Raw genomic sequence first — 115343 nt, forward strand, 5'->3', positions numbered from 1 at the left:
TTCGAACCCTCCTTTTTTTATCGGCTATTATCAAAATTTATTTTGATACAGCCCCTTATTTTATTTAGTCACATCCACCATCACAATCACAAGTGTTATCACATCCGCAATCACAATGGGGAAAGTCGGAACCAATAGAATCAAAGAATGAATAACTATTATCATTAGAAAATTGAGTATTATCATAAGTATGATTAGAAGAGTTATGATTTTTATTGCTATTGGTATTGTTCTTCAGTGATAAAAATGCAACTATAAGAAAAACTACTAAAATTAAAAAATACATTAGCTAATCCTCCTTTTTTATACAATTATACAATTAATCAACAAATATAAAAAGGTATTAATAAAGGATGGCATGATATTATACAAAGGATAAAAATAAAAGAACTGTGCAAAATATAAGAATAAAGAAAAAAACAAGGATAGAGTAGGAGTACAGTTATGGAAGAGAGTAAAAAAAATTATAAAAGCGTAGTAAGTTCAGAAGCATTTCCAGGAATCTTATTATTGGGAGCTACAATATTAGCATTAATATTAGCAAATACAGAATTAGATACATATTATAATTATATTTTATATGATTTAAAATTTGGAGAAGAGTTTAATTTGCATTTGATTATAAATGATTTTTTAATGGCTATTTTTTTCTTAGTAGTAGGATGTGAGATTAAAAGAGAACTTGTATATGGAAAACTTTCAAGTATAAAGGAAGCATCATTTCCTGTGTTAGCTGCAGTTGGAGGAATGGTTGTACCAGCATTAATATTTACTTTATTCAATTTTCAAAGTGGATTTGAAATAGGAGCTGGAATACCGTTATCTACAGATATAGCATTTGCAATAGGAATATTTTCAATACTTGAAAGTAAACTTAATTTATCATTAAAATTATTTTTACTTACCCTAGCAGTTGTAGATGATTTATTATCTATAATTATAATTGGTGTTTTTTATTCTTCACATATAAGAATTTCAGGAATAATTATTTCATTAATTTTAATAGGAGCTTTGTTTTGTGTTAAGTTCTTTAATAAAAGGAATAAACTATATCCATATTTAATATTAGGTTTATTATTATGGATGGCTGTATTTTATAGTGGAATTCATTCAACATTAAGTGGAGTAATATTAGCATTTAGTATACCTGTTTTACATGAAAAAGATAGAGAAAAAGATCTAAGTTATAAGGTTCAGCACAAACTTGAACCATTTTCTAATTTTGTAATACTTCCTTTATTTGCATTTGCTAATACTGGAATAAGTTTAGGTGGAAATTTAAACTTAGCAAAGGATTATCCTTTAATGATAGGAATAATATTAGGGTTAGTTGTTGGAAAACCATTAGGAATAATGCTTTTTGGATATTTAGGAACTTTAATAGGTATAACAAATAAACCACAGAATTCATCTTGGTATGATGTATTAGAAGTATCAATACTTGCAGGTATAGGATTTACAATGTCATTATTCGTTTCAGAGATAGCCTTTGCAGGGGAAGAAGTTGAACTTAGTGTATCAAAAATTTCGGTTTTGATAGCAGCCGTTATTTCTATAATATTAGCTAGTATATTAACATTTGCTAGAGATAAGATTAAACACAAGAAGTAATCTGAAAAATATATAAATGATGTAAGGAAGTGTGTGAAATTAAATTTTCATATCACTTCTTTTAATTTTAGTTAAGAATAAGATTAATATTATAATAAGAATTATGCAAAGAAAGGAAATAAAAATATGTGGATATTATATGCATTTGGATCTGCATTTTTTGCTGGTGTAACATCAATTTTAGCAAAGATAGGGGTTAAGGATATTGATTCTCATGTTGCTACTGCAATAAGAACTATAGTAGTATTGATTTTTTCATGGATTATGGTATTTATAGTAGGATCACAAGGAACTATAGGTGATATAAGTGGAACAACATTGATATTCTTAATATTATCGGGATTTGCAACAGGAGCATCATGGTTATGTTATTTTAAAGCATTGCAATTGGGTGATGTAAATAAGGTAGTACCTATTGATAAAAGTAGTACAATCTTAACAATGGTATTAGCCTTTATTTTTTTAGGGGAAAACATAACTATAAACATGGTAGTTGGGATGATAGGTATAGGTATTGGTACTTATTTGATGATTCAAAAAAAAGAAAGCGTAGAAAAAGTAGTTAAAGGAAAAGCTTGGTTAGTATATGCATTATTATCGGCTATGTTTGCTTCATTAACGTCTATATTAGGTAAAGTTGGGATAGAAAATGTAGAGTCGAATTTAGGAACGGCAATTAGGACAATAGTCGTACTTATAATGGCATGGATTATTGTTTTTGCTACTAAAAAACAAAATGATGTAAAAAAGATAGATAAGAAAAGTTTGTTATTTTTAATATTGTCAGGAATAGCAACTGGTGCTTCATGGTTATGTTATTATAAGGCATTACAAGATGGACTAGCTTCTATAGTTGTTCCAATAGATAAGCTTAGTATTTTGATAACTATATTATTTGCTTATGTGTTTTTAAAAGAAAAATTATCAAAAAAATCAATATTTGGATTAGTATTAATTGTAGTTGGAACATTGATATTATTAATAAAGATTTAGTAAATAACCTTTTTAGAAAAACTTATTTTAGTGAGGTAATTAACAAATGAAAAAATTTAATGCAATAATAAAAAAGATGAGCAAGAAAAAAAGATTAGAGAAGGTTATAGAAAGGTTAAAAAGATAAGGAGAAGATAAAATAAATAGCATTATTGTGTTAAAAAAAGCCTATATTTTGCAAGAAAAATAATAGTATTATTAGTTATAATCACATTATAAACTGAATTCTTAGATTGAGATATAGTTTTAATTACAACTTAAGGTTAGAGTTCGTTATACTAAAAGGGTAGCTAGTCTAGATACGAATCCGTTGATAGTTTTCATAGTAAAGAGATTGGAATGTTACAACGGCTAGTTATTAGATAAATTAATTATGTAAAGAAATGAATTGAGTTTTTATAATGTGGAGGTAACAAATATGGAAAGACAATGGTGGCATAGCTCAGTAGTGTATCAAATATATCCAAGGAGCTTTAATGATAGTAACGGTGATGGAATAGGTGATATCAATGGGATTAGAGAAAAATTAGATTATCTAAAGGACCTTGGTATAGATGTTATTTGGCTTAGTCCAGTTTATAAATCGCCAAATGATGATAATGGATATGATATAAGTGATTATTGTGATATCATGGATGAATTTGGAACAATGGAAGATATGGACAACCTTTTAAAAGAAGCTAATGAAAAAGGAATAAAGATTCTTATGGATTTAGTTGTTAACCATACTTCTGACGAGCATAAATGGTTTATTGAAGCAAAAAAATCTAAAGATAATGAATATAGAGATTATTATATATGGAGAGATCCAGTAGAAGGACATGAGCCAAATGAATTAGGTTCTTGCTTTAGTGGAAGCGCATGGCAATATGATGAAACGACAGGTCAATACTATTTACATTTATTTAGTAAGAAGCAACCTGATTTAAATTGGGAAAATGAAAAGGTAAGAAATGAAGTTTATAAAATGATGAACTTCTGGATTGATAAAGGAATTGGCGGATTTAGAATGGACGTTATAGATCTTATAGGGAAAGTTCCAGATAAGATGATAACAGGTAATGGACCAAAACTTCATGATTATCTACAAGAAATGAATAAAGCTGCTTTAGAAGGAAATGATTTGTTAACTGTAGGGGAAACGTGGGGAGCGACTCCAGAAGTTGCAAAGATGTACTCAAATCCAGAGAGACATGAATTAAGCATGGTATTCCAATTTGAACATATAGGATTAGATCAAATTGAAGGAAAGGAAAAGTGGGATCTTAAACCATTAGAATTACTTGAATTAAAGAAAGTTTTATCTAAATGGCAAACAGAACTTGAAGGACAAGGCTGGAACAGTCTTTTCTGGAATAATCATGACCTTCCTAGAATAGTTTCAAGATGGGGAAATGATAAGGAATATAGAGTTCTAAGTGCTAAAATGCTTGCTACACTTCTTCATGGAATGAAGGGAACTCCTTATATTTATCAAGGCGAAGAGCTAGGGATGACTAATGTAAGATTTGAAGATATTAATGAGTATAATGATATTGAATCTTTAAATATGTATAAGGATAGAATTTCAAAGGGATATACCCATGAAGAAATAATGGAGTCCATTTATGCTAAGGGAAGAGATAATGCAAGAACTCCAATGCAGTGGGATAATTCAGAAAATGCTGGATTTACAACAGGAAAGCCTTGGATTTCTGTAAATGAAAATTATGAAGTTATAAATGCAAAACAATGCCTAGAAGATGAAAATTCAATTTTCCATCATTATAAAAAGCTTATAAATATAAGAAAGCATAATGATACTATAATCTACGGCGATTATACTTTATTATGTGAGGATGATAATAATATATTTGCATATGTTAGAGAATTAAATGGTGATAAAATATTAGTTGTTTGTAATTTCTATGATAAGGAAGTTAATTTTAATTTTGAGGAAGATTTTAATCACTGTGAAATTTTATTAAGCAATTACAAGGATTCAAGTACTTTATTAGAAAATTTAACTTTGAAACCATATGAAGCTATAATGTATAGAATTAAGTAATATAAGGTTTTTAAATGCCTATAGTATAAAATAAAGAGTTAAATTTATACTATAGGCAATTTTTTTATTTTTATTATAATACAATATATGTTAATATGGTATAAAAAGGAAAAGAGGAGGAGGTATATTGTACACAATACACCAATGGCTTTTATTATTTTATTTATATTGCTTTGCAGGATGGATATGGGAATCATGCTATGTTTCATTAAAAAAGCGTAAATGGATAAATAGAGGTTTTTTAAAAGGCCCTCTACTGCCTATTTATGGTTCAGGAGCAATAGTTGTATTAGTTTCAACTCTAACAGTAAAAAATAATACTTTTTTAATATTTATTATAGGGATGATTGCAGCAACTATATTAGAATATATTACTGGAGAGTTAATGGAAAGAATATTTCATGTTAGATATTGGGATTATAGTGATAAACCATTTAATATTAATGGGCATATATGTTTATTATCATCTTTGGCTTGGGGAATATTTTCAGTGCTTTTGGTAAAGATAGCTAATCCTAAAATAGCTAATTTAGTTGTAATGATACCAAATCAAATTTCTGAGATAATAGCTTATTTAGCTACTATTTTTATTACCGTTGATGCAGTCCAATCATTTAATGAAGCAATTAATTTAAAGAATGTATTAGTTAAAATAACTGAAAGAAATGAAACTGTAAGTGTTATAAAAAAGAGATTAGAAATTGTTGAAGCCTTTATTAATGAAGATATCAAGGATTTACAAGGAAGAATACTTGATAAACTTGAAATTAAACAAGAAAAGAAGATTGAGAAAAAGACAAAAAAGGCAATGTATATAGAAGCTATTATAAGAAAAAATTTATCTATAACTGAAGAAAAAATCAGAGATTTATCTGAAAAAATATCATTGTATATGGATAAACTTGAGGGTGTACCTTTCAGGGGTTCAGAAGATACTGAGCATTTAAAGTTAGAATTTAAAGATTATATTAATAAATTAAGGATACATGAAAGTAGAATTCATAATACTGAAAATAATGTGTATATAAAGTCAATAAAAATATTACGAAGAAATCCAAATGCTAAGGCAAAGAAGTATGAAGAAGCAATGAATGAAGTTAAAAATTTAGATAAAGAATTAAATGATAAATAAAGAAAGATATATAAATAATACTAAATCAATATAAACAAATTAGATAGGATATAATTTTGAGTCATAATGGAGTTTATGGCTCAATTTTTAAAAATTATAGATAAAATACTATATTAGGGGTAGAAGAAAAATGAGGAAAAGAATTAAATATTTATTTTTATGTATTGTAACAATAGGATTATTAGTGGGATGTAGTAATTCATCAAAAGAGCAAAATGTAGAAAGTTTCATTAGGAAATTGGTATCATATGATACTTATAAAAATATAGTAAGTGTTGATGAGCCAGATCAACTTATTGAAGCTTTCAAATCAATATTTAGTGAATATCTTACAGATGATGCTTTTGATTTATTGATAGCTAATAGAACATTTACTATATATAGCAGTGTTATATCAGAGGTAAGTGATGTTACAGATATTAATATTACAAAAACTAGTGAAACACAAAATGATGGATATATTCATTTTGAGTATGAGATTTCATATAAGCTAGTATATGATGATGAAATTACTGATATGATTGATTATATAGCTTTTAATGTACTTGATGAAAAGGGGTATAAAATTGAAAAGGTATCAATATCAGAGAAGACAAGCAGTATTTTTAAGGCCGTTTAAAAAAGAATATATAATATAGTGATAAGGTTGAGTAATAGTTAAGTAGTATGGCTCAACTTTTTTTATTAAAAATAATATAGGTATGTTTATGAATAATATTAAAATAAAATACTTGTAGGGGATATAATAGGGGGAGTGAGAAAATGAATGGGAAAGTATTAATTAGTAATAAAGAATATACTTTTGTAAAAGATTATAGAGATAATGAAAAGTTAAGAGAAGGATTAAATGATTTAACTGATAAAACTTATGGATTTAACTTTAAGGAATGGTATGAAGCCGGTTATTGGGGAAAAGGATATGTTCCATATTCATTATTAGATGGAGATAAATTAATAGCAAATGCATCTGTAAGTATTATGAAAATGAATGTTTTAGGTAAAAAGAAAAACTATATTCAAATAGGGACAGTAATGACTGATGATGAATATAGAAATAGAGGCTTATCAAGATATTTAATTGAAAAAATAATTAGTGAATATAAAGAAAAAAGTGATTGTATTTATTTATCAGCAAATGATACGGTATTGAACTTTTATCCTAAGTTTGGGTTTGAAAAAGTCAACGAATATCAGTATTCAATAAGTAAAGCTAAAGAAGCTACTAATATTAATAATAGAAAATTAAATATTGATAATGAGGAAGATAAAAAGATATTGGAAGGTATTCTTGATAATAGTATAATAAATTCTAAACTCTATGTTGAAGATAATAAGAATTTAATTATGTTCTATTGTTTAGGATTTTTAAAAGAATGTATTTATTATGTTAAAGAATATAATGTAATTGCAATTTGTGAGTATGAAGATGATGTATTAAATATTAATGATGTATTTTGTGATAGAAGCTTTGATTTAGATAAAGTAATAAATGTTTTAATGGACAGTAAAACTAAAAAAGTGAATTTAGGGTTTACACCTATTAATACAAATGGATATGAGAAAAGTATATTGGATGATGATAATGATACTTTATTTATTTTGAAGGATACAGAAAATATTTTTAAAGATGATTATCTAATGTTTCCAGCATTATCTCATGCATAAAATGAAATAAGCACTAATTAAGAAGCAATATTAAGAATTAAAGTTCAAGTTGAGTTATAAGAAAAAGTGTATTTAATACGTAATTTATTTCATAATTTCATTAAATATTTGATTTAACAATCATAGCTAGTAGAAATACTCTAGATATGATTGTTAAATTTTCTATATAAAGAAGGTGTACAGCCATTATGTTTTTTAAAAGTTTTAGAAAATAGCATAGTATCATTATAACCTACAGAACGTGATATATCTCCTATAGTTAAAGAAGTTGTTGATAATAATTCAGCAGCTTTTTCTAATCTTAAGTTTAAAATATATTCCTGTGGAGATATATTTAAATTCTTTTTAAAAATTCTATGTAAATAAGATCTATCAATAGATAGATGAGTTGCAATATCAATGATAGAAATATTATCGTGAAAATTTAATTGAATATATAGTAATGCTTCATCTAAATAAGTTTGTTGAGTATTTTTATTATTATTTGATGTATTAGGAAATTCATTTAATAATACAAAAAGAAAATTATATAGTGTGGATAATATTTTTAAATTTTTATTAGCATCAATTTTAGTACTATCAATTATAGAGTTAATAGAACTTATCAATGAGCTATCATTTCTTATAGTAAATATAGGATTTGACTTAGAGATTGATGTTTTATTTAAATAATCACAAACCTTAGTACCAACAAGTCCAACCCAAATATATTCCCATGGATGATCTTTATCAGCCTCATAATATATAAGTTCATTAGGATAGATTAAAAAAGCATCTCCAGCAGATAATGTATATTCAGTATTATTAATTTTATAAGTTCCTTTACCTCTTAAAACTATATGAATTAAATAACCACTTCGTATAGCAGGTCCATATGAATGCAAGCTTTTACAAGCTTCATGTCCACAAGTATAAAGATTTAATTCAATATTATCGTAAGGGTTTCTATAGGAAAAATTAAAGGCCATAATATCCTCCAGAATTAAATATTTAGTCACAAAAATCATAGGTTTTGTCCACATAATTCCATATTAATATATTTTAAAAAGGTTTACAATAAGTTCAAGGAAAAAAATAAGATATGAAGAAAGAGAGAAAGTATGGGGATTAAGATAGATGATAAAAAATATTTGTTCCATATACAAGGAAAAAATACAAGCTACATTATGCAAGTTTTAGATGGTGGATATTTAGCTCATTTATATTATGGTTCAAAGGTAAACGAATATAGAGGAAGTAATAAGATTATTTATTTAGATAGGGGGTTTTCACCAAATCCATATGATAAAGATAGAACTTTTTCTTTAGATACAATACCACAAGAGTATCAGGGATTTGGTAATGGTGACTTTAGAATTCCAGCATATCAAATTAAACTAGAAAATGGGACAAGAATCTCAGATTTAAGATATTTAGGATATAAAGTATTTAAAGGAAAAAAGGAATTAATAGGCTTACCTGCAACTTATGGGAATGATGATGAGTGTGATACTTTAGAAATATATTTAGAAGATAAAATAATAGGATTAAAAGTAATATTAACTTATTCTATATTTAATGAGCTAGATGTAATAACAAGAAGTGTTAAATTCATTAATGAAGGGGTAGAGGACTTAAGACTTTTAAGAGCATTAAGTATGAGTATTGATTTTAGAGATGATGATTTTGAAATGATTACTTTATATGGAGCTCATAATAATGAGAAAAATATTGAAAGAAGAAAAATAGTATCAGGAATTCAAATGGTAGAGAGTACTAGAGGAGCAAGTAGTCCTCATCAAGCCCCATTTGTTGCATTAGTTAGAAAAGATACTAATGAGGACTCTGGAGAGGTTTATGCATTTAATTTTGTATATAGTGGGAACTTTACCGCACAGGTACAAGTTGACCAATATAGAAATACAAGGGTTGCTATGGGAATTAATCCATTTGATTTTTCTTGGTTATTAAAGCAAGGTGAGGAATTTCAAACACCAGAGGTTGTAATGATTTACTCCAATAAAGGAATAGGAGAAATGTCAAGAAAGTTCCATAATTTATATACAGAAAATCTATGTAGAGGAAATTTTAAGCATAAGATTAGGCCTATATTGATAAATAATTGGGAAGCTACTTATTTTGATTTTAATGAAGATAAGATTATTAAAATAGCAGAAGAGGGTAAAGAACTTGGAATGGAACTTTTTGTTCTTGATGATGGATGGTTTGGAAAAAGAGATGATGATAATACTTCTTTAGGAGATTGGATAGTAGATAAAAGAAAATTACCTAATGGAATAGAAGGGATTGCAAATAAGATTGTAGATATGGGAATGGAGTTTGGGTTATGGTTTGAGCCAGAAATGATTTCTATTGAAAGCAATTTATATAAAGAGCATCCGGATTGGTGCATTCATGTACCAAATAGACCATATACAATGGGAAGAGGACAATTAGTTTTAGATTTATCTAGAAAAGATGTTTGTGATTATATAGTTGAATCAGTATGCAATATATTAGATTCAGCACCAATAACTTATGTTAAATGGGATATGAATAGACATATTACGGATATAGGTTCAGCGTTATTACCGGCAGAAAGACAAGAAGAAACAAGCCATAGATATATGTTAGGATTATATGAGGTTATGGAGAGAATAACTAGTAGATTTCCTGATATATTATTTGAAAGCTGCTCAAGTGGGGGAGGGAGATTTGATCCAGGAATGCTTTATTATATGCCACAAACATGGGTAAGTGATAATACTGATGCTATTTGCAGAACTAAAATACAATATGGGACTAGTTTAGCATATCCGCCAATAACTATGGGATGTCATGTATCAACAGTAGCCAATCATCAGGTTGGAAGAATAACACCACTTGAAACAAGAGGAAATGTAGCTATGGCTGGAAATTTTGGATATGAATTAGATTTAACTAAATTAACTGAAGAAGAAAAGGAAATAGTTAAAGATCAAATAAAAGAATATAAGGATATAAGAGAAATAATTCAATTTGGTGATTTATATAGAATATTTAATCCTTTTGATGGAAATGAATCAGCATGGAATATTGTTTCAAAAGATAAGACACAGTTTGTTGCTACATACGTAAAGGTTTTATCTTTACCAGCAGCTCAAATTAGAATTATAAAATTTAAAGGGTTAAATCCAGAATATTTATATAAGGATGTTGAAACAGGCGAGATATTTGCTGGCGATGAGCTTATGAATGTCGGTATAACAATTGAAAGAGTAAAGCAAGATTTTTATAGCAAAAAATGGATATTTAGGATTGTTAGTTAAGGGGGAATTTGTAATGAGTAAGGTTATTAGTAAAAATGAAAGATATATAAATATCACTAATGAAATTATTAAGAATATTGGTGGTAAAGAGAATATTAAAGGGGTAGCACATTGTGCAACAAGGCTTAGAATTGTTTTAGATGATGATAGTAAAATAAATATGAAGGCTTTAGATGAAGTAGATATGGCTAAGGGAGTATTTATGGTTGGAGATCAACTTCAAATAATTTTTGGAGCAGGATTAGTTAATGAAGTATATGAGGTGTTTGCAAAAGTGACTAATATGCAAAATATGTCCCTTTCAGACATAAAGACTAAATCGGCTGAAAAGCAAAATATATTTCAAAAAGGAATTAAATCAATTTCAGATGTATTTATAGAAATAATGCCGGCAATTCTTGCAGCTGCTCTATTATTAGGATTATCAGGTTTGTTAGGACAACAAGGTATCTTTGGTGATCAATCTGTAGTTGAAATGTGGCCTTGGCTTGAAGGAATAAATAGATTTATATCAATAGTATCATCAAGTGTATTTGATATTTTACCATTAATAGTTGTTTACTCAGCGACAAAAAGATATGGTGGTAGACCAGTATTAGGACTTGTTATAGGTGCTATAATGCTTAATTCAAAATTAACAGATGCTTATTCAGCAGCACAAGGAACTATTATACCAGAAACAATTAGTGTGTTAGGATTAAAAATACAATTAGTTGGATTCCAAGGTGGAGTTATTATTGCATTAATGATGGGAGCCGTTGTAGCTTATTTTGATAAATTATTTGAAAAGAAGGTTGCAAACAGTGTTAAATTATTAGTTTCTCCAATGCTTACAGTTTTTGTTTCAGCATTATTATTATTTACTATAATTGGGCCTATTGGACGTACATTAGCAAGCCTAATTACTACAACATTAGTTTGGGCTACTACAAACTTAGGTGTTTTTGGATATATGATATTTGCAGGATTACATCAAATTATTGTAATAACAGGATTACATCATATATTTGGAGCCATAGAAAGTCAATTATTGGTTGATACAGGAGTAAACTTCTTAAATCCAATATTCTCAGTAGCAGTTGTTGCTCAAGGAGGAGCAGTGTTAGGATATTTAGCATTACATTGGAAGAATGTAAAAGCAAGAGAAATGTGTATTCCAGCATTTACATCAACATTATTCGGTATATCAGAACCAGCAATTTTTGGTGTTACTTTAAGAAATAAGTATCCATTAGTTTGTGGATGCATAGCAGCTGCATTAGCTGGAGGATATATTTATATAAGTAAGTTAACTGCAATAGGTTTTGGTACCACTGCAGTACCAGGGTTTGCAATAGTTAATCCAGCAAATAATGGATATATTAATTATATAATAGCTCATTTAATTGCAATTTTAGGTGGTATATTACTAACTATGATGTGGGGAAGAGTTAAGATTAAAACTAGTAAATAACTATAAAATGCTGAATCATATTTTAATTTATGATTCAGCATTTTTAGGTTTAGAAATAATAGTAATATTATTTTAAATTATAATTTGTTAATATACTTTCTCTAATTTTTAATTTATCATTAATTGTACAAATTTTGTGTAAAGATATTTTAGTTAGTAGTTATATAATAGATTTGTAAAGTGTAATAATCTTTTTATAGTTTATTAAGGAAAGTTTAGAAGAGGTAGTAAAGGAGGGCGTAGAGACTATGGTATTTCCAACACATATAGTAGCTGCAGGAGCATTGGTTACTAATGAAAAAGATGAGGTTTTATTGGTTAAGAATCCACATAGGGGATGGGAATTTCCAGGTGGACAAATTGAAAATGGAGAAGATTTAATTGAGGGAATAACTAGAGAGGTATTAGAGGAATCTGGGATAAAAATTAGTGTTAAGAAGCTTGCTGGAGTTTATTCTAACACAAAATCATATTTAGGATGGGATAATGAAACATTTGTACCGACTAAAGTAATATTTGATTTTTTAGCAGAAAAGGTTGGAGGAGAGCTAAGGGGAAGTGAAGAAAGTACTGAGGTTGGATGGTTTAGTAAAAATATAGTCTTAGATATGGTAAGTGAGCCTTGGATAAGGGAAAGAGCTAAGGATATGATAGAATTTAATGGACAAGTAGTTTATAGGGTATATTCATCAAGGCCTTATGAAATTTATAGGGATGAATATATTTAATTGATAAGCTTGAAGGGCGTGTAATTTAAAGTATAAATTACATGCCTTTTATATTATAAGATAAATGTTAGGTTAGGATAATTTATAGATAACTATAAAAAGTTTGATATAATGGTATTAATATTGGAAATAATTTAATTAATGATAAAGAACGTTTAGGAAAATGTTAATTAACTTTATAATGAGATTATTATAGAGAAAGTTTAAAGGAAGTAAACAATGGTGAAAAATATTAAAAAGAGATATCCAAGATATTTTGAAGAATTCAAATGCATAGGAGGAAAATGTGAAGATAGTTGTTGCATTGGTTGGAATATTGATATAGATAAAATAACATTTAAAAAGTATTTTAAAGTCAAAGATCCAGAGATGAAGAGAATGTTTCAAAAGAATGTTCAAAATAATGAAAGATGTAGTAGTGAAGATGTTGATTATGGAATAGTTAAATTAAAAAAGGATAAGAGATGTCCATTCTTAGATGAAGAAAATTATTGTGTTATTCATTCGAACTTAGGTGAAGACTATCTTTCAAATGTTTGTACATGTTTCCCAAGAGTAACTAATAAAATAGATGATACTTATGAAATGTCACTTGATGTAGCATGTCCAGAAGCTGCAAGGCTTGTTTTATTAAATGAAGAAGGAATAAAATTTACAAGTAAAGAAGATGAGTTAGGGAAACATATAATATCGGCACAAATAGATACAAACTTAAAGGAAGTTAAAAGTACATCTTTAAAATACTTTAAAGAAATAAGGGATTTTTGTATAGATATAATTCAAAATAGAGACTTTAGGTTAAATGAAAGATTATATATTTTAGGCGATTTTATAAATAATCTTGAGGATAAGTTTAATAATAATTTAGATGATGTAGCTAAATTTATAAGCAAATATGATATTAGAAAAGTGGCTAAAGAATATTCAAGTGCTGATATAAATTCACTACTAGGGAATGATAATATGAATTATATTATACAAATGAATTTTTTTATAAAGATGCTTAAGATTTTAAAAGTAGATAAAGAAGTTGAAAGTATTACATTTAAAAAGTATACAAAAGAAATGCTAGAAGGATATAAGATTGAAAATGATAAATCCATAAATGAAAATTCACTTATATATATAAAAGCTTTTGAAGAATATGAGGAAATTATAGAAAATGAATATAATTATATATTTGAAAATTACTTAGTTAATTTTATTTATAATAATATGTTCCCATTTAATGAGGTATTAACACCATTTGATAGCTATATAATGTTATTGATGAGAGTAGCTTTTATGAAATTTTATTTAGTTGGATTATATTTAAATGGATATGATAATAATAAAGGGGAAATAGTTGGATTTATACAAGTGTTTTCAAAGACTATAGAACATCATAAAGTATTTTTAATTGATGCTTTAGCATACATAAAGAGAAATGAGTTTAATAATATGGAATTTGCAAAAAATCTGTTATAGAGTAAGGTACTGCTAATATTGAAGAGAATATTAGCAGTTTTTTTATTGGTTATAAGAATTAATATTAAAAAAATGGCAAATAATAAAATTTATGAAAGATACTAATTAAAAGAAAATTCATTCTACTATTTATCTAGCAAGTACATTATATGTAAATTAAAGATTTTAAGTTGGTTTAATCAACTAAATTAAATGTAATCATTTTGGTGAATTTTAGAATATTATTTAAGGATGTGAACAAAAGATGAAAAGAAAAAAAGTTCCTCATTTTTATATTGCATTAGTTCTTATAGTAATAATAACAGTTACTACTTTTGGTACAATAAAAGTAGAAGAAGATTTAGATAATGAAAAATATTTGGCTAAAGAGACATTTAGCGAAGAAGGAAGTGCAGATAAAATTAGTATTATTCCAAAACCAATAAGTATTGAAACTAATCAAGGAAGGTTTATTTTGACTAGGGATACTTCAATTTATGTTAAAGGAATTACTGATGAAGAAACAGAAGCGATACGATGGATAGCTGATTTTCTTAGAGAAAAGTTAAGTGCAGCTACTGGGTTTGAATTAAATATTATAAAAGGGGATAATCCACCAGAAGGTAGTATTTACTTAACTACAATTAATGCAAATCCTGAACTTGGAGTAGAGGGATATAATATATTAGCTACTCCTAAAATAGTTAAAATATCAGCATATAAACCAGAGGGAATATCAAGAGGGGTACAAACATTAAGACAAATGTTACCAGCACAAATTGCTAATAGTACAGTAGTTAATAATGTAGAATGGACTATTCCAGCATCAATAATTAATGATAAACCAGTTTATAACTATAGAGGATTAATGATTGATGTTGCAAGGCATTTTTTTACTGTAGATGAAATTAAGAGACAAATAGATTTAGCAGCACAATATAAGATAAATAGAGTACATTTACACTTAAGTGATGATCAAGGATGGAGATTAGAAATTAAAAAATATCCAGAATTAACTCTTATAGGTGGAAGTACAGAAGTTGGTGGAGGTCCAGGAGGATATTATACCCAAGAACAATTTAAGGATATTGTTAGTTATGCTATGCAAAGATATGTTGAAATAGTTCCTGAGTTTGATATGCCAGGGCATACTAATGCAGCGTTAGCTTCTTATGGATTTTTAAATCCTAATGGTAAAAAGGCTCCTTTATATACAGGAACTGATGTAGGATTTAGCTCATTCATGGCGCATAGTGAAAAAACTTATGAATTTATAGAGGATGTAATAAAAGAAGTCGTTCAAATATCACCTTCTAAATATATTCAAATAGGTGGAGATGAAGCCCTTAATACTAAAAAAGAAGATTATGATTATTTTGTAGGAAGGGTTGCTAAAATAGCTCAAAAGTATGGGAAGACACCAATAGGTTGGGATCCAATAGATACATCTCCAGAAATAAATTCAAGTGTAATACTACAAAATTGGAAAGATTCTAATGAAGAAGCTGTAAAGAAGAATATGAAAATAATAGTATCAATTGCAAGTAAAACTTATTTAGATATGAAATATAATGAAAAAACACCATATGGACTTGATTGGGCAGGGTATATTCCAGTAGAAACAGCATATAAATGGGATGTAACAGATTATGCACCAAAGAATTTGGCTTTAGGATTAGAAGCGCCTTTATGGACTGAAACAATTTCTACACAAGAACAAATGGACTATATGATATATCCAAGACTACTTGGATATGCAGAAATAGGGTGGACTCCTAAAGAAAATAGAAATTGGGAAGAATATAAAATGAGATTAGAAAAACAAGAAGAAAGATTAGGATATGAAGGGGTGAACTATTATAAAGAAAGTTAGGTTAAGTTAGTAAATGGTAAAATTTAAAGTGAATTATAGAGTTTTATTATTGACTTAAAAAAGGATATAATAGATAATATTATAAAGAAACATCTTAATATTTTAGATAAAAAAGAAAGTTTAATTTCTTAAATTGAAGATTTTGAATTTTTTTAAGAAGTTCTTAAACTTTTAGTAAAATATTATTTAATATTATAGTTAAAGATTATGATAAGGAAGAGTATTTTAAGCTATTATTTTTAGAGAGCTAAGGTATGGTGAAACTTAGTAATAATACTTTTAAGAAGCAGCCTTTGAATCGCTTTGTTGAGAACTAAGAATTTTCTTAATGTAGGCAAAGTCGTATTTCCTAACGTTATAAGGAATAAAATATGAATGTGTCTCCAAGTTTTCAGAAGATTATATATGAAATTTGGCAAGACGAGTTTAGAACTCTTAGTTATAGAAAAGAGTTGGATTAATTTATATTTTACTGAGTGAGTAAAGCAATTTACTTATTAGGGTGGTACCGCGGAATTTTATAGCTTCGTCCCTTCTATTTTGTAGAAGGACGAAGCTTTTTTTTTAGTTAATAGTTAATAGTAAAGGAATAAAATCTGCTAATGCAGATTTTAAAATATATTTTAGAAACTCCTTAAGGAGTTTTAACATTAACTAATAACTCTAAACTACTAACTATTTAAGGAGGGTTTATCATGGAAGAAATTTTAGAGATTTTAGAGCAAAACAGTAGGTATACTGATGAACAAATAGCTGTTATGGCAGGTAAAACAGTAGAAGAAGTTAGGGAAGCAATTAGAGACTATGAAGAAAAAAGCATAATTGCAGGATATACAACACTAATAAACTGGGAAAATACAGGGAAAGAAACAGTTACTGCATTAATTGAAGTTAAGATAACACCTCAAAGAGGAGAAGGTTTTGATAAGGTAGCTGAAAGAATATATAACTTTGATCAGGTTAAAGCATGTTATTTAATGTCTTCAGGAGGATTTGATTTAACGGTTATAGTAGAAGGAAAAACAATGAAAGAAGTTGCAATGTTTGTATCAGAAAAATTAGCAGTTCAAGATAATGTAATAGGTACAGCAACTCATTTTGTATTAAAGAAATATAAAGATCATGGAACTATATTTAAAGAAAAGAAAGCTTCTAATAGGGAGGTAATATTTATATGATGCTAGAAAATATGATAAGAAAAGAAGTTAGAGAAATGCCTCCTTCAGGTATAAGAAAATATTTTGACATAGTAAATGAAATGGAAGGTGTAATATCTTTAGGGGTAGGAGAGCCAGATTTTGTTACACCTTGGAATGTTAGAGAAGCAGGAATATACTCTTTAGAGCAGGGTGATACTCATTATTCTTCTAATGCTGGATTTATAGAACTTAGAGAAGAAATAGCTAAGTATTTATATAGAAAATTTGATTTAAAGTATAATCCTAAGGATGAGATTTTAGTTACTGTTGGTGGTAGTGAAGGTATTGATATTGCATTAAGAGCATTAACAGGACCTGGAGATGAAGTAATTATTCCAGAACCAAGCTTTGTTGCATATAAAGGATGTACTGCATTTACTGGAGCAACAGCAAAGATAATAAATCTTAAAGCAGAAAATGACTTCAAGTTAACAGCACAAGAGTTAGAAGAAGCAATTACTGAAAAAACAAAGGTAGTTATAATTCCATTTCCTAATAACCCAACAGGAGCAATAATGACAAGAGAAGAATTAGCTCCATTAGTGGAAGTTTTAAAAGATAAGGATGTAATAGTTATTTCTGATGAAATTTATGCAGAATTATCTTATGATAAGCCACATGTATCTATAGCAAGTTTCCCAGAAATTAAGGATAAAACACTTGTTATAAATGGATTTTCAAAATCTTATGCTATGACAGGATGGAGACTTGGATATGTTTGTGGACATCACATTCTTTTAGATGCCATGAAAAAAATTCATCAATATGCAATAATGTGTTCACCTACAACCGCACAATTTGCAGCAATTGAAGCATTAAAGAATGGTGATGAAAGTGTTAGTAAAATGGTGAAAGAATACAATAGAAGAAGAAGAGTTTTAGTTGATGGATTTAGGAAGCTTGGATTAGATTGTTTTGAACCATTAGGAGCTTTTTATGTATTTCCATGTATTAAGTCAACAGGAATGACATCTGATGAATTCTGTGAAAAGTTATTACTACAAGAAAAGGTACTAGCAGTTCCAGGAAATGCATTTGGTGAATGTGGTGAAGGATTTATTAGAGCATGCTATGCATCATCTATGGAAAATATAATGGAAGCTTTAAAGAGAATTGAAAAGTTCTTAAATGAAGTTAGATAATATAAAAAACTGGGCTTTGTAGTCCAGTTTTTTTACATATATAAACTATATTATTATTAATATATAAATATTTAGAACTATGTAAACGTTAATGGTATAATAAAAGTAATAAAGGTAGGAGGGAGTATTTATGAGAAAATATCCAGAAAAGTATTTAGAAGTATTAAAAGATGAAGTAAATATAATAGAGAATAATGGAGTTAAAATAATATTTAAACCAAGTCCTGGAGAAAAAAGAGATGGGTATTTAGATCCATGTGAAAAGGAAATAATGGATGGACATTGGGCAAGTAGAAGAAATGATAAAAGTGAAAAGCTGGAAGAAGTAAAAGGAAATGTAGATAAAATAATAGGAAGTGATGAGGCACCTACATTAGATATGGTAATTTCAACGATTAGAGATAGTATGGGATTCCCTAATTATAACTTAAATACAGCCGAAATTTATACAAAGTTTGAAACTATTACTGATAGTGGAAATGAAGTAGGATTATGGCGTTACTATCCAAGAAATTTAGATAGAAATGAAAATAATAAAGCATTAGTATTCTTCCATGGTGGTGGATGGATTGGAGGAACTACATATGTAGTAGAAAATTTCTGCAAATTGATTGCAGAAAAAGCTAACTGTTTAGTCTTTAATGTAGATTATTCATTAGCTCCAGAAAAGCCATATCCAAATGGATTAAATGATAATTATTATGCAGTAAAGCATATATATGATAATGCTGAAAAATATAGAATAGATAAAAGTAAAATTGCAGTAGCAGGGGATAGCGCTGGTGGTAACTATGCTGCAGCCATATCATTAAAAGCAAGAGATGAAGAAGTACCTATGATTGCATTACAAGTTTTAATTTATCCAGCAGTAGCAATAGGAGATGCATGTGTTCCAGGATATAAGTGGTCAGAAGATATGATAGAAATTGCTCCGGAGTTAGAAGAAAGGGTCAGACCATTAATTGGATTGGGAAGGCCTAGTAGAGATTTAAATGATCCAATGCTAAGAAGCTATCTGCCAAGTTTTGATTTAATAAAAGAGACATATGTGAGTCCTATGATGGCAAAATCACATACTAATTTACCAAAAGCAATTTTAGTAGGTGCAGAGTTTGATGGACTTCGTATTCAAACAGAATTTTATGCAAAGCAGCTTCAAGATGCTGGGGTTGACGTAACTTGTTATAGATATAAAGGTATGACTCATGCATTTATTGATAAGTTAGGATTTGTTCCTCAGGCTGAAGATTTAGCTGAGATAATATCGGAATCAATTAAAAATTTATAACATATAAAAAATATATATAAATGATGAAGGATGAGAATTATTTTAGGAGGATATTATGGGAAAATATAGCTTAGATTTAAAGGAGTATGCAAGGCTTGCTAGGGAAGTTGCGGCAGAAAGTTGTGTATTATTAAAAAATGATAATAATACCCTTCCATTAAGAAAGGGAGATAAGGTAGCTGTTTTTGGACGAAGTGCTTTTAATTATTATAAAAGCGGATTGGGTTCTGGAGGGCTTGTAAATACAAGATATGTAGTAAGTATATTAGATGCTTTAAGGAATGAAAAGGATATTATTTTAGATGAAGATTTATTAGAAATATATAGCGAGTGGATTAAAGAAAATCCTTATGATGAAGGACAAGGATGGGGAACAGTACCTTGGTCTCAAAAGGAAATGAAATTAGAGGATTATATATTAAGGGTATCAAAAGAAAATGATATTGCATTAGTTATGGTGGGGCGTACTGCTGGTGAAGATCAAGATAACAAAGATGAAGCTGGAAGTTATCTTTTAACAGATATTGAAAAAGATATGATAAAAAAGGTTAGTCAAGCATTTAAAAGAACTGTAGTAATTCTAAATGTTGGTAATATTATAGATATGCAATGGGTAGATGAATATAATCCATCAGCAGTACTTTATGCTTGGCAAGGTGGACAAGAAGGTGGAAATGGAGTAGTTGATGTTTTAACAGGTAGGGTAAACCCATGTGGAAAGTTAACTGATACTATTGCAAGAAGTATAGATGATTATCCATCTACTAAAAATTTCGGAGATGCAGAGAAAAATTATTATGAAGAGGATATTTATGTAGGATATAGATATTTTGAGACATTTGCAAAAGAAAAGGTTATGTATCCTTTTGGATATGGATTATCATATACAAGCTTTGAGGTAAAGGGGAAATTAGTTGAATCTACACATAATGAGTTAATTGTTGAAGCAAATGTAACTAATAATGGTGATATATCAGGAAAAGAAGTTATACAAGTCTATATAGAAGCGCCACAAGGTAAACTTGGAAAGCCAGTAAGATCTCTTGTTGGATTTAAGAAGACGGGTATTATTAAGCCTGGTAAATGTGAAAAGTTGACAATAAATATACCTAAAAGTTATATAGCATCTTATGATGATAGTGGTGTAGCTGGATATAAGTCTTGTTATGTTTTAGAAGAAGGTTTATATAAAATCTATATAGGATCAGATGTTAGAAGTGCTCAAGAGTCAGGACAATACGATGAAAAATTTACAATAGTAGAAAGTTTAGAAGAGGCTTGTGCACCAACAGTTAATTTTAAAAGAATTAAGCCTGCATTAAATGAAAATAATGAATTTAATATAAAAAGTGAAGAAGCTCCTGTAAGAAAAGTTAATCTAACTGAAAGGATTATTAAAAACCGCCAGGAAGAAATAATCTATACAGGGGATAGAGGATACAAGCTTGGTGATGTATTTGAAAATAAAGTAAAATTAGATGATTTTGTAGCGCAGTTAAGTTATAATGATTTAATTTATATGTTTAGAGGAGAGGGAATGTGCAGTCCGAAGGTAACTCCAGGAACAGCAGCTGCATTTGGAGGAATTACTGAATCATTAAGAAGTTTTGGAATACCTGTTGCATGTTGTGCTGATGGTCCTTCTGGGATAAGAATGGATTGTGGAACGAAGGCATTTTCATTACCAAATGGTACTGCATTAGGGTGTACATTTAATGTTGATTTAGTTAAGAAACTTTATAAAATGACTGGGATAGAGTTATGTAAAAATAAAATAGACTCACTTTTAGGACCAGGAATGAATATTCATAGAAATCCATTAAACGGAAGAAACTTTGAGTACGTATCAGAAGATCCTATATTAACTGGAAAAATAAGTGCAGCTCAAGTTAGTGGTATTCAAGAAGCGGGATCTACTGCAACAATTAAGCATTTTTGTGCTAATAACCAAGAAGCTTCAAGGCGATTTGTAGATTCAATAGTATCAGAAAGAGCACTTCGTGAAATTTATTTAAAAGGTTTTGAAATTGCAGTTAAAGAAGGCAAAGCACGTTCAGTTATGACTACTTATAATCCTGTAAATGGCATATGGACAGCAGGAAGCTATGATTTATGCACTACTATTTTACGAAAAGAATGGGGATTTGATGGTATAGTAATGACAGATTGGTGGGCAGAAGCAAATATTGAAGGTGAAAAGTCTACAAGAGAAAATAAGGCTCCTATGGTAATAGCACAAAATGATTTATATATGTGTGTATCAAATTCATTAGAAAACCCTGAAAATGATAATGTTAAGGAAAAGTTTGAAGCAGGAGAAGTTAAAAGAAGTGATTTACAAAGGAATGCTAAGAATATATTAAAATTTATTATGAAATCACAAGCTATGTTACATGAATTAAATTTGATAAGTGAAGAAGATTTAGAAGAGATTAATGGAGAAGACGATAATGAAGCTTCAATTGAAGATATTGTTTATTATCATGCAGATAAAGATAGTAATAATATTATTATAGATGGAAGTAATTTTAATAATAAAAAAGGTGATTCAGAAGTTTTTGGAATAACTTTAAATGAAATGGGACTTTATAATGTTGAAGTAACAATGAAATCAGAGCAAGGACCATTAGCTCAATTACCACTTTCTATTTATTACGATAATTCATTAAAATCAACTATTACTATTAGGGGAACAGAAGGTGAATGGGTTACTGAAAGTAGGGAATTAGGATTTGTTTTTGGTGTAAATCATTATATTAAGTTATACTTTGGAGCAAGTGGGTTAGATATTGATAAAGTAGTCATTAAATTTGTCGGTAAAGGAAAGTTACCATTTTAAAAAAGATAATAAAGATGTAGTTACCTTCAGAATCAATTAAATATTTAAATTGATCCTGAAGGTAATTTATTTATATAGACTATAACAATAATTGAATTGTAAGCAAATTGTGAAATTTATGAAAAAATTTATGGATGAAAAAATTTATATTAGGGAAAAGTCTTATTTATATAAATCTAAAGGGAGAATAGAATGGTCAATGATTTAGAGAGAGTTAATAAAGAAACTATAAGTGAATTAGATTATTTAAAATTGTTATCTAAACAATATCCAAGTATTGCATCAGCAGCAACAGAAATAATTAATAAGGAATTTTAATATACCTAATATTATAGAGAGTTATTTATAAAAGCTTTAATTAAGTGTTATTTTATAAGAAAATAAGTATTTTAAGAGTAGATAAAAAAGCAGTATATAAAAATCATAAAAGGATATTAATATACTGCTTTTAGCATTTATAAATCATAATAATTATTAATTTAATTATTATGATTTATAATGTATATAACTTAGTTTTTACAATAGCCAATACATTTATTTAGCCATTCAATAGATCCTTTTTCTCTTATAATGGCACTTTCTAAAACAATATAATCGCCAAAATCATTACTATCAATTGGTGGAACACCGTTATAACGAACTATTTGACTATATAAAAATTCAAGTCTATCATTATGTTGCTCAAGTTGATGTTCTAATAGAGAAATTCTAGTATTAACATCTAAATTATTAGAAAAATACATTCTAAGTCTGAAAATATTTTTTGGAGTAGATTCCATAGGTTGATCTTTTTTTAGCCAATCTAAAAATTCTTTTTTACCTTTTTCAGTAATGCTATAAAGCTTTTTTTCTAGTACATCACCACTTATTTCAATATCAAAAACTATAAGACCTTCATCAACTAGCTTTTTAAGTTCAGGATAAATTTGACTATGTTTTGCACTCCAGAATTCAGCTAACTGAAAATTAAATTCTTTTCCTATATCATAACCAGTCATAGGACGTCTATTTAACAATCCTAAAATTGCAAATTTAAGGGTTCTCATTTAAATGCACCTCTTCCTTATTTATCAATTAATTATAACATGAATGAACAAATTTACAATGTAGCAGAAAGAGTGATGATATAATTTAATATCAAATTTATAGATATATAGTAACAATATATAAACACAAACATATAAATATTTATATGTTTGTGTTTACATGTAAAAATTTTTATGATAATATAATGCTGTAAATAGTTAATAATTTAACAAGTAGTTAGGAGAGAAAAGTAATGAATTTAACGAAAAAAAGGTGGATTATATTGGTGGCAAGTTGCTTTATTAATCTATGCATTGGATCAATTTATGCATGGAGTGTATTTGCAACACCTATGGCAGAATATTTAAATGGTATTACAGGAGCAACTTATACAGCTGGAACTTTAGCGATTGTATTCACTGTAACTAATTCAGTTGGGCCAATTACAATGATTACAGGCGGTAGAATAAATGATAAATTTGGACCTAAAAAGGTTATTTTCTTTGGTGGGTTACTGTTTGGAATAGGAATGATATTATCTGGTTTTTCAAATAGCTTACCTATGCTGATAGTATGTTATGGAATAATAACTGGACTTGGAGTTGGAATGGTTTATGGATGTACAATAAGTAACTCTGTTAAATTTTTCCCAGACAAAAGAGGGCTAGTGGGAGGAGTTACAACTGCAGCTTATGGACTTAGTTCAGTAATAATACCTCCAATAGCAAATTCTTTAACAGGGAATTTTGGAATAACTTCAGCATTTAAGATTATAGGAATTGTATTTTTATTAATTGTATGTATTTCATCATTCTTTATTGAAAAATGTCCTGCAGATTTTATTCCAGAAGGATGGACTGCACCTGTTGCTAAAGGGGGAGTTGCTAAGAATATTGATAAGGACTGGAAGGGAATGATTTCAACACCAATATTCTATGTAATGATTATTTTATTAACTTGTGGAGCGTTTTATGGATTGATGTGTACTTCGTTAGCATCTGCAATTGCTCAAAATATGATTGGTATGACAGCAGCGGCAGCAGCTATAGTAGTTTCAGTTTTAGCATTGTTTAATACTGCAGGGCGTATTATTGCTGGTTATATATCAGATAAAATTGGAAGAATAAATACTTTATCACTTGCATTTATTATTTCTATTACTGGATTAGTATGTTTGCTTTTATCAGGTGAAGGGGATGTAGCATTATTCTATGTTGGAATTTCAATTATAGGAGTATGTTTTGGAGCGTTTATGGGAGTTTTCCCAGGGTTCACTGTGGACCAATTTGGTGTAAAGAATAATAGTGTTAACTATGGAATTATGTTTATTGGATTTGCATTTGCAGGTTATGTCGGGCCAACGGTATTAAAAAATGTATATGCAACAGATGGAAGTTATCAAAGAGCATTTGTTATAGCAATTGTAATTGCAATAGTAGGTTTATTATTAACATTTGCTTATAGATATATAAATAATAAAGAAACACTTAAAGTAAATAATAAAAAAAGTATAAATGCTTAATTAATAAGGAGAAGAAGAAATGGAAAGAAAATATCCAAATTTATGTAGCCCAATTAAGATTGGAAATGTAACTTTTAGAAATAGAATGTTTTCAGCACCTATGGGAGGTACTGATATAACAGCAGATTGTACAATAGGACCAAAATCAACTAAGTTTTATGAATTAAGAGCAAAGGGAGGAGCTGGTGCAGTTACAATTAGTGAATGTATGGTTCATCCTGAAACAGATGGTTCACATGCATATCACTTAGATTTAAAAATAGTAGATTCGCTAGCTAGTTTCACATATACAGCAGATGCTATTCGTAGACATGGAGCTATTCCAAGTGTAGAATTATCTCACTCAGGACAATATGCAGGAACTTATTTAGTTGATAAGAATAAAAAGCAAGGAATGGCACAATGGGGAGTTAGTCCAAGTGTTCGTCCAGATGGATTAGAAGTAAAAGAATTAACTCAAGAAATAATAGATGATATTGTAAAATCATATGGAGAAGTTGCAGGACTAGCTAAAAGAGCCGGATTTGAAATGGTTATGGTTCATGGTGGGCACGGATGGTTAATTAATCAATTCTTATCACCTTACTTCAATAAAAGAACTGATAAATACGGTGGAAGTTTAGAAAATAGAGTTCGTTTTGCAAAAGAAGTTTTAGATAGTGTTCGTAAAGCTGTTGGCCCAGGATTCCCAATAGAGTTTAGATTAAGTGGTTCAGAATTATTTGAAGGTGGATACACATTAGAAGATGGTATTGAAATAGCAAAAGAATTAGAATCAAAGATAGATTTACTTCATGTATCTGCAGGTACTTATCAAAGAGGATTTGGTATTACACATCCTTCAATGTTTTTAGATCATGGATGTAATGTTTATCTTGCAGCAGAAATTAAGAAGCATGTAAGTATTCCAGTAGCAACTATTGGTGCGTTAAATGATCCAAAGATGATGGAGGAAATAATCGCTAGTGGAAAAGCTGATGTTGTTGAAATGGCACGTGCACTATTAGTTGATCATGAGTTACCAAGAAAAGTTATGAGTAACAAGGATGAAGATATAGTAAAATGTTTAAGATGCTTTACTTGTATGGCAGAAAGAGCTGCAACATCTACAAGAAGATGTACAGTTAATCCATTAATAGGTAGAGAAATGGATGGAATGGAAGTTACTCCAGTATTAAATCCTAAAAAAGTTTTAATAGCAGGTGGAGGACCAGGTGGATTACAAGCTGCAATTACAGCTGCGAAACGTGGTCATAAAGTAATACTTTGTGAAATGACTAATGAGTTAGGTGGAATACTAAAAGGTGAACAAGCATTACCATTTAAATATGAAATGTATGAGTTAGGGAATACTTTTGGTAAATTAGCAAAAGACTTAGGAGTTGAAATAAGATTAAACACAAAAGTTACTAAAGAGTATGTTGAAAATGAAAATGTTGATGCATTAATTATTGCAGTAGGTTCTGAAGCAATAGTACCACCAATTCCAGGATTAGATGGAGATAATGTAGTTGTGGTCAATAGTTACTACTTAGAGTCAGAAAAAGTTTCTGATTCAGTTGTAGTAATTGGTGGAGGATTAGCAGGAACAGAAGCAGCAATTCACCTTGCACAAGAAGGTAAAACTGTACAGTTAGTAGAAATGAGAGCTGAACTTGCTCCAGATGCTAATATTAGACATAGGCCATTATTATTAGAAGAGATTAAAAAACAAGGAATTAATGTTCATACAGAATATAAGGCTTTACGTGTAACAAGTGAAGGTGTTATTTGTGAAGATAAGGATGGAAATGAAGTTATGATTCATGGAACTTCTGTAATATGTGCACTTGGACAAAGACCAAGAAGAAATATGGTTGATGAGTTAATTGATTGTGCACCATATGTTGCTCAAATTGGAGATTGTGTAAAAGCATCTACTATAACTAAAGCAGTATATGAAGGTCATCATGCTGCGCTTGATATATAAAATTAAAATTTTATTGTAATATAAAACAATGAGACTAAATTATATTGGAATTAATATAATTTAGTCTTATTATTTTTATAAGTTAATAGATAGTTGAAGGTTGTAAGTAGAGCTGATTTTAATAAATTTATATAAATATAGATTTAAATATGTAAAAAAGTATTGACTTGAAGTTAACTCCAGGATTTAAGATAGACATATTAGGAGAAAATGTTAAAGGTAATGGAGGAAATATTATGAGTAACAATATTTTAAATAAAGTAAATGAACCAAAAGATTTAAAAGTACTTAGTGGAGAGGAATTAAATATATTAGCTCAAGAAATAAGAGATGTATTAATAAAGAAAGTAAGTAAAACAGGTGGCCACTTTGGGCCAAATTTAGGGATGGTTGAAGCAACTATTGCAATGCATTATGTTTTCAATTCACCAGTAGATAAAATAGTATATGATGTTTCGCATCAATCATATCCACATAAAATTTTAACTGGAAGAAAGGAAAGTTTTATTAATCCAGAAAAGTTTGGCGATATTACAGGATATACATCACAACATGAAAGTGAGCATGATTTCTTTACTGTAGGTCATACTTCAACCTCAATTAGTTTAGCATGTGGATTAGCTAAAGCTAGAGATGTTAAAGGCCAAAATGAAAATATTATAGCTGTAATTGGCGATGGTTCTTTAAGTGGTGGGGAAGCTTATGAAGGTTTAAACAATGCTGCAGAATCAGGAAAAAATATAATAATAGTAGTAAATGATAATGACATGTCAATTGCAGAAAACCATGGTGGATTATATAAAAACTTAGCAAAACTTAGAGCAACTAATGGAACTGCAGAAGATAATTTCTTTAAGTCTCTAGGATTTGAATATTTTTATGTAGAAGAAGGAAATAATCTTGAAAAGCTTATAGAAGCATTTAATAAAGTTAAGGATACTAATCATCCAGTAGTAGTTCATATCAATACAATTAAAGGTAAAGGATTTGAAGACGCGGAAAAGAATAAAGAAGCTTTTCATTGGGTAATGCCATTTGATTTAGAAAATAAAGAATCAAATAAAATTGAATTTCCAGAAGGTTACACAGACATTTTAGGAAAATTTTTAGTTGAAAAAGCTAAAGAAGATAAAAAAATTGTAGCAATAACAGCAGCAACTCCAGGGCCAGCTGGATTAAATTATTTCAGACAAGAAGAAAGTCTTAAGGAACAATATGTAGATGTTGGGATAGCAGAAGAACATGCAATAGCCCTTGCATCAGGAATAGCTTCACAAGGTGGAAAGCCAGTAGTATCAATTTTAAGTTCATTTGTTCAAAGAACTTATGATCAATTATCACAAGACCTTGCAATAAATAATAATCCTGCACTTATTATGGTTTCTTGGGCAGGAATAACTGGTGGAGATGTTACACATTTAGGTATATTCGATATACCATTAATATCTAATATACCTAATATAGTATATCTTGCACCTACAAATAAAGAAGAGTATCTTGCAATGATTGAATGGGGTATAGAACAAAAAGATCATCCAGTAGCTATACGTGTACCAAATGGGAATGTTATATCAACTGGAGTAAGGGTTGAACCTAATTTTGGTGATTTAAATGTTTATGAAAAAACTATACAAGGAAATGAAGTTGCAATTATTGGACTTGGATCATTCCATGACCTTGGAAGAAAGGTTCAAGAAAAGTTGAAGGTGGATACTGGAATAAATGCAACATTAATAAATCCTAGATTTATTACAGGCATTGATAAGGAAATGTTAGTGAATTTATTAGAAAATCACAAATTAGTAATTACTTTAGAAGATGGAGTTCTTGATGGTGGTTTCGGAGAAAAAATTTCTAGATTCTATGGTGATAAAGATATGAAGGTATTAAATTTTGGTGCTACAAAAGAATTTACAGATAGAGTATCAATGGAAGAATTATATGAAAGATATCATTTAACAGAAGAGTTAATTGTTGAAGATATTAAAAATGCATTAAAATAGTAATAATAATTAAAATGAGAGCTCTTTTAAAATGGAAGGAGCTCTCATTTTTTATCTTATAAACTAATCAATAGTTTTACTTAATTATAGAATGATTAAGATTGAAGAAAGAATTGAGTATTTTATTCAAAAAAGGAAGCTATAGAGGTATTGGATAAATTTATATATCAATTAGCAGCTCAACTATATAACTTACATTGTGTTTTGGATACTGAAGTTATAGCTATCGGGGGAGGAATTAGTGAGCATGATATATTAATTCATTATTTGCTCAAATAGTCTTTAAACTTTTTTTCAATTTTAGATAACTTCTTATCCTTTAAATGAACCAAACATAAATTACTATGTATTTTTTCCTTTAACAAAACAACAGAAATACTTTTCTTATCAAAACATTCTACAGATTTTCTCATAAGTGGAGAAATTCCCATGCCAGCAGAAACAAGACCTATAATATTTTCTATCCTACTATTAAAGCAAACAATATTAGGTTCAAATGAAGCTTTCATACATTCACTTACAAAAAAATCATAAACACCAGAATTCGGTCCTAAAGAAATAAAACTTTCATTTGATAATTCAGAAATAGAAACATATTTCCTTTTTGAAAGTGGATGAGATTTAGGAACAATTAACACAAGTTCATCTTGAGCTAAAGGTGTAATATCTAAATTTGAATAATCTAATGTATCACTTCTTAAAAATGCAAAGTCTATTTTTTGAGATAATAATAAATTTAATATATCAGCATGCTCACCTTCATGGAAGGTAAGTTGCAAATCAATAACTTTATTTTTAAAACTTCCAATAAGATTTGCAATATTATATTGATTTATTACCGGAATGTATCCAATAGATAATTTAGGGAATGAAGAGGTAAATTTATTTAAATCAAGTATTAGTTCATCATAATTACTAACTATATTTATAGCATATTTTTTCAATGAAATTCCTGCATCTGTTAACTTAACATGGCGAGTACATCTTTCAAAAAGTAGACAATTAAGTTCACTTTCTAATTTTTTTATATGCTTAGATAATGAAGATTGAGATATACATAATTCTTCAGCAGCCAAAGAAAAACTACTATATTTTTCTACACTTAAGAAGTATTTTAAGCTTTCTATATTCATAAGTTTATCACCGTCATTTCTGAAATATATTAATATTATATCATGATGATTATTAAGGAATATACATATATTTAGAATTTATTCCATAATGGAATAAATGTATATTAATTAAAGAATTGTTCATGAAGAGAATGTTAAATATAATTTGAGTATATAGTAGTAACTTTAAAAAAACTTTGAGAAATAGGGAAAATTATATGATGAAAATAGAACGTTGTTATAAAAATATAAATATAAAATTAGAGGCAATATTCGTAGGGGATGATTTATGTGCAGTAGTAACAGGCGGGGATAAGCCTCATGTTGGAACAATATCTGTATATTCAAAAGAAGAGGGAATAAAAACAATTTCTTTGAAAAATCATAAGGATTATATTATTGGAGAGGTTTTCATAAACAGTATAAAAGATAATTTTAATGGAAATATATCTGTGAGCTGTGGGATACATATAGATAATATATCAAAAGATCAGATAGAAGATGTCTATGAATGTTGTAATAAAATTTTTCAAGAATTAAAGGTGGAACTTTTTAAAGTTACTACTAATTAAATGAGGTGAAAAAATGAATTTAGTTATAGGAGTTACTGGAGCAACTGGCACTGTATATGCAGTTAGGTTACTTGAATATTTAAAAGGCATAGAAGAAATAAAAACTCACTTAATAATGAGTAAATGGGCAATTAATAATTTAGAAGTTGAAACGCATTATTCATTAGATTATGTTTATGGTTTAGCTGACTTTGTACATAATAATGATGATTTAGGAGCTTGTGTTGCGAGTGGTTCTTTTTTAACAGATGGAATGATTATTCTTCCTTGTAGTATGAAGACACTAAGCAGTATAAGTAATGGGTTTTCAACTACATTAATAGATAGAGCTGCAGATGTAATGATTAAAGAAGGGAGAAAATTAGTTATTTCACCTAGAGAAACACCCTTAAGTTCAATACATTTAGAAAATATGCTAAAACTTTCAAAGTTAGGGGTTAGAATAGTGCCACCAATGCCAGGTTTCTATTCAAATCCTAAATCTTTAGATGATATTATAAATCATCATATTATGAAAATATTAGATCAATTTAATATAAATATAAGAAATGATTTAAGATGGAAGGTAAATGAGTATGAATAAAGTAGAAATTAATGATTTAAGAAGTGCTATTGAATACTTAAAATATATTAAAGGACAATTAGTAAAAAGTGATGTTGAAGTAAATCCACATGGGGAACTTGCAGGGGTATATAGATATGTTGGTGCTGGAGGAACTGTAAAGAGACCAACAAAGATAGGGCCGGCTATGATTTTTAATAATATTAAAGGTCATAAAGACTCTAAAGTTATAATCGGTCTTTTAGCTAGTAGGGAAAGAGTTGGTATGCTTTTAGGTTGTGAACCTAAAAAGTTAGGGTTTTTATTGAATGAAGCAGTAAAGAATCCAATAAATCCAATTATAATAGAAAATGAAAATGCACCGTGCCAAGAGGTTGTACATTATGCAACAGATGAAGGTTTTGATATAAGAAAAATATTACCTGCACCTACTAATACAGAAGAGGATGCTGGACCATATATAACTTTAGGAATGTGTTATGCAAGAGATCCTGAAACTGGAGACGGTGATGTTACAATTCATCGTTTATGTTTACAAGGTAAGGATGAATTATCAATGTTCTTTACACCTGGGGTAAGACATTTAGATGCATTTAGAAAAAAGGCTGAGGAAAGTGGAGAACCTTTACCAATATCTATTAGTATAGGTGTTGATCCTGCAATTGAAATAGCATCATGTTTTGAACCACCAACTACACCAATTGGATTTAATGAATTATCTATAGCTGGAGCAATAAGAAAGAAACCAGTTGAAATGGTAAAATGTTTAACTGTTGATGAAGCTGCAATTGCAAGAGCTGAATATGTAATTGAAGGTGAGTTAGTACCTAATAAGAGGGTAAGAGAGGATATGAATACAAACACTGGAAAGGCAATGCCAGAGTTTCCAGGTTACACAGGTGAAGCTGCTAAAGAATTACCTGTAATTAGAGTAAAAGCTATAACTCATAGAAAAAATCCAATAATGCAAACTTGTATAGGACCAAGTGAAGAGCATGTTAATATGGCTGGTATTCCAACAGAAGCAAGTATAATTCAAATGGTTGAAAAAGCAATGCCAGGTAGACTTGTAAATGTATATGCTCATCCAGCAGGTGGTGGAAAATATATGGCTATATTACAAATTAAAAAGAGTATGGCTAGTGATCAAGGTAGAGAAAGACAAGCGGCATTATTGGCATTATCAGCATTTTCAGAATTAAAAACTGTAATATTAGTTGATGAAGATGTAGATCCATTTGATAGTAATGATGTTTTATGGGCATTAAATACTAGATATCAAGGGGATATTGATACAATATTTATTCCAGGAGTAAGATGTCATCCTTTAGACCCTTCACAAAGTCCAGAATATAGTTGGACTATTAGAGATAGGGGAATAGCATGTAAAACTATATTTGATTGTACTGTACCTTATGAATTAAAAGATAAATTTAAGAGAGCTAAATTTACTGAAGTAGATTTAGAGAAGTTTAAAATAGAAGAATATAAATAATAGTGAATAAGAGACATCAAAATAACTTTTGATGCCTCTATTAAATTATTTAATAGGTTCGTAATATGACTACTAATAAGTTAGTGGTGGTATTTTTGAATTTGAAAGATGTAACTAACTATTAAGTGTTTACATATAATACAAAGAGAATTTAGGATATTAGTAGTTTATTTGAATAATTAATATTGTAAGTATCAGAGTGTTAGATGAGATTTTAGGTCTAGCACTTTTTATAACCTCTCAAAGTGTACAAATTTTATATAAGAGAATTTTTAATTTGATATTTTAGTTTGTGAAGCTTTATGTATGGCAAGAAATATGGGGTAAACTATATATGGGGTGTAAGAAATCAAAAAATAACAAGGGTAAAGAGGATATTAAGAATATATCTAAGAGTGATGAATTTCAATTATCATTATTAAATCTACAAGTAAAGGTAATTTTAATATATATGATATCAACAATATTTCTTTTTTATGGTGTATTACAAAGTATAAAATTAAGTTGTGATAAAGGGGAAGTAGGTAGTAATCCAAATATATTATTAGTTGAAGGACAATACCTAGCTTTAATTGCAAGTATATTAATTTCTTATATAGATTTTAGTAGATATAATGAATTGAATGAAAGATGTAAAAAAGGGGAGATAAATAGGTCGCTGGAGCCAGAAGCTTTAATAAAGCAAGCATCTATACTTTCAGTGATATTATATGAATTGAATATAATTGTAGGAGTGGCAACATATAAAGCTAGTTTTGTTATAAATACTTTTAAATGTGATAAAAAGCATATAGATAGATTATCTTTACAAGCAGCTTGCTTTATAATGAGATTTTATGGTGATTATTTTTTGTTAAGAGCTACATTAAAAAGTATTAATTTAATAAGAAGTAAATATGATAAAAGAATAGGCAAAATAGAAAATCCTGATGTAGATGCGGTAATTGCAGCAGAAATTTATGTTATACAAAGGGGAGTACTTTATAATATTAGTTGCAGTGAATTAGAAGATTTAATAAATAGTGGGGATGGGCTTGAAAGGGAGTTATTACTTTTACCTAAACAAATTTTAGTAGTTGCAAATATATTTGGAGTTGTAGCAAATATTACTTCGTTAATGGGATTTATTAAATTGTATAATAGAAATTCTAATGAACCTATTTTTGGTAGATAAAATTAAATTATATAATTTCTAAGGAGTATTACAGATATATTATTAGAAGGTGTATTTTTTATAATGTAAATTTAGAGATATAAGGTATACAAAGATGAATTATGATAAAAGTAGATATATGTATTTTTAATAATAAGTATATCTACTTTTATTATTTTAAGACCATTGATATAAGAGCAAAAAAAGAATACTTTATATTTCATTCTGTATTTGGAAAAAAGATTGCTGCAGTTTTTAAATTATAGTTTCCTATTGAATTTCCTTCATAATAAGTTTCAGGTACAAATATGCTTAGTTTTTGAAAGTTAGTATCTACTGGATTTTCAACATATATTATGTTTTCAAATGCACGATATTTTAATGTTTTCTCATCTAAAGTTATTGTTTCTACAGTATATTTCTTATCATTAAATTTTAAGTCGTAATTCATTTTATGGCTCCTTTCAATAATATTCTTTTATATAATTTTAAGATTATTATGGGAAAGTAAGCAATTCAATTTGTAAAATGGATATATTCCAATTAGGAATATATTTAATTGCCAAAAGTAAAACAAAAAATCATATGTGAGATTATTAAAAACACATATGATTTTTGATTTATCTATATTAGGTAAATTTAATCTACCTCTACTAATATCCACATATGAGACCAAGCTTCGGTATTAGTAGTTTGAATTGTTGGAATTAATTCTTCACGAGAATCATATTGCAATCCTAGTATTTTATTACTATTTCTATTTTCCAGTGTATAATAAGAGTCCCATGTGCTATTAAATTTCCATTGTTGGTTATATCCATTATTATCTTGCCATTGGATACAGGATGCACCATCATACAATGAAGAAGATGATATATCTAAAACTTTTCCGCTTCCGACATTTTGAATTTTATAATAACCATCTCCCGTAGAAATTAGCTTCCATTTTTGACTATCCCAACCGTAATAAGTGTATTGTTCTATAGTGCTTCCATTATCAAGAGAGCCTCCAGAAACATTTAAGGCTTTTCCACTTAATCTATTTACTATCTTATAATTGGTATCAGTATTAGGAAAAGAACTATTAATAGTCTTAAAGGCATCTAATGCTGTTGTAAATTTAAGAGTATTAGTAGAAATTTCTTTGCAAGCACCTAAAGGATATTCATCTGGAAGAACAGAGGAGGTAACTGCTGGTTCCCAATAAAAGACACCTAAACCTTTATTGTTAGGAACCTCCATAACAGCATTAATAACAGCTTTAATTAGGTTATAACTTTCAGTTTCATCACTATCTAACCCACCAACTTCACAAACCATAACTTCCTTATTATAACGAAAAGCCATATCGTTTAAGTTATAAGATAATTCATCAATACTATCTTTATAATCCATATCGGCCCAATAAGGATAATAAGACATACCAATAACATCATAGTTAGCTCCAGCAGTAGTTAAGGAATCAAAAATGGTTCTAAATAATTCATTTTCATGACCTTCTGCTAAATGAATAATAACCTTTGATGATGGACTAACTTTTTTTACAGCTTCATAACCTTTATTTATGAATGATACCCAGTTAGTAACATCAGGAGTGCTACTTCCATTCCAGATATAGCCGTAAGGCCAAAGCATTCCTGAATTATTTTCATTACCAACTTGTACCCATTCAGGATAAATACCAGCATTAGCAAGGGAAGTCATGACCTCGTAAGTATGATTATATACATCCTCCTTGAGTTGTTCTAATGAATGATTGGACCATTCCTCAGGGATGTCCTGATAAGCAGGATCAGCAAAATGATCGCTATAATGGAAGTCAATCATTATTTTTAGCCCTAAATCAGAAGCTTGTTTAGCCATTTCAACTACACTATCTTTATCAGCATAGCCTAATAAACAAGTAGTACCATCATTTTTAGTCCATTGAGCACTTGTAGGCGGATTAACAAAAACCCTTAATCTAACAGAATCAATCCCTTGGTCTTTAAGTATTTTTAATGGATTTTCAGTAACTCCAGATTCATTTACCCATGATATTCCATTATCTTGAAGCTGACTTATCCATCCAATATCAGCACCCTTAGAAATAGTAGAGTAAGCTGAGACAGCAATACTTTTAGTAGAGTTATTAAAAGAACTCAATAAGGAAAATGAAATAATTACTAATAAAATAATTTTGAGAAAATTTTTAAACATAAGCGTTACCTCCTAAAAAATAAATTGAATTTTCAAAATAGGGTAGAACTTTATAGAGTATGTTTGAAAATGTTTGTTTTTGTGTATAAGCTAAATATATTTATTAAGTAATTTAGAAATTAATATAGCAAATCCTATTTTGTTAAAAAGAATAAAAGACGTCTTTAAATATATTTTATAAGTAAAAACATTAAATGTAAACATAATCAAAGAAAAAACTATTAATTCAAAACAGATATTAATAGGAGATTAATGTATTAAAAAGAAAAAAGTAGAAAAACTAAGTAATTAGCAGTAATAAAGAGTAAGAATGAGATAATTTTAATAAATACCAAAATTAAGCGTAATATGAGCAAATAAGTTTATTGAAAAAAAAGGAAATAGGTATATAATAAAAATATAAACAAAAAAGATAAAAACCAAACAAATACAAACAAAAGCGAGCAGAGGAGGTGAAAAATATGCTTAAAGAAGAAAGACATCAGTTCATTTTAGAAAAACTAAATAAGAATGGAATTATTAAGGTTGCAGATTTAACAGAGGAGCTTGAAGCAACTGAAATGACAATAAGAAGAGATTTAAGATTTTTAGAAGATAAGGGATTATTAATAAGAATTCATGGTGGTGCAAGGCTTAAGGAATATATAAGATTCGAGGAGCTTTCGCCAAACGAAAAGAGGAGTATAAATACTCAACATAAAATAGAAGTGGCCAAGATTGCAGCAAGTTTAATAAGCGATAATGATAATATATATATAGGGCCAGGAACAACAACTGAGTATATGTATGATTATATTGAAGCTCGAAATGTAAAAATTATAACTAATTGCCTTAATATTTTTGAAAAGTTCAAAGATGATGATAAATTTGAGGTCATATTAGTTGGTGGTAGATTAAGAAAGAAAACAAGTACATTTGTTGGGGCCTTTGCCAATGAAACTTTAAGTAAAATAAGAGTTAAAATGGCGTTTATTGGTGCTAATGGTATTTCAGATAATAATATAATGACATCTAATGAAGAAGAAGGTGAAAGCCAAAGAATTATAATTAATAATTCAATGGAAAGGTATTTAATGTGTGATTGTAGCAAAATTGAAAAAGAAGATTTCTATACATTATATAAGTTAGAGGACATTACTGCATTGGTTACTAATGAATGTTTAGATAAAGAATTAAAAGATAAGTATTCTAATTATTGTAAAATAATTTGTAGTATAAAGGGGGAATAAAAATGAAAATATTAATAGGGTCAGATAAAAAGGGTGAATCTTTAAAGAATCACCTAAAATCATATCTTATCTGTAAAGGATATCAAGTGATTGATAAAACAGAAGATGAAATGGATTTTGTTGATTCAGCTCATGTAGTTTGTAAAGGAATACTTAGTAATGAAGGAGATAGGGGAATACTAATAGATGAATTTGGCGCAGGATCATTTATGGCTGCTAATAAGCATAAAGGAATAATATGTGCAGAGGTATCTGATGAGCATTCAGCACATATGACAATAGGTCATAATAATACATCTGTAATAGCTTTAGGATCAGGGATAATTGGAGAAAAATTAGCTGAAAGAATAGTCGATTCGTATTTAGAATCAGAATATGATGGTGGTAGACATCAAATAAGAGTAGATATGTTGAATAAAATGTTATAGGGGGATTAAAGATGAGAATAGCAGTTGCGTGTGATCATATTGTTACAGATAGAAAAAATCATGTAGTAGAATATTTAAAGGAAAAAGGTCATGAAGTTATAGATTGTGGGACTTATGATAATGAAAGAACTCACTATGCTATATATGGTAAAAAAGCAGCTGAGAAAGTTGTTAGTGGACAAGCCGATTTGGGTGTAGTCCTTTGTGGAACTGGTGTTGGAATTACAGCATCTACAGCTAAAGTTGTAGGTACTAGACCAGCATTAGTAAGGGATATATCTTCAGCAGTATATGCAAGGAAACATTTAAATGCCAATATATTGGGTTTTGGGGGAAGAATTACTGGAGTAGGACTAATGGAGAATATAATTGATGCGTTTTTAGAAACTAAATTTGAGCCAACTGAAGCAGATAATAAAATAATTGAAAAGATTGATTCAATTGCGGTAGCAAAAGAAGGGCAATTTGGTAATGAAAAATTCTTTGATGAATTTTTAGAAAAGTGGGATAGAGGAGAATATCACGATTAAAAAATAAAAATAAAAATAAAAAATAATGGAGGGTTAAATTATGAGACCAGAAGAATTAGAATTAATAACAGTTGAAATAGTAGCTTATGCAGGAGATGCAAGATCTAAATATGTAGAAGCGTTAAATTATGCAAATGAAGGTAATTTTGAAGAAGCAGAAAAATTAATAGAAGAAGCATCAGAGTTAATAAATGAAGCACATAAAGTACAAACTAATATGATACAAATGGAGGCAGCAGGAAATAAAGTAGATGTTAGCTTTTTAATGGTACATGCACAGGATCATCTAATGACAGTAATGTTATTAAGAGATATAGTTAAAAACTTTGTAAATTTGGCAAAAAAAATAGGATAGTATAAAAAGTGTAATTGGGTATTGAAAAATTGGTAAGGGGAGATATAGATGAACAAAGTAATAGGTCTAATTGAAAAAATGAAGCCCTTTTTTGAAAAGGTTTCAAGAAATCCTTATTTAAGAGCTATAAGAGATGGTTTTGTAAGTTGTATTCCAGTAGTTTTATTTTCGAGTCTTTTCATTTTAGTAGCATGTGTGCCAAATATTTTTGGGTATTATTGGCCAGCTGATGTAGATACTGCATTATGGAAAGCTTATAACTATTCAATGGGAATATTATCTATACTTATGGTAGCAACAATAGCTAAGAGTCTAGCAGAAAATTTTAATAATAAATTACCTAAAACAAGGCAAATAAATATTGTATCAGTAATGATTGTAGCAATAATTTCTTTCTTATTAGTAAGTGTAGAAACTATTGAAGGTGGTTTATCAACCACTTATATGGGAACAAAAGGTCTATTAGCAGGATTTATTGTTGCATTTATAGTACCTAATATTTATAAAGTTTGTGTAAAGAATAATGTTACTATAAAAATGCCGGATGAAGTGCCTAAAAATATTTCTCAAACTTTTGCTGATTTAATTCCGTTATCAATTTGTGTACTATTTTTCTGGTTATTTGATATAGTATTTACTAATTTTGCAGGAATGTGTTTTAGTGCATGGATTTTAGAGGTTCTTCAACCATTATTTACAGCAGCAGATGGATATTTGGGTGTAGCTATCATTTATGGAGCTATGTCTATGTTTTGGTTTGTTGGAATCCATGGACCTTCAATTGTTGAACCCGCTGTAACAGCAATTTACATTGCAAATATTGAGGCAAACTTACAACTCGTACAAGCTGGGGAACAAGCTACCAATATTTTAACACATGGTACATCATATTTTGTTGCTACTTTAGGGGGAACTGGAGCAACTTTAATGTTAACAGCTATGTTTGCATTTATGGCTAAATCAAAGCAACTTAAGGCTTTAGGGAAAACATCATTTATACCTGTATTATGTGCAGTAAATGAACCAGTATTATTTGGTGCTCCTATAGTTTTAAATCCTATATTCTTTGTTCCATTTATATTGACTCCTATATTTAATGTATGGATATTTAAATTCTTCGTTGAAGTATTAGGAATGAACAGCTTTATTTATACTTTACCTTGGACAACACCAGGAACAATTGGTTTAATTTTAGGAACTGGATTTGCAGCGTTATCATTTGTGTTAGCACCATTATTATTAGTAATTGATTTTGCAATGTATTATCCATTCTTTAAAGTATATGATGCACAGTTAGTTGAAGAAGAAGCAAAGAAAAGAGCAGATGTAATTATAGAAAATGCTGAAGAAGAAGCAAAAGCTGAAGTTGCAGCAGTAACAGAAATGGATATAGCTAATAAATCAGATAAAGAGTTAAGTGTATTAGTACTTTGTGCTAGTGGAGCAACAAGTAGTATGTTAGCAAACTCTATTTCAAAAGGTGCAAAAGAGAAGAATATAAAATTAGAATCAATTGCAATGGCATATGGGCAACATAAAGAAGTTATAACAGACTATGATTTGATAATTTTAGCTCCTCAAATGGCATCTATGTATAAGGAGTTAGAGAAGGATTGTAATGCAAAAGGTGTAAAATCAGCTACTACTTCTGGAGTAGAATATGTAAAATTAACAAGAGATTCATTAGGTGCATTAAAATTTGCATTAGATATAATAAATAATTAATTTTAGAAATAAAGTAAATATCATACTATGAGTGTAAAAGGAGAAAGAATAATATGTATAACTTTGGAGACGATTTTATCTTTGGTGGGGCAACAGCTGCATATCAAGCAGAAGGTGGAGCAAAAGATGATGGAAGAGGACCATGTATATGGGATGAGTATTTAAATAGACCAGAAAGTAAATTTAATGGCGATGTAGCAAGTGATTTTTATCATAAATATAAAGAGGATATAAAATTATCAAATGAATTTGGGATAAATGGAATTAGGGTATCTATTTCTTGGAGTAGAGTTATACCAAAAGGTGTAGGAGAAGTTAATGAAAAAGGAATAGAGTATTACAATAATTTAATAAATGAGTGTATAGCTAATAACATTGAACCTTATGTTACGTTGCATCATTTTGATACACCATTACAATTATTCAAAAATGGTGATTGGTTAGATAGAAATAATATTGATCATTTTGTTAATTTTGCTAAAGTGTGTTTTGATAATTTTGGAGATAGGGTAACTAAATGGATAACATTTAATGAAGCGTGGGCAGTAGCTCAAAATGGATATATAATTGGTAATTTTCCACCAGGTATAAAGTATGATATTCCTAAAGCTATACAATCTATGCATAATATGATGGTAGCTCATAGTAAAGTTATTGAATTATATAAAAGTATGAATCTAAATGGAGAAATAGGAATAGTTCATACTCTAGAAGGTAAATATCCAATTACTAATTCTCCAGAAGATGTTAGAGCTGCAAAATTAGATTATGTATTATCTAATCAATTTATGTTAGATTCTAATTTTAAGGGGTATTATTCCAAAGAAACTATGGAAGTTATTAATGAAATTATGGATAAGAATCATGGTGAACTTAAGATTTATTCTGGTGATTTAGAGGTTATTAAATCAGCATCTGAAAAAATAGATTTTTTAGGAATGAATTATTATTCAAGTCATTTCTTACAAGCTTACGAAGGTGAAAGCAATATATATCATAATGGTAATGGAGAAAAAGGGACAAGTATTTTTGCACTTAAAGGTGTAGGAGCACGTGTAAATAATCCTAAAGTAGAAACAACTGAATGGGATTGGCCAATTTACCCTCAAGGGCTTTGTGATATGTTAATAAAAATTAAAAATGATTATCCTAACTATAAAAAGATATATGTAACTGAAAATGGAATGGGATATAAAGATGAATTTATAAATGGCAAAATAGAAGATACTCCTCGTATTGATTATGTAGCAAGACATTTAAAAGCTATACTAGAAGCTAAAGAAAAAGGGGTAAATGTAAAGGGATACTTTATATGGTCACTTATGGATGTACTTTCATGGAGCAATGGATTTAATAAAAGATATGGTCTATTTTATGTAGATTTTAATACTCAACAAAGATATCCAAAGAAAAGTGCTTATTGGTTTAAGAAAATGTCAGAAGAAAAAAGATTAGTTGATTTAAATGAAATAAGGTATTAAGGAGATGGTGTAAATGATATTATCTACTAAGGAAATGCTTTTAAAGGCTCAAAGAGAAAGATATGCAGTGCCTGCATTTAATATTCATAATCTAGAAACTTTGCAAGTGGTTGTTGAAACTGCAATGGAAATGAGGTCTCCTGTTATTGTAGCAGGAACTCCATCTACAATAGAAAGTTACGCCGGACCAGATTATATTAAAGCAATGGCTGAGGTTGCAGCAAGTAAATATGATGTTCCTATTGCTATTCACTTAGATCATTTTGAAGATGTTGATGCTATTAAGAAGAATATAGACTTAGGCTTTAAGTCGTGTATGATAGATGCATCTAAAATGGAATTTGAAAAAAACATTGAGATAGTTAAAGAAGTTGTAGATTATGCTCATAGATATGATGTAGTAGTAGAGGCTGAATTAGGTAAGCTTGGTGGAAGAGAAGATGATTTAGTTGTTGATGAAAAAGATACAATGTATACAAATCCTGAGGATGCTGCAGAGTTTGTACGTAGAACTAATATTGATTCTTTAGCAGTAGCAATTGGAACTGCTCATGGTTTGTATAAAGGGGAACCTAAATTAGACTTTGAAAGGTTAGTAGAAATAAAAGAAAAAGTAGATATTCCGTTAGTTTTACATGGAGCATCTGATGTACCTGACGATTTAGTTAAAAAGGCTATATCTTTAGGAATCTGTAAAGTGAATGTTGCTACTGATTTAAAAATTCCTTTTGCAAGGGCAGTAAAAGAATACTTAGATGAGCATAATGAGGAAAGTGATCCAAGAAAATATATGACACCAGGGAAAGTAGCTATGAAGGAAATAGTTAAGAATAAGATTGAAGTGTGTGGAAGTATGAATAGATACTAGTAGGAAAGGGCTGTTGCAGTAAATGCACAGCCTTTTTGGATAAAAAGCATTAAAGTGGAGAATATTGGAGGTATATATGATATTAATGGTAAATTTAAATGCATCTGTAGATAAGAGATACGAAATGGAAAATTTAGATAAAGGAAAAGTAATGAGAGCTACAACAGTGGAGAATACACCTGGTGGAAAGGGTATACATGTTGCTAATGTAGCTACAATATTAGATGAAGAATGTATAGTAACTGGTTTTTTAGGAGGGAAGACAGGAGAATTTATTGAAGAAAAGCTTAAGGATTATGGAATTAAATCTGACTTTGTAAAAATTAAGGGTGATACAAGAGAATGTTTAGCTATAATAACTAATGATTTAATACAAACAGAAATACTTGAGCCAGGACCAATCATTGATGATAATGAACGAGTGAACTTTATAGAGAAATTTAATCAGCTAAGTGAAAGTGCGAATATTATAGTAATTTCAGGTAGTGTTCCACAAAATATTGAATCTGAATTTTACAGAGAGTTAATAGAAATAGCTAATAAAAAGAATAAGAAAGTATTATTAGATACAAGTGGAATACTTTTAGTTAATGGTGTTAAAGGAAAGCCTTATTTCATAAAGCCAAACAGAGATGAAATTGAAGCATTGACTGGTAGAAAAATAGAATGTATTAATGATGCGATAAATGAAATTAGATACTTTCATAATCAGGGAATAGAATTTGTTGTTATATCTTTAGGTGAAGAAGGCTCAGTAGTTGGTTTTAATAATAAGATATATAAGGTAACGGTACCTAAGGTTAATGCGATTAATCCTGTTGGATCAGGTGATTCGTATGTTGCGGGTGTAGCTATTGGATTAGCAAGAAATTATAATATAAATGATGTGTTGAAATTAGCTTCAGCTTGTGGAACCGCTAATGCTATGGAAAGGGAGACAGGTAGTGTTAGGAAAGAGGTTGTTGATGAATTAATAGATAAAATTAGAATAGAAGTTTTGGAATAGAGATTTAATTTTATGGTAAAAGGTGGAATGAATATTTCCAGCTTTAAAAAATGTAAGTTAAGATCTTTTTAAACTATCAATCAAATAATAAGGAATTTTAAGATTCTCTTCACCAAAACCAAAACCAATTCCAATATTACCTTTATTATCCTCATTATAATCAGTTCCACTACTAGAATACAATTGATACTTCTATACCAAATAATCTAAAAGCTTTATATTTATTGCTTATTTTAAAATTGATGTAATAGTGTGGATTTAGTCATAAAACAATTATTTTACAAAAAGTAAATAAAATAATACATTAAATATATTTATAATGACGAAATAAGACTAACGGTATATTTAACTATTTAAATTAGAAATAATATAATAATCATATAATAATTCAAAAATAATTTATGTTGAAATGTTACCAGTGGAGGAAAATAATGAATATAATTAAAATTTTAATATGTACTTTTAAAGTATTGTTAAATGAATCCATAGAGGCAAATGGAATTGGTAGCTTGGAGACAATAAGCATAAGTCAAAGGTTAGACTTATTAGTACTAGAAGAACAAAAGGAAATATATAAGAGATACAAGCTTAGTATGGTTTAATAAAATAGCAAAATACTATATTTGCTTAATGATAATAATTTAAATTGAGCATTATATAATTATTTTAGGCTATAAAAATAATTGTAAAAATGAGCAGTGCCTTTAAGTTTATTTTATATAATGAATAAACTTAAGGGCATTTATTTGTTGTATTTAAATATATGCTTTTTATCTTTTATATACTATTTATAATATTTTCCTAAATTTCGTATGGTAAAAAGTATAAAATTAGAAAAGAAATATATGGTCATTTTTCTGAAGATTTAGGAAGATATATTTATGAAGAAATATATGTAGGAGGAAATTCTCCAATATCAAATGTAAATAGAATGAGAAAAGATGTTGTTGAAGTATTAAAAGAAATCAAAATTCCAGTATTACGTTAGCCAGGTAGGTGTTTTGCTGACGAATATCACTGGATGGAATTGGAGCAAAGGAAAATCGTAAAAAGTTGGAATGCTACAAGCTACCCATAAAATATTAATTAAAAATAAATCACTGACTCTATTCATAAATTTCGAAAATCCACTATCTAGATTAAACATACTTCCCATAAAAAATTCCTCCCATATAAATACCATAATATAATAATAACTTATGTAAAGGTTATATTCAATTAAATATAAGTAAATAAAAGGTTGAAATTACAGAATATTTATAATGAAAGGTTAATTAAAAATAACGATATATTAAATAACTTAGAATAATAAACTACTGATAACTAGTTTTTAAATATGTAAAAGAGTAAGTTTATTTTTATGAATATTTATCTTTGTTAGAAGAATAATAAGCGTATATAGAATTTTAATTATAAAAAGGAGATTATTATGAAAAACAAAAGAATAATTGCATTGGCACTATTATTTTTATTAGTATTTAGTAGTAATGTTTTTGCTGAAAGAAGAAAACCAGAACCAAATGCTATATTTATGGGAACTGTAGAAGAAGTTCAAAGAAATGATGATAATAATACAATTAATGTAAAGGTTAAGGGATATTTAAAGGGATTAGTAGTTCAAAGTGAGGAACTTATAGCTATTGTTAGTGATGAAACATTAATAATACCAAATGAATGTCCTAAGGAGGGGGAAGAACCAGATATTAAGAAGGTTAACCCTAAGGAATTTAAAATAGAAAAAGGTGACACTGTATTTTTTGTATTGAGTGAAGCAATGACTAAGAGTACTCCTCCACAAGCAGCAGCAAGAGCCATTCAATTGGCAAAATAAAATAATTATCTGAAATAGTTTTATTAAGCAAGTTTAATAAGGCTGTTTTATTTAAAAGAATAATAAATAAATTTTAATATATGTAACATAAGAGTTAGATTTACATATATTATATTATAAATAATAAATCAATAATTTAAATAGAAGATTACTTTCGCTCAGCAATTTTTGTATTGAATTATAATTTATATCCTCCATATAAAATAGTGATTTATTTAAGTTGCAATTAGTAGAATTTATCTTAGGTTGTTAGAAACTATAACAAAATTGAAGTTTTGTTATAGTTTCTTTTGAATTAATTATGTATTATGTGGAACATTATTTTGTATTAGCTTAACAAATGTATCAGGAGTAACTATCCTAACTTTAGGATTTTTATTTAACTTAGTTATCACATCATTAACATTGTCCATTGTATTACTCCAAACATGAACATAAACAAAAGTATAGGAATTAGGGTCTTGAATATTGGTATAACCGCAATCAATTCTATTGTTGATATTAGAAAGTAATTGATTTTCATCTTCTATTCCACCCCAAAGCAAATCTCGACAGGAGATAATTGGCTTATCATTGGACCAAATTATTTTTCCTTTATAAGCATTATTTATATCATAATTTAAATAAAGCAATCCATCTATATTGGAATTACAGGTATACTTATCCCATAAATCCTTTCTATAAAAAGCCTCATCATCAAGAATTAATACATTATGTGCATCAACATTTGACATATATTCATTAAGTTTTTTAGTATAGCTAATTAGTTTATCAGCTGGATATTTACTAGGATACATGTATCCATTACCAGAAGCTGCAACTACATAATTATCATTATATTTAGTTGAGCTTGCAGATTCATAATATTTATTGAAAACTGTTGGGGCTAAATAATATAATGATGGACTTAAAGACCAACCTAAATTAAACTTACCTCTATGAGGAGAGCCAAACCAATTTTTCATATTAAAATTACTTCCCAATAACCATTGTTGATTATCACCATCAGACATAATAAAAGTAATATAATGAACTCCATCTTCTTCAGAAACTTCACTATTAATATTTTGAAGAATTTCTGTTGAAGGATATGAGCTTAATACTGAAAGGTTATAAGACCAATCTGCAGCAATCATATCAACACCAAAGCTAGATGCAATTGAAACATTTGTATGTTCATCAGGGCCCCAGCCTAATATTCGACCACCATCATCCATACAGCTAAATATGGCTTCTCTTAATGTAGTATCGTGTATATCATCTTCGTAGAAAACTAATGACTTTGAAAGAATAGCATAGTCCCTTAATGACATATATTTATTACTAGGTAATTCTAGTACGGTAGAATGGTTTAAGCCGGAATTCCAAAGGGTATTAAATGCCCAATATTTATCAGTTTCTCTGCAATCTCCAATTAGATTTGTTATCCCATGATCATTTAATATGGATTCTATTGCCTCGTCAATTACTATTGAATCATTTAATGAGGCTAAGGTGCAGGCATTATTTATTGATGGTTCTTTTACAGTACTGTATAGTACATATCCATTTATATAAGATTTAAATTTATCTATAAGTTTCCAAGGATCATTTATTACTTTACATTTTACATTGTAGTTTTTATTTAAATCATCAAGCCATATTTTATAATCAGGCTCGCCGGAACTTAATATATATATTTGTTTATCGCTTTTTGAAGCTATAAGGCCTTGAAGAGTTACAATCATGGTCTGCTCAGCATTTGTCATATTATTATCAGAAATAATATAAAGTAATTTAGGTATTATTGGGTTTTTAATAAAGGAGTCATTAACATCTATGTAATTGTTACAACTACAAGATAATAAGTTTATATTTTTGTTAGAAGAATTTATATCGTTAGTTAAGTCATAATTAGAAAATGTAGACTTATAGCCTTTATATTTATTATAAAATTCATTTAAAAAGTCATATCTATTACCAACATAAAAACCTACAGCATTTTGTTGAGAGATTCCAGAGAGTAATATTTGACGTCCAATAATATCATTTAGGCTAACATTATTACCGTTTTTAATAATGTCATACATTATCATAAATGTTGTAGTTCTACCTACTCCAGCTTTGCAGTGAAAATGAAACCACGTATTTTCAGGATGACTTTCAACAACGTCAATAAAGTAATTAACCATATCATCACTAGGTAAATTGCCATCTGTTACAGGAATCCTAATATAAGCTATATTATTTGATTTTGCTAAGGTAGATTCATTTTGAACTAGATTAGGTGTAATTGTTTTTTTATTATTATATAAGGTTAAGAGTTCATTTAATTTAATAGAAGATAAATCGCTATTTTCTTTCTCAATAACTTCATTTAAAGTAAGGCTAGCATTTGCACTATTATTTGCATTTGCAAAGCTAATGGCTGTATCATCATTTATAAATCCATGAGATTCTTCCCTTAAATCAATATCTACAATTGGAATATTTGTATTTATATTTTCTATTAATAAAGGTAAATTAGTAGGAGTAAATTGACCACTTCCAGATATATTAAGTTGTTCTAATCCTTTTAAGTTTAATGAGGATAGAGCTGAGGAGTTAGAAATATCTGTTGTTTTACGAAAATGACTTGGTAGCGAATTAGTATTAGCGGAATCTTGAATAATATTAACATCGCTTAAAGCCCTAATTGGAAATGAATTTGATGTTAATAAAATTATAATAGTTAATAGTAAAGTAAGTGTAAATTTAAAAATCTTTTTCATTAGTTTATACCTCATAATTATAATTTTTATTACTTATTAGAATAAGCAGGATAAATATAATTTATTCAGAAGTTATAATGTTTTAGTAAAATGGTTAATTATGGAGCAAACAATAAAATAATAAATATTATAAAAGTATGAGTATAATAAAGGAAAAGTTATTATGACTAAAAAGAAACATAGATGTAAGAAGAAAAGAAATAATAATAATAATAATAAATATAGTGAGTATAATGAAGGTGTGGACGCTTCTTATGAAATGAGTGAAGCAGATATTAAGTCATTGGAATTATTAAAATTGCAAATATTAATGATATATATAACAATATATGCCTATGGGGTGTTAAATGTAGCTACTATTCAAGGAATTCAATTAATATATGGTAAGTATAATGGTGAATATACTGATGAAATAAGGGCTGATGAGACAGCTTTACAAGCAGTATATATTTTTTTTGCAATACAATTAATACTTACTAGAATAGCGATTGTTAGATACAACATATTATATGAAGAAAAGGAAAAAGGGGAGATTGATTATTCGCTTGAACCAAATATAAATATTATTAAATCTAATATATTATCTATAATCTCCCTTCTTTATCTTATTGCTGGAGCTGAAGGAGTATATGAGAGGGATAATGGACAAACTATATTTGGGGTTTAGAGTAAGATAGAAATAAAAAAGGTGAACTCCAATTTTAACTAGAAATGGAATTCACCTTTTTTAGCTTATTTAATTCCTAATTTATCTTTAGCATTATCAATCATATTTTTTAAGTCTAATCTAGCATTATGAGCATCTAATGTTAATGATCTTAAACCTTTTACTACTTCGTCTTTAGATAAAGTAGCATAATCTTTTGTTTTTTCAACAAAGGTTCCACTATAATCATCAACAGCGATAATAGCTTTATCAACAGCTGTTATTACTTCTTCGTTGTATTTATCAACTTCGGCGTTTCCTTTTACAACGTTATTTTTTAAGTCATTCTTAAAAGCTTCTAAGTCATTTTTTAATTGGTCATAAGAACCATTGTATGCAGTTATAAATTCATCATATGTGTTATCATATGTAAAATCATCTACATAAATATCATATTTAGTATCAAGGGTATAATCATTAAAGTAATGATTATATCTTTCTGTTAGATAATCATAATATTCCTGATTAGTTGGAGGATTTTTTTTAGCAGTATTATTATTGCTACCACATCCAACTAAACCAAACATAAGTAGAGATAATAATACTAATGTTAGGGCTTTAAATTTTTTCTTCATCTTAAACATCTCCTTGAAATAATTTATATATATAGTTTGCTTAAGATAAATATTAGTATTCATTAAAGTGTTGAAATTTGTTCAGTAAATAAAAGTAAAAATTAAAATAAGATAGTTTTTTATATAAAATATCAACTGTTCTTTTGGTATATAAAGAAAGATAGGTGATAAATATTATGATGATGATTTTTATAAAAATAGTATAGCATTAATTTTTATTGAATAAAATTAAGTTAATATGTGTAATGAAAAAAAGAAATATTATCTTTAAAAGAATATAAATCTAAAAATAATATTTCTTTTAAGGAGCATGATTATAACTAAAGAACTCTAAGGTCGATGAGCTTTACATCAGAAGAAATATAGTTTTCTTTAATAGGTTCTTTATTCATTAAATCTGTAGATAAATATTTTTTATTATCATCAGAAAAGACAGTTACTACAACAGAAGTTGAACTATTAAGGTCTAAGGCTTTCACAGCACCGATAAAGTTTGCACCAGAAGAAATTCCAACTCCAAGGCCTAATTCTCGAGATAACTTTTGTGCCATAATTATTGCATCTCCATCATCAATGCTAATTATCTCGTTTAAGTTACTTAAATTTACTATTGGGGGAATAAATTCATCTGATATACCTTGGATTCTATGAGTACCAGTATGACTACCAGTCGATAATGTTGGTGATGAAGATGGCTCTAAAGGATATGACTTGAAGTGACGATTTTTTTCTTTTAAGTACTTATTAATTCCCATTATTGTACCGCCTGTACCTACACCAGAAACTAATATCGAAGGAGTTAAATGGTGACGTTTTAAGGTATTGTATATTTCAGGGGCTGTTGAATAGTAATGAGAATATAAATTTGTATTATTAGAAAATTGCTGTGGTAAATATATATTAGAACAATTAGCCTTACATTCTTCAGTCAAAGATATACATTTTGAAAATCCGCCAGCTTCCTTTGAAACCAAATGTACAGTAGCATTATAGCTTTCTAGCAATTTAATTCTTTCAGGAATCATCCAATCAGGCATATAAATATGAACATTAAAACCTAAATAAGCTCCGATAGCAGCAAAAGAAATACCAGTATTTCCACTAGTTGCTTCTAAAATAAGATCATCGTCATGTAGTTCATTATTGATATAAGCTTTTTTTAACATATGCAATGCAATTCTATCCTTTATACTTCCAGTTAAATTATAATATTCTAGTTTAGCATAAACCTTCATTTTTCTTTCTTTATATATGAAGGAGATTTCAACCAAAGGAGTATGGCCAATTAATTTTTCTAAGGTATTCAATTTAAAAAGTATATCGTTCATATAAGCACCTATATAAATTTATTTTATTAATAATATATGAAATAATATTTTTTTTAGAAAGATTTTTTTAGAAGACATAGTAATATAGCTATTTATATTATTGAAAAGTAATACATAAATTTCATATTTAAAAGAAAATGAATTTTTTTTTTTGAGAAAATGACAGAAATAAAAATATAACATTCATAATTTCGTAAAAATATGTCTGTAAATATTATAAGAAAATAAAGTGCTGAAAATAACATATTCTTAAAAAAAACAAGTTTTAGTACGTTTTACTTAATTTTTTTAAGAAAAGTATATAAAAATATTAATAAAAAATTGAAATTATACATAAAGTTGTATATAATGTTAATAATATAAAAATTGTATTAAAATAGTAGAAAGAGATGTTTTGCAAAAGATTTATTTCATATTTTGTTTTCAGTATAATTTTTAGTTAGGTTTATTAAGCAATGGGGCTTATTAATAAATAGCTATTTAATTAGAAAACGCCAAATACATTTATAAATAAATTATAAATAAAGGAGCGTTATATTATGGAAAAAAATTGGGGTTTGTATAATAACAATTTTGAACATGACGCATGTGGAATAGGTGCAGTAGTAAATATTAAAGGGAAGAAATCTAATAAGGTTATTAATGACGCATTAGATATTTTAGAAAATTTAAAGCACAGAGGTGGTACTGGAGCTGATGAAAATACTGGTGATGGTGCTGGTATATTAATTCAAATACCACATAAATTCTTTAAAAAAGTATGTAATGAAGCTAAGATTGATTTACCGGATTTAGGGAATTATGCGGTAGGAGCATTATTTTTACCATCTGAAGAAGGCAAAAGAAGGTTAGCGTTAAATATAATTAATGAAGTTTTAAGTAAAAGGGGATATTCACTTTTATTATTAAGAGTAGTTCCAGTGGATTATAGTGGGCTTGGTAAGGCTGCTTTAGAGTCTATGCCAAAGATTATGCAAATCATAATCAATAAGCCTGAAGCTATAAAATCCAATAGAGAGTTCGAAAGAGAACTATATATATTAAGAAGGAATATTGAAAAATTATTTAATGATGAAGAGGAATTAAGTGATTGTAGCACTTATATTGCATCACTTTCTTCTAAGACAATAGTTTATAAAGGAATGTTATTATCTACACAAGTTAGAGAATTTTATCATGACTTAGTAGATAAAGATATAGAATCAGCTATTGCTTTAGTTCATTCAAGATATTCAACAAATACATTTCCAAGTTGGGAAAGAGCACATCCTAATAGAATGATGGTTCATAATGGTGAAATAAACACTTTAAGAGGTAATGTTAATAAAATTTATTCAAGAGAAGATTCTATTAAATCAGAAGTTTTTGGCGAAAGATTACAAGATGTATTACCTATTATTAATAAGGAGGGTTCTGATTCAGCAACATTTGATAATGTATTAGAATTCTTATACATGGGTGGGAGAGATTTAGCAAGATCTATATTAATGTTAATTCCAGAGCCATGGGAAAAATCTAAAAACATAGATCCAGATAAAAAAGCTTTCTATAAATATAATTCAACAATAATGGAACCGTGGGATGGACCAGCCTCAATAGTATTTACTGATGGCGATAAAGTTGGTGCAGTTTTAGATAGAAATGGATTAAGACCGTCTAGATATTACATAACTGATGATGATTATCTTTTCTTAGCATCAGAAACAGGAGCTGTTGAAATTGATGAGGAAAGAGTAATTAGAAAAGAAAGATTAGAGCCAGGGAAAATTTTACTAGTTGATACTGTTAAGGGAGAATTAATAGAAGATTCAGAAGTTAAGAAAAAGTATAGCTTAGAGCATCCATATCAAGAATGGTTAGATGAAAGATTAACACCATTGAAAGATATAAAAATTGAAAACTATGAAGAAAAAATTATGGACAAGGATGAGAGGACAACTTATCAAAAAACTTTTGGCTATGGATATGAAGATTTAAAAACTAATATTTTTGAAATGGCTCAAAACATGCATGAACCAATGGCTGCTATGGGAATTGATACACCACTTGCTGTATTATCATTAAAGGAACAGCCATTATTTAATTACTTTAAGCAATTATTTGCACAAGTAACAAATCCACCAATAGATGCAATAAGAGAGGAAGTTGTAACATCTACTAATGTTTACTTAGGATCTAAAGGAAATATTTTAGATGATTGTCCAGAAAGTTGTAGACAAATAGAAATAGTAAATCCAATTATTAATGATAAGGACTTAGCAAAAATAAAGTCATTAGATGGACATGGATACAAAATTAACACATTGGATATCACTTTTGATATTAGAAAAAAAAATAGTCTAGAAATATCTTTAAAGTATTTATGTAGAGAAGCACTTCAATTAATTAAAGAAGGAACTAATGTAATTATATTATCAGATAGATTTGTAGATAAGGATAATGCACCAATACCTTCATTATTGGCAGTTGCTGCAATGAATAATTATTTAATTAAAAAAGGTGTTAGAAGTTTAGCAGATATAATTGTTGAAACAGGTGAAGCAAGAGAAGTACATCATTTTGCAACACTTTTAGGATATGGAGCAACAGCAGTTAATCCATATCTAGCATATCAGACAATTCATGAATTAGTGCAAGATGGAATGATCACAATTCCTTATGAAAAAGCAATTAATAATTATGACAAGGCTGTTGTAAAAGGTATAACTAAGATACTTTCTAAAATGGGAATATCATCTATTAGATCTTATCAAGGGGCTCAAATATTTGAAGCTTTAGGGATTGATAAAGAAGTAATAGATAAATACTTTACAAATACAGCAAGTAGAATTGGTGGATTAACATTAAAGGGGATTGAAAAAGAAACTTTAGGTAAGCATGAAAAAGCTTATGATAAGAGACTTAAGCAATTAAATTTTGATTTAGATAATTTTGGTAGAGATAAATTAAGAAGTAATGGAGAAATGCATTTATATAATCCAGTAAGTATTTATTTACTACAACAAGCAACTAAAAGTGGAGATTATAAAAAGTTTAAGGAATATTCTTCATTAATAATGAAAGAAGAAGAGGGTCTAACTTTAAGAGGATTATTAGACTTTGAATTTGAAGAAAATCCTATTCCATTAGAAGAAGTTGAGCCTGTATCTGAAATAGTAAAGAGATTTAAAACAGGAGCAATGTCATATGGATCAATTTCAAAAGAAGCTCATGAAGCTCTTGCTATTGCAATGAACAGATTAGGTGGTAAATCTAATACTGGTGAAGGTGGAGAAGATAGAGAAAGGTGGATTCCATTAGCAAATGGAGATACAAAGAGATCTAAAATTAAACAAATAGCATCTGGTAGATTTGGGGTTACATCAGAATATTTAGTTAATGCAGATGAATTGCAAATTAAAATGGCTCAAGGAGCAAAGCCAGGAGAAGGTGGACAGTTACCAGCATCAAAGGTATATCCTTGGATTGCTAAGACAAGACATTCAACTACAGCAGTTGGATTAATTTCACCACCACCTCATCATGATATTTATTCGATTGAGGATTTAGCACAGCTTATATATGATTTGAAAAATTCAAATATATATGCAGATGTTTCAGTAAAATTAGTTGCTGAAGCAGGAGTTGGAACAGTTGCAGCTGGTGTTGCTAAGGCTGGGGCTGATGTAATATTAGTATCAGGTTATGATGGAGGTACAGGGGCATCTCCTAAGACATCAATCCAACATGCAGGGCTTCCATGGGAATTAGGACTTGCAGAAGTTCATCAAACTCTTGTTATGAATAACTTAAGAGATAGAGTTAGAGTTGAAACTGATGGTAAGCTTATGACGGGAAGAGATGTTGCAATAGCTGCATTACTTGGGGCAGAAGAATTTGGATTTGCAACAGCACCACTTGTATCTTTAGGGTGTGTAATGATGAGAGTTTGTAATTTAGATACTTGTCCAGTAGGAATTGCAACTCAAAATGAAGAGCTTAGAAAGAGATTTACAGGTAAACCTGAATATGTTGTAAACTTTATGGAGTTTATAGCAGAGGAGTTAAGGGAATACATGGCTAAGCTTGGATTTAGAAGTATAGATGAAATGGTTGGTAGAGTAGATAAATTAAAGAAGAAGGAAAATCTTAATAACTGGAAAGCTGAAAGAGTTGATTTATCATTAATATTAGATAAATCTCAAATTAATTCAGAAAACGGAATTATCTTTAATAAAGATAAGAAGTTTGATCATAAGCTTAATGAAGTTAAAGATACAACTGTTCTTTTAGAACTAGCAAAGCCAGCTTTAGAAAATAAAGAAAAAGTTAAAATAGATATAGATATTGTAAATACAGATAGAACATTTGGAACTATTCTAGGTTCTGAAATAACTAGAAGATATAAAACTGAAGGGTTACCAGAAGATACTGTTTGGATTAAGTGTACTGGAGCAGCAGGTCAAAGCTTTGGGGCATTTATACCAAGTGGTTTAACTTTAGAAGTTGAAGGTGATGGTAATGACTATGTTGGTAAGGGATTATCAGGAGGAAAGATAGTTGTATATAAACCTAAGAATAGCAAATTAGTTGCAGCTGATAATATTATTGTTGGTAATGTTGCATTATATGGAGCTACTTCAGGAAAGGCTTTCTTTAGTGGAATTGTAGGAGAAAGATTCTGTGTAAGAAATTCAGGGGCTACAGCAGTAGTAGAAGGTTGTGGAGCACATGGATGCGAATATATGACTGGAGGAAGAGCCGTTATATTAGGAGAAACAGGAGTTAACTTTGCAGCTGGAATGAGTGGAGGAATCGCTTACGTTTTAGATGAAAAAGAAGAATTTAATTCTAAGGTTAATAAAGAAATGGTTCTTATTGAAAATCCAGATGATAAGGATGTTAAATTCTTGAAGAATATAATTACTGAACATTATGAACTTACTAATTCAGCTAAAGCTAAAAATATTTTAGATAATTTTGAGTTATATATAACTAAAATTAAGAAGGTTATTCCGATAGATTATAAGGAAGTTTTAGAACTAGTTAGAATTAATGAAGAAAAAGGTTGTACTAGAGATGAAGCTTTAGTAAATGCCTTTTATGAAAAAACAGGAAAGGTTATGTAAGGGGGGAGTATCATGGGAAGAGCAACAGGTTTTATGGAATTTAGTAGAAAAAATTGTAGCAGAGAGGATGCACTAAATAGAGTGAATCATTGGAATGAATTTGATACACCTCTTACAGAAGATGAAAGAAGAAAACAAGGGGCAAGATGTATGGACTGTGGAGTCCCATTTTGTCAGTCTGGTGTTATGTTGAATAATATGGCAACAGGGTGTCCGCTTCATAATCTTATTCCAGAATGGAATAACTTTGTATACCTAGGAAAATGGGAATTAGGATTAGAAAGGCTTTTAAAAACAAGTAACTTTCCTGAGTTTACATCAAGAGTGTGTCCAGCCTTATGTGAAAATGCATGTACTTGTGGATTACATGGAGATGCTGTAACTGTTAAAGCAAATGAAAAGTATCTTATTGAAAAAGGATTTAGCGAAGGAAAGATTAAAGCAAATCCACCAGAAGTAAGAACAGATAAAAAGGTTGCTATAATAGGTTCAGGGCCATCAGGACTTGCAGCTGCAGACTTTTTAAATAAGTTAGGACATAGTGTTACTGTATATGAAAGAGAAGATCATGTTGGCGGTCTTATGATGTATGGTATACCAAATATGAAGCTTGAGAAAACTGTTATAGAAAGAAGAGCTGAAATCCTTAAAGAAGAGGGAATAATTTTTAAAACTTGCGTTAATGTTGGGGTTGATGTAAAGTATAGTGAATTAGAGCAAGAGTATGATGCGATAGTAATTACTATAGGAGCATCTAATCCAAGAGATTTAAAGGCTCCGGGTAGAGAACTTAATGGAATTCACTTTGCAGTAAAATATTTGACTAATAATACTAAGAGAATAATTGATTCTCAGTTTAATAAGGGTGCAGATATTTTAGCAACTAATAAGGATGTAATAGTAATTGGTGGTGGAGATACAGGGACTGACTGTGTTGGAACAGCCCTTAGACAAGGATGTAAATCTGTAAATCAATTTGAAATTATGGGTCAACCATCAAGAACTAGAGCTGAAAATAATCCATGGCCAGAATATGCAAAAGTATTGAAGGTTGATTATGGGCAAGAAGAATATATTGCAAAATTTGGTCATGATCCAAGAAGATATTTAACAAGTGTTAAAGAGTTTTATGGAGATGAAAATGGAAATGTTAAATCTCTAAAAACGGTTGATGTACAATGGGTTAAGGGAGAAGACGGTAGAATGAATCTTAAAGAAATAGAAGGTTCTGAAAAGATTTGGAATGCTGATTTAGTTTTAATAGCTATGGGATTCACTGGAGTTGAAGATTATATAGCTAATGATTTAGGGGTAGAACTAAATAAAAGAGGCAATATTGCTGCCAATGATATAGATTATAGAACATCTAAGGAGAAAGTTTTTGTTGCTGGAGATGCAAGAAGAGGACCATCATTGGTTGTATGGGGAATTGCTGAAGGAAGAAATGCAGCATTAGCTGTTGATGAATATTTAATGAAATAAGAGTTAAAACTAGAGTTATCTTTAATGATTAATAAATTAATTAAAGATAACTCTTTTTATATAAATTAGAAGTTGGAGAATAATAATTAGATAAGGATTGACAATAGGAGAGATTAAAAACCTATTTGTAAATGTTATAAATTTATAAATTATGGTATAATTATGAATTAGAAGATAAATTTTTGAGATGACATTTGGAGGATATATGGAAAACATATTAACTGAAATCGAAAGGGAAAATAATATTAGAGAAATTTTTTTAAGCATATTTAAGGAAGATGGCATTTCACAAGAAGATTTAGAAAATGCAATATGTGAATCCTATCGTCAAGAAGGAATTGAGTGTGATACTGTAAAAGATATTCCTATTAAGGAAATGGAAGAGGCTATAACAGAATGTTGTGAAGCTGCGGGATTAGCATTTGAAAAATTTGATGATATTTTAGAATATTTTTATAAAAATAATAAATAGTTAAATAAGTAGCTAGTACTTGAATATTCATGTGCTAGCTATATTTTTGTATATAATTTACTTATAAAAGTAGTAATATATTATTAAATTAGTCTATAAACATGTAATTACTTAAATTAATTTATTGAAATGAGGGATAATTTTGAATAGGGTATCAAGTGAAAGTGAAATTTTAAAATTAATTAATGATAATGAAATGGTAGTAGTTTACTTTACAGGTAGAGATTGTGGAGCTTGTGAAGCGATAAAATATAAGATTGAGAGTATTTTGAGAGCATTGCCCAATATAAAGAGCGTAGAAATAGATGGAGAAAAAAATGTAGAGCTAGCAGCTAAATATGATGTATTTTCTTTACCTATATTTTTGTTATATATTGAAGGTAAGGAAACTTTAAGAAGCGGTAGAAATATTGATTTATTAGAGCTTGAAAGAAATATAAAAAGATATTATGAAATGATATTTTAACAATTGTAGATTGTGGTTACATATTAAATAAAATAAATACTGTGAAAATTAATTGTAATTTTAAGTGAAAGATAAGGAGCAATTTCTAGAGTAATAGTATTAGGGAGAATAGGTAAAGAGTTTATAAATAATAGTAAATACGTTATTATAGAATTATAAAGTTACTAATGACAAAAATATTTAAGATACGAGGAGTGGTTTATAAGAATGATAAAGGATAAAAAAACAAGAATTACATTTCATAGTGGAGTTCTAACAATAGGTGGAACTATTATAGAAGTTGCATATGAAAATAGTCATATATTCTTTGATTTTGGAAGTGAATTTAATCCAGCTGCAAAGGTACAACCAAACGACTTACAGGGATTGTTAGATAATAATTTAGTACCATATCTAGCTAATATATTTGATCAAAAGATACCGTTAAAGGGATATAAATCAAAAGAAGATACATTTAAAGATACAGCTGTATTTTTATCTCATATTCATTTAGATCATTCAAAAATTGTAAATTATTTAAATCCTAAAATACCATTGTATACATTAGAGGGGACAAAGTCATTATTAAATACATTAAATATAAATAATGATTTTATTTTTCCATTATATGAAAAAGGAGAAACGAATACAAGAGAAGTAATTGGAGTAAAAGAAAATGAAATTATTAACGTTGGGAAAATTAAAGTTAAAGTAATGCCAGTTGATCATGATGCATATGGAGCATGTGGACTATTAATTGAGACACCAGATTTAAAGATAGCATACTCAGGTGATATAAGATTACATGGTTATAGAGAAAATGATACTATTAATTTCTGCAAAGAAAGTAAAAATTGTGATGTGCTATTAATTGAAGGAGTAAGCGTTTCATTTCAAGAGTTTGGAGATGAATTAAGAGAAAATGAATCTGAAAATGAGCAAGAGCTTATAGAAAAAATAAATGAACTTGTTAAGGTGAATGCTGATAAGCAGATTACATTTAATTATTATATTGCCAATGTAGAAAGAATATTAAATATAATTAAAACTAATCCAAGGGTTGTTGTGTTAGATGCATATTTTTCATATGTTGTAAAAGAGGCTACAGGAATACAAACTTATTATTATCAATTAGATAATAAAGAATATGGCTTAGATGAAAACTTAAAGGTTGATTTTAAAGAATTAATAAATGATGAAGGTAAATATTTTTGGCAGTTAGATACACTTGCATTAAAATATATAGATAAATTAAAGAAAAAGGGAATTTATATACATTCAGATGCATCTCCATTAGGAGATTTTGACCCTAGATTTGCACCATTTGTGAAACAATTTGAGGATAATGATATTGAATTTAAGATGATGTCATGTAGTGGTCATGCTAGACCTTATGATTTAATAAAAATAATTAATTTAATTAGTCCAAAGTTGTTAATTCCAATTCATTCATATCGTCCAGAGAAGCTTTATAATGAGAATGGAGATGTGCTATTACCTAAAAAGGGTCAAATAATATAATATTTAATTTATAAATAGAATATATTTAAACAAAGTATTTATGAGAGGAAGAGAAGTATATTTAATACCATATTATTTATATTACTTTTATTATTAATTTTAGGACTCTTGGTATATATATTAGAAATAATTAATAGATAATAAAAGTATCAAAATTTATAGGTAGGTATGAAAAAGATAATGGGTTTGATATTAAAGAGATTGCTGAAATTAGTAATCTCTTTAATATTATGCAAATTTATATAAAGGTTAATGAATAATTATACAAAAATGGTTGATTTTCTATGTATAAAATATGAACTAGCAATATATAGATATAATCGTTTGCGATGCTATACATTAACATTTTGTTAATTAAATAGGGATTAAATTGAATAATTATCATAAAAGTATTCAAAATAAACAAAAACTTGTAGACAAATGCAGAAAAAAGAAGTATAAATATTATATAGGAAATAGTGGAGGGATGATTTAAATGGTACTAATAGGAATTTTGATGGTAATAGTAGGTTTTGCATTAAAACTTGATAGTATTGCTGTAATAATAATATCAGCACTAGCTACCGGTTTTGCAGCTAATATGAATATTACTGAAATACTATCAATACTTGGGGATACATTTGTTAATCAAAGATTAATAACAATTTTTATATTAACATTACCTGTAATAGGAATATCAGAAAGATACGGATTAAAGGAAAAGGCAGTTGCATTAATTAAACAAGTAAAAAATCTTTCAACAGGAAAGCTTTTAACACTTTATTGTTTAATAAGACAAATTGCAGGGGCTATGTCATTAAGAATAAGTGGACATCCTCAATTTGTTAGACCATTAATAAATCCAATGGCTCAAGGTGCAGCGATAAGTAAATATGGAAAGATAGATGAAAAAACAGAAGCTAGAATAAAAGCTGCAGCAGCATCTATGGACAACTATGGTAATTTCTATGGACAGAATCTTTTCTTAGCAAGTTCAGGAGTTTTATTAATTGCTAATACATTAAGTGATTTAGGATATGCAACATCAGGGTTAGATATTGCAAAAGCATCAATACCTGTAGCAATAATTGCATTTGGATTAGTTGTAATTCAAAACATTTTACTGGACAAGAGATTAGAAAGAGAGTTTGGAAAAAAGAATAAATAGTTAACAAAGGAGAAGAGGCATATGGATTTTGCAGCAATTTCTAATATGTTATTAGAAATATTCTACATAATAATTGGAATTATGATGTTAAACACAGCAGTATTAACATTAAGAGATAAAAATCATAAGGCTAAAATAGGGACATCTCTATTTTGGGCATTATTAGGAATAATATTTATATTTGGACCATATATACCATCAGTAGTTGTTGGTGGAATATTAGTAGTTATTGCAGTGCTTACTTTAACTAAGCAAGTTAAACCAGGTACTGTTAAAGCATTAGATGAAAAATTCGGAGAAGAACAAGCAAAAAAATTGGGATTAAAGGTATTTATACCATCATTAGTTATAGCTCTAGCAGCTTTAGGAATTGCCCAATTTACAGCAATTTCAGGAACAGCAGCTATAGGGGTAGCAGCTGTAATTGCAGTAATAGTAACATTCGTTATAACAAAAGCAAAACCAAGAGTATTAGTTGAAGAGTCAGATAGAATGCTTCAATCAGTAGGTGCAGTAAGTATATTACCACAATTATTAGCAGCACTTGGTGTATTATTTACAGCGGCAGGAGTTGGTGATGTAATTTCTTCAGGGATATCAAGTGTATTACCACAAGGAAATGTATTTATAGGAGTTACTGCTTATTGTGTAGGTATGGCGTTATTTACAATGATTATGGGAAATGCCTTTGCAGCGTTCTCAGTAATAACAGTTGGTATAGGTATACCATTTGTATTTGCGCAAGGAGCTAATGTAGCGATAGCAGGGTCTTTAGCTTTGACAGCAGGTTACTGTGGTACATTATTAACACCAATGGCAGCTAACTTTAATATAATGCCAGCTGCGTTACTTGAAATTGAAGATAAAAATGCAATAATTAAGCAACAAGCTCCAGTAGCATTAATTTTATTAGCTATTCATATTTTATTAATGTATTTCTTAGCATTTTAATTTGATGAATATTAGCATTTAAATTTGATGGATAATTATATATAATTATTTAGAAGGAAACTCAGCATTTTATGTTGTTAAATAAATTCAATTAGCTAAGTTAAAATTTAAAATTTGATTTATGAGGTATTTTCTTTAAATCTTTTGATTAAAGGAAGTATCTCATATTTGTAAAAGAAGATAATACAAAATAAGGGAGAAGATAAAGATGAAGGTATTAATAACAGGATTTGATCCATTTGGCGGAGAAAATATAAATCCAGCTTTAGAAGCTGTTAAATTATTACCAGAAAATATTAGTGGAGCAGAAGTAATTAAGCTAGAAATTCCAACTGTCTTTAGAAAATCACTAGCGAAAATAGAAGAAGCTATAGAAAAACATAATCCAGATATAGTTATCTCTATAGGACAAGCTGGTGGAAGATTTGGAGTTACTCCAGAAAGAGTGGCAATTAATATTGATGATGCAAGAATAGAAGATAATGAAGGTAACCAACCATTAGATATAGCTATATATGAAGATGGAGAACCTGCATATTTTTCTAATTTACCAATAAAGGCTATGGTTAAGGAAATTAAAGATGGTGGACTTCCAGCAGCAGTTTCAAATACAGCAGGAACATTTGTATGTAATCACGTTATGTATGGTTTATTATACTTAGTCGATAAAAAATATCCTAACATGAAAGCTGGGTTTATTCATGTTCCATACATACCTGCACAAGTAGTAGATAAGCCTGAAAAGCCATCAATGAGTATCGTTGATATTAGTAAGGCATTAGAATTATCAATAAAGGCAGCTGTTGAAAATGATGATGATATCAAAGCTGTTGGAGGAACAATTTGTTAATTTGTTTATCAATACAGAAGAGATAATATAATATTATTTATATTTGATGATATATTTTATAGGTAAAGATAAAAACAATGAATTGTTTTTAATATTAAATTAGTTTTAAGGAAATAGAGCTTTTATTCTTAGTGATAAAGGCTCTATTTTTTTTGTATTTTTAAATGTAAATTTGTAAAAAAAATTAAAATATTTAACATAGATTTTACATTATAGAGGTATAATAAGTGATATTTACTAGGAAATTATGTAAAAATATAGAATAAAATTATTGAAAATCGATTATTTAAGACAAATTTATAGGGAGTGTGGTTAGTGTGCAGGAGCAGCAAACTATATTAGGATTAACGGAAGAAGAAGTAGCAGAAAGAAAGAAAAAAGGGCAAATTAATATTGTAGAAGAAAAAACTGTAAAATCTAATAGGGAGATTATTTCAGGAAATGTATTTACATTATTTAATTTATATAACTTTCTTATTGCTATTGCTTTAATGTCAGTTGGTGCATATTCTAATTTAGCATTTATGTTAATAATTATATTGAATATATGTATTGGTAGTTTTCAAGAAATACATGCTAAAAATTTGGTAGAAAGGTTATCTGTACTAACAGTATCAAAGGTTGATGTAATAAGAAATGGAAAAGAAGTTAGTATAGGTGTTGATGAAATAGTTTTAGATGATATAACTATATTAAATATGGGGAATCAAATTTGTTCGGATTCAGTTGTTATTGACGGAAAAATAGAAGTAAATGAATCTTTACTTACTGGAGAGTCAGATACAATTATAAAGCTACCTGGAGATAAATTATTTTCAGGAAGTTATGTTGTTAGTGGAAAGTGCTATGCAAAAGTTGAAAAAGTAGGAAAGGATAATTTAGCAGCTGAAATTACATTAAAGAGTAAAAAACATAAGAAGATAAATTCAGAATTATTAAGCTCAATGAGAAAGGTTACAAAATTCACTAGTTTTATAATAATACCAGTAGGGGCATTGTTATTTATAGAAGCTTATTTCTTTAGAAATGAATTAATAAAAAGTTCTGTAATATCAACAGCAGCAGCATTATTAGGAATGCTACCAAAAGGGCTAGTTTTATTAATTAGTATATCACTTGCAACAGGGGTTATAAAGCTTGCTAAGAAAAAGGTATTAGTACAAGATTTATATAGTGTAGAGACGTTAGCTCATGTAGATACATTATGTCTTGATAAGACTGGGACTATTACAGAGGGAAAAATGCAGGTTTCTAATGTTGTAATGTTTAATGAGGAAATAATGCCAATTTCATTAAATCAAGTTTTAAGTGCCTTTGTTAATGAAATTGGAGATAATAATGGTACTTTTCAAGCTTTAAAAGACTATTTTAAGGAAGATGATACTTTTGAAGTTGAGTACAAAAATGCATTTTCATCTGAAAGAAAGTGGAGTTCTATTTCATTTAAGAATATAGGATCTATAATAGTTGGAGCACCTGAAAAATTAATAGTAAAAAGTAACTTTAAAATGGATGAAGGAATGTTAGAAGCGCAAAAACAAGGTAAAAGAGTATTGCTTGTAGGTTTCTCTAATGAAATAGTAGAAGATACACTGCCTGATATAGAGGTAATTTCTGCTATAGAATTATCTGATCCGCTAAGAAAAAATGCAAAAGAAATGCTTGGATTTTTTAAGGGTGAAGGAGTAACAGTAAAGGTAATTTCAGGTGATAATCCATTAACAGTTTCTAGTATAGCTAGGCAAGCAGGATTAGAGGATTATGAATCGTATATAGATTTATCTACTATAAAAAATGATGATGAAATAATTGAAATAGCTGATAAGTATAGTATATTTGCTAGAGTTTCTCCAAATCAAAAAAGCTTATTAGTTCAGGCTTTACAAGCCAAAGGGCATACAGTTGCAATGACAGGTGATGGTGTAAATGATGTTATTGCATTAAGACAGGCTGATTGCAGTATAACTCTTCCGGAAGCTAGTGATGTAGCAAAGCAAGTATCACAAATAGTGCTTTTAAATTCAGATTTTAGTGTTTTAAAAGATGTATTAATGGAAGGAAGAAGGGTTGTAAATAATATTACTAATGTTGCAACAATATTTTTTATAAAAACATTATATTCTGTAATGTTATCAATATTAAATATTATAACTTGTACGGCGTTCCCATTTATGCCAATACAAATTACATTAATAGATCTTGCTATTGAAGGATATACATCATTCTTCTTATCCTTTGAACCAAATGGAAAGCAAATAAAAGAGAAATTTTTAAAGAGTGTATTAAAGAATTCCTTGCCATATGCTGTAGTGATAATAATAAATATTATAACTTTATATTTAATAGCTCCGACTTTAAATATAAAATTATATGAAATGACTACGCTTATGTATTATATGATTGGATTAACAAGTATTTTAGCTGTAATAAGAGCGTGTAGACCGTTTAATAAATTACGTTTATTTTTATGTACAACAACAGCAATAGGATTTTTTGTAGCGGCAATATTATTTAGAAGTATATTACATTTAAGTAATTTAAGAATACAAGAAATACTAGTATTTTTAGTAATGGCTATATTAAGTATAGTTTTAATATTAATAAAGAATTATTTAATGAGAGCTAAATAGTGTTTAACAACATATACTATCAATTATTATATTAAATAATATTTTATTTAAAATGAAAAATGTATTGATTATAAAATCAATACATTTTTTTATGTTATAGAAGAATTTGAAGCAATTTTTTCTAAATAATCTCTATCTAGTATCTTATAATATTTTCCACTTTTAAAAAGTTTATTTGTACTACAAAATGAATTAATGATTCTCAACAAATGTCTATAGCTTGCACATAAAAGCTCGGCGCATTCTGTTAGATTATAAGAGAAGATTCCATCTTTCTCAGTTTTTAAGATAAAAGATGCCAAACGACTTTCTAATGATTCATAAAGATTAGTGCAAGTGCTGTTATTCATATAACTAAGTCTTTCACCAAGGTTTTGACAAATATATCTTAAGAATACTACATCATTTAAAAGAAGGTTTCTATATTGCATAGATATACCAATGCAGTATGCCTTTGAACTAGCTTGAACTGAGGCAGTTGGAGGTTTTTCCCATAAACTGCATGTTTCGCCTATAATTTCAAAGGAATTAAAAAGTGTTATCGACATTATTTTACCAGATGTAGAATGCGAGAAAACTTTTAGCTTTCCACTTACTAAAAAATATAGATAATTAGAGCATTCACCTTCATTAATTAAAAAATCACCTTTATCTAAGGAAAAAAGTTCTAAGTAGTTATTAATATCTTGTGAAAATAATTTAGAAATACCCGTATTATTAATGTATTTATGTAATAATACATTATCTGTAACCTTTACCATAAGTTCCTCCACATAAATGAGTAAATTAATAATATTATTCGTATATTCGTGTAATTATTTTAACATAACAATAAACAGATAACAATAAGGCCTAATACTAAGAAAAATAAGGAATAATAGCTAATTGGTAAATAAATAATCAAATATATGATTAATAAATATAACGAAAAATGTCTAATATATATTGAATAATATTCAATATATATTAAGTAAAATAACAATATTAAGATAAAAAGCGAATAATGAATAAAAAAAATAAAATAATATACAGTTTTTTAGTCGAAATATGACATAAGTCATATTTTTTTATCCTCATAATCATTATAATCAAATTATAAATGAATTTTAGGAGATGAAATAATGAGAAAAATAGTAACTTCTTTATTGCTTATTATGACTACACTTCTTTTTGCTGGATGTTCAAACTCTGGAAATAATGAATCAGCAGGAAGTAAACTGGATAATGGTGATTATTCAAATTTAAATATAGCCTTAATTTCTGACACAATTGGAACTGAGAAATTTATTCTTCAAGCATATGAAGCTTTAGAAGAAGCAAGCAAAACTTACGGATTTAAAATGACATCTATTGAATGTACTGATACTGCTGCATGGGAAGAAAATACACTTGCTGCATCTAATGAAGGGTATGACTTAATAATTGGTATTGGTTGGCAAGCAGCTGATCCATTTAGTGATGCTGCTGATAAATTCCCAAATACAAAATATGCTGTAATTGATACGACTGCATCTAATGAAAAAGTAACAAGCTTTGGATTTGATGAAGCGCAAGGTTCATACGTTTTAGGGGTAATGGTTGGAACTGCTTTCCCTAATGAAAGCTTATATGGATATATTTCATCATTCCAAACACAAGCTACATATAAATATAGATATGGATTTGCAGAAGGAGTAAAGGCTGTTAATCCTGATGCTAAATTCATGTACAACTATACTAATTCTTACAATGATACTAATTTAGCTTATGAATACACATTACAACAAAAGGCTGCAGGAGCAAACTTTATTTTTGGTGGAGTTTCTGCTAGTGCAAACTCTGGTATATACCAAGCCGCTCAAGAGTTAAGTAAAAAGGGTACGCCAATATACACAACAGGATTAAGTGTAGACCAAACTACTTCTGAAAATACAAGTATTATTAGTGGATTATTAAAGAATACAGGGGCTGTTGTAGATACTATAATTGATAGATTCTTAGCGGGCGAATTAAATGGTGGTTCACAAATCCTTGGATTAAAAGAAGGTGCATTTGGAGTTGTTGGTGTTTCTCCAGAAGAAATGAATTATAGAAATACTGAAATTATAACTGATGAAGTTATAGCAGCTGGTAAAGAGGCAGCAGAAAAAATTATTTCAGGGGAATTAGTAATAGAAGTTCCTGAAGAAGCTGCAAACTAATTAGAATATAAAAAAGAGTACGTAGTACCAATCATATAAGGGGCAGAAGCAATTTTAGCTTTGCCTCTTATTAATATTCTAGATTAATTTAGAAAAAGGAGTAACTTGGATATGCTTTTAGAAATGAGAAATATCGTAAAAACATATGGTAATGTAGTGGCTAACAACAAAGTTAATATAAATCTTAATAAGGGTGAAATACTAGCTGTTGTTGGAGAAAATGGAGCTGGGAAGTCTACCATAATGAAGATACTTTATGGATTGGAAAGACCGGATTCGGGGGAAATACTTATTAATGGAAATAAAATGAATTTTCACAATCCATCTGATGCTATGAAACAAGGAATAGGGATGGTACAGCAACATTTTATGCTTTTTGAATCAATGACTGTTGCAGAAAATATTGTATATAAAAATGAAATGAAAAAAGGAATATTCTTTGATTATAAAAAGAATATTAAGGTGGTAGAAGATCTGTCAAAGCGTTATATGTTACAAGTAGATCCAAGTGCTATTGTAGGGGAGTGTCCAGTAGGACTTCAACAACGTGTAGAGATATTAAAAACACTTTATCAAAATGCAGATGTTATTATTTTTGATGAACCTTCAGCGGTGCTTACACCGATTGAAGTAGATGAGCTTTTAAAGACTATGAAGCAATTAGCTAAGTTAGGAAAAAGTTTAATAATTATAACTCATAAGCTTCATGAAGTTATGGAAGTTGCAGATAGGGTTGTAGTAATGAGACTTGGAGAAGTTGTAGCTGAAAGATTAAAGAAGGATACAAGTGTTGAAGAGTTATCGTATTTAATGGTTGGAAGACAAATAGCTAATAGAGTAATTCCTGAAAAAGAAACAAAGGAACAACTTTTAGAAGTTAATAACTTAATATTAAAAGGTGAGCATGATAAAAATATCTTAAATAATGTTAATTTACATGTTAAAAAAGGTGAGATAGTAGGTATTGCCGGTGTATCAGGAAATGGTCAATCTGAGCTAATTAGATGTATAACAGGTTTAGAAAAAGTTGATGGTGGTAATGTAATTATCAATAATAAAGATATTACAAATCATACCGTAATGAATATTAGAGAGTCTGGTATTGCTCATATTCCTGAAGATCGTTATATGTGGGGAAGTGCACCAGATGCAACATTAGCTGAAAATGCATTAATGGGATATGAAGATAATAAAGAATTTTCTAAAAAGGGAATTTTAAATATTAATAAGGTAACAAAACATGCAATAGATTTGATTTCTAAATTCCGTGTTAAGGCAGATTCACCTTCACAAAAGATAAAAGAGCTTTCAGGTGGAAATGCACAAAAACTTATTGTTGCAAGAGAAATGTCCATGGAAACACCACTTATTATTGCTTGTGAGCCTACAAGAGGAATTGATATAGGTGCAATAGAGTTTATTCATGATCAGCTTGTTGAAAAAAGAAATAAAGGAGATAGTGTATTATTAGTATCTTCAGAGTTAAGTGAAATTATGGATTTAAGTGATAGAATTTACGTTATTTATGAGGGTGAAATTGTTGGTGAATTTAAAAGAGGAAGTATTGATGAAAAGGCATTAGGTCTTTTAATGGTAGGAGGTAAGTATAATGAAAAGTAAAAATTCGTTATCTGGGAGTATTGCAAATAGTAGACTTTCAAGTATATTTGAGCCATTAAAGCATCCTCTACAAGCTATTGTTGTTGGACTAGTATTAGGTGGTGTAATTATTGCATTTTCTGGATTTAATCCTTTTGAAGCAATTATAGGAATGTTTAAAGGTGGATTTGGATCTGCTTATTATTTAACTACGACTTTAACACGTTCAGTTCCTATTATATTCGCTGGTCTTGCTGGTGCATTAGCTTGGGGATCAGGTTATTCAAGCTTAGGTGCTGCGGGGCAAATGGTTTTAGGTGCATTTACTTCAGCTGTTGTAGCTGTTATATGTCCAGGACCACCTGCTTTTGTTGTTGCTATGTCTCTTGCCAGTGGTGCAATAGTGGGTGTTTTATATTCACTTATTTCAGCTTATGTAAGTGAAAGATTTAAGTTAGATTTACTTATTATAACTCTTATGATGAATTATGTTGCTGATTATATAGCTTCTTACTTTACAACATATGTTGTAAAAGACCCACTAGGTTTAGATTCTTCAGCAATTCAAACACAAAAGCTAACTGATAATATTTTGCCTAAGATATTTGAAGGATATTCATTGCATTGGGGATTTGTAATTTCTGTTATTTGTGTTCTAATTGTACTTTTCATAATGAAGAGAACAAGCTTTGGATATAAAGCCAAAATGGGAGGATTAAACTCTAACTTTGCAAACTACGGTGGTGTTAATAGTACTAAGATGATGTACTATGTATTAATGCTTAGTGGAGCATTAGCAGGTCTTGGTGGAGCATGTGAAGTTCTAGGAACAAGATATCGTTATGTAGATAGTATGATTACATCGCCAGGTTATGCATGGACTGGTATTATAGCTTCATTAATGTCAAGCAATCACCCAGTTGGTATTTTAGTTAGTAGTATTTTCTTAGCTGGAATTACTACAGGAGGAAGTACTATTGAACGTAGTATGGGAGTTCCATCGGAAGTAACAACAATTATTCAAGGAATTATTACTTTGTTAATTACAGCGAGATTTGCTGTAAAGTGGTATAAAAAGAAAAATGCAACAAGCAAGGAAGGAGTACAATAATGGAGTTAAGTGTAGATTATTTAGCAGTAGTAGCTAATTCGACTCTTCGTATGATGACACCTATTTTATTAGTAACTTTGGCTGCAGCTATATGTACTAAAGTACGTATTTTTAATATTGCAATGGAAGGAACAATGCTAACAGGAGCATTTTTCAGTATTGTTGCTAACTATTATACTCATAATGTATTTTTATCTGTTCTTGCTGGAGCAGTTAGTGGAATGATAGTATCTGCTGTTGTAGGATTCTGTATAATTAAATTAAAAGCCTCTCCGGTTGTTGTTGGTATGGCAACAAATACTATGATGGGTGGGGTTACAACATATTTACTTTATATAATTTTTAAGACAAAAGGAGTATTTACTGATACTAGTTTAGTAAGTCTTCCAAAAATAGATTTGCCTATTATTAAGGATATTCCTATATTAGGGACTATTTTTTCAGGATTAACAATTGTTGATTATTTAGCATTTATATTAGCTATAGGAATGTATATTTTCTTATACAAAACGGTATTAGGATATAGATTGCGTGCTGTTGGAATTAATAAAGAAGCTGCTAGAAGTCTTGGTACACCAGTAGAAAAATATCAATTCCTTACTATAAGTTTATCAGGAATATTATGTGGATTAGGTGGGGTTCTCCTTTCTATGGGAACTGTAACATTATTCATGCAAAACATGACTTCAGGGCGAGGATATATTGCTATGGCAGCTAATAACTTAGGTAAATCTCATCCAATAGGGGTACTTTTATCAAGTTTATTTTTTGGATTCTCACAAGCAGCTGGAAATGTACTTCAAAATACATCATTAAAAACACAAATTACTGCATCTATACCTTATGTAGCTACAATAGTTGCACTTATATTATTTAGTATACAAACTAAAAGAAATAAGAAAAAGAAGATTAAGTAGGTGTAGAATATGAAATTTTTACATTTATCAGATATTCATTTCTTAAAGGAGTATCCTAAAGCTGAAAAGGGATATAATTCTATTTTTAATAATATGACAAGTCCTTTGATTCAGCTAAAAAAGGCTTTAAGTATGGTTGATTTAAGTAAAATTGATTTTGTTATTATAACTGGTGATTTAGTAGAATCAGGAGTGTATGAGGATTATTGTATTTTAAAATGTGAGTTAGAAAAATTATTAGGTAATGTTCCCTACATACTTACATTAGGAAACCATGATAATAAGGAAGCCTTTTATAAGGGGTGGTTTAATAAGGAGTGTAGCGAGCCTTATAATATTGTTAATGAAATTGGCAATCTTAGAATTATTAGTTTTGATAATTCAGTATATAAAAATAGTGATGGATTTATTTCAAATCAACAGTATAAGTGGTTACAAAAGCAATTAAAGGATAAGAGTAAAAAAGATACTATTTTAATGCTTCACCATCATCTTATAAAAGATCAATTTACTACACCATCAGTGGATATAGATGATAACTTTGAAAAGATAATAAGAGAAAGCTCATTGGTTGGAATTTTTGTTGGACATACTCATCATCCCTTTAATGGAATTTTTGCGGGTAAGCCATATTTTTCAACAGGTAGCCTTAGTTTTATAGGGCATGATGAAAGTAATGGAATAGTAAGATTTGAGGAGAATGCTCAGTTTAGTCTTTGTACATATGAAGATGGTAAAATAGCAGTAGAAGTGCTTTCAGCATTAAATAATAATAAATTATTAGGAATAGTTAATTTTAAAGAATAAATATAAAAGGTGCCTATTTAGGCATCTTTTATATTTTTAATATTACTTTAGTATAGAGTTTTATTTTACTAATATTAGACAAGTCTTGAGGTTGTTGAGTAGTAATAAAAAATTTGCATAAACTTTTTATATGACTACATGGAGGTGTAAGATGAAACTTGTAACAATTAAAAATTTAAAAAAGTATTATGGTGATAAATTAATATTAGATATAGATAAATTTGAAATAGAAGAAAAAGAGAAAATAGGAATTGTAGGAGAAAATGGAGTAGGAAAAACAACATTATTAAAAATTTTAATAGGAGAATTAAAAGCTGATGAAGGATCAGTATATTTAACAGATAGTTATTCGTACATAAGTCAATTAGATGAAGAATGTAAAGTATGTGATAATAGTAAAATAAAAAAGATTTTTAATGTTCCTGATGAATATGAAGAGTATTTATCAGGCGGAGAAAAGGTGAAAATGAGAGTAGTAGGAGCATTACAGGAAAATACGAGCCTTATTATTGCTGATGAACCTACCTCCAATTTAGATAGTAGAAGTATAAAAAATTTAGATGATATGTTTAAAAAATATAGCGGAGCGTTATTAGTAGTTTCTCATGATAGAAAGTTTTTAGATGATGTATGTAATGAAATTGCAGAAATAGAAGATGGAAAATTAAAAGTATATAAAGGCAATTATAGTAGATATTTAGGATTAAAAGGAGAAGATTATAAAAAACAAAAAAGAGAATATGAAAAGTATGTTCATGAAAAGGAAAGATTAGAAGAGGTAATAGGTGAGAAAGAGATATTGAGAGATAGAATAAAAAAGGCACCTAAGGGAATGGGAAAATCAGAAGCAAAAACTATTAAAATGGGTGATCAAAGGGGAAAAAAACATATTGAAAATAATATAAGATCAATAGAGAAAAGAATAAAGCATATGGAAGTTGTTATGCCACCTAAGAAAAAAGAAAATATTATAATAAATATAAATGAAGGTACAGAAGTTGCAGTTAAGAATTTAATAGAAATTAAAAAGTTAAAACTATGTGTACAAGATAAAGTATTAATAGATGAAATTAATTTAAATATAAAAAATGGATTGAAGATTGCATTAATTGGAGAAAATGGATGTGGAAAAACGACTTTATTAAATAGAATCTTAAGCAATAATTCAGAGGAAGTAAAGATAGCAAGTAACGTAAAGGTAGGATATTTTGATCAAAGGCAAGATAGTTTAAAAGATGAAAAAAGTATCTTAGAAAATATAAAGGAAGATTCTATATGGGATGAAAGTTTTATAAGAATAAATTTGGGGGAATTCGGGTTTAAAAGAGACTCAGTAAATAAATTAGTAGGGCAATTATCAGGTGGAGAAAGAGTAAAAGTTGCTATATGTAAGATAATATTATCTAATAATAACTTGCTAATATTAGATGAGCCTACGAATTATTTAGATATAAAAACTATAGAAGCATTAGAAAATGCTTTAATAAATACAAATAAGACAGTATTGTTAGTATCTCATGATATAGAGTTTATATCAAATGTATGTAATTATATAATAGAAATTAAAGATAAAGAAATACATGAATTTGAAGGAAGATATTCTGATTATATTAAAAATGCTGATAAAAATAAAAGTGAGAAAAAGAAGCATTTAGATGATGAAATATTAGTTCTTGAAAATAAAGTTTCAGAGGTGATTTCTCTTTTATCAATAGAAACTAAAGAAGAGAAAAAGGAGCAACTTAATAAGGAATATTTAGAACTCATAAATTACTTAAGAGAATTAAAATTAAGGAGAGAATCGTAATTGTTATATTGTCTTATTTATCTTTATAAATTATACTGAATCTATAAAATATAAGAATATATAAAAGGGAAATAATAATTATGGAAGAAGTTAAAAGTAAAATTTCAATTCCTCGATATCAACAAATAGCAATTGAGATTGCCTCGAGGATTTCAAGTGGGGAATATAAGGTTGGTGAAAAGATATATGCACGTTCATCAATAGCAAGTCAATATGGTGTTTCTTCGGAAACTGCAAGACGTGCGATTTGTATATTAAGTGACTTAGAAATTGTTACTTCAGAAAAGGGAAGTGGAGTTACAATTAAATCCTATGAAAAAGCAATTAATTTCATTAAACAATATAGTAAGCGTCAAACAATTGATACTATAAAAGAAAATTTATTAAAAAGTATAGCACGCCAACAAAAAGAGATGAATACTTTAAATGAATGTTTATCTGATTTGATTACGGCATCAGAACACTTTAGATCAATGAATCCATTTATGCCATTTGAGGTAAAAATAACTGCAGAATGTTATTACTTAAATAAAACTGTATCAGAAATTCAGTTTTGGCAACATACAGGAGCTACTATACTTGCTATTGGTAGAAATGGAAATGTACTTAAATCACCAGGACCATATGCTATATTATTAGAAAATGATACTATATATTTTTTATCACAAGATGACTCATCACAAAGGGTGAAGGAGTTTTTATATCCTATAAAATAATAGTGGACTTTTGAAGTGCCCAAGGCTAGAAATAGTTTTGGGCATTTTTCTATTATTTGACAAAGTAACAACTTTATAATAAAATGAGGTTGTTACTTGGAAAAAGGAGGAACGAAATGATTAGATTTGAAAAAGTTACAAAAAGGTATAAAACGCAACAAGTATTAAAAGAAATTAACTTAACAATTGAGAAGGGAAAACTTGTTACAATTATCGGGGAAAGTGGTTGTGGTAAAACAACTTTATTAAAAATGATAAATAGATTAATTAAGCCGTCTAGTGGATTTATTTATATTAATAATAAAAAAATACAGTCAATAGATGAAGTTATGTTAAGGCGAAATATAGGTTATGTTATACAGCAGACTGGATTATTTCCTCATATGACTATTAGGCAAAATATAGAGCTTATTCCGAAATTACAAAAACTAGATTCGGAAAAGGTAATTGAAAACACTAGAAGATTAATGCAGATGGTAGGATTAAATTGCGAAGAGTTCTTAGACCGTTATCCAACTGAATTAAGTGGTGGACAACAGCAACGGGTCGGTGTAGCTAGAGCATTTGCTAATGATCCAGATATAATTCTTATGGATGAGCCATTTTCAGCGCTAGATCCAATGACAAGATCAGATTTACAAGATGAGCTGGTTGAATTACAGTCAAAATTAAAAAAGACTGTTGTATTTGTTACGCATGATATGGATGAGGCTATTAAGATTTCAGATATGATTTGCATAATGAAGGATGGAGAAGTATTACAATACGATACTCCAGAAAATATATTGAGGAATCCGATTGATGAATTTGTTTCTAACTTTGTAGGTAAAAATAGAATATGGGCATCTCCTGAATATATAAAAATTTCTGATATAATGATTGATAAGCCAATTACTGCATATAAAAACTTATCTATTTTTAAATGTATAGATAAAATGCGTCAAAAGAAGGTGGACAGTCTTCTTATAATTGAACCTAATAACCATAAATTAATTGGTGTTGCAAAAGCAAGTAAACTTAGAGGTATTGATGATAAAACGCAGGTCGTAGAAGAATTTATGAATAAAAATTTTACAACTCTTTCCATAAATCAATGTATTTTAGATGCCTTAAAGGTGGTTACAGAAGAGCATGTATCTACTGTTCCAGTTGTCGATGGTGATTCACATTTAGTAGGTTTAGTTACTAAAAGTAGTCTAGTTACAACATTAAGTCAACAATACTTTGATTACGGGGAGGATGAAATGATATGAGTTTATTGCAATATTTAATTGAGAATCAAGCCCAAATATTATCATTATTAATAGAACATATAAAATTGACAGCAATTTCTGTTGGTGTAGCAATTTTAATTGGAGTACCTTTAGGAATTTTTATTTCATATGCAGCGAAAGCTAGCAAACCAATTTTATGTGTGGCAAATATTATTCAAGCTATACCTAGTATGGCATTGCTTGGATTTATGATACCTTTCTTAGGGATAGGAACAGTACCAGCTATAGTTGCAGTTGTTCTTTACTCACTTCTTCCTATTATAAAAAATACCTATACTGGAATTGAGAATATTAATCAACAGACTCTTGAGGCAGCAAAGGGGATTGGACTTACAGCATTTCAGGTATTAACTAAGGTACAGATACCTTTAGCGCTTCCAGTCATCATGGCAGGTGTACGTATTGCATCAGTAACTGCAGTTGGACTTATGACTATGGCAGCATTTATAGGTGCTGGTGGTTTAGGTTATCTTGTCTTTTCTGGTATTAGAACAGTAAATAATAATCAAATATTGGCAGGAGCTATTCCAGCATGTTTATTAGCATTATTAGTAGATTTCTTAATTGGATTAGTAGAAAATCTAGTTATGCCTATGAGTCTTCAAAAGGGTAATATAAAATCTAAGAAAAAGAAACGTATAACACAAAAGGTGATATTGAGTATTTCAGCTTTAGTTGTTGTTATTATTTTTGTAGTAACTTCTTTTGGAAATACAGTAAGTGAAGGGCGTACAATTAGTCTTGGTTCTAAGGATTATACTGAACAAGCTGTTTTAGGAAACTTAGTTGCAGAATTAATAGAAGCAAAGACAGATATTACAGTAAATAGAAATTTAGACTTAGGTGGAACTCAAGTCTGTTTTGGGGCACTTCAAAGTGGTGATATAGATATGTATATTGAATATAGTGGAACAGCGTATAGTGATACATTAAAGCATTCTCCAATTAGTGATGTTGAACAAGTTTATAGTACAGTTAAAAAAGAGTTTAAGGAGATTTATGATATTGAAGTATTAAACTCAATGAGTTTTAACAATACTTGGGTTTTAGCAGTAACTGAAGAAACAGCTGACAAATATAATTTAGAGACAATAAGCGATTTAGCTAAAGTTGCTAGCGGTATGAAAGCAGGAACTGTTTTTGAATTTGCAAATAGGGAAGATGGATTACCAGGATTGCAAAAGGAATATAATTTTAAAATGGGTAGCGTGGTAACTTTAGATGGAGCACCAAGATATACAGCATTAGTCAATAAAGAAGTAGATATCGTTGATGCATTTGCAACTGATGGTTTATTGAAAAAGTTTAACTTAAAAACTCTAAGTGATGATAAAAATTTTTTCCCACCTTACTATGCAATGCCTATTATAACTTCAGAAAAGTTAGAGGAGTGTCCAGAAATAGAGGGTATTTTAGATGAATTAGGATCTATTCTTACAAATGAAGTCATGATGGAGCTTAACTATAAGGTTGATGAGTTACAAGAATCACCTTCAAAAGTTGCAAGGGATTTTCTTGAAAGTAAAGGTATGATATAAGAATTAATTAGAAAATTAAAAAATAAGGTTATTGACTTTTTTTTGCAATTGGAATAAAATAGAATTAATCGAGTAGCAAAATGCGTAAATCCAGATCAAGGATTTACGCATTTTTTTCTTTTCAGTATTGGTTATGGTAGCTTTCCAGTAAAAAGACTCCATATAAATTATTAGGAGGAAAAGCTATGGAAAAAGAAGTTTCAATGAATAAGATGGGGATTATTCCTATAAAGAAGCTAATGATAACAATGGGGATGCCAATGATTTTATCTATGATATTACAAGCACTATACAATATTGTTGATAGTTATTTTGTAAGTAATATTCCAGGAATGGGTGATTATGCAGTAAATGCACTTACATTAGCATTTCCTATTCAAATGTTAATGATAGCGATAGGGGTAGGTACGGGAGTTGGAGTTAATTCTTTATTATCAAAAAGTATCGGAGAGGGTAATAGAGAAAAGGCAAGTCATATTTCAGGGAATGCAATTTTTATTGGAATATGCATTTATTTGGTGTTTTTAGTTTTTGGTTTATTTGGCGTAAATTCATATATAACTTCTCAGACAACTAATTCTATAATAACTGAAATGGGAAATTCTTATTTAAGTATTTGTACAATATTTTCTTTTGGTGTAGTTCAATTTACTATATATGAGAAGTTATTACAAGCAACTGGAAGAACTACATTATCTACAATAGCTCAAATTACAGGAGCTGTTTCTAATATGATACTTGACCCAATTTTAATATTTGGTATGTTTGGTTTGCCTGCCATGGGAGTAAATGGTGCAGCATATGCAACTATAATAGGACAAATTTTATCTTGTATAATGGATATGATTTTTCACTATAAATTTAATAAAGATATTGATTCAAAGTTAAAGTATATGAAGCCGCAAAAGCATATAATTGTGGAAATGTATAAAGTAGGTATTCCTGCAATTGTAATGCAGGCATTAATGTCTGTTATGACATATGGAGTAAATATTATTTTTGGAGCACTTTCTATTTCTCTAGTTACTGCATATGGAGTATATTATAAAATTCAACAGTTTGTCTTTTTTGCAGCTTTTGGAATGAATAATGCTATTATTCCTATTATAGGTTTTAACTATGGGAAGAGAGATGAGAAAAGGGTTAATGAGGCAATTAAATATGGAATGATATATACATTAATAATTATGGCTATTGGTATGGTAATACTTCAGTTATTTGCAAAGCAGTTAATTGGGATATTTGCATTATCAGAGCAAACTCAAATTTTATGTATTAAGGCTATACGAATAGTTACTTTAGGATATTTATTTGTTGGTGCTAATGTAGCATATCAAGGTATATTCCAGGCACTTGGATGTGGTGTTCGTTCTTTAATTGTTTCTTTAATACGTTTAATAGTTGTTACTTTACCATTAGCGTGGGTATTAACGAAGCTTCAAAATGCTCAAAATATTGTATGGATATCATTCCCAATTGCTGAAGCTTGTGCATTTATAATTGCAATAATATTTATGAAGCAAATTAGAAAGAAAAAAATAGATAATCTTAATGAGGTTGATAAAACTGAGTTAATAAATGATAGAAGTATGATATAAAAGTATTTTAAAGTAAGGCATTAATAATTCATCTATATTTCAGAAATTAATTAATGTAATTCGAAGTTGTAGGGCTTTATCGTGATGCAGAATCTTTGTATAATGAGTGTAAAAAAATGTATATCATGTTACTCTGTTAACATACTGAGGAATGGAGCTAGAGTAGAAGGGATTATTTTTATCCATATCAATATCCAGTTTATCCTTATTAATTTAAATATTAAATAAGAAATAGGATTTTGAAGCTATAATACTTAGTATTTATTTGATTCTTAAGATAATATATTATATCAATAGATACAGTAAGAACTATAAATTTAAGTAAAAAGGCAATATATTATACTTAGGTATAATGTATTGCCTTTAAATTTATCTTGAAGCTTTTCTATAGCCAGCAGCTATAGCTTCTTCTTCACTATTGAAATTAACTAGGTAATCAGAATCGGCCATATTTTCATAATCCCTTTGACCAGGACAATGATATATTTTTGATTTAGAATTTCCTCTTATTATTGTTTCTTCAGTAGATGTAGTATTATTAGAAGAAGTTGTGTTTGAAGCACTTGAAGAACCAGTGCTATTTATTTCTTCACCACTAAGTGCACTATTACCAGTAGCGTAATCTATTGTAATGCCGGGTTGAACATTATATACAAACACATTAAATTCAATACCTTCCCCATTATCTTCAACAGATTTTGCTTCCATTTGAACACCAGTAGCAACTAGATTATTGCCTTCGAATACCGGAGTTACTCTGTATAAAACATGGTTATTTGTTTCTTTAATATAGTCAGCAACCATATTTTCGTATGGAAGCATTAAAGTAGCATTAAAATATCTTGTTCCAGTAATTAAATTTCTATCATTTGCATTTTCAGCAGTTAACTGATATCCAATTAAGTGAGATCTATTATAAAGATATTTTCCTTCAACAATATCATATTTTATAGACTGCCATCCACTTGGTTTAACAGAACTAATAGATTCTCTTTTTTCTGTTGGCATTATATCAGTTCCTATATTTGAATATGCAACTCCACATCTACCTAAATCATCTAAAGGTGCATATTCCTCAAAAGAGGTAGTTGTTAAATCTGAGTCAGAAAAGTTAGGTACATTATTATTTAAAATAATATAATCGTCACCAGAATATGCTGGAATATTGTTAATAGTTATATTACTACTATCAGTAGTTGTTGTATTTGATGTAGGTGAATTTTTATTATTAGAATTTTCAATTACTTGTCCATTATTGTCTGTAGAAAGATCAATAGTTATAGAACAACTAATAAGTCCACTTAGACATAGTAAGGTTCCTAACATCATAATTAATGAGTTTTTAAATTTAAGTATTTTTTTCATTAGTATATTCTCCTATAAATTTTCTTTGTTATTTTTTCATGGGATGATCCTTGAAATTCAAATTCAGTAATTAACTCCCATGAATTATTATTTAAGTTAATATCAAAATGCAAGTCAGCGGGATAAATACGATTCCAGTTATAGATAATTAGGTTGTTAATTTTATTGATATAGTTACATAATGATTTATCTTCAACTAAGCAGAAGTCATTTTCATTACATTGATTTAAAAAGTCTTCACAAACTTTAATATTTCCATTATCTATATCTTTATATAGTTTGTAAGAATAGTTATTCATATAAAGATTTTTATTTTTAACTAATTCTTTTATATCTGCTCTAAGAACTTTATCTTGACTTTGTCTTCTTTTATTAAAGGTCATTCCATTTTTATCATCTAAACAAACAATTATATTCATAGTTTCCTCCTTATATTATTTCTTGTAATATTATATCAAAATTTTATTAGTGTAGTTATAAAATATAGAATATATTAAAAGGTATTTTAAGGGGATTTATAAAAAAATTTTAGTAAGAAACTTTAGTTAAAAGTTTGAAAATTTAATTGAATGAGATTCACATAAGTTATATTATATACTTAAATTAGCATAATAAAGTTTAGTGGTATAAATTAAGGAGGAAAATTTATGAATAAGATATGTGTACTTGGAAGTATTAATATGGATTTAGTAGTAAAGGTTAATGATATACCAAGAGTTGGAGAAACAATTTTATCAAAATCATTTGAAAAGATTGCAGGTGGAAAGGGAGCTAATCAAGCTATTGCAGCAAAGAGATGTGGGGCAGAAGTTTCTATGATAGCTAAAATAGGAAAAGATGAAAATGGTAAAATTCTTAAGAATAAGTTGGAAGAAGATAAGATAAGTACAGAGTGCATTTTTGAAGATGAAAAAGAAGCAACAGGAATGGCTTTTATTATGGTTAATGAAAGTGGAAATAATTCAATAATAGTTGTATCAGGATCCAATATGGCAATTAATGAAGAAGAAATACAAGCTTCTATAGAAAAAATTGAAGAAGCTGATATAGTGATAGCTCAATTTGAAACATCTGAAGAAATGACAGTAAAAGTATTTAAAAAAGCTAAGGAGCTAGGAAAAGTAACCATATTAAATCCAGCTCCAGCAAAGAAAATAAATGATGAACTTTTAAAAGTTACAGATATTATAATACCAAATGAAACTGAGGCAGAACTTCTAACAGGTGTTACTGTTAATACTTTAGATGAGGCTAATAAAGCGGGAAAGGTATTTTTACAGAAGGGAGTTAAATTTGTAATTATTACTTTAGGGTCTAAGGGAGCAGCTGTAATAGGAACAGAGTTTTGTGAATTAGTTCAAGCCTATAAGGTAAATGCCATAGACACAACGGCAGCAGGAGATAGCTTTATTGGCGGACTAAGTTCAAAATTAGATTTTAAAAATATCAATAAAGAAAGCTTAATAAATGCAGTGAGCTTTGGGAATAAAGTATCATCAATATCTGTTCAAAGAAAGGGTGCTCAGCCTTCAATTCCTTATTTAAAGGAAGTAAAAGAAGTTTATGGAGAGTGTTAAAGAATAGAATGTTTTTAGGTGATATAAAACTTGAATATCAAATTTTATAAGAGTATAATGATATTAATTTATTTTAGGAGGAATATTATGAAAACACTTAATGTAAGCGAACAAAGAAAAATGCATCATCATTACTAGAGACTTGGTCTGCTAAAAACAGATACAAGTCTATTAGCGTAGGCTTGTATCTCTGGTAATGATAAGTTAAGTGTAATCATAATTTATTATTATAAACCATGTGGGATATATGCCTACATGGTTTTTTTGTATAAAAAATTATTTTAGGAGTGATTAATAGTGAAAAAAAGTATTATAAAACCAAATATATTACCAGGGTTTATGGAGTTGTTACCAAGGGAACAACAAGTATTTAATGATATAGTATCTAAAATAACAAAGGTTTATGAGGATAATGGATGTTTAGCAATAGATACGCCAATAATAGAAAAATCTGAAGTCTTAATTGCTAAAAGTGGATGAGAAACAGAAAAGCAAGTTTATAGATTTCAAAATGTAGCTGCATATAGAATAAGAAAAGTGAAACAATATAATCGAGGTGATTATATGAAATCAATATGGGAAGAGAACTGTAAATTTGATAAAAGAGAAACGTTAAAAGGTGATATAAAAACCGATATTTTAGTTGTCGGTGCAGGAATAGCAGGAATATTAACAGGTTATTTTTTAAAGCAAAGTGGGAGAGAAGTAGTATTAATAGATAAGTCTGAAACAGCAGGTGGAAATACAAAATGCACTACAGCAAAGATAACATCACAGCATGATTTAATTTATGATAAGTTGATAAAAGAGTTTGGAGATGAAAAGGCTAAGCAGTATGCAAAGGCAAATGAATTAGCTATAAGGAAGTACAAAGAAATTATAGATAAAAGAAAAATAAAGTGTGATTTTGAAGAAGTTCCTGCATATATTTATTCTTTAAATGAAACTGATAAAATAAAAAAAGAAGTAGAAGCAGCTAAAAGATTAGGAATAGATGCAGAATTCATAGAAAAAATTAATCTTCCATTAGAAGTTAAGGGTGCTATTAAATTTAACAAACAAGCACAATTTAATCCACTAAAGTTTTTAAAAGATATTTCAAAAGATTTAGTTATATATGAAAAAACTAAAGCTATAAAAATAGAGGAAAACTTAGTGCATACTGATAAAGGGGATATAGAAGCAAATCATATAGTGGTAGCTACTCATTATCCAATAATGAATGCACCAGGATATTATTTTATGAAAATGCATCAAGAAAGATCTTATGTCATAGCTTTAGAAAATGCAAATAATAATATTGAAGGAATGTATATAGATTATGAAAAACAAGGCTATTCATTTAGAAATTATAAGGGGCTACTACTATTAGGGGGGATAAGTCAAAGAACTGGTGAAAATGAAAGTGGAGGATGTTATGATTCATTAAGAAAAGTTGCAAAAGAAATATATCCAAATTCAAAGGAAAAGTATCATTGGTCAGCTCAAGATTGCATTACCATTGATGGTATTCCATACATAGGAAGATATTCTGATAGTACACCCAATATATATGTAGCTACTGGATTTAATAAATGGGGAATGACAAGTGCAATGGTATCAGCTATGATAATTTCAGATTTTATATTAGGAAATGAAAATGATTTTTCAGAAATATATTCACCAAAAAGATTTGACTTATCATTATCTATCAATAATATTGCTAATGACTTAGTTGAAACAGCTAAGAATTTTATAGCACAAAAAATATATATTCCAAGTAGTGAAATAGAGCATATTAAGAATGGGCATGCTGGGATTGTTGAGTATAATGGTGAAAAGGTTGGAGTATATAAAAATAAACAAGGAAAAGAATTTATTGTATCAACAAAATGTGCACATTTAGGATGTCAACTTCATTGGAATGCAGATGAATTAACCTGGGACTGCCCTTGTCATGGCTCAAGGTTTGATTATAAAGGAAGGTTAATAGAGGGCCCAGCAACTAAAGATGTTGTAGAGGATTAAGAATAAAGGTAGCCATATAGAAAATATTAAAGATAAAAAAATGTAATCTCTAATTATGTAAAAAAATAAAATGCATATACTAACTATATTGCAGTAATAAAACAAAGGAAGGAGATTATATATGAAAAACAAATTATCTAAAGATGCCTATGGTGGGGTACATGGCAGAGACTATGTACCATATATAAAAGATAGATCAAAAAGTGGAACTAATATTGCTGTAATAATAATTGGAATAATATTAGCAACTATATTTGCAGCATCTACTGCATATTCAGGAATGAAATCAGGGTTAACAGTAGCTGCAGGGATTCCAGGAGCAATAATTGGTTCAATGTTTATTGGAGTATTTGCTAAAAATAAAGGAATACTTGGAAAGAATATAACACAAGGTATGTCAAGTGGCGGTGAATCAATAGCAAGTGGGATGATTTATGTATTACCTGCAATTATTTTAATAGGAAGTAATGTAACTTTTTTAGAGGGAATAAGTGTAGGGATAGGTGGAGCGCTATTTGGGATAGGAGTATTATCATTAGTATATAATTATTTGATAGTTGAAGAACATGGAAAGCTTATGTATCCAGAATCAATGGCTATATCTGAAACATTAGTAGCATCAGAAGGTGGAGGAGATGCTATTAAGTTTATGGGAATAGGATTTGGAATTAGCGGTATCATAAATGTTTTAACAGGATCATTTTTGAATTTAATTAATAACACTATTACTTATGTAGGAAGTAAATTTTATAAATGGAAGTTTTCTATAGAAGTAAATCCACTTTTACTTGGAATAGGGTTTATAGTTGGATTAGAAGTATCATTAACTATGTTTGCAGGATCACTATTATCTAATTTTGGTATTGCACCTTTAATAGGTTATTTTACTGATATGGCAGAAATGAATGCTAAAACATGGAATGATACTACAGTACTTATCAATCAAATGGATGTAAATGCTATAACAGGAAGCTATGTTAAATATATAGGAGCTGGAATGATGCTTTGTGGAGGTATAATAGGTGCTTTAAAACTTATACCTACAATAGTTGTATCTATAAAGGAAACATTAAAGGCTAGATCAAGTAATGAAGGCAGTGGAGAAAAGAACTCTGGGGAAATGATAATACTTTTAGTTGGTATTGTAATTGCATTTGTAGCAGGATTTTTTATTTCTAATAGTATTTTAATGGCCGTAGTTGCAGCTATTGTTTCATTAATATTATCTTTGTTATTTGTAATAGTTGCAGGGCGTTTAACAGGAACAATAGGTACATCAAATCTTCCTGTATCAGGAATGACAATAGCTTCATTAGTAATATTAACATTAGTATTTGTTATAATGGGATGGACAGGGCAAGCTGATAATAAATCATTATTACTATTTGCTGCATTTATGGTTGTTGCGATATCAGTAGCTGGTGGTTATAGTCAATCTCAAAAAGTCACATATGTAATTGGCGGAAGTAAAAAGGAAATGCAAAATTGCTTTGCAATAGCTAGTGTAATTGGAGTTATTGTTACTACAGGAACAATAATGCTATTATCTAGTCAATTAGCCATCACAGGTGCAGATGCACCATTTGCATTACCACAAGCAAATTTAATGGCTACATTAACTTCAGGAATAATGTTAGGAAATTTACCTTGGCCTATGATTATAGTTGGTGTTGTTATGGCATTAGTTTTATTTTTATTAGACTTGCCAATAATGACTATAGCAATAGGTTTTTATTTACCAATATCAACAACAACAATAATTTTAGTTGGAGCATTAATACGTGTATTTGTTGAAAAAATGAGCAAAAGTGATGAGGAAAAAGAGGTTAAAGTTTCAAATGGAATAAGTTTATCTTCAGGACTTGTTGCTGGTGGTTCTATTATTGGATTAGTAGGAATTATATTACAAGTAACAGGTATTATAAAACCTAGAACACCGGTAGGATTCGTAGCTAGTAATATGATGGGAATAATATTGTTAATTATTCTAGTTATAGCAACTACAATTCCAATTATGATGTCAAAGGTGAAGAAAAATGAATGATAATGAAGAAGTTTTAAATTTAAAATTTAGAGTTTGCGATAATGTAGAATATAAAATTGATGATAATGGAATAGTCACAATTTTTGAAAAGCAAGATCATAAGATTCAAAGATTTTTTAGAAAATTAAAGTTTAGGATTCCTTTATATAAAGAAATAGCCTTTGATGAAATTAGCAGTGCAGTATTTCTTGATATTGATGGAAATAAAACTGTAAAAGAAATAGGAGAAAACTTAGTGAAAAGATTCGGTGATGAAGTAGAACCGCTTTATGAAAGATTACTTGTTTTTATTAATCATATTTATGTAAATTGCAAATATATTGAAAAATAAAATACTACTCTGAAGGTAAAAAATATTCCAGTGGCAATGTTATTAAAAACTTGCCACTTTTTTGATGAAAATATACGATGATTATTGAGTTTATAGTAAAAACTATTGACTTAGAGTAAGGCACAAGTTGTATACTTATATATGGGAAAAAATACTAGAGGGGTATATGAAATGTTAAATACAAATGTAGATTTATTAAAAGGAAAAATTCTTAAATCATTAATAATTTTTGCAATACCATTACTTATATCAAACTTGTTTCAACAATTATATAATACTGTAGATATAATGATTGTAGGGAATTTCTTAGGAGATACATCATTGGCTGCGATAGGGGCAAGCTCTGCAGTATATGAATTGCTAATTGGTTTCGCATTAGGAATAGGTAATGGACTTAGCATGGTAGCAGCAAGAAGCTATGGAGCAAATGACACTAAGTTATTAAGAAAATCAGTGGCAGGATCAATTGTTATAGGAATTTTTATTACTGTAATAATTATGGTTATTTCTCAATTATTTTTAATGCCATTATTAAGATTATTAAATACACCTGCAAATATAATAGATGAATCATATTCTTATATTTCAACAATTACATCATTTGTAGGAGTTATGTTTGCATATAATTTATGCGCTGGTTTATTAAGAGCTATAGGAAATAGCTTTATGCCATTAGTCTTTCTTGTAATATCATCTTTATTAAATATAGGATTAGATATATTATTTATTACACAATTTAATATGGGAATTAAGGGAGCAGCTGTTGCAACAATTATATCTCAAGGTGCTTCTGTTATATTATGTATTGCATATATATGTTCAAAAAGCAAAATACTTATTCCAAAGAAAAAACATTTTGCTGTTGGAAAAGAGCTATATAGAGAATTAATAGGACAAGGCCTTTCTATGGGGCTTATGATGGCAATTGTATCTACAGGAACTGTTATATTACAAAGTGCTATAAATGGGCTTGGATATTTAACTATTGCTGGGCATACTGCGGCTAGAAAGCTTAATAGTTTTTGCACTATGCCAATAGTAGCAGTAGCATATTCAGTTTCTACTTTTGTTTCTCAAAATAAAGGGGCAGATCAAGGTGAGAGAATTAGAAAGTCAGTATATTATGCTAATTTAATAGCTATTGCTTGGGGAATAATAATAACAGGTGTTTTATTTTTTGTAGCACCTACATTAGTTAAGGTATTATCTGGTTCAAGTGAGGATATAGTTATAAGTAATGGAGCAAGGTATTTAAGATTAAATGCACCATTTTATGGGGTATTAGGAGTATTATTAAACTTAAGATATTCATTACAAGGATTAGGTAAGAAAGTTGTTCCATTAGTATCTAGTATTATTGAATTCTTTGGAAAGATTATATTTGTTATATTAGTTATTCCGCAAATGGGGTATTTAGGTGTTATACTTTGTGAGCCGATTATTTGGTGCTTTATGACTGCACAACTTATATATGCATTTTATAGTAATACTTATATTAAAAAGTTTAAAGTAAATAAAGAAATTAATATTGCATAAGAGGTATTTGGTATTAGTGAAGTGTTTAAAGGAGTGTTTTTTGGCACTCCTTTTAATTTGACATTAGTAATATTACATATTATTAAGATAAATAAGTATCTAGGTAGAAGAAAATAATTACTTTATTCTATTAACAGTCTTTATAAGTTGTTCAAGCTTTTCAGTAGAAGTGATTCTTTCATTACATTCTAAACTATTTAAACATACATAAAAACCTAGGGATTTATAGTCATCTTGGCTTTGGGGTTTACAAATTGGAGAAACAAATGCAACTTCACTCTCAGAGCCTATATGGTTACAAAGAGTGCAGATATTAGTACTATTTCTCTTTGAAGAAGTAAGTCTACAAGCCATTCCTAATAGCTTACCATCCATATTATAAGTTATAAGAAGTTTTCTAGTCGATTCATCAATCCAACCTAAATATACTAGTTTTGAGTCTTGTATACTTAAATCAGGAAGTTTAAGCTTCTTTTCCTTTTTAAATACTTTATTAATTTCAGAACCTGTAATAGTAGGCATTCCATATACATATTGATTTAAATCCTTTAAGTAAATAGGTATATCCAAAGGATCAGTTATTTCACTTATATTAAGGATTTCTTTTTGTTCTTCTGATAAATTACTAAAAAATGATAAAATTTTATCTTGAGTACAAATTTTAGTAGTTTCAACGATATTAGGATCAATACAGTTTCTAAAAGCATTATTTAAATCAAATAAGCAGTTTTTTATATAATTATATTCTTGTTTTTTTATAAAAGTATCCATAAAAATACACCTCATTTTTAGAAAATCAAATTTATATTATGTAGTATTAACTATAATTTTATTATTAACTAACAAATAAAAAGATGATTATTTGTACATATAATGAAGGTAAAATAATCATCTTAATTTCAATTACTAAAACATTTATTGAAATATAACAATGAAAGAATAGCATACTTTAAAACAAGTATTCAATCTAATAAATGATTCTGTATTAATTATGAGCATAATTGTTTTTGTTTATTTATAATTCTTCTAATACTTTTTTCTGACAAAAAATATTCTTTAGTTAACTCATCTATGGTATTGCCTTTAAGATATTTTTTATATATTTCCTTATTTCTTATCTCAAGACTATCTTTTATACCACTTTTTTCTCCCCAGGCTTTATGATTTTCGCACTTTCTTGGAATATAAATATATTCTCCATCTATATACTCTTGGATAACCTCAAGAATTTCTACGGGTAACACATCTGTTGCTTTAATATATTTCATTTCCTTACTCCTTAATTTTAAATAATTAAAATATAAAGCAAAGAATACTAAAGGCTATGTGTTACAGAACCTAAAATAATGTCTCAGCTATTTTAATAACTGCTTAGGCTCCAAACAAAGCATAGCTGACCTTTGTGTAGTCTTTGCAAGGAGCAAGCAGGTTTAAAAATGAATGTATCATAATATACTTTCATTAAAAACACCTCCTATAATGTCTAAATTATATCATATTCATAAGTTAAAATATTTTTAAGAAGTAAAAATTTAATATTTTTAGATTCAAGTAAAGAAGTATATGAATAGTATAAAAAGAGAGTATTATATAAAATTTTATAAAGGGGGTAATATATGATAAATGTAATGATTATTTGTGGGTTAGTATTACTAATAAGTATAACTTCTACCAAAATATTATATAAGTTCGGGGTACCGATTCTTTTAATATTTATAATGTTAGGAATGATATTTGGATCAGATGGAATTGTAGGAATATATTTCAATGACTATCAATTAACTAATAAAATAGCTACTGTAGCGTTGATATTTATTATGTTTTTTGGAGGGTTTGGGACTAATTGGAGTATGGCTAAACCTGTTGCAATACCATCAATTCTTTTATCAACGTTAGGAGTTATTTTTACAGCTGGATTAACGGGGATATTTTGCTTTTTAGTATTTAAAACAACATTATTAGAGGGATTACTTATAGGTTCAATAGTTGGATCTACGGATGCAGCATCAGTATTTGCTATTTTAAGATCTCAAAGATTAAATCTTAAGGGATCAATTGCATCTATGTTGGAGTTAGAAAGTGGTAGTAATGATCCTTGTGCATATATGCTTACAACAATTATATTAGGGATAATGTCTAATAGTAATAATGGAAATATATTTGTTATGGTATTAAGTCAAGTTTTACTTGGTGGAATAGTAGCAGTGGTGTTAGCTAAATTTTCTATTTATCTATTGAGGCATTTTAAGTTTGAAATAGAAGGGTTCTATCCTATTTTTATGACTGCTGTAGCAGTACTAGCTTATTCACTAAGCGAGTACTTGGGGGGGAATGGATACTTATGTGTTTATATTACTGGAATAATCATAGGAAATGCTAAGATACCACATAAAAAAAGTACATTCCAGTTTTTAGATGGAATCTCGTGGCTTATGCAAATTATGTTATTCTTCTTGCTGGGATTATTAGCATTTCCATCTAAGATACCATTAGTAATTGGAAAAGGAATATTAATATCAATATTTATGATTTTAGTAGCAAGACCAGTAGCTATATTTAGCATATTATATTGGTTTAAGATACCAATAAAACAACAGATATTTATAGCTTGGGTAGGGATAAGAGGAGCAGCATCTATAGTTTTTGCAATATTTGCCGAGACATATGGAGTGTCAATAAATAATGATATTTTTCATATAATATTTTTTATAGCTCTATTTTCTGTGATTGTTCAAGGAACAATTACTCCTAAATTAGCTAAAAAATTAGATTTAATAGATAATGAGGAGTCAGTATTTAAGACTTTTAATGATTATAAAGAAGATAAAAGTACAAGTCTAGTTGAATTTACAATTGATGAGCATAATATTATTGCAAATAAAGCTATAATGGATGCTAATATACCAGAAGATATTCTTGTGGTTATGATAAAAAGGAATGGGGATGTATTTGTACCAAATGGTTCTACAAAAATTTTACCAGGAGATATATTAGTTTTATCAGGAAATAAGCTTAAACATTTTAATGAATATCGCGAAGAAAAGAGTACAACACTAACGGAGTTTTCAGTTGAAGAAAAGAGTAGTTTAATAAATAAATCTATAAAAGATGCCAATATTCCAGATGATGTTCTTATAGTTATGATAAAAAGAAAGGGAGAAGTATTGGTTCCTAATGGGAACACGATAATTCTACCAGATGATATATTAGTTGTGACATCAAATAATATGAAGGAAGTAGAAGAATTATTAAGTGTATAGGTTATAAAAAAATTCACCGTAATATTTTTTGATTTATGGTGAATTTTTATTGGAATAAATATCAATGAAGTGTGTCATGGAGATAAAATAGATACAATAGGAATGAATATAGAATTTTTTGATATTGAATCTACTAAAGATAAACAATTTGGATTTAAAGCAATTCTTCCAAATGAAAAAAAATTAGTTTGTCTTGGTGATGAGCCTTATAAGGAAATTTCTAAGAGGTATGTTGAAAATTGTGATTGGTTGCTTTCGGAAGCTTTTTGTTTATATGAAGATAGAGAAATATTTAAGCCTTATGAGAAAAATCATAGTACACCTATTGAAGCTGGAAAACTTGCAAAAGAACTTAATGTAGAAAATTTAATTTTATATCATACAGAAGATAAGAGGCTTCCAGAGCGAAAAAAACTTTATAGTGAAGAAGCAAAAACAGTTTATGATGGACAAGTATTTGTTCCATATGATTTAGAAAGAATAGAACTTAAGTAATAAATAAAAATGATGTTCAATATTTTGAACATCATTTTTATTTTAAATCATAATAACTATAAGTTAGAAAGAACTTATTTTAATTTAGTATCTAATTCATTTGAAATTGCAAGGTTGTAAATATATGCATTGTTTACTTCGTTTATAAATTCTACTTTCATTTCATCAGATAAATTAATATCAGCTAACATATTATGATACTTCATAACATATCCTCTTAAATCATTTATTTCAGGGAATTGATAATAGTTTAATCCATCATTAGATATTTTATAGTTTGTACTTAACAATGAAAGGAATGTTCTTCCTCCAAATAAATCAGCTAAGAATCTAGTATAAGCATATGCAACAACTAATTCTGGTTTAGTTTCTGATAACTCTTCAATTTTTGCAACACAAGCTTCAGTAGAAGCTAATAATTTCACAGAATTTAATTTATCTCCTAATAAGAAGTTTAAATCTTTTTTCATAAGTTCAGAACGATATAATTCTTTTGTCACAAAAGGCTTTACAACAGCGTTATTTTCATTTTTATCTAATGCACTTTCAATAGCTTTATACATTTTTTCTAAATTGTAAATATATTCAGCATATCCATCTACTGAAGCTGTTCCATCTACTAGCTTTTTGATATATCCTGTATTTTCAGCAGCACTATGTAATAAAGATGTCTTTTCTCTTATATCCATCATAAATTTCATTTTTATCACCTCATATTTATATAAATTATTTAACAATAATATATATCAAAGGAAAATAATTATCAAGTAACGCAATGCTAAGAAAAGTTTTAATTCTTAGTAAAATGGTATGAATTACTTTGGTTTTCTTAATATTTCATAATATTTCATTATGAATACAATAAGTGAAAGTAAAAAAAGCCAGAAGGGAGTCTGGCTTTTAATATGTTTTTGTTAGTTTAAAAATTGTGAAATTATATAATTTCTTTTATAAGTTTAATTTAATAGTAATAACTTTTAATTTAATATTTGTAACTTTTTATAAATTTCTTGTTAATTTGTATACTTTATCAATTGTAATAAAAATTGATATCATTTTTTCTTCCCATAGAAAATCCTCCTAAAATTAATATGATATATTATTCAAAATACACTAACTAATCACAAAAAAGAGCAGATAGATTTATTTTTTACATAAATCTATCTACTCTCTCAATATCAACAAAGGTCAGAATACTTTGCAATAATTTTATTAACTAAACCATATTCTAAAGCTTCGGTAGAAGTTAGCCAATAGTTTCTATCAGTATCTTTATTAACTTTTTCTATAGGTTGATTAGTTGCTTCACTAATTAGATTATTAATTCTAGTTCGGACTCTTAGTATTTCTTTTGCTTCAATTCCTATATCGGTAGCAGGTCCGTTAAATCCACCTAGTGGTTGATGTATCATATACCTTGTATTAGGTAGTGAATATCTATTTTCTTTTTCAGCGGCAAGATAAATAGTTATTCCTGCGCTAGCTACCCAACCTGTACCAATCATAATAACTTTTGGCTTAATAAATTTAATAATGTCATGGATTGTATCTGCAGATTCAACATGTCCACCTTGACTATTTATAAATATTTTAATTGGTTCATCGCTTAATTCTTCAAGAATTAATAGTTTAGTACATACCTTTTCAGCTAATTCTTGATTAATTTCACCAGAAATAAAGATAGTTCTAGATTTTAGTGATTTTTCTGTAATTAAACTAGAAAAGTCTTTTGATTTTTCTTCACATTTTTCATTTCCATTTACATTTTGATTATAATAAAACATTATAGTAACACCTTCTTATTAAATAATATTGCTTTACTAATTAATAATATTAGTGTCATATATTAAATATGTATAATAAATAAAAGTGATGAGATAAAATTATTTTATCTCATCACTTTTATTTATTCAAAAGGTCTAACTCTTAAAGTTATACCTAAATCATCACATACCTTTTGGCTAGCTTTAATATCTTCCTCGCCTATACAATCAACTACAGTAAATACGACATTTGGAATATAAGACTTACATGATACGGCAAACTTCTTCATTGCTTCGTAAGATTCAATTCCAAATTTATTCTTAGTTATTTCATAAAATTCCTCAGCTGTTGGAGCATTAAGGCTTATTGAAACTGTATCAATTAAATCTTTTAATAAAGGTGCAATTTCTTTTTTGTTAATTAAATCTCCTAATCCATTAGTGTTTATTCTTGTTGGCATATTTGAATTTCTTTTCTTTATATATTTTGAAATTTCAATTATTGCATCTAATCTTTCTGTTGGCTCTCCAAAACCACAGAATATAATTTCATCATAAAGGTTAATATCTATAGCTTCAAACTCAGCAATTACTTCTTCAATTGTTGGTTCACTTTTTAGCCATAAGCTATTAGTCTCAGCCATTTTTTTTGTTGTTCTTAAACAAAATGTACAGGCACATGGACAACGATTAGTCAAGTTAACATAAATATTTTTCTTTATTCCCCTTGACTCCATTTCAGAAATAGTTATATTTTTTAAGCTTATAAAATTACCATTATCATTAGTATATAAAATAACCATTTAAACACATCCTTTTATATTATTTTAATTCAGTTAAAAATTCTTCAAAACAAACACCATAGCTTCCAGGTAAGTTTAAATCAGTAGTAAATTTCAATGATTTACTAATAAAACTTGTGGCCTTTTCAACCGAAGATGCAAAATCTTCACCTTTAACAATGCTAGCTGATACAATAGATGAGAAAACATCTCCAGTTCCTGAACGGTCACCACCTATTTTTTCAACCTTTATAACTTTAAAAGGTTTATTAGTTTCGAATATAAAATTTTCTATGGATCCTTGTCTTTGTAGACCTGTAATTACTATTTTGTTTGGACCCTGAAGTGATAATCTTTCGCATAAAGAATACAATTCTTCATGAGTTGGAGTTTCATTAGGATAAGGTAAGTCTAATAATCTACAAAGCTCAGTAAGATTAGGAGTTAAAACATCCGCATATTTTATTAAGTTTTGCATCTCTTTGCACATTTCATCTGTATAAGTTGAATATAGTTTTCCATAATCACCCATAACAGGATCGATTAAAACTATGTTATCTTTTGTTTTAAATTTTTCTAAAAATTCGATTACTATTTCTATTTGCTCCTTTGAACCTAAAAAACCAGTACAAATTCCATCGAAATTTAATCCTAGAGTTTCCCAATTATTAATATATTCTCTCATTTTAGGAGTATAATCTTCAAAGAAAAAATTATTGAATCCAGTATGATTAGATAGGATAGCTGTTGGTATAAAACAGCATTGAACTTTAAGTGCCGAGATAATAGGTAGAGAAACTGCTATAGAGCATCTACCAAAGCCGGTTATATCATTTATAAGAGCTATTTTTTTTTGATTGAATCCCCTCATTTTTTCACATCCTTTAAATAACAATTATAAAAGAAGAGTTTAGGAAAAGCAATTTCAAAAGCTTTGTAACGATACAATATTCAGGTTAAAAAGCTTTTGCTTGGATATTATATTGAAGTATTAACATTATAAAGATAGAGTATTTGATGAAGAGGCTTGGAATTATATATGCGAAAATAGTTAGGTTATAATAAATTTACAGTGTTATAGTAAAAGTAGTAGAAATGCAGATTTTATTATTTATTTTATGGACTACTATTCTTTTGATTTGATTTGTTTAAAAAATTGATATAAATTATACAGATTTTTAATTAAGAATTTAATTTTATTACTATATATTTTAAATATTATTTAAGGAAATAATTTATGGGTAAAGTTTATTATAAATAAAAAAATAATGGTGACTATAACTGTCGTATTTGAGGAATATTATATATAGTATTAAGTAGATTAAAATTTATAAGGAAGTGTAGATATGAATAAATTTATAGAACAAGCAAATTTAATAAAAAATGATATTGTAGAATTTAGAAGAACTATTCATAGAAATCCAGAAGTTGGAGAGAAATTACCTAAAACTAAAGCTTACGTAATAGATAAATTGAAGGAGTTTGGTTATGAGCCAGAGGAGATATGTGAAAGTGGTATAGTTGCTACTATTAAAGGAAATAAACCAGGTAAAACATTTTTACTAAGAGCAGATATGGACGCGTTACCAATGGTAGAGGCTACTGAATGTGATTTTAAGTCAAATAATGGTTGTATGCATTCTTGTGGTCATGATATGCATACAGCAATGCTTTTAGGTGCAGCAAAGTTACTTAAAAAAAATCAAGATGAAATAGAAGGAACTATTAAGCTAGTATTTCAACCAGATGAAGAAGGATTTACTGGAGCTAAAAAAATGTTAGAAGCAGGAGTGCTTGAAAATCCTAAGGTTAATGCAGCTATGGCAATGCATGTACATTCTTCTACACCTTCTAATGTTGTATTATGTGGTTTAGGAACTAGTATAGCTGGATGTAAAAGATTCAGAATAGTTGTAAATGGAACAGCATGCCATGGAGCTATGCCTGAACTTGGGGTAGATCCAATAAATATAGCAGCGCACATATATATATCTTTACAAGAACTTATCGCAAGAGAAATAATAGCTACAAAACCAGCAGTTGTAACAATAGGAAAATTTGTAGGGGGAGAAGCACCTAACATAATACCTGGAGAAGTTGTTATGGAAGGTACAATAAGAGCTTTGGATAAAGAAGTTGGAGAATTTATATTTGATAGAATGAAGGATATAGTGGAATATACAGCTAAGATGTTCAGAGGAGAAGCTAAATTAATAGAATTATCATCAGTACCACCATTAGCAAATGATACTGAGCTAGCTAAGGAAGTTACTTCTTATGTAAAAGACTTAGTTGGTGAAAAGGCTGTTTGCTTATTTGAAGGTGGAGGTATGGGATCAGAAGATTTTGCATCTTATTCATATGAAGTACCAAGTGTTTACCTTATGTTAGGAGCTGGTACTAAGGAAGAAGATCCATTATATGGTGAACCAATGCATAATGAAAAAGTTGTATTTAATGAAGATATATTAGTTACTGGAGCTGCTATGCATACATATTGTTCTATTATGTGGCTAAAAAATAATAAATAAAAGCTCAAAAGGTAGAAATAATGAGATTATTAGAGATTTTGTTTTATCTATTAAGAAGCAGTTCTAAAGTTACAATTAAGGAGCTTGCTAGAGTTTATAATGTGTCAACTAGAACAATTCAAAGAGATTTGGATAAATTATCAGTATTAGGAATCCCAATAATAATATATAGAGGGAAAAATGGTGGCGTTACCATAGATAGCAATTATATAATAAACAGACAAGTGCTAAGAAATAATGATTATGAAAAGCTAATGTTTTCAATATATATTTCTGAAAATATAAGTAAGGATATAGAGGAGGCTACTTTAATTGATAGGTTTAAAATTTTGGATAAGGATAATTCTATAAAAGTCCTAGAAAAATTAAAGCAGCGGTTTATAGTAGATCTATATGATGAAAAATTTGATATTGAAAGTGACGTATGCAAGGAAATTGATAAAGCTTTAGAAAGTAAGGATTATATAGAAATAGATAGCCAAAAGGGGAAAATAACTATTTTCCCAATTTCTTATGTTTTAAGAAAAGAAGGTCTATGTTTATATGGGTATAATAAAGGATATAAATTGCTCTTAATAAAAGATATATATAATGTTGTGGTTATTAATAAAAAATATAAGGGTAAAGTAATTGAGTATAGAAGAAATAAAAAAAATATAAAAATAGTATAAAAATAAGGCAGTATATGTCTTATTTTTTTATTATAATATTTGGTATTAATTAGAATAAATGTAATGGTGTTCAATAGATAGTGAATTGATGGTTAAAATGGAGAATAATAAAAATGAAAAGAAATATAAAAAAAATAATATTATTTATTATAGTATTTTTTAACTTATTAATGAAATATAATGCAGTTTTTGCTGATAGAATAGAATCTTACAATGATTCAACTATTCAGAAAGATAAAATAAATTTTAAAAACCTAATTGTAAATGATGGATTATCGAGTAATCTTATAACAGATATTTATCAAGATTCAACAGGATATATTTGGATTGGTACAGAAGATGGATTAAATAAGTATAATGGTAATGTGGTAGTAAAATATTCGTATAAAAATGACAATGAAAATAGTATTACATCACCACATATCACTAGTATAAACGAAGATAGATATAAGAATATATGGGTTGGGACAGATTATGGATTAAATATTATCAATAGAGAGGGAGATAAGATAATAAGAATAGGGGCTGAAGAAGGAAATGACTCTGAATTATCTAATTGGGAAATAACTGAGATATATAGAGATAGCAATGATACTATGTGGGTCGCAACTAAAGATGGATTAAATAAATATGATGAGGTTAATAATAAGTTTATAAAGTATTACTCTGATGGAAGTAAGACAAGTATAACTAATAATCATATAACTGACATACAAGAAGATGATAATGGATATTTATGGGTAGCGACTATAGCAGGAATATCTATTATAGATTTAAATACGAATAGTATATATAATAACAAAAGTGAAGTTGATAATTTAGAATATGTATATCAAGTAGAGAAAAACAATAAAGGAGAAATTTGGATATTATCTAAAGGTGGTATATTCAAGGTAATAGATATTGATTATGAAAAGGAAACTTATAAAGCTGATATTATTATAGAAAAAGAAACTGATAATAATATAACCAAAATGTTATATGACAATAGTGGAAATATGTGGCTTTCAGAGGGTGATGGATTAATAAGATATATCTTAAATAGTAAGGAAACTCAAAGATATAAAGCAGCACCTGATTATTTGTTAAGTAATACAATAACATGTTTATATGAAGATAGAAGTGGAGTAATATGGGTAGGAACAAATAAGGGAATTAATATATTAAACATCAAACAACAATTTAGTAACAAAATAAATAATATATTAAATACATATGGAATATATGAAAGTAGTATAACAACATTTTTGGAAGATAATAATAATGATTTATGGATAGGTACTGATGGAAATGGATTGATTAAGTTTAATTTAACTAAAAAGGAAGTAGTAAGATTTGTTTATAATGAAAATGATAGTAATTCCTTACTTAGTAATAAAATAAAGTACATACTTGAAAGCATAAATAATAAGATAATAATATTCACTGAAAAGGGAGTAAATACAATAGATAAGGAAAGTTATGAAATTCATTCATATTCTTATTATAAAATAAATATTAATCTTTTTTTTAATGAAAATTTTAAAATTATAAATGATGATAAATATTTGTGGATAGCAACTATGGATGGACTTTATAGAGATAGTCATGAAAAGCGTGAAGTAGTTAAATATAAAGATAATTTTTTAGATAATGGAATTAAAAATTATAAAATATATGATATTTTTCAAGACGAAAGTGATGAAAATATTCTTTGGTTAGCTGGAGGGTTAGAAGGGGGATTAATAAAATTTCATAAAACAGAAGGCATAATTAAGAATTATTTATCAAGTTCAGAAGAAAATTCATTAAGCTATGATTCTATAAACTGTATTCAAGGAGATGGTAAGGGAAATCTTTGGATAGGAACTGAGTATGGTTTAAATAAGTTCAATATTAAAGATGAGAGTTTTACTAATTATTATGAGCAAGATGGATTAGCTAATAATTATATAAATAGTATAATTGTGGATGATAGTGATAACATATGGATAGGTACAAGCAATGGATTAAGTAAATTTATTGTTAATGAAAATAGATTTGTGAATTTTACTGAAGTAGATGGAGTATGTGGAAATCAATTTAATAAAAGAGCTGCATATAAGACAAATGATGGAGAACTGTTATTTGGGACAACTAAAGGAGTAGTTTCATTTAATCCGGATAATATAGAGGAAGTATCAGCTAAAGTAGATAAGGTAGTTATAGATACATTGTGGATAAATAGGAAGTTAGTTGTAAACGATAGAGAAACAATTAAACTTAAATATAACGAAAATAATATATCTATTTTATATTTTCTTCCTGACTATACAAGGATAGATGGAATAACTTATTTATATAAGATGGATGGAGTAAATAATCAGTGGAATGTTGCCTCTTCAGAAGGATATTCAACTTATACCATGTTGCAGCCAGGTGATTACATATTCAGAGTTAAAGCTGTAAATAGTGATGGAAGTTTTACAGAAGAAACTACTTTGAAATTTAATATAAAGAGGCCTTTTTGGAAATCTAATACAGCGTATTGTATATATATAAGTTTAGTATTAATAATAATTATTTTTATATTAGCTGAAGTTAAGTTTATGAAAAAATTATTAGCTAGGCAAAGAAAAGAAATAAATCATCAACTTGAGGAAAATAAAAAACTTTATGAAAGAAATATTAGAAATGAAAAGTTTAAAAATGATTACTTTGTTAATTTATCACATGAATTAAGAACACCATTAAATATAATTTTATCTGTGCTTCAATTATTAAATTACTTAGAGGAAAATGATGGATTTACAAAGGAGAAATTTTCTCATTATATGGACGTAATAAAGAAAAGTTCTAATAGTTTATTAAGTATAATAAATGATATTATAGATAGCTCTAAAATAGAATCTGGTGCTTATAAGATAAGTAAACAAGAAAATATTGATATAGTATATTTAGTAGAAGAAACTGCATTAAATATGAGTGATTATATTAACAATAAGGGAATTGAATTAATAATTGATCCAGAAATTGAAGAATTACTAATATGTTGTGATTCAAAGGAAATAGAGAGATGTGTTGTTAACCTTATTGGAAATGCAGTTAAGTTTACAGAAAAAGATGGGAACATTAAAGTTTTAATTAAAGAACAAGATAATACTGTAAGTATTTCTATTGAAGATAATGGTCTTGGAATATCTAAGGATGATCAAGAGTTTATATTTAAGAGATTTGAGCAAGGTGGTAATGTTAATTCAACTAAGGTGAGTAGTAGTGGAATTGGATTAACGTTAGTTAAATATATTGTAGAGTTACATGGTGGACATGTTGAGTTAGAGAGTGAGTTGGGGAAAGGCAGTAAGTTTACACTAGTGTTACCTATAAATTAAAGAGTATTAATATTATTTTAGAACTTCTATAATTAACATTAAAATTAGATTATTGATTAATTTAATCTTAATAAGTGTTAGTTATAGAAGTTTTTGTTTTTAATTATTAATTTGAAATATGTCATATAATTATTGAAATTTTTATTAATGAATATATAATTATTTTGAATAAATAAAATATAGTAAATTTAGTGGTTAGAGTTAATACTTTAGCTACTTTTATTTGTGCAAAGAAAGGAATAGAGCTGTGGATATAAAAGAAGTTTTAAATTCTAATATATTTAAAGTATGGGCAAGATTTATACTTGCATCTGTAGTTGGAGTAGTATTAAACACCATATATACAGTGGTAGATGGAATATTTATAGGACAAGGAGTTGGAGAAGTTGGACTTGCCGGAGTAAATATTGCATGGCCAGCGGTAACTCTTATTGTTGGAATAGGACTTATGATAGGAATTGGTACTAGCAGTATAATGGCAATTTATATGGGAAAAGGTAAAAATAAAAAGGCTGAAAAAGCATTAGGAACTTGTATTAGTCTAATAATTATTGTAGGAATTATAATTACTATATTAGGACTTGTGTTTAGAGAGCCAATAATTAAGATGCTAGGGGCAACTCCAGATACTATAAAAAGTGCAATAGATTATTATACAATAATATTTATAATTGCAATACCATATATGTTTGCGACAGCTTTAAATCCAATAGTTAGGACTGATGGAAGGCCAGATTTATCAATGATTATGATAGGTATAGGAGCAGTTGCCAATATAATATTAGATTGGTTATTTGTTATGAAACTAGGATTTGGGGTAAAGGGGGCAGCAATAGCAACAAGTGCAAGTATAGTTATATCAATGACTGTATCTTTTTATTACTTTATAATGGGCAAAGCGAATATAAAGATAAAAAGGAAACATTTAAAAATAGATAAAGGAATAGTAAAAAGAATTTTAAATATTGGATTTGTAAGTTTTGCAATTCAAATATCCTATGGAATTATACTATTAACACAAAATAAAACTATGTTTTTATATGGAAGTACTATAGATGTTGCAATATATACAGTTGCAACGTATGTAAACTGCTTTTTAGTAAATACTTGTATGGGAATAGCACAAGGATTACAGCCTTTGATAGGATATCATTATGGAGCTAAAAAAATTAGAAGAATGAATCAATTTGTCTATATAACAATTGCTGTATGTATTTTAGGTGGTGTTTTGGTTTATAGTGGTATATTTGTTTATGGAAGAGAAATAATTAGAATTTTTGGAGTTGATTCTAAAAATATAGAGTTCGCATATAAAATGATATTAATTTATTGTATTGGGAGTCCTATTATAGGGATAATATTTACTATGAGTGGGTATTATCAGGCCATTGGTAAAAATATTTATGCAAATATAATATCTATAGGAAGAGGATTTGTATTTCAATTCATATTTACAATAGTGTTGCCTCATTTTATAGGAACTACCGGGGTATTTTTATCATTGCCTTTAGCTGAATTAATAACATTTATAATCTTAGGAGTTATAGTATTAATAGAATCACGTAAAAACTCTAGAAATTTGTTAAAAAATAAAAGTGTATTAATAAATATACCATAAAATTTACATATGCATTAAGTAAATATTTTTATTTAATGTTGAGAAGAGGCTTTATTTATATATTAATAAATATGTTTATTGTAGAATTATATTAGTAAAAATAAGAAGGAAGATGAAGATAATGAAAGTTGATAAAAGTATTTGTCCTATTTGTGGAAAACCAAATAATTGTGGATATGAAAAAGGTTTAACACATGGAGGTTGTTGGTGTGAAAAAATTAAAGTTCCTAAAGAGTTAAGGGAACAGATACCAGTGGATTTAAGGGGAAAGGCATGTATTTGTAAAAAATGCATAATAGAATATAAAGAAAAATTTAATAAGTAACTATATTTTATGGTATCTTTATTGAATAAATAAAGATACCGTTTTTCGCATAAATATAAATATATTATATTGAATATATATCTGAAAATTCTATATTACATTTTTCAATTTTTGATGAAGGTATACTTGGACTTGAAATATCAAATTTTTCGCTATTAGTCAATTTTATTGGTAAATAAAAAATGAATTCTGCACCATTTTTAAAGCTAGGGTTGGCCCAGATTTCACCATCATGTAATTCTATAAAGGATTTACACAAGAATAATCCAATTCCAGTTCCTTGATTTTTTTTTGTAAATAACTCATCACTTTGAATAAATCTGCTAAAGATTTTTTTGGAATCTGATACAGAAATTTCAGGGCCATTATTTTGAACATGAACAAAAAGTTTTTTTGATTCATAATCTGTAATAATTTTAACTTTGATTTTCCCATTATCATCTGTGAATTTTAAAGAATTCGAAATTAGATTTAGCATTACTTTTTCTATTTTATCAGGATCGCATGAAAGAAAGACTTCCTCTTCATCAGTATCAAAGATTATTTCTTTATTATTTTGCTCCAAATAATCGCATGTTGATAATACTATATTTTCTATTATATTTATTATATTGCAATTAGATAATGTTAAATCAGTAAAATTATTTTCTAACTTACTACTATCTAGTACGTTATTGACAAGTCTTAATAACCTATAAGAGTTCTGCTTTAAAATATTTAAATATTTTAAAAGTGTATCGTTATCAATTTCACAGTTATCAGATAGTAGTTTTAAAAGTAATTGAATACTTGAAAGTATAATATTAATTGGAGTCTTAAACTCATGAGAAAGAGTAGCAAAGTAATTCATTTTACTTAAAAGTATCGAAGGAGAATATTCATCTGAATTAAGTATATTTTTTTTAAAAACATACTTTTCAAATTCGTTTGTTACGTTAAAGCTTACTAAAAGTGAACTTAAATTGTCACATATGTCTTTAATAAGTCCTTCATTGTTTATTTGGTATTTAGTGATATTATCATAATTTATATGTAGTATGCCTATTACCTTATTTGCAAAGCATAATGCTTTAACTATAAATGATGAAGTGTTTTTAGTAGTATATTCTTTTTTATAATATTTAGAAAGAATTGAATTTATATATTTATAGTGCTTAAATGAATTTGTTTCATTGTCAATTTTTGATAATAGAGGTTCATCAACTTTAATAGTTATATTTTCATAAAAAATATTTTCATTAATAGTAGATGAGGCATATGAGGTAATTGCTGAATTATCACTATTAAATAGGAATATGTTTACATTGCAAGCTGCAAGTATAGTACATAAGTTATTTAATATTTCAATTATGAAATCCAAATAGTTATTTTGGTTATCAATATTAGTTTTTTTATATGTAATTTTTTTGAAGTCAATATTTGTTGCTCTATTTATATCTAGAGGTTTTGAAACAGTAACAACATTTTTTGAGTTAAGTAATGGAATTTTATAAACACTAAAAGGTGTATTTTGTGTTTTGTTTATACCATATTCTTCTGTGAGTACAGGAATGCCATCTTCTAAAGATTTTTTGTCAGATTTTAAACTTCTATATGCTTCTTTACTATCCTTTAGATCAAAATCAGTTCTTCCTATAATAAAATCTTTTTCCAATGCGGAAATATCTGCAGCAAATTTATTAGTATAGATATATTTTCCTTCTTTATCTTTTATATAAATGCTACAAGGTAAAGCATCTAAAATAGCTTCTAAATCTTCTATAGTGTATAAGCGTTTAGTATTTATCATTGATACCTCCATTCAGTTAATTAATGCATTTTACAAATAATGTAACATGAAATTACATGAATTTACCCTTTTATTAATAAAAGGACTATTTATGTACATAAATAGCAAGGAAATATGAGGAATTTTTATTGAAAATATGATATGAATTGATATAATATACAGGACTATATTTAAGGATTATGCTTTATGGGGGTAAAATGTTTAAAATAGCTATATGTGAAGATGATAATTATCAAATTGATATTAACAAATTTTTAATAAATAAGTGGGCAAGGAAAAAAGAAGTTTCACTTCGTATAAGGGAATTTCTTTCAGCCGAAGAATTTATTATTAAGAATGAAAATGTTATAGAATATGACTGTATAATAATAGATGTAGGATTAAAAAAGATAAATGGAATAGAGCTAGCAAAAATAATAAGAGAAAATAATAAAGATGTTAGTATTATTTTTGTTAGTGGATTAGATCAATATATATCATATGGATACGATTTTGAGGCTATACATTATTTACTTAAACCAGTAAACGAAGAAAAGTTTTTGGTTTGTTTGGATAAAGCATGGAAGAAAAAGTGTTTATATAAAGAAGAAAAAGATATTATTACTATTAAGAGATTTGGTGATATTATAAATTTAAAATTTGATGATATAGTGTATTGCGAATCTTATCAGCATTATATAGAAATTAATACTAAGGATAGTAAATTAATAGTTAAAAAGAAAATATCTGATTTAGAAAAAGAACTAGATGGAAATTTATTTATTAGAACTCATAAATCTTATATAGTAAACATTTCATATACAAAAGAGATAAAGAAGAATAGTATAATATTAAAAAATAGCATTGAAATTCCAATTAGTAAAATGAAAAAGAATAAAGTAAAAGAGTTTTATTTTAAATATTTTTAAAGATATAAAACTCATATTTTATAAAGTTATAATAAAGTATGAGTTTTGTATTTCTGAATGTAATATTTGTGAAGTATTTAGCATAATTGATGAAAAAATAGTTTTATACTTATAATTTATATATAATAATTTTAATAGTAAAAGAAATATAATAAGAATTATGCAATTTAATATTAGGAGTTTATTGAAAGTAATGCAGTTTATATATTATGTTATTGAATTAATAATTTGTATATTTAATATAGGTACTATTTTGTATTTTTTTGATAATGTACCAAATTACAATAAGACACTTAAGAGTAGTACTAGAATAGTATATACTATAGTACATTTCCTTTTTTTATATTTAGGAACCTATATAGGGAGTGTTTTTGCAATTATAGGGTATTACAGCATACTGTTAGTATTCGGAATTTATATAAAGGGGAGAATGAAGTTAATAAGTTTATTTTGGATAATTCAATTTGTGTCAAATTGTTTATCTGTATATTTTATAGTATATACTTTAGGAATGTTATTAAAAAAGCACACTATATTAGCATTATATAATGAAAGTTATTTATTAAATAAAAGTTTATATTTAATTTGTATATTATTACAGATTTTTATTATAAAATTTCATATAAAGCGAAAAGATTTTATTGAAAAACTTAGTAATAGTCAAATATTAATATCGAGTTTTATATTTATAATAATACAATTGTGTTTAATTATTCAATTATTAGATAATATAGGTATTGATCCTTTTAATACAATTTATAAAGCTGGAATAAGTATACTATTATGTTGCGTGAATGGTTTTTTTTATAAAATTTTAATAATTCTTTCTAAAGAAATTGAAGAAAAATATTTATTAGAAATGAGTATTAAACAAATAGAATTAGAAGAAAAATATATAAAAGAAATATCTGAAATATATACTGATATAAAATCTTGGAAACATGACTATAGAAACAATATAAATGTTATTTGTAACTTAGCAATCGCAAATGAACATAAGAAGTTGTTTGAGTATATTGAGGAATTAGATAAAGAAATAATGATTACTGAAGCTGTAATTTATACTGGAGATTTTCTTATAGATTCAATAATAACATCTAAATATTTATATGGAAATAGCAAAAAAATTAAATTTAATATTAAAGCTGAAAAAATACGAAGAAGAAATATTTCAGATTTTGATATAAATACAATTCTTGGTAATATATTAGATAATGCTATAGAAGGTGCATTAAAATCTAAGAAAAAGAAAATATACATTGATATATTTGAAAAAAATAATAATATTGTTTTTAAAATTAAAAATACTTTTGATGGAAAGATAAAAAAAATCAATGGAAATTACATAACCACAAAAGAAGGAAGCATTCATGGATTAGGAATACATAGAGTAATAAGAACTGTAAATAAATATAATGGAGTTATTTATATGAGTAATGAGGAGAATATTTTTGAAAACAAAGTAATAATCCCTATAAAATAAAAAATTATATTTATTAAAAATAAAGGTTGATATTTTAAGTAATCACCTCTCTTAAATAAATGTCACAATATATATTATATACGGATAATTTAAAAAGGCAGTGTTATAAAATAACAAATTAAGAGATTACAAAATAATAAAATGCAGCTATCCTAGATATGGAAGGATAGCTGCATTAATTATTTAAATAGAGATAATTTTACTGGTTCACGAGGCCATGCTTAAATTTAGTAATAAAATTTAATAGTGTATTTTTGGTTTTACTACTTAAAGATAAAGAGTACCTTTCAGGATTTTCGATGACACTTATAGGAATAATTACTTTTTTCTTACCTGATAATCTATCATTAATATTTTTTAAGTATATATTAACAAATTTTAAATTTGAATTAAGCTTGGCCAATTTTTTAAAATATTTTTTTGCATTTATTAAATTATTGGTATAGTAAAAGCTTATTGCATATTTAGTTAAAAAATCTTCATTGTCTAATAATAAACTACCAGCTGGAGTATTTACACTTTTATTTAAGTAAAAAAGTGCTTCTTTATAATTTTCAATTTTAGTTAATAATAAAGCCAAACTACATATAGAGTAATAATCATCATCCTTAAATGAAAGGGCGAGTTTATAGTATTTAATTGCTTCATCATATGAATTATTATTTAAATAGTATTGTCCATATATTTTATATAGTTCAAAATCACCATTAAATAAATTTAGAGCAGCATTTAAATATTCTTCAGCATTTTTAGAATCAGAGTAAACAGAATCATAGGCTAAAGAGCGTAACTCAATATATTCTTCTAAATTATATGACTCAATATATTTTAATGAATCGTAGCTTAATGATTCACTAAAATATAATTTGTTAAATAATATATCTATTCTTAAAGAAGGATAAATAGACAATAATTCGTTATGCCTTGATGTCCATTTAAAGTGAATGTTTAAGAAATCATAAATATTTTTAGGAATATTTTTATTAGTAGTTATAAATTTTATAGTTTCTTGTTCAAATAAATAAAATAATGATTCATCTGAAGCAATAGGTAATGCAAATAGCGCTTTCCAACTATCTTCGTTTATTCTTAGTGAAAAATCGTTATATATTTCTTTAAGTTTGTAATTAAAAGGATCTATATAATGATTAATATACTTCTTATATATTGGAGTAGATAAATTATCTGAAGTATCATCAGTAGAAATTTTATTTTTAATGCTTTCCAATTCAAATCTTATAGATAAATCCCAAGGACGTAAAGTAAGTAATAAATCATATAAATATTTGGCTTTTTGTAATTCATAAGAATAATGATAAGAATGGGCCAAATCTATAATTGCTTCCATATCAATTGAATTTCTAAGAAGTTTTATATAGCGTTCTAAATAAGAAATTGCACTTGAATATTGATTGTTTACAGTTAGTAAATGCCCGAATTTTGAGAGGCTATACAAATCATTACAGTTGATATTAATAGCTTCTCTAAAATAATTTAATGCCATAAGATTATCATTTTTATTTAAATAATAAGTTCCTATGATTTTCACTAAATCTAAATCCTTTGTGTAGATAGAATACGCAGCAAATAGGCATTCTTTTTCAGGATTTAAATTATTATTTTGTAATGATAAATATGATTTCTCTCTAAGTTCAAGATATTCATCAAGTTTTTCTGCGTTTATATCATCTAGGTAGTTATATGTTAATGGAAGAGGATTTTCTATGTAATTAATTAGAGAATCCACTAATTCTGATGAAAGTTTTGTTTTTAACTTGATCTTATTACTTGTCCATTTAAATTTAGAATCTAATAATTGATATACTTTATTAGGTAAATATTTATGTGAATTTAAATATTTAATAAGTTCTATATTTAAAGAATCAAAAGAAGACGAAGTTTCTAAAACTGCTGAAGTTAACAAATTAATCCAAGGCTCAAGTTTGAATCTAAGCAAAGGATTTGTATAGATTTCATCAACTTTAATAATAAACTTTTCAATGGTATCAATAGATTTACTATCCATAGATGAGTTGATTACTGCTGATAAAATATCATAATTAGAACTTCCTAATAAAGATAAGTTTAAATCACTAATTGATACTTTAGCTAAAGATAAAGCTTTATTATATGCTGATTTTAAAGTTTTAAAATCAATATTGTGATTATTAAAATTTTTAGAATTACTTAAGTTAGAATAAGCCTCTTTAATTTTATCGATATTTTTAGTAGGGGTTATACCTAATACTGTCCAACAACTCATAACTATAAATTATCCTCCTATTCATCAAATTTTTAAATTATTATGTAAATTATAGATAAGAAAAATTGGTGAAAAATATAAAAAATACTATATACATATTCTATAATAAATAGAAAATAATGTAAAAGTAAATAAAGACAAATATTTTTACATTATTTTCAAGAGTTCAATAAATAATATGAGGAGAATAGGAGAAATTGTGAAAAGGTGTAAAAATAAAAAAATAAAAAGTATAAATATTGAAAAATATAAAGAATTTAGGGAGAAAAAATATTAACGAAATTTATTAATATAATAAGTTTTTTTGATAAGTAAAGAGAAAAGTGACCAGTGTAATAATACTTCAATATAAGAAAAAATATATAAAATGTATATTATAAGAAATGGCGAGTGTAAAAAGTATATGGAAGAAATTTAAAATAATAAAAAATAAATTATTTAAATAATATTTAAAAATAATTTTTAATATGTACAAAAAAATAAAAAGTAGTAGTATAATTGTATTATATACATATTTAAGAAGATGGAGAATAAAATGGGAAAACTTAAGAGGGGAATTTATGTTGCAATAATTTTATTTACAATAGTAGTAACAATAATAGAATCTAAAACTTATGATGTTAGAGCAACTAATAATAAGTTAAATATATTATTTATTAGTTCTTATGATTTTAATTTTATTTCTTTTGATGATCAAATATCGGGAATAAAAGATGCATTAAATAATAATGTAAATTTAAGAATTGAATATTTAGATTCAGAGGTAATAAGGAATGAAAAAAGTATAGAGAACTTTTATAATGTAATTAAATATACTATTGAAAATTATGAAAATTTTGATGCGGTTATTACTGGGGATGATGAAGCTCTTCAATTTGCTTTAAAATATAGAGAGGATTTGTTTAAAGGAATTCCAATTTCATTTTTAGGCGTGGAAAAAGAGAGTTTATTAGAAAAAGCATTAGAATATTCCATGGTGTCTGGTGTTAGAGAGATGGAATCTATTTCAGAAAATTTAGAATTAATAAAGAATAATCATCCTAATGTAAATAATATAGTATTTGTTAATGATAGCGGTAATAATTTTTATCCAGATATAGTGAAAGAATATTCAAATTTTAATTTTAGTTCAATTATTACTGAAGATATTTCACAAGAAGAATTTCAAGATATAATATCAAAATTACAAGATGATACAGCTATAATATCTCTATATCCTGATGAATTTAAGGGTGAAAAAGTTTTAAGTTATTTGGAAGTAAATAAAATAATAAGTGAATACGCAAATGATGTACCTATTTATAATATTCTAGAATATGGTATCGGCACAGGTAGTATAGGAGGAAAGGTAGTTGACCATTATAAACAAGGTAAACTAGCAGGTCAAATAGTCATAAAATTATTGCAAGGAGAAGAGCCTTTAAGTATATTTATAGATGATGATAGTGCTAATAGTTATGTATTTGATTATAGTGTATTAAAGAAATATAATATTAGTAAAAAAAGTTTGCCTAAAAATTCAGTGATAATAAATGATCCAAGTGATATTATTAAGCAATATAAATTTGAAATATCACTAGTTATTGAATTTATTATTTTTTTAATATTTATTGTATGCATCTTAATTAAATATATATTTTCTAAAAGAAAATATGAAAAAAGGATATTAAAAGCTATGGAGGAGGCTGAAGAGGGTAATAAAATAAAATCTCATTTTATTGCCAATATAAGTCATGAGGTCAGAACCCCTGTTAATGTAATATTGTCTGCCGTTCAGCTATTAGAAGTAAATAAAACAACTGATCAGAATAAGTTAACTATAATAAAAAACAACTGTTTTAGATTAATAAGATTAATAAATAATGTCATAGATGTTAGAAAGGTTGAGTTAGAAGACGTAAAATTAAAGCTAGTACATATTAATATTGTAAATTTCATAGAATCATTGGTAAACTCTATTTTACCATATGCGGAACATAAGAATTTAAGTGTGATATTTGATACAAATGAAGAAGATATAATAATGAAAGTAGATGCTAACAAAATTGAAAGAACTATTTTAAATTTATTATCTAATGCAATTAAGTTTTCTAATGAAAATGGTATTATAAAAGTAAATTTAGAATTTACTGAAGAACTATTAAGAATTGTTATTGAGGATAATGGAATTGGGATAAATCCTGAAGATAAAGAAAGGATATTTGATAAATTTGTACAAGTTGATAAGAGTCTTACAAGAAATAATGAAGGATGTGGAATTGGATTAACTATTTCAAAATCCTTTGTAGAGCTACATAAGGGAGTAATTAAGGTTACTTCTGAAATAAATAAGGGAACGAAATTTATTGTAGAATTGCCAAAATTTGAGATGGATAAAGAAAGTGACCAACTCATTAAATTAAAGGAAAGTAAATTAAAAGAAGAAGCGGAAATTGAATTTTCTGATATATATATTTCTTAGTGAATAAAGTTGTAAAATATTAACCTACTCCAAGATATAGATAGGAGTAGGTTCTTTTCTGTTAGAATATATGTAAAATTAATTATGCTAATTTGTGGTATAATTAATAGAATTATAAGATCAAAGTATAGGATATAATTTTATGGAGGAAACGTTAGATGAAAATAAATATTAATAATATTAAAGCTATAATATTTGATATGGATGGAGTTATATTTGATACTGAATTGGTGTATTTAGAGATTTGGTCAAAAGTTTTTGAGAAATATGGATATAAGCTACAAAAGGAGGTTTATGCTGAGGTATTAGGAACAGGAAGGGAAAATGTAAAAAAAGTGTTTCTAAATAAGTATGGAAATGAGCTTCCAATAGATAAAATGTATAGGGAAAAGGATAAAGATTTAGAAAAAGCCGTAGATAAAGGTATTCCTTTAAAAGAAGGTGCTTATAAAATTTTATCTTATTTAAAGAATAATAATTACAAGATTGCATTAGCAACTTCGGCATCAAAGGAAAGAGCATTAAAGCAGTTGAGATATGCAGATATAGAAAAGTTTTTTGATATTATTGTATCAAGAGATGATGTAAAAGAGACTAAGCCTAATCCTGATATATTTTTAAAAGCAGCAAAAAAACTAAATGTTAATCCTAATGAATGTATAGTAATTGAAGATTCTGGGGCTGGTATTAAGGCGGCATTTAATGCTGGAATGATAGCAATTCATGTTGTTGATTTAAAAGAACCTGATAATGAAATAATAAGAGCCTGCTATAAAAGCTTTAATAATTTAAATGATATAAGAAAAGAAATTCAAATACTTAGGGGATAATAATTATAATAAGGCAATAATTTTATATAATTATAAAAAAGGGGGAATTAATATGCTATTTAAGAATAAGAGTAATGAGATAAGAAGTGGTTGGAAGATATTGTTGGTATTTCTATTAACATATGGGTTATCTTTTATTGTATCGATAATTCTAGGTATTGTTTTGGCGATAATAGAAAGTGTTATAGGTAATACAGAATATTTATTAACAGAAAATATAGATTCTATAGTAAATAGTGAATTAATATTCTTAGTTTCTGTAGTGTTAAGTAATGGTGTTAGTATAATTTCATGTATTATGGTGTGGAAATGGCTTGATAAAAAGAAAATAAGAGAAATGGGATTAACATCTATTAAAAGAGGTAGGAACGAGTTTTTAGTAGGTTTAGGGGTTGGTGCTATCACTATTAGTATAGTTGCAGTAGGAATTATATGTTTCGGAAATGTTGAATTTGTAAATCCAATAAATAAACCCAATATAAGTTTATCATTAATTTATGGGTTAATTTCATTTGTTTTTGTAGGTTTTGGTGAGGAGATATTATCTAGAGGATATATAATGAGTGTATTAAAGCAAACAAGGAGTAAGTGGGTTGTATTAGTGGGTCCTGCATTGATATTTGCAATGTTACATTTAGCTAATAATGGAATAAGTATTTTGGCATTTATTAATTTGTTTTTAGTTGGTTTATTGTTTGCTTATATGTTTATGAAATCTAAAAATATTTGGATGCCAATAGGATATCATATAACTTGGAATTATTTTCAAGGCTATATTTGGGGATTTGGAGTAAGTGGAAATGATGTTCAAGGATTATATAAAATTAAAAATATTAGTGATAATATAATAAATGGTGGTGCTTTTGGACCGGAAGGTGGATTAATGGTTACAATTATCATTTGTTTAACTTTTGGATTTGTATACTGGTATTATAAAGATGAAAACATAGATAATTTTATGGGGATTAAAATTAAGGAAATAATAGATTTGAAATAAAAGTAAAAACTAAAAAATTAACTACTTCCTAGACAGTAAATTAGGAGGTAGTTAATTTTTTTATTTTTTATTTTTTAAATATTCATCTCTGAATTCTAACGGAGTTTTTGAAGTAATTTTTTTAAACACTGTACTAAAATAACTTTGATTATTATAGCCAACAGATAATGAAACATCAAGCAAGGAGAGATTAGGATTTTTTAATAATTCCTTGCTTTTTTCAATTTTGTAATTATTTAAATAATTTATAAATGTGGAGCCGGTTTCTTTCTTAAAAACACTACAAAAGTAACATTTATTAATATTTAATTCATTACAGATATCATCTATTGAAATTTCATTACTATAATTTTTTTCGATATATTTAATAGCATGATTTACACATGGAGAATTATTGGTAGATGTTTTATCAACACAAATATGATTATCTATTATATAAGAATGCAATTTTATTATGTTATTTAACCATTCTTCAGTAAGTGTATTAATAGCATCAGAATTATTAGTATCCTCATTAATAGTATATGGGCCTAGCAATAGATGCATTTTATTATTATCATAATGATTAAATGTAATGCAAGTAAAGGCAATATCATTAGTAATATTTAATGAGAATGTATTAGAAGAATAATCGCTATTTTTTAGTTTTTCTATAGCTTTTGATATATATAATGAATTATTAACTTTTGAATCATGATTATAAGTAAAAACAGTTTCAAATTTATGATTTAAAACTAAGATAGGAACAGAAAGGCAATTAAAGAAACTAGTTAATATATTTGAAATCATTGAGATCGGTATCCTCCCCTTAAAAATTCTTTTTATTTTATAAAATATAAAAATATTGTTAAAAAATATATAAATATTGTTGAAACATTTTAGTGAAATATATGATATTATTTATAAGTAAATGAGAATCAATATCATTTATTATGAGATATAATTTATGATATGTCAATGAAGATAAATGAATTTTGAAATAAATTTAGGGGGATAAGATTTATGTTAAAGACGAAAATATGTAAATTATTAGCTGCGGTAATGGTAGCAACTACTGTATTAGGAGCAAATGTACAAGCTGTTGGGGCTACAGTGGTAGATGATACAATAGCAGTTACAGCATCAAAAGTTGAAAATGGAACTTATGTAGTACCAAATACTGCAATGAAAATAGATGGTTCTGGCGAAAGTACTATGAACAAGTTTATGGACAGAGAATCAGTTATAAAGGTTGATGGTGATAAAATTGAAGTAACTATGAAATTTAATGAACAAGGCTTAAGTGTTGTACAAGAAGTACATGGTGGTACTGTAAATGATGAAGCAGTAGAACTAATTAAAAATGATGATGGATCATTTACATTTGTAGTTCCATCAGTAGATTCAAAAATTAATATTGAATTAACATATGCAATGGGAACTTGGGTTCATACAACAAACTTCTACTTAGTAAATGATACAACATCAATTCCAACAGTTGATGATTCAGTAAATGGTGGAGGGAACATAGAAACTCCAGATAATAGTGGAGATAATGTAGGAAATGATGGTTCAGAAGACAATGGAAACATTGGGGGAGAAGAATCAAAGATTTTAGAAGATGGAAATTATACATTAAATAATGCTGTTAATAAACTTGGTACATCACAACAAAGTATGGCTAGACAATTTATAGA

93 protein-coding genes, 2 pseudogenes and 1 other annotated feature (1 of these 96 running past the window's edge) are annotated in these 115343 nt (G+C 27.9%); of the genes and pseudogenes, 73 read left to right on the forward strand and 22 right to left on the reverse strand.

The window, feature by feature from the left end; translation table 11 throughout:
* Window positions 1–64 precede the first annotated feature (64 nt).
* The gene (locus tag I4V63_RS07105; RefSeq protein ID WP_196000601.1) at window positions 65–286 is read right to left on the reverse strand and encodes a hypothetical protein; all 222 of its coding nucleotides are present in this window, start codon (window positions 284–286) and stop codon (window positions 65–67) included.
* Between the two features lie 158 nt (window positions 287–444).
* Here I4V63_RS07105 and nhaA point away from each other — a divergent pair, with 158 nt between their 5' ends.
* The 6 genes from nhaA to I4V63_RS07135 all read left to right on the forward strand — a co-directional run bounded on the left by nhaA (window position 445) and on the right by I4V63_RS07135 (window position 7448).
* Window positions 445–1611, forward strand: a complete 1167-nt coding sequence (gene nhaA, locus I4V63_RS07110; protein ID WP_196000602.1) for a Na+/H+ antiporter NhaA — start codon at window positions 445–447, stop codon at window positions 1609–1611.
* A gap of 126 nt (window positions 1612–1737) precedes the next feature.
* The gene (locus tag I4V63_RS07115) at window positions 1738–2604 is read left to right on the forward strand and encodes an EamA family transporter (RefSeq protein WP_196000603.1); all 867 of its coding nucleotides are present in this window, start codon (window positions 1738–1740) and stop codon (window positions 2602–2604) included.
* A 418-nt stretch (window positions 2605–3022) separates the two neighbouring features.
* Complete coding sequence (locus I4V63_RS07120; RefSeq protein ID WP_196000604.1) at window positions 3023–4651, forward strand: alpha-glucosidase; 1629 nt, start codon at window positions 3023–3025, stop codon at window positions 4649–4651.
* A gap of 127 nt (window positions 4652–4778) precedes the next feature.
* Complete coding sequence (locus tag I4V63_RS07125) at window positions 4779–5783, forward strand: putative ABC transporter permease (RefSeq protein WP_196000605.1); 1005 nt, start codon at window positions 4779–4781, stop codon at window positions 5781–5783.
* Window positions 5784–5913: 130 nt separating this feature from the next.
* On the forward strand, window positions 5914–6402 hold the full coding sequence (locus I4V63_RS07130) for a hypothetical protein (RefSeq protein ID WP_196000606.1): 489 nt from the start codon (window positions 5914–5916) through the stop codon (window positions 6400–6402).
* 143 nt (window positions 6403–6545) lie between these two features.
* Window positions 6546–7448, forward strand: a complete 903-nt coding sequence (locus I4V63_RS07135; protein WP_196000607.1) for a GNAT family N-acetyltransferase — start codon at window positions 6546–6548, stop codon at window positions 7446–7448.
* 140 nt (window positions 7449–7588) lie between these two features.
* On the opposite strand, the gene I4V63_RS07140 is transcribed toward I4V63_RS07135, so the two are convergent.
* On the reverse strand, window positions 7589–8416 hold the full coding sequence (locus tag I4V63_RS07140) for an AraC family transcriptional regulator (protein WP_196000608.1): 828 nt from the start codon (window positions 8414–8416) through the stop codon (window positions 7589–7591).
* A 132-nt stretch (window positions 8417–8548) separates the two neighbouring features.
* Here I4V63_RS07140 and I4V63_RS07145 point away from each other — a divergent pair, with 132 nt between their 5' ends.
* The 10 genes from I4V63_RS07145 (at window position 8549) to I4V63_RS15800 (ending at window position 23021) form a co-directional block, all read left to right on the forward strand.
* Window positions 8549–10735 carry an alpha-galactosidase gene (locus I4V63_RS07145; RefSeq protein ID WP_196000609.1) on the forward strand — a complete coding sequence of 729 codons (2187 nt, stop codon included), beginning with the start codon at window positions 8549–8551 and terminating at the stop codon, window positions 10733–10735.
* Window positions 10736–10748: 13 nt separating this feature from the next.
* Entirely contained in the window at window positions 10749–12188 is a 1440-nt protein-coding gene (locus I4V63_RS07150) for a PTS transporter subunit EIIC (RefSeq protein WP_196000610.1), read from the forward strand.
* Between the two features lie 248 nt (window positions 12189–12436).
* Window positions 12437–12916, forward strand: a complete 480-nt coding sequence (locus tag I4V63_RS07155) for an NUDIX hydrolase (protein WP_196000611.1) — start codon at window positions 12437–12439, stop codon at window positions 12914–12916.
* 219 nt (window positions 12917–13135) lie between these two features.
* Entirely contained in the window at window positions 13136–14383 is a 1248-nt protein-coding gene (gene fliB / locus I4V63_RS07160) for a flagellin lysine-N-methylase (RefSeq protein WP_196000612.1), read from the forward strand.
* A gap of 244 nt (window positions 14384–14627) precedes the next feature.
* Window positions 14628–16235 carry a family 20 glycosylhydrolase gene (locus I4V63_RS07165; RefSeq protein ID WP_196000613.1) on the forward strand — a complete coding sequence of 536 codons (1608 nt, stop codon included), beginning with the start codon at window positions 14628–14630 and terminating at the stop codon, window positions 16233–16235.
* A gap of 198 nt (window positions 16236–16433) precedes the next feature.
* Window positions 16434–16772: a binding site (T-box leader), on the forward strand.
* 158 nt (window positions 16773–16930) lie between these two features.
* Complete coding sequence (locus tag I4V63_RS07170) at window positions 16931–17413, forward strand: Lrp/AsnC family transcriptional regulator (protein WP_042397789.1); 483 nt, start codon at window positions 16931–16933, stop codon at window positions 17411–17413.
* On the forward strand, window positions 17410–18576 hold the full coding sequence (locus I4V63_RS07175) for an aminotransferase class I/II-fold pyridoxal phosphate-dependent enzyme (protein ID WP_196000614.1): 1167 nt from the start codon (window positions 17410–17412) through the stop codon (window positions 18574–18576). Before I4V63_RS07170 ends, I4V63_RS07175 begins: the two co-directional genes overlap by 4 nt.
* 130 nt (window positions 18577–18706) lie before the next feature.
* A complete protein-coding gene (locus I4V63_RS07180; protein WP_196000615.1) occupies window positions 18707–19864 on the forward strand; it encodes an alpha/beta hydrolase in 1158 nt (385 codons plus the stop codon).
* A 55-nt stretch (window positions 19865–19919) separates the two neighbouring features.
* A complete protein-coding gene (locus I4V63_RS07185) occupies window positions 19920–22703 on the forward strand; it encodes a glycoside hydrolase family 3 protein (RefSeq protein ID WP_196000616.1) in 2784 nt (927 codons plus the stop codon).
* A 192-nt stretch (window positions 22704–22895) separates the two neighbouring features.
* Entirely contained in the window at window positions 22896–23021 is a 126-nt protein-coding gene (locus I4V63_RS15800; protein ID WP_279325750.1) for a hypothetical protein, read from the forward strand.
* 191 nt (window positions 23022–23212) lie between these two features.
* On the opposite strand, the gene I4V63_RS07190 is transcribed toward I4V63_RS15800, so the two are convergent.
* Window positions 23213–23749, reverse strand: a complete 537-nt coding sequence (locus I4V63_RS07190) for a PadR family transcriptional regulator (protein WP_196000617.1) — start codon at window positions 23747–23749, stop codon at window positions 23213–23215.
* Window positions 23750–23982: 233 nt separating this feature from the next.
* Between I4V63_RS07190 and I4V63_RS07195 the strand changes: the two genes are divergently transcribed.
* From I4V63_RS07195 to I4V63_RS07205, 3 genes are all read left to right on the forward strand, one after another.
* Complete coding sequence (locus tag I4V63_RS07195) at window positions 23983–25251, forward strand: OFA family MFS transporter (RefSeq protein ID WP_196000618.1); 1269 nt, start codon at window positions 23983–23985, stop codon at window positions 25249–25251.
* A 19-nt stretch (window positions 25252–25270) separates the two neighbouring features.
* On the forward strand, window positions 25271–27220 hold the full coding sequence (locus tag I4V63_RS07200) for an FAD-dependent oxidoreductase (protein WP_196000619.1): 1950 nt from the start codon (window positions 25271–25273) through the stop codon (window positions 27218–27220).
* A 236-nt stretch (window positions 27221–27456) separates the two neighbouring features.
* Complete coding sequence (locus I4V63_RS07205) at window positions 27457–29223, forward strand: 1-deoxy-D-xylulose-5-phosphate synthase (RefSeq protein ID WP_196000620.1); 1767 nt, start codon at window positions 27457–27459, stop codon at window positions 29221–29223.
* Window positions 29224–29486: 263 nt separating this feature from the next.
* Here the strand turns inward: I4V63_RS07205 and I4V63_RS07210 are convergent, their stop codons facing one another.
* Window positions 29487–30356: a LysR family transcriptional regulator gene (locus tag I4V63_RS07210; protein ID WP_196000621.1), complete on the reverse strand. Its 870-nt coding sequence runs from the start codon at window positions 30354–30356 to the stop codon at window positions 29487–29489.
* A 197-nt stretch (window positions 30357–30553) separates the two neighbouring features.
* Here I4V63_RS07210 and I4V63_RS07215 point away from each other — a divergent pair, with 197 nt between their 5' ends.
* From I4V63_RS07215 to I4V63_RS07230, 4 genes are all read left to right on the forward strand, one after another.
* Window positions 30554–30907 (forward strand): hypothetical protein, encoded by a 354-nt coding sequence (locus tag I4V63_RS07215; protein ID WP_196000622.1) that lies wholly within the window; start codon window positions 30554–30556, stop codon window positions 30905–30907.
* A 13-nt stretch (window positions 30908–30920) separates the two neighbouring features.
* Window positions 30921–31490, forward strand: a complete 570-nt coding sequence (locus I4V63_RS07220) for a UbiX family flavin prenyltransferase (protein ID WP_196000623.1) — start codon at window positions 30921–30923, stop codon at window positions 31488–31490.
* Entirely contained in the window at window positions 31483–32964 is a 1482-nt protein-coding gene (locus I4V63_RS07225; protein ID WP_196000624.1) for a UbiD family decarboxylase, read from the forward strand. The genes I4V63_RS07220 and I4V63_RS07225 overlap by 8 nt, the downstream gene beginning before the upstream one ends.
* Window positions 32965–33298: 334 nt before the next feature.
* The gene (locus I4V63_RS07230; protein ID WP_196000625.1) at window positions 33299–34138 is read left to right on the forward strand and encodes a hypothetical protein; all 840 of its coding nucleotides are present in this window, start codon (window positions 33299–33301) and stop codon (window positions 34136–34138) included.
* A gap of 199 nt (window positions 34139–34337) precedes the next feature.
* Here the strand turns inward: I4V63_RS07230 and I4V63_RS07235 are convergent, their stop codons facing one another.
* Both I4V63_RS07235 and I4V63_RS07240 read right to left on the reverse strand, forming a co-directional pair.
* A complete protein-coding gene (locus tag I4V63_RS07235; protein WP_196000626.1) occupies window positions 34338–34568 on the reverse strand; it encodes a hypothetical protein in 231 nt (76 codons plus the stop codon).
* Window positions 34569–34756: 188 nt separating this feature from the next.
* Window positions 34757–36316: a glycosyl hydrolase 53 family protein gene (locus I4V63_RS07240; protein WP_196000627.1), complete on the reverse strand. Its 1560-nt coding sequence runs from the start codon at window positions 36314–36316 to the stop codon at window positions 34757–34759.
* 461 nt (window positions 36317–36777) lie between these two features.
* Between I4V63_RS07240 and I4V63_RS07245 the strand changes: the two genes are divergently transcribed.
* From I4V63_RS07245 to I4V63_RS07280, 8 genes are all read left to right on the forward strand, one after another.
* The gene (locus tag I4V63_RS07245) at window positions 36778–37545 is read left to right on the forward strand and encodes a DeoR/GlpR family DNA-binding transcription regulator (protein WP_196000628.1); all 768 of its coding nucleotides are present in this window, start codon (window positions 36778–36780) and stop codon (window positions 37543–37545) included.
* Window positions 37546–37547: 2 nt separating this feature from the next.
* The gene (lacA, locus tag I4V63_RS07250) at window positions 37548–37973 is read left to right on the forward strand and encodes a galactose-6-phosphate isomerase subunit LacA (protein WP_196000629.1); all 426 of its coding nucleotides are present in this window, start codon (window positions 37548–37550) and stop codon (window positions 37971–37973) included.
* Window positions 37974–37984: 11 nt separating this feature from the next.
* Window positions 37985–38503 (forward strand): galactose-6-phosphate isomerase subunit LacB, encoded by a 519-nt coding sequence (gene lacB / locus I4V63_RS07255; RefSeq protein WP_196000630.1) that lies wholly within the window; start codon window positions 37985–37987, stop codon window positions 38501–38503.
* Window positions 38504–38543: 40 nt separating this feature from the next.
* Window positions 38544–38858: a PTS lactose/cellobiose transporter subunit IIA gene (locus tag I4V63_RS07260; RefSeq protein ID WP_196000631.1), complete on the forward strand. Its 315-nt coding sequence runs from the start codon at window positions 38544–38546 to the stop codon at window positions 38856–38858.
* A gap of 48 nt (window positions 38859–38906) precedes the next feature.
* Entirely contained in the window at window positions 38907–40583 is a 1677-nt protein-coding gene (locus I4V63_RS07265) for a PTS lactose transporter subunit IIBC (protein ID WP_196000632.1), read from the forward strand.
* Between the two features lie 53 nt (window positions 40584–40636).
* Window positions 40637–42064 (forward strand): 6-phospho-beta-galactosidase, encoded by a 1428-nt coding sequence (gene lacG, locus I4V63_RS07270; RefSeq protein ID WP_196000633.1) that lies wholly within the window; start codon window positions 40637–40639, stop codon window positions 42062–42064.
* Window positions 42065–42077: 13 nt separating this feature from the next.
* Entirely contained in the window at window positions 42078–42932 is an 855-nt protein-coding gene (locus I4V63_RS07275; protein WP_196000634.1) for a tagatose bisphosphate family class II aldolase, read from the forward strand.
* A 76-nt stretch (window positions 42933–43008) separates the two neighbouring features.
* On the forward strand, window positions 43009–43938 hold the full coding sequence (locus tag I4V63_RS07280; RefSeq protein WP_196000635.1) for a 1-phosphofructokinase family hexose kinase: 930 nt from the start codon (window positions 43009–43011) through the stop codon (window positions 43936–43938).
* Between the two features lie 57 nt (window positions 43939–43995).
* On the opposite strand, the gene I4V63_RS15805 is transcribed toward I4V63_RS07280, so the two are convergent.
* Window positions 43996–44121: a hypothetical protein gene (locus I4V63_RS15805; RefSeq protein ID WP_279325751.1), complete on the reverse strand. Its 126-nt coding sequence runs from the start codon at window positions 44119–44121 to the stop codon at window positions 43996–43998.
* 248 nt (window positions 44122–44369) lie between these two features.
* Between I4V63_RS15805 and I4V63_RS07285 the strand changes: the two genes are divergently transcribed.
* From I4V63_RS07285 to I4V63_RS07290, 3 genes and pseudogenes are all read left to right on the forward strand, one after another.
* Window positions 44370–44540 (forward strand): Spo0E family sporulation regulatory protein-aspartic acid phosphatase, encoded by a 171-nt coding sequence (locus I4V63_RS07285; protein WP_196000636.1) that lies wholly within the window; start codon window positions 44370–44372, stop codon window positions 44538–44540.
* Window positions 44541–44743: 203 nt separating this feature from the next.
* Window positions 44744–44923 (forward strand): annotated as a pseudogene (locus I4V63_RS15650) (alpha-N-arabinofuranosidase); the annotation flags it as partial.
* A gap of 444 nt (window positions 44924–45367) precedes the next feature.
* Window positions 45368–45769, forward strand: coding sequence for a hypothetical protein (locus I4V63_RS07290; protein ID WP_196000637.1), 402 nt, complete (start codon window positions 45368–45370; stop codon window positions 45767–45769).
* 299 nt (window positions 45770–46068) lie between these two features.
* Here the strand turns inward: I4V63_RS07290 and I4V63_RS07295 are convergent, their stop codons facing one another.
* Window positions 46069–48519, reverse strand: a complete 2451-nt coding sequence (locus tag I4V63_RS07295) for a GxGYxYP domain-containing protein (RefSeq protein WP_196000638.1) — start codon at window positions 48517–48519, stop codon at window positions 46069–46071.
* A 163-nt stretch (window positions 48520–48682) separates the two neighbouring features.
* On the opposite strand from I4V63_RS07295, the gene I4V63_RS07300 reads away from it, so the two are divergent.
* Window positions 48683–49186, forward strand: a complete 504-nt coding sequence (locus tag I4V63_RS07300; RefSeq protein ID WP_196000639.1) for a hypothetical protein — start codon at window positions 48683–48685, stop codon at window positions 49184–49186.
* 65 nt (window positions 49187–49251) lie between these two features.
* Here the strand turns inward: I4V63_RS07300 and I4V63_RS07305 are convergent, their stop codons facing one another.
* Together I4V63_RS07305 and I4V63_RS07310 are read right to left on the reverse strand one after the other, a co-directional pair.
* Window positions 49252–49800, reverse strand: coding sequence for a hypothetical protein (locus I4V63_RS07305; RefSeq protein WP_196000640.1), 549 nt, complete (start codon window positions 49798–49800; stop codon window positions 49252–49254).
* A gap of 320 nt (window positions 49801–50120) precedes the next feature.
* The gene (locus I4V63_RS07310) at window positions 50121–51128 is read right to left on the reverse strand and encodes a PLP-dependent cysteine synthase family protein (protein WP_196000641.1); all 1008 of its coding nucleotides are present in this window, start codon (window positions 51126–51128) and stop codon (window positions 50121–50123) included.
* A 539-nt stretch (window positions 51129–51667) separates the two neighbouring features.
* Between I4V63_RS07310 and gltB the strand changes: the two genes are divergently transcribed.
* The 9 genes from gltB to I4V63_RS07355 all read left to right on the forward strand — a co-directional run bounded on the left by gltB (window position 51668) and on the right by I4V63_RS07355 (window position 65734).
* Window positions 51668–56236 (forward strand): glutamate synthase large subunit, encoded by a 4569-nt coding sequence (gene gltB / locus I4V63_RS07315; protein ID WP_196000642.1) that lies wholly within the window; start codon window positions 51668–51670, stop codon window positions 56234–56236.
* A gap of 12 nt (window positions 56237–56248) precedes the next feature.
* Window positions 56249–57718: a glutamate synthase subunit beta gene (locus I4V63_RS07320; protein ID WP_196000643.1), complete on the forward strand. Its 1470-nt coding sequence runs from the start codon at window positions 56249–56251 to the stop codon at window positions 57716–57718.
* 205 nt (window positions 57719–57923) lie between these two features.
* A complete protein-coding gene (locus tag I4V63_RS07325; protein WP_196000644.1) occupies window positions 57924–58190 on the forward strand; it encodes a hypothetical protein in 267 nt (88 codons plus the stop codon).
* A 142-nt stretch (window positions 58191–58332) separates the two neighbouring features.
* On the forward strand, window positions 58333–58656 hold the full coding sequence (locus I4V63_RS07330) for a thioredoxin family protein (RefSeq protein WP_196000645.1): 324 nt from the start codon (window positions 58333–58335) through the stop codon (window positions 58654–58656).
* Window positions 58657–58863: 207 nt separating this feature from the next.
* Complete coding sequence (locus I4V63_RS07335; RefSeq protein WP_196000646.1) at window positions 58864–60156, forward strand: MBL fold metallo-hydrolase; 1293 nt, start codon at window positions 58864–58866, stop codon at window positions 60154–60156.
* 475 nt (window positions 60157–60631) lie between these two features.
* Window positions 60632–61303 carry a DUF969 domain-containing protein gene (locus I4V63_RS07340; protein WP_196000647.1) on the forward strand — a complete coding sequence of 224 codons (672 nt, stop codon included), beginning with the start codon at window positions 60632–60634 and terminating at the stop codon, window positions 61301–61303.
* Between the two features lie 21 nt (window positions 61304–61324).
* Window positions 61325–62254, forward strand: a complete 930-nt coding sequence (locus I4V63_RS07345; RefSeq protein WP_196000648.1) for a DUF979 domain-containing protein — start codon at window positions 61325–61327, stop codon at window positions 62252–62254.
* A gap of 208 nt (window positions 62255–62462) precedes the next feature.
* Window positions 62463–63104, forward strand: a complete 642-nt coding sequence (pcp, locus tag I4V63_RS07350) for a pyroglutamyl-peptidase I (RefSeq protein WP_196000649.1) — start codon at window positions 62463–62465, stop codon at window positions 63102–63104.
* 317 nt (window positions 63105–63421) lie between these two features.
* Window positions 63422–65734 (forward strand): cation-translocating P-type ATPase, encoded by a 2313-nt coding sequence (locus I4V63_RS07355; RefSeq protein ID WP_196000650.1) that lies wholly within the window; start codon window positions 63422–63424, stop codon window positions 65732–65734.
* Window positions 65735–65823: 89 nt separating this feature from the next.
* On the opposite strand, the gene I4V63_RS07360 is transcribed toward I4V63_RS07355, so the two are convergent.
* Entirely contained in the window at window positions 65824–66495 is a 672-nt protein-coding gene (locus I4V63_RS07360; protein ID WP_196000651.1) for a cyclic nucleotide-binding domain-containing protein, read from the reverse strand.
* Window positions 66496–66855: 360 nt separating this feature from the next.
* Between I4V63_RS07360 and I4V63_RS07365 the strand changes: the two genes are divergently transcribed.
* The 10 genes from I4V63_RS07365 to I4V63_RS07410 all read left to right on the forward strand — a co-directional run bounded on the left by I4V63_RS07365 (window position 66856) and on the right by I4V63_RS07410 (window position 79281).
* Complete coding sequence (locus I4V63_RS07365; RefSeq protein WP_196000652.1) at window positions 66856–67914, forward strand: BMP family ABC transporter substrate-binding protein; 1059 nt, start codon at window positions 66856–66858, stop codon at window positions 67912–67914.
* Between the two features lie 111 nt (window positions 67915–68025).
* Window positions 68026–69534, forward strand: coding sequence for an ABC transporter ATP-binding protein (locus I4V63_RS07370; RefSeq protein WP_196000653.1), 1509 nt, complete (start codon window positions 68026–68028; stop codon window positions 69532–69534).
* Window positions 69524–70624 carry an ABC transporter permease gene (locus I4V63_RS07375; protein ID WP_196000654.1) on the forward strand — a complete coding sequence of 367 codons (1101 nt, stop codon included), beginning with the start codon at window positions 69524–69526 and terminating at the stop codon, window positions 70622–70624. Before I4V63_RS07370 ends, I4V63_RS07375 begins: the two co-directional genes overlap by 11 nt.
* The gene (locus tag I4V63_RS07380) at window positions 70624–71541 is read left to right on the forward strand and encodes an ABC transporter permease (protein ID WP_196000655.1); all 918 of its coding nucleotides are present in this window, start codon (window positions 70624–70626) and stop codon (window positions 71539–71541) included. Before I4V63_RS07375 ends, I4V63_RS07380 begins: the two co-directional genes overlap by 1 nt.
* A 9-nt stretch (window positions 71542–71550) precedes the next feature.
* A complete protein-coding gene (locus tag I4V63_RS07385; RefSeq protein WP_196000656.1) occupies window positions 71551–72348 on the forward strand; it encodes a metallophosphoesterase in 798 nt (265 codons plus the stop codon).
* A gap of 151 nt (window positions 72349–72499) precedes the next feature.
* On the forward strand, window positions 72500–74155 hold the full coding sequence (cplR, locus tag I4V63_RS07390; protein WP_196000657.1) for an ABC-F type ribosomal protection protein CplR: 1656 nt from the start codon (window positions 72500–72502) through the stop codon (window positions 74153–74155).
* 80 nt (window positions 74156–74235) lie between these two features.
* The gene (locus I4V63_RS07395) at window positions 74236–74871 is read left to right on the forward strand and encodes a TrkA C-terminal domain-containing protein (RefSeq protein WP_196000658.1); all 636 of its coding nucleotides are present in this window, start codon (window positions 74236–74238) and stop codon (window positions 74869–74871) included.
* A 116-nt stretch (window positions 74872–74987) separates the two neighbouring features.
* On the forward strand, window positions 74988–76124 hold the full coding sequence (locus I4V63_RS07400) for a betaine/proline/choline family ABC transporter ATP-binding protein (protein ID WP_196000659.1): 1137 nt from the start codon (window positions 74988–74990) through the stop codon (window positions 76122–76124).
* Window positions 76121–77683 carry a glycine betaine ABC transporter substrate-binding protein gene (locus I4V63_RS07405; RefSeq protein WP_196000660.1) on the forward strand — a complete coding sequence of 521 codons (1563 nt, stop codon included), beginning with the start codon at window positions 76121–76123 and terminating at the stop codon, window positions 77681–77683. Before I4V63_RS07400 ends, I4V63_RS07405 begins: the two co-directional genes overlap by 4 nt.
* 185 nt (window positions 77684–77868) lie before the next feature.
* A complete protein-coding gene (locus I4V63_RS07410; RefSeq protein WP_196000661.1) occupies window positions 77869–79281 on the forward strand; it encodes an MATE family efflux transporter in 1413 nt (470 codons plus the stop codon).
* Window positions 79282–79650: 369 nt separating this feature from the next.
* Here the strand turns inward: I4V63_RS07410 and I4V63_RS07415 are convergent, their stop codons facing one another.
* A complete protein-coding gene (locus I4V63_RS07415; RefSeq protein WP_196000662.1) occupies window positions 79651–80646 on the reverse strand; it encodes a DNA/RNA non-specific endonuclease in 996 nt (331 codons plus the stop codon).
* Window positions 80646–81065, reverse strand: coding sequence for a ribonuclease Z (locus tag I4V63_RS07420; RefSeq protein ID WP_196000663.1), 420 nt, complete (start codon window positions 81063–81065; stop codon window positions 80646–80648). The genes I4V63_RS07415 and I4V63_RS07420 overlap by 1 nt, the downstream gene beginning before the upstream one ends.
* Window positions 81066–81293: 228 nt before the next feature.
* On the opposite strand from I4V63_RS07420, the gene rbsK reads away from it, so the two are divergent.
* The 6 genes and pseudogenes from rbsK (at window position 81294) to I4V63_RS07450 (ending at window position 88141) form a co-directional block, all read left to right on the forward strand.
* Window positions 81294–82223, forward strand: a complete 930-nt coding sequence (rbsK, locus tag I4V63_RS07425) for a ribokinase (RefSeq protein WP_196000664.1) — start codon at window positions 81294–81296, stop codon at window positions 82221–82223.
* Between the two features lie 297 nt (window positions 82224–82520).
* A pseudogene (locus tag I4V63_RS07430) lies at window positions 82521–82700 on the forward strand (histidine--tRNA ligase); the annotation flags it as partial.
* A gap of 87 nt (window positions 82701–82787) precedes the next feature.
* Window positions 82788–84230, forward strand: coding sequence for an FAD-dependent oxidoreductase (locus I4V63_RS07435; protein WP_196000665.1), 1443 nt, complete (start codon window positions 82788–82790; stop codon window positions 84228–84230).
* Between the two features lie 121 nt (window positions 84231–84351).
* Complete coding sequence (locus tag I4V63_RS07440; RefSeq protein ID WP_196000666.1) at window positions 84352–86274, forward strand: oligopeptide transporter, OPT family; 1923 nt, start codon at window positions 84352–84354, stop codon at window positions 86272–86274.
* The gene (locus I4V63_RS07445) at window positions 86267–86605 is read left to right on the forward strand and encodes a PqqD family peptide modification chaperone (RefSeq protein WP_196000667.1); all 339 of its coding nucleotides are present in this window, start codon (window positions 86267–86269) and stop codon (window positions 86603–86605) included. The genes I4V63_RS07440 and I4V63_RS07445 overlap by 8 nt, the downstream gene beginning before the upstream one ends.
* 171 nt (window positions 86606–86776) lie before the next feature.
* A complete protein-coding gene (locus I4V63_RS07450) occupies window positions 86777–88141 on the forward strand; it encodes an MATE family efflux transporter (RefSeq protein WP_196000668.1) in 1365 nt (454 codons plus the stop codon).
* Window positions 88142–88258: 117 nt separating this feature from the next.
* Here the strand turns inward: I4V63_RS07450 and I4V63_RS07455 are convergent, their stop codons facing one another.
* Complete coding sequence (locus I4V63_RS07455) at window positions 88259–88912, reverse strand: FusB/FusC family EF-G-binding protein (RefSeq protein WP_196000669.1); 654 nt, start codon at window positions 88910–88912, stop codon at window positions 88259–88261.
* 218 nt (window positions 88913–89130) lie between these two features.
* Window positions 89131–89409, reverse strand: a complete 279-nt coding sequence (locus I4V63_RS07460; RefSeq protein ID WP_196000670.1) for a CD3324 family protein — start codon at window positions 89407–89409, stop codon at window positions 89131–89133.
* Window positions 89410–89757: 348 nt separating this feature from the next.
* Between I4V63_RS07460 and I4V63_RS07465 the strand changes: the two genes are divergently transcribed.
* Window positions 89758–91401, forward strand: a complete 1644-nt coding sequence (locus tag I4V63_RS07465) for a potassium/proton antiporter (protein ID WP_196000671.1) — start codon at window positions 89758–89760, stop codon at window positions 91399–91401.
* Between the two features lie 69 nt (window positions 91402–91470).
* The gene (locus I4V63_RS07470) at window positions 91471–91896 is read left to right on the forward strand and encodes a hypothetical protein (protein WP_196000672.1); all 426 of its coding nucleotides are present in this window, start codon (window positions 91471–91473) and stop codon (window positions 91894–91896) included.
* Between the two features lie 74 nt (window positions 91897–91970).
* Here I4V63_RS07470 and I4V63_RS07475 read toward each other — a convergent pair whose 3' ends face one another.
* From I4V63_RS07475 to I4V63_RS07490, 4 genes are all read right to left on the reverse strand, one after another.
* The gene (locus tag I4V63_RS07475) at window positions 91971–92597 is read right to left on the reverse strand and encodes a biliverdin-producing heme oxygenase (protein WP_196000673.1); all 627 of its coding nucleotides are present in this window, start codon (window positions 92595–92597) and stop codon (window positions 91971–91973) included.
* 477 nt (window positions 92598–93074) lie between these two features.
* Window positions 93075–93680 (reverse strand): ATP-dependent Clp protease proteolytic subunit, encoded by a 606-nt coding sequence (locus tag I4V63_RS07480; RefSeq protein WP_196000674.1) that lies wholly within the window; start codon window positions 93678–93680, stop codon window positions 93075–93077.
* 122 nt (window positions 93681–93802) lie between these two features.
* The gene (locus tag I4V63_RS07485) at window positions 93803–94462 is read right to left on the reverse strand and encodes a TIGR04100 family radical SAM protein (protein ID WP_196000675.1); all 660 of its coding nucleotides are present in this window, start codon (window positions 94460–94462) and stop codon (window positions 93803–93805) included.
* A gap of 19 nt (window positions 94463–94481) precedes the next feature.
* Complete coding sequence (locus I4V63_RS07490; RefSeq protein ID WP_196000676.1) at window positions 94482–95312, reverse strand: pyridoxamine kinase; 831 nt, start codon at window positions 95310–95312, stop codon at window positions 94482–94484.
* A 475-nt stretch (window positions 95313–95787) separates the two neighbouring features.
* On the opposite strand from I4V63_RS07490, the gene I4V63_RS07495 reads away from it, so the two are divergent.
* The 5 genes from I4V63_RS07495 to I4V63_RS07515 all read left to right on the forward strand — a co-directional run bounded on the left by I4V63_RS07495 (window position 95788) and on the right by I4V63_RS07515 (window position 102936).
* Window positions 95788–96972: a M20 family metallopeptidase gene (locus tag I4V63_RS07495; protein ID WP_196000677.1), complete on the forward strand. Its 1185-nt coding sequence runs from the start codon at window positions 95788–95790 to the stop codon at window positions 96970–96972.
* A 20-nt stretch (window positions 96973–96992) separates the two neighbouring features.
* Window positions 96993–97643: an HTH domain-containing protein gene (locus I4V63_RS07500; protein WP_196000678.1), complete on the forward strand. Its 651-nt coding sequence runs from the start codon at window positions 96993–96995 to the stop codon at window positions 97641–97643.
* 113 nt (window positions 97644–97756) lie between these two features.
* A complete protein-coding gene (locus I4V63_RS07505) occupies window positions 97757–100993 on the forward strand; it encodes a sensor histidine kinase (protein ID WP_196000679.1) in 3237 nt (1078 codons plus the stop codon).
* Between the two features lie 247 nt (window positions 100994–101240).
* Window positions 101241–102611 carry an MATE family efflux transporter gene (locus I4V63_RS07510; RefSeq protein ID WP_196000680.1) on the forward strand — a complete coding sequence of 457 codons (1371 nt, stop codon included), beginning with the start codon at window positions 101241–101243 and terminating at the stop codon, window positions 102609–102611.
* A 121-nt stretch (window positions 102612–102732) separates the two neighbouring features.
* Window positions 102733–102936 (forward strand): cysteine-rich CWC family protein, encoded by a 204-nt coding sequence (locus I4V63_RS07515; RefSeq protein ID WP_196000681.1) that lies wholly within the window; start codon window positions 102733–102735, stop codon window positions 102934–102936.
* A 64-nt stretch (window positions 102937–103000) separates the two neighbouring features.
* Here the strand turns inward: I4V63_RS07515 and I4V63_RS07520 are convergent, their stop codons facing one another.
* Window positions 103001–104725: a PAS domain-containing sensor histidine kinase gene (locus I4V63_RS07520; protein ID WP_196000682.1), complete on the reverse strand. Its 1725-nt coding sequence runs from the start codon at window positions 104723–104725 to the stop codon at window positions 103001–103003.
* A gap of 197 nt (window positions 104726–104922) precedes the next feature.
* Between I4V63_RS07520 and I4V63_RS07525 the strand changes: the two genes are divergently transcribed.
* The gene (locus I4V63_RS07525; RefSeq protein ID WP_196000683.1) at window positions 104923–105633 is read left to right on the forward strand and encodes a LytTR family DNA-binding domain-containing protein; all 711 of its coding nucleotides are present in this window, start codon (window positions 104923–104925) and stop codon (window positions 105631–105633) included.
* Window positions 105634–106063: 430 nt separating this feature from the next.
* A complete protein-coding gene (locus I4V63_RS07530) occupies window positions 106064–107116 on the forward strand; it encodes an ATP-binding protein (protein WP_196000684.1) in 1053 nt (350 codons plus the stop codon).
* Between the two features lie 199 nt (window positions 107117–107315).
* On the opposite strand, the gene I4V63_RS07535 is transcribed toward I4V63_RS07530, so the two are convergent.
* Window positions 107316–109379: a hypothetical protein gene (locus I4V63_RS07535; RefSeq protein WP_196000685.1), complete on the reverse strand. Its 2064-nt coding sequence runs from the start codon at window positions 109377–109379 to the stop codon at window positions 107316–107318.
* A gap of 535 nt (window positions 109380–109914) precedes the next feature.
* Here I4V63_RS07535 and I4V63_RS07540 point away from each other — a divergent pair.
* The 3 genes from I4V63_RS07540 (at window position 109915) to I4V63_RS07550 (ending at window position 113667) form a co-directional block, all read left to right on the forward strand.
* Entirely contained in the window at window positions 109915–111840 is a 1926-nt protein-coding gene (locus I4V63_RS07540; protein WP_196000686.1) for an ABC transporter substrate binding protein, read from the forward strand.
* Window positions 111841–111998: 158 nt separating this feature from the next.
* On the forward strand, window positions 111999–112670 hold the full coding sequence (locus I4V63_RS07545) for an HAD family phosphatase (RefSeq protein WP_207746524.1): 672 nt from the start codon (window positions 111999–112001) through the stop codon (window positions 112668–112670).
* Window positions 112671–112722: 52 nt separating this feature from the next.
* Window positions 112723–113667 (forward strand): type II CAAX endopeptidase family protein, encoded by a 945-nt coding sequence (locus tag I4V63_RS07550; RefSeq protein WP_196000687.1) that lies wholly within the window; start codon window positions 112723–112725, stop codon window positions 113665–113667.
* 60 nt (window positions 113668–113727) lie between these two features.
* Here I4V63_RS07550 and I4V63_RS07555 read toward each other — a convergent pair whose 3' ends face one another.
* A complete protein-coding gene (locus I4V63_RS07555; protein ID WP_196000688.1) occupies window positions 113728–114456 on the reverse strand; it encodes an AraC family transcriptional regulator in 729 nt (242 codons plus the stop codon).
* Between the two features lie 213 nt (window positions 114457–114669).
* On the opposite strand from I4V63_RS07555, the gene I4V63_RS07560 reads away from it, so the two are divergent.
* Window positions 114670–115343 carry the 5' portion of an NEAT domain-containing protein gene (locus tag I4V63_RS07560; RefSeq protein ID WP_196000689.1) on the forward strand. 1354 nt of this gene lie beyond the right edge of the window, so 674 of the gene's 2028 nt are visible here — the first part of the coding sequence; the start codon lies at window positions 114670–114672; the stop codon falls past the right edge of the window.

Origin of the sequence: Clostridium sp. 1001271B_151109_B4 (genome assembly GCF_015670405.1) — a bacterium.
In the GTDB taxonomy this organism is placed as follows: Bacteria; Bacillota; Clostridia; order Clostridiales; family Clostridiaceae; genus Clostridium.

Coding starts and splice junctions, on each gene's coding strand:
- I4V63_RS07235 (WP_196000626.1), bottom strand. CDS start 34,568: ATGAATTACGACTTAAAATTTAATGATAAGAAATATACTGTAGAAACA.
- I4V63_RS07345 (WP_196000648.1), top strand. CDS start 61,325: ATGGATTTTGCAGCAATTTCTAATATGTTATTAGAAATATTCTACATA.
- I4V63_RS07340 (WP_196000647.1), top strand. CDS start 60,632: ATGGTACTAATAGGAATTTTGATGGTAATAGTAGGTTTTGCATTAAAA.
- I4V63_RS07135 (WP_196000607.1), top strand. CDS start 6,546: ATGAATGGGAAAGTATTAATTAGTAATAAAGAATATACTTTTGTAAAA.
- I4V63_RS07410 (WP_196000661.1), top strand. CDS start 77,869: ATGGAAAAAGAAGTTTCAATGAATAAGATGGGGATTATTCCTATAAAG.
- rbsK (WP_196000664.1), top strand. CDS start 81,294: ATGAATAAGATATGTGTACTTGGAAGTATTAATATGGATTTAGTAGTA.
- I4V63_RS07495 (WP_196000677.1), top strand. CDS start 95,788: ATGAATAAATTTATAGAACAAGCAAATTTAATAAAAAATGATATTGTA.
- I4V63_RS07145 (WP_196000609.1), top strand. CDS start 8,549: ATGGGGATTAAGATAGATGATAAAAAATATTTGTTCCATATACAAGGA.
- I4V63_RS07215 (WP_196000622.1), top strand. CDS start 30,554: ATGATGAAAATAGAACGTTGTTATAAAAATATAAATATAAAATTAGAG.
- I4V63_RS07515 (WP_196000681.1), top strand. CDS start 102,733: ATGAAAGTTGATAAAAGTATTTGTCCTATTTGTGGAAAACCAAATAAT.
- I4V63_RS07420 (WP_196000663.1), bottom strand. CDS start 81,065: ATGAATATAATTGTTTGTTTAGATGATAAAAATGGAATGACCTTTAAT.
- I4V63_RS07205 (WP_196000620.1), top strand. CDS start 27,457: ATGAGTAACAATATTTTAAATAAAGTAAATGAACCAAAAGATTTAAAA.
- I4V63_RS07530 (WP_196000684.1), top strand. CDS start 106,064: ATGAAGTTAATAAGTTTATTTTGGATAATTCAATTTGTGTCAAATTGT.
- I4V63_RS07300 (WP_196000639.1), top strand. CDS start 48,683: ATGACTAAAAAGAAACATAGATGTAAGAAGAAAAGAAATAATAATAAT.
- I4V63_RS07260 (WP_196000631.1), top strand. CDS start 38,544: ATGAGACCAGAAGAATTAGAATTAATAACAGTTGAAATAGTAGCTTAT.
- I4V63_RS07210 (WP_196000621.1), bottom strand. CDS start 30,356: ATGAATATAGAAAGCTTAAAATACTTCTTAAGTGTAGAAAAATATAGT.
- I4V63_RS07490 (WP_196000676.1), bottom strand. CDS start 95,312: ATGAGGGGATTCAATCAAAAAAAAATAGCTCTTATAAATGATATAACC.
- I4V63_RS07130 (WP_196000606.1), top strand. CDS start 5,914: ATGAGGAAAAGAATTAAATATTTATTTTTATGTATTGTAACAATAGGA.
- I4V63_RS07170 (WP_042397789.1), top strand. CDS start 16,931: ATGGAAGAAATTTTAGAGATTTTAGAGCAAAACAGTAGGTATACTGAT.
- I4V63_RS07320 (WP_196000643.1), top strand. CDS start 56,249: ATGGGAAGAGCAACAGGTTTTATGGAATTTAGTAGAAAAAATTGTAGC.
- I4V63_RS07265 (WP_196000632.1), top strand. CDS start 38,907: ATGAACAAAGTAATAGGTCTAATTGAAAAAATGAAGCCCTTTTTTGAA.
- I4V63_RS07525 (WP_196000683.1), top strand. CDS start 104,923: ATGTTTAAAATAGCTATATGTGAAGATGATAATTATCAAATTGATATT.
- I4V63_RS07540 (WP_196000686.1), top strand. CDS start 109,915: ATGGGAAAACTTAAGAGGGGAATTTATGTTGCAATAATTTTATTTACA.
- I4V63_RS07535 (WP_196000685.1), bottom strand. CDS start 109,379: ATGAGTTGTTGGACAGTATTAGGTATAACCCCTACTAAAAATATCGAT.
- fliB (WP_196000612.1), top strand. CDS start 13,136: ATGGTGAAAAATATTAAAAAGAGATATCCAAGATATTTTGAAGAATTC.
- I4V63_RS07335 (WP_196000646.1), top strand. CDS start 58,864: ATGATAAAGGATAAAAAAACAAGAATTACATTTCATAGTGGAGTTCTA.
- I4V63_RS07520 (WP_196000682.1), bottom strand. CDS start 104,725: ATGATAAATACTAAACGCTTATACACTATAGAAGATTTAGAAGCTATT.
- I4V63_RS07195 (WP_196000618.1), top strand. CDS start 23,983: ATGAATTTAACGAAAAAAAGGTGGATTATATTGGTGGCAAGTTGCTTT.
- I4V63_RS07155 (WP_196000611.1), top strand. CDS start 12,437: ATGGTATTTCCAACACATATAGTAGCTGCAGGAGCATTGGTTACTAAT.
- gltB (WP_196000642.1), top strand. CDS start 51,668: ATGGAAAAAAATTGGGGTTTGTATAATAACAATTTTGAACATGACGCA.
- I4V63_RS07375 (WP_196000654.1), top strand. CDS start 69,524: ATGAAAAGTAAAAATTCGTTATCTGGGAGTATTGCAAATAGTAGACTT.
- I4V63_RS07230 (WP_196000625.1), top strand. CDS start 33,299: ATGGGGTGTAAGAAATCAAAAAATAACAAGGGTAAAGAGGATATTAAG.
- I4V63_RS07280 (WP_196000635.1), top strand. CDS start 43,009: ATGATATTAATGGTAAATTTAAATGCATCTGTAGATAAGAGATACGAA.
- I4V63_RS07275 (WP_196000634.1), top strand. CDS start 42,078: ATGATATTATCTACTAAGGAAATGCTTTTAAAGGCTCAAAGAGAAAGA.
- I4V63_RS07360 (WP_196000651.1), bottom strand. CDS start 66,495: ATGGTAAAGGTTACAGATAATGTATTATTACATAAATACATTAATAAT.
- I4V63_RS07140 (WP_196000608.1), bottom strand. CDS start 8,416: ATGGCCTTTAATTTTTCCTATAGAAACCCTTACGATAATATTGAATTA.
- I4V63_RS07500 (WP_196000678.1), top strand. CDS start 96,993: ATGAGATTATTAGAGATTTTGTTTTATCTATTAAGAAGCAGTTCTAAA.
- I4V63_RS07480 (WP_196000674.1), bottom strand. CDS start 93,680: ATGTTTTATTATAATCAAAATGTAAATGGAAATGAAAAATGTGAAGAA.
- I4V63_RS07505 (WP_196000679.1), top strand. CDS start 97,757: ATGAAAAGAAATATAAAAAAAATAATATTATTTATTATAGTATTTTTT.
- I4V63_RS07200 (WP_196000619.1), top strand. CDS start 25,271: ATGGAAAGAAAATATCCAAATTTATGTAGCCCAATTAAGATTGGAAAT.
- I4V63_RS07550 (WP_196000687.1), top strand. CDS start 112,723: ATGCTATTTAAGAATAAGAGTAATGAGATAAGAAGTGGTTGGAAGATA.
- I4V63_RS07180 (WP_196000615.1), top strand. CDS start 18,707: ATGAGAAAATATCCAGAAAAGTATTTAGAAGTATTAAAAGATGAAGTA.
- I4V63_RS07120 (WP_196000604.1), top strand. CDS start 3,023: ATGGAAAGACAATGGTGGCATAGCTCAGTAGTGTATCAAATATATCCA.
- I4V63_RS07405 (WP_196000660.1), top strand. CDS start 76,121: ATGAGTTTATTGCAATATTTAATTGAGAATCAAGCCCAAATATTATCA.
- I4V63_RS07225 (WP_196000624.1), top strand. CDS start 31,483: ATGAATAAAGTAGAAATTAATGATTTAAGAAGTGCTATTGAATACTTA.
- I4V63_RS07310 (WP_196000641.1), bottom strand. CDS start 51,128: ATGAACGATATACTTTTTAAATTGAATACCTTAGAAAAATTAATTGGC.
- I4V63_RS07445 (WP_196000667.1), top strand. CDS start 86,267: ATGAATGATAATGAAGAAGTTTTAAATTTAAAATTTAGAGTTTGCGAT.
- I4V63_RS07305 (WP_196000640.1), bottom strand. CDS start 49,800: ATGAAGAAAAAATTTAAAGCCCTAACATTAGTATTATTATCTCTACTT.
- I4V63_RS07380 (WP_196000655.1), top strand. CDS start 70,624: ATGGAGTTAAGTGTAGATTATTTAGCAGTAGTAGCTAATTCGACTCTT.
- I4V63_RS07325 (WP_196000644.1), top strand. CDS start 57,924: ATGGAAAACATATTAACTGAAATCGAAAGGGAAAATAATATTAGAGAA.
- I4V63_RS07165 (WP_196000613.1), top strand. CDS start 14,628: ATGAAAAGAAAAAAAGTTCCTCATTTTTATATTGCATTAGTTCTTATA.
- lacG (WP_196000633.1), top strand. CDS start 40,637: ATGTATAACTTTGGAGACGATTTTATCTTTGGTGGGGCAACAGCTGCA.
- I4V63_RS15800 (WP_279325750.1), top strand. CDS start 22,896: ATGGTCAATGATTTAGAGAGAGTTAATAAAGAAACTATAAGTGAATTA.
- I4V63_RS07475 (WP_196000673.1), bottom strand. CDS start 92,597: ATGAAATTTATGATGGATATAAGAGAAAAGACATCTTTATTACATAGT.
- I4V63_RS07185 (WP_196000616.1), top strand. CDS start 19,920: ATGGGAAAATATAGCTTAGATTTAAAGGAGTATGCAAGGCTTGCTAGG.
- lacA (WP_196000629.1), top strand. CDS start 37,548: ATGAAAATATTAATAGGGTCAGATAAAAAGGGTGAATCTTTAAAGAAT.
- I4V63_RS07460 (WP_196000670.1), bottom strand. CDS start 89,409: ATGAAATATATTAAAGCAACAGATGTGTTACCCGTAGAAATTCTTGAG.
- I4V63_RS07465 (WP_196000671.1), top strand. CDS start 89,758: ATGATAAATGTAATGATTATTTGTGGGTTAGTATTACTAATAAGTATA.
- pcp (WP_196000649.1), top strand. CDS start 62,463: ATGAAGGTATTAATAACAGGATTTGATCCATTTGGCGGAGAAAATATA.
- I4V63_RS07365 (WP_196000652.1), top strand. CDS start 66,856: ATGAGAAAAATAGTAACTTCTTTATTGCTTATTATGACTACACTTCTT.
- I4V63_RS07370 (WP_196000653.1), top strand. CDS start 68,026: ATGCTTTTAGAAATGAGAAATATCGTAAAAACATATGGTAATGTAGTG.
- I4V63_RS07415 (WP_196000662.1), bottom strand. CDS start 80,646: ATGAAAAAAATACTTAAATTTAAAAACTCATTAATTATGATGTTAGGA.
- I4V63_RS07290 (WP_196000637.1), top strand. CDS start 45,368: ATGAAAAACAAAAGAATAATTGCATTGGCACTATTATTTTTATTAGTA.
- I4V63_RS07400 (WP_196000659.1), top strand. CDS start 74,988: ATGATTAGATTTGAAAAAGTTACAAAAAGGTATAAAACGCAACAAGTA.
- I4V63_RS07440 (WP_196000666.1), top strand. CDS start 84,352: ATGAAAAACAAATTATCTAAAGATGCCTATGGTGGGGTACATGGCAGA.
- I4V63_RS07295 (WP_196000638.1), bottom strand. CDS start 48,519: ATGAAAAAGATTTTTAAATTTACACTTACTTTACTATTAACTATTATA.
- I4V63_RS07245 (WP_196000628.1), top strand. CDS start 36,778: ATGCTTAAAGAAGAAAGACATCAGTTCATTTTAGAAAAACTAAATAAG.
- I4V63_RS07450 (WP_196000668.1), top strand. CDS start 86,777: ATGTTAAATACAAATGTAGATTTATTAAAAGGAAAAATTCTTAAATCA.
- I4V63_RS07240 (WP_196000627.1), bottom strand. CDS start 36,316: ATGTTTAAAAATTTTCTCAAAATTATTTTATTAGTAATTATTTCATTT.
- nhaA (WP_196000602.1), top strand. CDS start 445: ATGGAAGAGAGTAAAAAAAATTATAAAAGCGTAGTAAGTTCAGAAGCA.
- I4V63_RS07545 (WP_207746524.1), top strand. CDS start 111,999: ATGAAAATAAATATTAATAATATTAAAGCTATAATATTTGATATGGAT.
- I4V63_RS07105 (WP_196000601.1), bottom strand. CDS start 286: ATGTATTTTTTAATTTTAGTAGTTTTTCTTATAGTTGCATTTTTATCA.
- I4V63_RS07175 (WP_196000614.1), top strand. CDS start 17,410: ATGATGCTAGAAAATATGATAAGAAAAGAAGTTAGAGAAATGCCTCCT.
- I4V63_RS07395 (WP_196000658.1), top strand. CDS start 74,236: ATGGAAGAAGTTAAAAGTAAAATTTCAATTCCTCGATATCAACAAATA.
- I4V63_RS07485 (WP_196000675.1), bottom strand. CDS start 94,462: ATGGTTATTTTATATACTAATGATAATGGTAATTTTATAAGCTTAAAA.
- I4V63_RS07150 (WP_196000610.1), top strand. CDS start 10,749: ATGAGTAAGGTTATTAGTAAAAATGAAAGATATATAAATATCACTAAT.
- cplR (WP_196000657.1), top strand. CDS start 72,500: ATGAAACTTGTAACAATTAAAAATTTAAAAAAGTATTATGGTGATAAA.
- I4V63_RS07220 (WP_196000623.1), top strand. CDS start 30,921: ATGAATTTAGTTATAGGAGTTACTGGAGCAACTGGCACTGTATATGCA.
- I4V63_RS07555 (WP_196000688.1), bottom strand. CDS start 114,456: ATGATTTCAAATATATTAACTAGTTTCTTTAATTGCCTTTCTGTTCCT.
- I4V63_RS07435 (WP_196000665.1), top strand. CDS start 82,788: ATGAAATCAATATGGGAAGAGAACTGTAAATTTGATAAAAGAGAAACG.
- I4V63_RS07455 (WP_196000669.1), bottom strand. CDS start 88,912: ATGGATACTTTTATAAAAAAACAAGAATATAATTATATAAAAAACTGC.
- I4V63_RS07385 (WP_196000656.1), top strand. CDS start 71,551: ATGAAATTTTTACATTTATCAGATATTCATTTCTTAAAGGAGTATCCT.
- lacB (WP_196000630.1), top strand. CDS start 37,985: ATGAGAATAGCAGTTGCGTGTGATCATATTGTTACAGATAGAAAAAAT.
- I4V63_RS07115 (WP_196000603.1), top strand. CDS start 1,738: ATGTGGATATTATATGCATTTGGATCTGCATTTTTTGCTGGTGTAACA.
- I4V63_RS07285 (WP_196000636.1), top strand. CDS start 44,370: ATGAATATAATTAAAATTTTAATATGTACTTTTAAAGTATTGTTAAAT.
- I4V63_RS07190 (WP_196000617.1), bottom strand. CDS start 23,749: ATGAGAACCCTTAAATTTGCAATTTTAGGATTGTTAAATAGACGTCCT.